At 41.8% G+C, this 115,343-nt stretch carries 111 protein-coding genes, 3 pseudogenes, 1 riboswitch and 1 other annotated feature (1 of these 116 running past the window's edge); of the genes and pseudogenes, 25 read left to right on the forward strand and 89 right to left on the reverse strand.

Features of this window, described 5'->3' with window-relative positions; all coding sequences use genetic code 11:
* Positions 1–546 precede the first annotated feature (546 nt).
* The 23 genes from NFS43_RS05120 to NFS43_RS05225 all read right to left on the reverse strand — a co-directional run bounded on the left by NFS43_RS05120 (position 547) and on the right by NFS43_RS05225 (position 24,395).
* Complete coding sequence (locus NFS43_RS05120; RefSeq protein ID WP_251550151.1) at positions 547–1,653, reverse strand: tubulin-like doman-containing protein; 1,107 nt, start codon at positions 1,651–1,653, stop codon at positions 547–549.
* Between the two features lie 163 nt (positions 1,654–1,816).
* A complete protein-coding gene (locus NFS43_RS24575) occupies positions 1,817–2,026 on the reverse strand; it encodes an ATP-binding protein (RefSeq protein WP_420910298.1) in 210 nt (69 codons plus the stop codon).
* A complete protein-coding gene (locus NFS43_RS05125; protein ID WP_251550153.1) occupies positions 2,027–2,254 on the reverse strand; it encodes a hypothetical protein in 228 nt (75 codons plus the stop codon).
* Between the two features lie 476 nt (positions 2,255–2,730).
* The gene (locus NFS43_RS05130; RefSeq protein WP_251550155.1) at positions 2,731–4,125 is read right to left on the reverse strand and encodes an MATE family efflux transporter; all 1,395 of its coding nucleotides are present in this window, start codon (positions 4,123–4,125) and stop codon (positions 2,731–2,733) included.
* A 220-nt stretch (positions 4,126–4,345) separates the two neighbouring features.
* Complete coding sequence (locus NFS43_RS05135) at positions 4,346–5,536, reverse strand: pyridoxal phosphate-dependent aminotransferase (RefSeq protein WP_251550157.1); 1,191 nt, start codon at positions 5,534–5,536, stop codon at positions 4,346–4,348.
* Positions 5,537–5,555: 19 nt separating this feature from the next.
* Complete coding sequence (locus NFS43_RS05140; RefSeq protein WP_251550159.1) at positions 5,556–6,545, reverse strand: NAD(P)-dependent oxidoreductase; 990 nt, start codon at positions 6,543–6,545, stop codon at positions 5,556–5,558.
* A 159-nt stretch (positions 6,546–6,704) separates the two neighbouring features.
* The gene (locus tag NFS43_RS05145) at positions 6,705–7,724 is read right to left on the reverse strand and encodes a siderophore ABC transporter substrate-binding protein (protein WP_251550161.1); all 1,020 of its coding nucleotides are present in this window, start codon (positions 7,722–7,724) and stop codon (positions 6,705–6,707) included.
* Positions 7,725–7,964: 240 nt separating this feature from the next.
* Positions 7,965–8,732 carry an iron ABC transporter ATP-binding protein gene (locus NFS43_RS05150; protein ID WP_251550163.1) on the reverse strand — a complete coding sequence of 256 codons (768 nt, stop codon included), beginning with the start codon at positions 8,730–8,732 and terminating at the stop codon, positions 7,965–7,967.
* Positions 8,729–9,682: an iron chelate uptake ABC transporter family permease subunit gene (locus NFS43_RS05155; RefSeq protein ID WP_251550165.1), complete on the reverse strand. Its 954-nt coding sequence runs from the start codon at positions 9,680–9,682 to the stop codon at positions 8,729–8,731. The genes NFS43_RS05150 and NFS43_RS05155 overlap by 4 nt, the downstream gene beginning before the upstream one ends.
* Positions 9,672–10,625, reverse strand: a complete 954-nt coding sequence (locus NFS43_RS05160) for an ABC transporter permease (RefSeq protein ID WP_251550166.1) — start codon at positions 10,623–10,625, stop codon at positions 9,672–9,674. The genes NFS43_RS05155 and NFS43_RS05160 overlap by 11 nt, the downstream gene beginning before the upstream one ends.
* 110 nt (positions 10,626–10,735) lie before the next feature.
* Entirely contained in the window at positions 10,736–11,056 is a 321-nt protein-coding gene (locus tag NFS43_RS05165) for an antibiotic biosynthesis monooxygenase (RefSeq protein ID WP_251550168.1), read from the reverse strand.
* A gap of 386 nt (positions 11,057–11,442) precedes the next feature.
* Positions 11,443–12,828 (reverse strand): 23S rRNA (uracil(1939)-C(5))-methyltransferase RlmD, encoded by a 1,386-nt coding sequence (gene rlmD / locus NFS43_RS05170; protein ID WP_251550170.1) that lies wholly within the window; start codon positions 12,826–12,828, stop codon positions 11,443–11,445.
* Between the two features lie 346 nt (positions 12,829–13,174).
* Positions 13,175–15,235: a molybdopterin-containing oxidoreductase family protein gene (locus NFS43_RS05175; protein ID WP_251550172.1), complete on the reverse strand. Its 2,061-nt coding sequence runs from the start codon at positions 15,233–15,235 to the stop codon at positions 13,175–13,177.
* Complete coding sequence (locus tag NFS43_RS05180) at positions 15,236–15,829, reverse strand: 4Fe-4S dicluster domain-containing protein (protein ID WP_251550174.1); 594 nt, start codon at positions 15,827–15,829, stop codon at positions 15,236–15,238.
* Positions 15,826–17,670, reverse strand: a complete 1,845-nt coding sequence (gene modA / locus NFS43_RS05185) for a molybdate ABC transporter substrate-binding protein (protein WP_251550176.1) — start codon at positions 17,668–17,670, stop codon at positions 15,826–15,828. Before modA ends, NFS43_RS05180 begins: the two co-directional genes overlap by 4 nt.
* Before the next feature lie 2 nt (positions 17,671–17,672).
* The gene (locus NFS43_RS05190) at positions 17,673–18,431 is read right to left on the reverse strand and encodes an ABC transporter permease (protein ID WP_251550178.1); all 759 of its coding nucleotides are present in this window, start codon (positions 18,429–18,431) and stop codon (positions 17,673–17,675) included.
* Between the two features lie 343 nt (positions 18,432–18,774).
* Positions 18,775–19,041: a phosphocarrier protein HPr gene (locus NFS43_RS05195; protein ID WP_251550180.1), complete on the reverse strand. Its 267-nt coding sequence runs from the start codon at positions 19,039–19,041 to the stop codon at positions 18,775–18,777.
* A gap of 203 nt (positions 19,042–19,244) precedes the next feature.
* Complete coding sequence (locus NFS43_RS05200) at positions 19,245–20,021, reverse strand: VOC family protein (RefSeq protein ID WP_251550181.1); 777 nt, start codon at positions 20,019–20,021, stop codon at positions 19,245–19,247.
* Positions 20,018–20,824 (reverse strand): pyrroline-5-carboxylate reductase family protein, encoded by an 807-nt coding sequence (locus NFS43_RS05205; protein ID WP_251550183.1) that lies wholly within the window; start codon positions 20,822–20,824, stop codon positions 20,018–20,020. Before NFS43_RS05205 ends, NFS43_RS05200 begins: the two co-directional genes overlap by 4 nt.
* Positions 20,825–20,838: 14 nt before the next feature.
* On the reverse strand, positions 20,839–21,660 hold the full coding sequence (locus NFS43_RS05210; protein ID WP_251550185.1) for a MetQ/NlpA family ABC transporter substrate-binding protein: 822 nt from the start codon (positions 21,658–21,660) through the stop codon (positions 20,839–20,841).
* A gap of 15 nt (positions 21,661–21,675) precedes the next feature.
* Positions 21,676–22,692, reverse strand: a complete 1,017-nt coding sequence (locus NFS43_RS05215; RefSeq protein ID WP_251550187.1) for a uroporphyrinogen decarboxylase family protein — start codon at positions 22,690–22,692, stop codon at positions 21,676–21,678.
* A 24-nt stretch (positions 22,693–22,716) separates the two neighbouring features.
* Positions 22,717–23,376 (reverse strand): methionine ABC transporter permease, encoded by a 660-nt coding sequence (locus tag NFS43_RS05220; protein WP_251550189.1) that lies wholly within the window; start codon positions 23,374–23,376, stop codon positions 22,717–22,719.
* Positions 23,373–24,395, reverse strand: a complete 1,023-nt coding sequence (locus NFS43_RS05225; protein ID WP_251550191.1) for a methionine ABC transporter ATP-binding protein — start codon at positions 24,393–24,395, stop codon at positions 23,373–23,375. Before NFS43_RS05225 ends, NFS43_RS05220 begins: the two co-directional genes overlap by 4 nt.
* A 285-nt stretch (positions 24,396–24,680) precedes the next feature.
* Here NFS43_RS05225 and NFS43_RS05230 point away from each other — a divergent pair, with 285 nt between their 5' ends.
* A complete protein-coding gene (locus tag NFS43_RS05230) occupies positions 24,681–25,739 on the forward strand; it encodes a glycosyltransferase (protein ID WP_251550192.1) in 1,059 nt (352 codons plus the stop codon).
* Between the two features lie 126 nt (positions 25,740–25,865).
* On the forward strand, positions 25,866–26,849 hold the full coding sequence (locus NFS43_RS05235; protein WP_251550194.1) for an aldo/keto reductase: 984 nt from the start codon (positions 25,866–25,868) through the stop codon (positions 26,847–26,849).
* Between the two features lie 196 nt (positions 26,850–27,045).
* Here NFS43_RS05235 and NFS43_RS05240 read toward each other — a convergent pair whose 3' ends face one another.
* The 4 genes from NFS43_RS05240 to NFS43_RS05255 form a co-directional block, all read right to left on the reverse strand.
* Positions 27,046–28,344, reverse strand: a complete 1,299-nt coding sequence (locus tag NFS43_RS05240) for an acetamidase/formamidase family protein (RefSeq protein WP_251550196.1) — start codon at positions 28,342–28,344, stop codon at positions 27,046–27,048.
* Positions 28,345–28,671: 327 nt separating this feature from the next.
* A complete protein-coding gene (locus NFS43_RS05245; RefSeq protein WP_251550198.1) occupies positions 28,672–30,510 on the reverse strand; it encodes an ABC transporter ATP-binding protein in 1,839 nt (612 codons plus the stop codon).
* Entirely contained in the window at positions 30,485–32,245 is a 1,761-nt protein-coding gene (locus NFS43_RS05250; protein ID WP_251550200.1) for an ABC transporter ATP-binding protein, read from the reverse strand. Before NFS43_RS05250 ends, NFS43_RS05245 begins: the two co-directional genes overlap by 26 nt.
* 16 nt (positions 32,246–32,261) lie before the next feature.
* A complete protein-coding gene (locus tag NFS43_RS05255; RefSeq protein ID WP_251550202.1) occupies positions 32,262–32,606 on the reverse strand; it encodes a hypothetical protein in 345 nt (114 codons plus the stop codon).
* A gap of 213 nt (positions 32,607–32,819) precedes the next feature.
* Between NFS43_RS05255 and hemG the strand changes: the two genes are divergently transcribed.
* Positions 32,820–34,202, forward strand: coding sequence for a protoporphyrinogen oxidase (gene hemG / locus NFS43_RS05260; RefSeq protein ID WP_251550204.1), 1,383 nt, complete (start codon positions 32,820–32,822; stop codon positions 34,200–34,202).
* 88 nt (positions 34,203–34,290) lie between these two features.
* Here the strand turns inward: hemG and NFS43_RS05265 are convergent, their stop codons facing one another.
* The 4 genes from NFS43_RS05265 to NFS43_RS05280 form a co-directional block, all read right to left on the reverse strand.
* On the reverse strand, positions 34,291–34,860 hold the full coding sequence (locus NFS43_RS05265; protein WP_251550206.1) for a pyridoxamine 5'-phosphate oxidase family protein: 570 nt from the start codon (positions 34,858–34,860) through the stop codon (positions 34,291–34,293).
* A gap of 651 nt (positions 34,861–35,511) precedes the next feature.
* Positions 35,512–37,203: a glycerol-3-phosphate dehydrogenase/oxidase gene (locus tag NFS43_RS05270; protein ID WP_251550208.1), complete on the reverse strand. Its 1,692-nt coding sequence runs from the start codon at positions 37,201–37,203 to the stop codon at positions 35,512–35,514.
* A 561-nt stretch (positions 37,204–37,764) separates the two neighbouring features.
* The gene (glpK, locus tag NFS43_RS05275; protein ID WP_251550210.1) at positions 37,765–39,255 is read right to left on the reverse strand and encodes a glycerol kinase GlpK; all 1,491 of its coding nucleotides are present in this window, start codon (positions 39,253–39,255) and stop codon (positions 37,765–37,767) included.
* Positions 39,256–39,293: 38 nt separating this feature from the next.
* Entirely contained in the window at positions 39,294–39,848 is a 555-nt protein-coding gene (locus NFS43_RS05280; RefSeq protein WP_251550212.1) for a glycerol-3-phosphate responsive antiterminator, read from the reverse strand.
* A gap of 201 nt (positions 39,849–40,049) precedes the next feature.
* On the opposite strand from NFS43_RS05280, the pseudogene NFS43_RS05290 reads away from it, so the two are divergent.
* Both NFS43_RS05290 and NFS43_RS05295 read left to right on the forward strand, forming a co-directional pair.
* Positions 40,050–40,762, forward strand: a pseudogene (locus tag NFS43_RS05290) (ATP-binding cassette domain-containing protein).
* Positions 40,763–40,992: 230 nt separating this feature from the next.
* Positions 40,993–41,230 (forward strand): annotated as a pseudogene (locus NFS43_RS05295) (ABC-2 family transporter protein); the annotation flags it as partial.
* Positions 41,231–41,233: 3 nt separating this feature from the next.
* On the opposite strand, the pseudogene NFS43_RS05300 reads toward NFS43_RS05295, so the two are convergent.
* The 4 genes and pseudogenes from NFS43_RS05300 to NFS43_RS05315 form a co-directional block, all read right to left on the reverse strand.
* A pseudogene (locus NFS43_RS05300) lies at positions 41,234–41,818 on the reverse strand (glutaminase); the annotation flags it as partial.
* A gap of 54 nt (positions 41,819–41,872) precedes the next feature.
* Positions 41,873–43,105 carry a serpin family protein gene (locus NFS43_RS05305; protein ID WP_251550216.1) on the reverse strand — a complete coding sequence of 411 codons (1,233 nt, stop codon included), beginning with the start codon at positions 43,103–43,105 and terminating at the stop codon, positions 41,873–41,875.
* A 306-nt stretch (positions 43,106–43,411) separates the two neighbouring features.
* Positions 43,412–43,720 carry a spore coat protein gene (locus tag NFS43_RS05310; RefSeq protein WP_251550219.1) on the reverse strand — a complete coding sequence of 103 codons (309 nt, stop codon included), beginning with the start codon at positions 43,718–43,720 and terminating at the stop codon, positions 43,412–43,414.
* A 2-nt stretch (positions 43,721–43,722) separates the two neighbouring features.
* Positions 43,723–43,923 carry a hypothetical protein gene (locus tag NFS43_RS05315; RefSeq protein ID WP_251550220.1) on the reverse strand — a complete coding sequence of 67 codons (201 nt, stop codon included), beginning with the start codon at positions 43,921–43,923 and terminating at the stop codon, positions 43,723–43,725.
* 165 nt (positions 43,924–44,088) lie between these two features.
* Between NFS43_RS05315 and NFS43_RS05320 the strand changes: the two genes are divergently transcribed.
* The 3 genes from NFS43_RS05320 to NFS43_RS05330 are packed head-to-tail and all read left to right on the forward strand — an operon-like array spanning position 44,089 to position 45,829.
* Positions 44,089–44,298, forward strand: a complete 210-nt coding sequence (locus NFS43_RS05320; RefSeq protein ID WP_251550222.1) for a spore coat protein — start codon at positions 44,089–44,091, stop codon at positions 44,296–44,298.
* 16 nt (positions 44,299–44,314) lie between these two features.
* Entirely contained in the window at positions 44,315–44,674 is a 360-nt protein-coding gene (locus NFS43_RS05325) for a spore coat protein (protein ID WP_251550223.1), read from the forward strand.
* An 18-nt stretch (positions 44,675–44,692) separates the two neighbouring features.
* The gene (locus NFS43_RS05330) at positions 44,693–45,829 is read left to right on the forward strand and encodes a zinc-dependent alcohol dehydrogenase (RefSeq protein WP_251550224.1); all 1,137 of its coding nucleotides are present in this window, start codon (positions 44,693–44,695) and stop codon (positions 45,827–45,829) included.
* Positions 45,830–45,951: 122 nt separating this feature from the next.
* On the opposite strand, the gene NFS43_RS05335 is transcribed toward NFS43_RS05330, so the two are convergent.
* The 8 genes from NFS43_RS05335 to NFS43_RS05370 all read right to left on the reverse strand — a co-directional run bounded on the left by NFS43_RS05335 (position 45,952) and on the right by NFS43_RS05370 (position 55,827).
* Positions 45,952–48,336, reverse strand: a complete 2,385-nt coding sequence (locus NFS43_RS05335) for a phosphoketolase family protein (protein WP_251550225.1) — start codon at positions 48,334–48,336, stop codon at positions 45,952–45,954.
* A 223-nt stretch (positions 48,337–48,559) separates the two neighbouring features.
* Positions 48,560–49,282, reverse strand: coding sequence for a GntR family transcriptional regulator (locus NFS43_RS05340; protein WP_251550227.1), 723 nt, complete (start codon positions 49,280–49,282; stop codon positions 48,560–48,562).
* Positions 49,283–49,440: 158 nt separating this feature from the next.
* Positions 49,441–50,484 (reverse strand): TolB family protein, encoded by a 1,044-nt coding sequence (locus NFS43_RS05345; RefSeq protein WP_251550229.1) that lies wholly within the window; start codon positions 50,482–50,484, stop codon positions 49,441–49,443.
* Between the two features lie 16 nt (positions 50,485–50,500).
* Entirely contained in the window at positions 50,501–51,370 is an 870-nt protein-coding gene (locus NFS43_RS05350) for a permease prefix domain 1-containing protein (RefSeq protein ID WP_251550231.1), read from the reverse strand.
* Positions 51,367–51,690, reverse strand: coding sequence for a PadR family transcriptional regulator (locus NFS43_RS05355; protein ID WP_251550232.1), 324 nt, complete (start codon positions 51,688–51,690; stop codon positions 51,367–51,369). Before NFS43_RS05355 ends, NFS43_RS05350 begins: the two co-directional genes overlap by 4 nt.
* Positions 51,691–51,880: 190 nt before the next feature.
* Positions 51,881–53,899, reverse strand: a complete 2,019-nt coding sequence (locus tag NFS43_RS05360) for a YhgE/Pip domain-containing protein (protein WP_251550234.1) — start codon at positions 53,897–53,899, stop codon at positions 51,881–51,883.
* Between the two features lie 264 nt (positions 53,900–54,163).
* Positions 54,164–55,465 (reverse strand): ammonium transporter, encoded by a 1,302-nt coding sequence (locus NFS43_RS05365; RefSeq protein ID WP_251550236.1) that lies wholly within the window; start codon positions 55,463–55,465, stop codon positions 54,164–54,166.
* Between the two features lie 5 nt (positions 55,466–55,470).
* A complete protein-coding gene (locus NFS43_RS05370) occupies positions 55,471–55,827 on the reverse strand; it encodes a P-II family nitrogen regulator (RefSeq protein ID WP_251550238.1) in 357 nt (118 codons plus the stop codon).
* Between the two features lie 214 nt (positions 55,828–56,041).
* Between NFS43_RS05370 and NFS43_RS05375 the strand changes: the two genes are divergently transcribed.
* Complete coding sequence (locus tag NFS43_RS05375; protein ID WP_251550240.1) at positions 56,042–56,977, forward strand: NADP-dependent oxidoreductase; 936 nt, start codon at positions 56,042–56,044, stop codon at positions 56,975–56,977.
* A 67-nt stretch (positions 56,978–57,044) separates the two neighbouring features.
* Here the strand turns inward: NFS43_RS05375 and NFS43_RS05380 are convergent, their stop codons facing one another.
* The gene (locus NFS43_RS05380) at positions 57,045–58,007 is read right to left on the reverse strand and encodes a Gfo/Idh/MocA family protein (protein ID WP_251550242.1); all 963 of its coding nucleotides are present in this window, start codon (positions 58,005–58,007) and stop codon (positions 57,045–57,047) included.
* Positions 58,008–58,127: 120 nt separating this feature from the next.
* Between NFS43_RS05380 and NFS43_RS05385 the strand changes: the two genes are divergently transcribed.
* Complete coding sequence (locus NFS43_RS05385) at positions 58,128–58,997, forward strand: LysR family transcriptional regulator (RefSeq protein ID WP_251550243.1); 870 nt, start codon at positions 58,128–58,130, stop codon at positions 58,995–58,997.
* Between the two features lie 87 nt (positions 58,998–59,084).
* Here the strand turns inward: NFS43_RS05385 and NFS43_RS05390 are convergent, their stop codons facing one another.
* Positions 59,085–59,651, reverse strand: a complete 567-nt coding sequence (locus NFS43_RS05390; protein ID WP_251550245.1) for a TetR/AcrR family transcriptional regulator — start codon at positions 59,649–59,651, stop codon at positions 59,085–59,087.
* A gap of 194 nt (positions 59,652–59,845) precedes the next feature.
* Between NFS43_RS05390 and NFS43_RS05395 the strand changes: the two genes are divergently transcribed.
* Positions 59,846–61,288, forward strand: coding sequence for a DHA2 family efflux MFS transporter permease subunit (locus NFS43_RS05395; protein WP_251550246.1), 1,443 nt, complete (start codon positions 59,846–59,848; stop codon positions 61,286–61,288).
* A 131-nt stretch (positions 61,289–61,419) separates the two neighbouring features.
* Positions 61,420–62,181 carry an SDR family oxidoreductase gene (locus tag NFS43_RS05400; RefSeq protein WP_251550249.1) on the forward strand — a complete coding sequence of 254 codons (762 nt, stop codon included), beginning with the start codon at positions 61,420–61,422 and terminating at the stop codon, positions 62,179–62,181.
* A 126-nt stretch (positions 62,182–62,307) separates the two neighbouring features.
* Here the strand turns inward: NFS43_RS05400 and NFS43_RS05405 are convergent, their stop codons facing one another.
* Positions 62,308–63,462, reverse strand: a complete 1,155-nt coding sequence (locus NFS43_RS05405; protein ID WP_251550250.1) for a C40 family peptidase — start codon at positions 63,460–63,462, stop codon at positions 62,308–62,310.
* Positions 63,463–63,703: 241 nt separating this feature from the next.
* Positions 63,704–63,979: a binding site (T-box leader), on the forward strand.
* 54 nt (positions 63,980–64,033) lie between these two features.
* Between NFS43_RS05405 and metG the strand changes: the two genes are divergently transcribed.
* On the forward strand, positions 64,034–65,671 hold the full coding sequence (gene metG, locus NFS43_RS05410) for a methionine--tRNA ligase (RefSeq protein ID WP_251550252.1): 1,638 nt from the start codon (positions 64,034–64,036) through the stop codon (positions 65,669–65,671).
* 104 nt (positions 65,672–65,775) lie between these two features.
* On the opposite strand, the gene NFS43_RS05415 is transcribed toward metG, so the two are convergent.
* Genes NFS43_RS05415 through NFS43_RS05425 form a run of 3 tightly spaced genes read right to left on the reverse strand, consistent with a single transcriptional unit; the run spans position 65,776 to position 69,599 of the window.
* Positions 65,776–66,225, reverse strand: a complete 450-nt coding sequence (locus NFS43_RS05415) for a flavodoxin domain-containing protein (protein WP_251550254.1) — start codon at positions 66,223–66,225, stop codon at positions 65,776–65,778.
* Positions 66,225–67,265 (reverse strand): ribonucleotide-diphosphate reductase subunit beta, encoded by a 1,041-nt coding sequence (locus tag NFS43_RS05420; RefSeq protein WP_420910296.1) that lies wholly within the window; start codon positions 67,263–67,265, stop codon positions 66,225–66,227. The genes NFS43_RS05415 and NFS43_RS05420 overlap by 1 nt, the downstream gene beginning before the upstream one ends.
* 45 nt (positions 67,266–67,310) lie before the next feature.
* Positions 67,311–69,599 (reverse strand): ribonucleoside-diphosphate reductase subunit alpha, encoded by a 2,289-nt coding sequence (locus tag NFS43_RS05425; RefSeq protein WP_251550258.1) that lies wholly within the window; start codon positions 69,597–69,599, stop codon positions 67,311–67,313.
* A 178-nt stretch (positions 69,600–69,777) separates the two neighbouring features.
* Positions 69,778–69,975, reverse strand: a riboswitch (cobalamin riboswitch).
* Positions 69,976–70,233: 258 nt separating this feature from the next.
* Between NFS43_RS05425 and brnQ the strand changes: the two genes are divergently transcribed.
* Positions 70,234–71,586 carry a branched-chain amino acid transport system II carrier protein gene (brnQ, locus tag NFS43_RS05430; protein ID WP_251550260.1) on the forward strand — a complete coding sequence of 451 codons (1,353 nt, stop codon included), beginning with the start codon at positions 70,234–70,236 and terminating at the stop codon, positions 71,584–71,586.
* A gap of 136 nt (positions 71,587–71,722) precedes the next feature.
* On the opposite strand, the gene NFS43_RS05435 is transcribed toward brnQ, so the two are convergent.
* From NFS43_RS05435 to NFS43_RS05495, 13 genes are all read right to left on the reverse strand, one after another.
* On the reverse strand, positions 71,723–72,445 hold the full coding sequence (locus NFS43_RS05435; RefSeq protein WP_251550262.1) for a M50 family metallopeptidase: 723 nt from the start codon (positions 72,443–72,445) through the stop codon (positions 71,723–71,725).
* Between the two features lie 72 nt (positions 72,446–72,517).
* Positions 72,518–73,189 carry a PspA/IM30 family protein gene (locus NFS43_RS05440; RefSeq protein WP_251550264.1) on the reverse strand — a complete coding sequence of 224 codons (672 nt, stop codon included), beginning with the start codon at positions 73,187–73,189 and terminating at the stop codon, positions 72,518–72,520.
* Between the two features lies 1 nt (position 73,190).
* Positions 73,191–73,595 (reverse strand): hypothetical protein, encoded by a 405-nt coding sequence (locus NFS43_RS05445; protein WP_251550266.1) that lies wholly within the window; start codon positions 73,593–73,595, stop codon positions 73,191–73,193.
* Positions 73,596–73,931: 336 nt separating this feature from the next.
* Complete coding sequence (locus NFS43_RS05450; RefSeq protein ID WP_251550268.1) at positions 73,932–74,147, reverse strand: spore germination protein; 216 nt, start codon at positions 74,145–74,147, stop codon at positions 73,932–73,934.
* A 118-nt stretch (positions 74,148–74,265) separates the two neighbouring features.
* Positions 74,266–75,924 (reverse strand): LolA family protein, encoded by a 1,659-nt coding sequence (locus NFS43_RS05455; protein ID WP_251550270.1) that lies wholly within the window; start codon positions 75,922–75,924, stop codon positions 74,266–74,268.
* A 17-nt stretch (positions 75,925–75,941) separates the two neighbouring features.
* Entirely contained in the window at positions 75,942–76,475 is a 534-nt protein-coding gene (locus tag NFS43_RS05460) for an RNA polymerase sigma factor (RefSeq protein WP_251550272.1), read from the reverse strand.
* A 173-nt stretch (positions 76,476–76,648) separates the two neighbouring features.
* Positions 76,649–77,644: an ABC transporter substrate-binding protein gene (locus NFS43_RS05465; RefSeq protein WP_251550274.1), complete on the reverse strand. Its 996-nt coding sequence runs from the start codon at positions 77,642–77,644 to the stop codon at positions 76,649–76,651.
* A 158-nt stretch (positions 77,645–77,802) separates the two neighbouring features.
* Entirely contained in the window at positions 77,803–78,183 is a 381-nt protein-coding gene (locus NFS43_RS05470; protein ID WP_251550276.1) for an MmcQ/YjbR family DNA-binding protein, read from the reverse strand.
* 21 nt (positions 78,184–78,204) lie between these two features.
* Positions 78,205–78,600, reverse strand: a complete 396-nt coding sequence (locus tag NFS43_RS05475) for a VOC family protein (RefSeq protein WP_251550278.1) — start codon at positions 78,598–78,600, stop codon at positions 78,205–78,207.
* A 182-nt stretch (positions 78,601–78,782) separates the two neighbouring features.
* Positions 78,783–79,703, reverse strand: a complete 921-nt coding sequence (locus tag NFS43_RS05480; RefSeq protein ID WP_251550280.1) for a sensor histidine kinase — start codon at positions 79,701–79,703, stop codon at positions 78,783–78,785.
* 21 nt (positions 79,704–79,724) lie between these two features.
* The gene (locus NFS43_RS05485; RefSeq protein ID WP_251550282.1) at positions 79,725–80,489 is read right to left on the reverse strand and encodes an ABC transporter permease; all 765 of its coding nucleotides are present in this window, start codon (positions 80,487–80,489) and stop codon (positions 79,725–79,727) included.
* A complete protein-coding gene (locus NFS43_RS05490) occupies positions 80,482–81,405 on the reverse strand; it encodes an ABC transporter ATP-binding protein (RefSeq protein ID WP_251550284.1) in 924 nt (307 codons plus the stop codon). Before NFS43_RS05490 ends, NFS43_RS05485 begins: the two co-directional genes overlap by 8 nt.
* A 148-nt stretch (positions 81,406–81,553) precedes the next feature.
* Positions 81,554–82,246: a response regulator transcription factor gene (locus NFS43_RS05495; protein ID WP_251550286.1), complete on the reverse strand. Its 693-nt coding sequence runs from the start codon at positions 82,244–82,246 to the stop codon at positions 81,554–81,556.
* A 214-nt stretch (positions 82,247–82,460) separates the two neighbouring features.
* Here NFS43_RS05495 and NFS43_RS05500 point away from each other — a divergent pair, with 214 nt between their 5' ends.
* Positions 82,461–82,856, forward strand: coding sequence for a CotD family spore coat protein (locus NFS43_RS05500; protein WP_251550288.1), 396 nt, complete (start codon positions 82,461–82,463; stop codon positions 82,854–82,856).
* Positions 82,857–83,052: 196 nt separating this feature from the next.
* Entirely contained in the window at positions 83,053–83,700 is a 648-nt protein-coding gene (locus tag NFS43_RS05505) for a cupin domain-containing protein (protein WP_251550290.1), read from the forward strand.
* A 128-nt stretch (positions 83,701–83,828) separates the two neighbouring features.
* On the opposite strand, the gene NFS43_RS05510 is transcribed toward NFS43_RS05505, so the two are convergent.
* The 4 genes from NFS43_RS05510 to NFS43_RS05525 form a co-directional block, all read right to left on the reverse strand.
* A complete protein-coding gene (locus tag NFS43_RS05510; RefSeq protein WP_251550292.1) occupies positions 83,829–84,290 on the reverse strand; it encodes a hypothetical protein in 462 nt (153 codons plus the stop codon).
* Between the two features lie 134 nt (positions 84,291–84,424).
* Complete coding sequence (locus NFS43_RS05515) at positions 84,425–85,216, reverse strand: DUF817 domain-containing protein (protein WP_251550294.1); 792 nt, start codon at positions 85,214–85,216, stop codon at positions 84,425–84,427.
* Positions 85,217–85,246: 30 nt separating this feature from the next.
* A complete protein-coding gene (locus NFS43_RS05520) occupies positions 85,247–85,465 on the reverse strand; it encodes a helix-turn-helix domain-containing protein (RefSeq protein WP_251550296.1) in 219 nt (72 codons plus the stop codon).
* Positions 85,466–85,475: 10 nt separating this feature from the next.
* Positions 85,476–85,958 (reverse strand): DUF2975 domain-containing protein, encoded by a 483-nt coding sequence (locus NFS43_RS05525; RefSeq protein ID WP_251550298.1) that lies wholly within the window; start codon positions 85,956–85,958, stop codon positions 85,476–85,478.
* Between the two features lie 356 nt (positions 85,959–86,314).
* Here NFS43_RS05525 and NFS43_RS05530 point away from each other — a divergent pair, with 356 nt between their 5' ends.
* The 5 genes from NFS43_RS05530 to NFS43_RS05550 all read left to right on the forward strand — a co-directional run bounded on the left by NFS43_RS05530 (position 86,315) and on the right by NFS43_RS05550 (position 92,118).
* Positions 86,315–88,057 (forward strand): sensor histidine kinase, encoded by a 1,743-nt coding sequence (locus NFS43_RS05530; RefSeq protein WP_251550300.1) that lies wholly within the window; start codon positions 86,315–86,317, stop codon positions 88,055–88,057.
* A gap of 1 nt (position 88,058) precedes the next feature.
* Positions 88,059–88,844, forward strand: a complete 786-nt coding sequence (locus tag NFS43_RS05535) for a response regulator transcription factor (protein ID WP_251550302.1) — start codon at positions 88,059–88,061, stop codon at positions 88,842–88,844.
* A gap of 103 nt (positions 88,845–88,947) precedes the next feature.
* On the forward strand, positions 88,948–90,255 hold the full coding sequence (locus NFS43_RS05540; RefSeq protein WP_251550304.1) for an extracellular solute-binding protein: 1,308 nt from the start codon (positions 88,948–88,950) through the stop codon (positions 90,253–90,255).
* Positions 90,256–90,329: 74 nt separating this feature from the next.
* Positions 90,330–91,208, forward strand: a complete 879-nt coding sequence (locus tag NFS43_RS05545) for a carbohydrate ABC transporter permease (protein ID WP_251550320.1) — start codon at positions 90,330–90,332, stop codon at positions 91,206–91,208.
* A gap of 16 nt (positions 91,209–91,224) precedes the next feature.
* Entirely contained in the window at positions 91,225–92,118 is an 894-nt protein-coding gene (locus tag NFS43_RS05550; protein WP_251550322.1) for a carbohydrate ABC transporter permease, read from the forward strand.
* 90 nt (positions 92,119–92,208) lie between these two features.
* On the opposite strand, the gene NFS43_RS05555 is transcribed toward NFS43_RS05550, so the two are convergent.
* The 3 genes from NFS43_RS05555 to NFS43_RS05565 form a co-directional block, all read right to left on the reverse strand.
* Positions 92,209–92,829, reverse strand: a complete 621-nt coding sequence (locus tag NFS43_RS05555; protein ID WP_251550324.1) for a YesL family protein — start codon at positions 92,827–92,829, stop codon at positions 92,209–92,211.
* A 129-nt stretch (positions 92,830–92,958) separates the two neighbouring features.
* Positions 92,959–93,945 (reverse strand): glycoside hydrolase family 43 protein, encoded by a 987-nt coding sequence (locus tag NFS43_RS05560; protein ID WP_251550326.1) that lies wholly within the window; start codon positions 93,943–93,945, stop codon positions 92,959–92,961.
* 176 nt (positions 93,946–94,121) lie between these two features.
* Entirely contained in the window at positions 94,122–95,687 is a 1,566-nt protein-coding gene (locus NFS43_RS05565; protein ID WP_251550328.1) for a hypothetical protein, read from the reverse strand.
* Between the two features lie 308 nt (positions 95,688–95,995).
* Between NFS43_RS05565 and NFS43_RS05570 the strand changes: the two genes are divergently transcribed.
* Positions 95,996–97,480, forward strand: coding sequence for an aldehyde dehydrogenase family protein (locus NFS43_RS05570; RefSeq protein ID WP_251550331.1), 1,485 nt, complete (start codon positions 95,996–95,998; stop codon positions 97,478–97,480).
* A gap of 116 nt (positions 97,481–97,596) precedes the next feature.
* On the opposite strand, the gene NFS43_RS05575 is transcribed toward NFS43_RS05570, so the two are convergent.
* Both NFS43_RS05575 and NFS43_RS05580 read right to left on the reverse strand, forming a co-directional pair.
* Complete coding sequence (locus NFS43_RS05575; protein WP_251550333.1) at positions 97,597–97,821, reverse strand: hypothetical protein; 225 nt, start codon at positions 97,819–97,821, stop codon at positions 97,597–97,599.
* A 2-nt stretch (positions 97,822–97,823) separates the two neighbouring features.
* Entirely contained in the window at positions 97,824–98,144 is a 321-nt protein-coding gene (locus tag NFS43_RS05580) for a YbjQ family protein (protein ID WP_251550335.1), read from the reverse strand.
* A gap of 419 nt (positions 98,145–98,563) precedes the next feature.
* Here NFS43_RS05580 and NFS43_RS05585 point away from each other — a divergent pair, with 419 nt between their 5' ends.
* A complete protein-coding gene (locus tag NFS43_RS05585; RefSeq protein WP_251550337.1) occupies positions 98,564–98,902 on the forward strand; it encodes a replicative helicase loader/inhibitor in 339 nt (112 codons plus the stop codon).
* A gap of 372 nt (positions 98,903–99,274) precedes the next feature.
* Here the strand turns inward: NFS43_RS05585 and NFS43_RS05590 are convergent, their stop codons facing one another.
* The 5 genes from NFS43_RS05590 to NFS43_RS05610 all read right to left on the reverse strand — a co-directional run bounded on the left by NFS43_RS05590 (position 99,275) and on the right by NFS43_RS05610 (position 103,586).
* A complete protein-coding gene (locus tag NFS43_RS05590; RefSeq protein WP_251550339.1) occupies positions 99,275–100,261 on the reverse strand; it encodes a ring-cleaving dioxygenase in 987 nt (328 codons plus the stop codon).
* A 293-nt stretch (positions 100,262–100,554) separates the two neighbouring features.
* Positions 100,555–101,241, reverse strand: coding sequence for an LrgB family protein (locus NFS43_RS05595; RefSeq protein WP_251550341.1), 687 nt, complete (start codon positions 101,239–101,241; stop codon positions 100,555–100,557).
* Positions 101,219–101,635, reverse strand: coding sequence for a CidA/LrgA family protein (locus NFS43_RS05600; protein WP_251550343.1), 417 nt, complete (start codon positions 101,633–101,635; stop codon positions 101,219–101,221). The genes NFS43_RS05595 and NFS43_RS05600 overlap by 23 nt, the downstream gene beginning before the upstream one ends.
* A 239-nt stretch (positions 101,636–101,874) precedes the next feature.
* Positions 101,875–102,591: a ribulose-phosphate 3-epimerase gene (locus tag NFS43_RS05605; RefSeq protein ID WP_251550345.1), complete on the reverse strand. Its 717-nt coding sequence runs from the start codon at positions 102,589–102,591 to the stop codon at positions 101,875–101,877.
* Positions 102,592–102,743: 152 nt separating this feature from the next.
* A complete protein-coding gene (locus NFS43_RS05610) occupies positions 102,744–103,586 on the reverse strand; it encodes a DegV family protein (protein ID WP_251550520.1) in 843 nt (280 codons plus the stop codon).
* A gap of 231 nt (positions 103,587–103,817) precedes the next feature.
* Here NFS43_RS05610 and NFS43_RS05615 point away from each other — a divergent pair, with 231 nt between their 5' ends.
* Positions 103,818–104,078: a hypothetical protein gene (locus tag NFS43_RS05615; protein WP_251550347.1), complete on the forward strand. Its 261-nt coding sequence runs from the start codon at positions 103,818–103,820 to the stop codon at positions 104,076–104,078.
* A 19-nt stretch (positions 104,079–104,097) separates the two neighbouring features.
* On the opposite strand, the gene mnhG is transcribed toward NFS43_RS05615, so the two are convergent.
* From mnhG to NFS43_RS05655, 8 genes are all read right to left on the reverse strand, one after another.
* Complete coding sequence (mnhG, locus tag NFS43_RS05620; RefSeq protein WP_251550522.1) at positions 104,098–104,454, reverse strand: monovalent cation/H(+) antiporter subunit G; 357 nt, start codon at positions 104,452–104,454, stop codon at positions 104,098–104,100.
* Positions 104,438–104,722, reverse strand: a complete 285-nt coding sequence (locus tag NFS43_RS05625; protein ID WP_251550349.1) for a Na(+)/H(+) antiporter subunit F1 — start codon at positions 104,720–104,722, stop codon at positions 104,438–104,440. The genes mnhG and NFS43_RS05625 overlap by 17 nt, the downstream gene beginning before the upstream one ends.
* Complete coding sequence (locus NFS43_RS05630) at positions 104,722–105,198, reverse strand: Na+/H+ antiporter subunit E (RefSeq protein WP_251550351.1); 477 nt, start codon at positions 105,196–105,198, stop codon at positions 104,722–104,724. Before NFS43_RS05630 ends, NFS43_RS05625 begins: the two co-directional genes overlap by 1 nt.
* Positions 105,199–105,203: 5 nt before the next feature.
* Positions 105,204–106,691, reverse strand: coding sequence for a Na+/H+ antiporter subunit D (locus tag NFS43_RS05635; RefSeq protein ID WP_251550353.1), 1,488 nt, complete (start codon positions 106,689–106,691; stop codon positions 105,204–105,206).
* Positions 106,684–107,025, reverse strand: a complete 342-nt coding sequence (locus tag NFS43_RS05640; protein ID WP_251550355.1) for a Na(+)/H(+) antiporter subunit C — start codon at positions 107,023–107,025, stop codon at positions 106,684–106,686. Before NFS43_RS05640 ends, NFS43_RS05635 begins: the two co-directional genes overlap by 8 nt.
* Positions 107,025–107,450, reverse strand: a complete 426-nt coding sequence (locus NFS43_RS05645; protein WP_251550357.1) for a Na(+)/H(+) antiporter subunit B — start codon at positions 107,448–107,450, stop codon at positions 107,025–107,027. The genes NFS43_RS05640 and NFS43_RS05645 overlap by 1 nt, the downstream gene beginning before the upstream one ends.
* Positions 107,447–109,849 (reverse strand): Na+/H+ antiporter subunit A, encoded by a 2,403-nt coding sequence (locus NFS43_RS05650; RefSeq protein ID WP_251550359.1) that lies wholly within the window; start codon positions 109,847–109,849, stop codon positions 107,447–107,449. Before NFS43_RS05650 ends, NFS43_RS05645 begins: the two co-directional genes overlap by 4 nt.
* 289 nt (positions 109,850–110,138) lie before the next feature.
* Positions 110,139–111,506 (reverse strand): dipeptidase, encoded by a 1,368-nt coding sequence (locus tag NFS43_RS05655; protein ID WP_251550361.1) that lies wholly within the window; start codon positions 111,504–111,506, stop codon positions 110,139–110,141.
* A gap of 225 nt (positions 111,507–111,731) precedes the next feature.
* Here NFS43_RS05655 and NFS43_RS05660 point away from each other — a divergent pair, with 225 nt between their 5' ends.
* Complete coding sequence (locus tag NFS43_RS05660; protein WP_251550363.1) at positions 111,732–112,289, forward strand: N-acetylmuramoyl-L-alanine amidase family protein; 558 nt, start codon at positions 111,732–111,734, stop codon at positions 112,287–112,289.
* A 232-nt stretch (positions 112,290–112,521) separates the two neighbouring features.
* On the opposite strand, the gene NFS43_RS05665 is transcribed toward NFS43_RS05660, so the two are convergent.
* The 5 genes from NFS43_RS05665 to NFS43_RS05685 form a co-directional block, all read right to left on the reverse strand.
* The gene (locus NFS43_RS05665) at positions 112,522–113,172 is read right to left on the reverse strand and encodes a DUF2306 domain-containing protein (protein ID WP_251550365.1); all 651 of its coding nucleotides are present in this window, start codon (positions 113,170–113,172) and stop codon (positions 112,522–112,524) included.
* Positions 113,166–113,843, reverse strand: coding sequence for a VC0807 family protein (locus NFS43_RS05670; RefSeq protein ID WP_251550367.1), 678 nt, complete (start codon positions 113,841–113,843; stop codon positions 113,166–113,168). Before NFS43_RS05670 ends, NFS43_RS05665 begins: the two co-directional genes overlap by 7 nt.
* A complete protein-coding gene (locus tag NFS43_RS05675) occupies positions 113,818–114,387 on the reverse strand; it encodes a GNAT family N-acetyltransferase (RefSeq protein WP_251550524.1) in 570 nt (189 codons plus the stop codon). Before NFS43_RS05675 ends, NFS43_RS05670 begins: the two co-directional genes overlap by 26 nt.
* A gap of 290 nt (positions 114,388–114,677) precedes the next feature.
* Positions 114,678–115,271 carry a TetR/AcrR family transcriptional regulator gene (locus NFS43_RS05680; protein ID WP_251550369.1) on the reverse strand — a complete coding sequence of 198 codons (594 nt, stop codon included), beginning with the start codon at positions 115,269–115,271 and terminating at the stop codon, positions 114,678–114,680.
* Positions 115,272–115,294: 23 nt separating this feature from the next.
* Positions 115,295–115,343: the final stretch of a hypothetical protein gene (locus NFS43_RS05685; RefSeq protein WP_251550371.1), read on the reverse strand. 116 nt of this gene lie beyond the right edge of the window; the window shows 49 of its 165 coding nt (coding positions 117–165); the start codon falls outside the window, past its right edge; its stop codon occupies positions 115,295–115,297.

The following is a 115,343-nucleotide window of genomic DNA, read 5'->3' on the forward strand; positions in this document are numbered from 1 at the left end:
TTTTTGTCCTCTTGGCGGCTTCATGACGACAAATCTCGGGCGGTCTCACTGCTTTTTGTCCTCTTGACGGCTTCATGACGACAAACCTCAGACGGTCTCACTGCTTTTTGTCCTCTTGACGGCTTCATGACGACAAATCTCGGGCGGTCTCACTGCTTTTTGTCCTCTTGACGGCTTCATGACGACAAATCTTGGATGACCTCGCTAACTTTTGTCCTCTTGACAGCTTCATGACGACAAATCTCGGGCGGTCTCGATGCTTTTTGTCCTCTTGACGGCTTCATGACGACAAATCTTGGATGACCTCGCTAACTTTTGTCCTCTTGGCGGCTTCATGACGACAAATCTTGGATGACCTCGCTAACTTTTGTCCTCTTGACGGCTTCATGACGACAAACCTCAGACGGTCTCACTGCTTTTTGTCCTCTTGACGGCTTCCTCTATTTCTCCAACCTCAACAGGCCTAAGAAGCATTTCATAAAACACTGAGACAAGTGCTTTTTTCATTTTAAAAGGCTGACGCTAAGGGCCAGCCTCTCATTTACTTTATTTTTGATATTTCGACAACTTGGATGTGACCGATTCCGGTTTTCTTTGCTGCTTGACCTTTAAGTTAGATGCCCATTGGATTCTCGACTCATATTTTTGTGTATGTTCTTTATTTACCAGGCCTTGCAGCCGGTCACGATTCTTCTCAATGGATTCCTCCAGCGCTTTCAGCCTGCGGGCTGGAAAAGACAGACCCGCCAAAATAGTCGTGACCGTTGGATCCGTTTCAGTAATATAGGTTCCTTCGAATAATTCAAGCGGCTCCCCCACCCTTTCGAATACGGATGGCACATGAATCAGCTTTGCCATTGCCTCTGGCCCCTCATAGACCAATCCGGCACGGATGACACCTGTCGACTCGACCGGGCAAAAAATCGAATTCAACCAGGATTGCTGAATTTTACTTGTTACGTCTGAGGTCGTTTTGGCGTCGGTAATGGCTGTGGAAGCAATGACGGTTACTCCTCTGGTGCTGAGAATATTCATTAAGTCTGTTTCATCAAAATTCCCGTAAAAGGAACTCTTTTTCGTTACTTGGAGCACATGATTAATAGCTTCCATTACTTGGCGGTTAGAAGAAAGGTAGATTTGATGTTTACTGGATTGTGGGTTAGCACGTCGCATCTGGTCATTATCAACAAGAAACACAGAAGAAAGCGAATCAATTTTTGAAATCTCCTCCAGACATTCTGCCGCATTGATTCGGTTGCCTGCCAGGACGTTCCGTTCAGGGACAATGGCAATCGCACCAATATGAACGCCAGGGAGCTGGTCTAAAAGAAGGTCAATCAATAGCGGACTCATTCCGGATCCAGTGCCGCCATCCGTTGAGAAAGCCACTAGCAGCAGCCTAATGTTTTTAAATGACCGCTGCACAAATTCAACGATTTCTCGATAATTCTCATTTACTGCTTTTAAACCGATGGTTCGATCCTGTCCGGCCCCACTGTAACCAGGTACAAAATACTTTTTCTCCACCCTGGTATTGACGGCCCCATCACGCTGGTTCGTATTAATCAGAGCTGCTTGGAATCCCATCGTTGCAGCTATCTCTGCTATATTCCCGCCGGCTTGGCCGACGCCTAATATTCCAATTGATTTCATCCCATCCCCCTCCTTCTCTTACTAAATAATACTCATGTTTTAAAAAAATAGACTTTTTCATTTGAAATTGCACGAAAATAGTTGGGAACCAATTCCAGATCGCCTTTCTTATAAACAAGCCCTTCCAACTACGTAAAAAACAATGCCATCTTATGTAGAAATATTAAGTTAATGCTGGCAAGTTCACTTCAACGCAAGTTCCATGCATACTGCTCAGAATATTCACCTTCCCCTTATGTTCCTCAACAATCTGGCAGCTTACAGGCATGCCAAGTCCTGTCCCTTGTTCTTTTGTCGTGAAAAATGGCTCATGGATTCTGTCGAGGATATCAGCTAGAATGCCGCTCCCCTGGTCAATTATCCGGATCTGGATCTAGGACTCGTCCGAATCAGATCCTTCAATCAAAAGAATGCCTCCGTCCGGCATCGCCTCAATGGCATTTTTGATATAATTGATAAACACTTGCTTGAGCTGATTTTCATCACCGACGATCGTTTCCTCCTTAAAACGATACTTTTTTTCAACTTCGATATTATATAATAAAGCCTGAGATTCCATAAGGGCGAGAACCTGATCCAGCAGCACCCGATTGGCTCTCATTTATATAAGCCGGAATAAAAAGATGGCTTAGACTCTTCTGTTCTAATTCATTTTTAGAGCACCTCAGGAGTGCTTCACAATGTTCATTCACATATACCAAATTCTCCGACATATTGACGATCAAGAAGGGGTCTGCCTGGTTTGATAGAACGGAGAAATAGCGTTCCAAATTGACGTCAATATAAATGTCGAGCAAGCAGTTTAACCGTTTGATTTCATCGCCTTCCATTAGCATCCAATCTCTCCCTATAATAAAATAAGCCAAAATAGGCCGCAGGTAAATCTGGGCTTATTTTGGCTTAAATTCTAGCGTTTATCTAGAAAATCATTGCCTATTCAACTAACCAAAAAACGCAATAAAGATTAATGGACATTCCTTTATCACTGTATTTAATATTAATAGTATACTTTTTTTGGATAATTTTTCTAGCACTTTTTATTGGGAAAACTTAAAAACCAAAGCTATCAAAATGACATTAAACAAGCTTATGGGCATACCACTTTTTGCCTTTAAACCTTAAAACGAAGACTATTCCTCGTACACCCCATTCGACAATCATCGCAACCCAGACGCCAATTATTCCGAATCCAAAGGTAATTCCTAGTAAATACCCAAGGACTACCCTTAGCAGCCACATTGACAGCAACGATGCAACCGAAGTGAAATTAGAGTCTCCTGCAGCCCGCAACGCAGCTGGCAAATTAAAGCTGACCGGCCACAGCAGCGGCTGAGCAATCGCTGACACGACGATTAGAGTAAAAATAGTCGGGACAATTTCATCCGGTGTATGAAACAGCTTCATCAGCAGCGGAAAAAACGGCAGCATCACCATCGATGTAACAACGAAAAGGATAGAGGAAAGCCCCATCAGTGATTTAGTAAATTTCTTTGCATCATGGATATTTTTTCTTCCGATACATTGGCCCACAACTGTCACCATGGCAATTCCTATGGCATTTGGACCAATTTGAAATAATAACGTGATGGACCCGCCGATAGCATTTGCTGTTAACGCCAATGTCCCCAATTGGACAATAAATGTTTGCGTCAGCAGCTTTCCACCGTTAAAGAAGATTTGCTCAGCCGCAAACGGCAAGCCGATAAACATGACCTTCTTTAAGATGGAAAAATCAAAATGAATCGCATTTTTTATTTTAAAATGAATGGTATCATTATATTTAATAATATAAATTAACGATGCAGCCATCCCCAATAATCTGGCCGCAATTGTAGCGATAATTAATCCTTCTACTCCTAAATGAAAAACGATAATTAATAGGATGTTTAGAACGGTGTTGGTCAAGTTTAGCAAGAGTGATAAATTCAGACATGGTTTCGTCTCGCCCACACCTCTTAATGCCCCCGTCACTGCTTGGAAAATAGCAATCAATGGATAAGAGATGCAGCTGCCGATTAAATAGATTTTGGCATTCTGCATAACGTCGGCCTCCGCCTTTCCAAACAGGAGATTGAGAAGCTCCGTGTGAAAAATAATCACGAGAGCGCCAAGCAATACAGAAAAGAGGGTAACCGCCGATATGGCCTGAGTAGCCGTTTTAGACACCATCTTCATGTTCCCATTGCCTTTATATTGTGCCACAATGACGGTTCCCCCAGTAGCCACCGCAATAAAGACATTGACCAAAAAGATATTCAATGAATCTACCATACTTACTGCACTGACCGCTGCCACACCAGCCGAACTGACCATCGCCGTATTCAATAAACTCATAATCACCAAAAACGCCTGATCGACAAACAAGGGGAGAATAATATCAAAAATCTGCTTGTAATCTATTGCTTCACCAGTAAAATATTTATTTAACAATAAAATCGTTTTCCGTTTTGTCATCAAAGCCAGACTTTTCATTTAGCCACACTTCTTTGTTTAGAAATTGTCAAAAACACCCTTATTTAAGAGTACGCAATATTATAACATGATTGCCGTGAGAAAACAGTGATTTTTCGCCTATCGAAGTAAATTTTTGGTATATGGGAAGTTTCGTCAATAACTCACGCCAAAAAGGAACCTTCTAAATGAATAGGTTCCTTTCGTTTCCTCAATTCTAAAAATATTTCAATCCTTATTCTTATTTTCGGTACTCATTCATGACGAATCTTTCTAATGCAGGCAGGGAGCGCTTTACTTTATCCGTATCGATGCAATAGGCCATTCGGAAATACCCTGGGCATCCAAAACTATCGCCTGGCACAAGAATCAAATCATATTTTAAGGCTTTTTGGCAAAAGGCATTCGCATCCTCCTCCAATGCCTTTGGAAAAATATAAAAGGTTCCGTCCGGCTTCACGCAGGTGAATCCAAGTTCCATTAATTTCTCATAAATCAAATTCATATTCGTCTCATAGACAGACATATCGGCCGTCAAATCAACCACTTCCGCAACGGCGAGCTGAATTAAGGATGGCGGGCAGTTATGGCCGATTCCCCTGGAAATCTGTCCGCACATACTGACAATCAAGCCGGAATCTTTGCAGGCAGGATGGACGGCTACATAGCCAATCCGTTCTCCAGGAAGTGATAGAGATTTAGAGTAGGAGTAACAGGAAAGGGTGTTATCATAAAAATTAGATACATAGATTGATTCTGCCCCTTCAAATAAAATCTCCCTATAAGGCTCATCCGAAATAATAAAAATCTCGTGCCCGTATTCCTTTTCCTTTTGGCGGAGAAGATCGGCCAGCTTCTGAATAGTATCAGAAGAATAAATGACTCCTGAAGGATTGTTCGGTGAATTAATTAATATCGCTGCTACTTTCTCGGTCAACATTTCTTCAAACAATGTGAAGTTGATTTGAAAATCCTCTGGATGAGGAGGAACCACTTTCAGAACGGCCCCTGTCAAATCTATGTAAGGGTGGTATTCAGGGAAAAATGGAGCAAATGTCAGGACTTCATCTCCCGGTTTCGTGACACACCGGACCGCATGGGCAACTGCTCCAGCAGCACCGGTTGTCATAAAGATATGATTTTCCGTATAGTTCAAATCGAAACGCCGATTCAAGGAATCCGCGATTTTTTTTCTGACTGAAGGTATTCCTAAACTTGGACTATAACCATGAAGCTCCGCAGGACTTTTAGTAGACAGCAGCTGGATCATTACCTTCGTAAATTCTTCCGGAACCGGAACAGACGGATTCCCTAAGCTGTAATCAAAAACATTCTCATAGCCGATTTCCTTCCCGCGTTCTGCTGCAAACTCCGCCAGTTCTCTAATCACCGATTTTCCCTGCAGCATCTTCTTGTATTTTTCTGAAATCATTCTGTTTCCTCCCAGCTTTTTATAATCCGTTAACAATATGGTCAGGACGCTGTCCATTTAAGGCAGCAGCAATATTGGTCCAGTTTTTTTTGTGTGCGCGGTAAAAATAGCTTGTGGTAATGCCTCCGATATGCGGGGAAAAAATAATCCGTTCCGCATACTCCTCTGGCAAATTTAACAGGATATTATCCCGGGTAGTCGGTTCTGGAGCCACCGTATCTAACCCTGCCCCTTTTATTTGATCGGATACAATGGCATTGTAAAGGGCTTGATTATCAACGATTTCGCCGCGGGCTGTATTAATCAGATAGGAAGCCGGCTTCATTTTGCCTAAAAATTCGGAGTTAATCATTCCTGTTGTTTCAGGGGTGACTGGACAATGGATACTGATGATATCGCAGGTTCGGGCCATTTCATCCAATTCCATATAAGATACATGATAGGCGTGTTCCACAGCAGACGGCTTTCTCGTTTTCGTGTAATAGTATGTGTCACATTCAAATGGCTCCAGTCTTTTCGCTGTCGCTTTGGCGATATCTCCGAAGCCGATTAAGCCAATTTTACAGTCAGAAAGTTCGGTAATGCCTTCCACCATCATTCGTTCCTTCATCTGAATTTGGCCGCCTTCCCGCTCTGTACGGTCACCAACGATGACATTTCGAAGCAAGGCCAGCATGAGCAGCAGAGTCTGTTCCGCGACTGCGCCGGCATTGGCCCCTTTGCAATTGCAGACGTATATGCCTCTTTCCTTTGCGGCTTCCAAATCAATCCCGTTAAATCCGACCCCTTCAGACTGGATGATTTTCAGGTTTCGCATCTGGCGGATGACCTTTCCTGAAAGCTTCGCCATTGGATCAATCGCTATGGCATCAGCGTCAGAGGCAGCTTCCAGCAGTTCTTCATCCTTTGCACCACGCGGGCAGAAAACCATTGTCATCTGTTTGGTGATTTCCAGGCCGGGCATATATTTTTTATAGCGGTCTTCATTTCCAATGATTAAAATTTTCATCCTGTGCTCCTTTCTATCAAAAGTATATAAGTTTACTATAAACCTTTTGGCAAAAAGAACGGTAAATATTTTTTAAAAATTTCAGAAAACAAAAAAATAGTGCTGCTAGAGAATCAGTTTTCACTCATTTCTGACAGCACCCGTACATCCAATAGGAATCTATTTTAATTCATCTAAAATCTCATTAATTTTTTCAAGCTCAGATTGTAAGCCGCCGCCGCTTAAATACCAGAGCGGGCCATCTAAGTAAACAATTTTTTTGTTTTTATAAGCATCTGTTTTCTTAATGATTTCATTTTCCATATCAGCTTTGATATTGGATTCTCCCCCTACCGCTGCTGTACGGTCGATGACAAACAATACTTGCGGGTTAAATTCTAAAATGGCTTCAAAACCAAAGTTAGAACCATGTGAGGAAGATTCGATATTTTCTGTTACTGGCTTGAAACCGTAGACGTCATAGATATAACCGTAACGAGAATTGGTTGAGAAACCTGATAATTTACCTTCGTTGTACATGGTCACTAATGACGTGTCATACTTTCCAGCTAAAGCCTTAATGTCTTCTAAAGCTGAATCGAATTTTGCCGTGTACTCTTTAGCTTCAGCTTCTTTACCAAACATTTTAGCGGCCAGATCTACTGAAGCTAAGAAAGTATTCCAATAATCATCTTCAGATGTACCAACGAACACGACAGGTGCAATTTCCTTTAACTCTTCATAGTAGGCAGATTGACGGCCGGAAATGAAAATGACATCTGGATCCATTTCAGCGATATCTTCTAGTAATGGCTCCTTTAAACCGCCGACACTTTTATACTCATCTCCGGAGTATTTCTCAAGGTGAGCGGGCAATGTAGAATCCTTGGCAACCCCTACAATTCCGTCAACACCTAGTGCATCTAACGTATCTAAAAAGCCATAATCAAATACAACAATTTTTTCTGGCATTTTTTCAAATGTTACATCCTCATAGTTAATAGTGCCTTTTTCTTCACTTTGAGATGAAGCTACTGTTGGAGATACAGTCATTGGATAAGCTGTACCATCTGCTTTCGCTTCTGTTTTTTTCTCCGCAGATGCAGTCGTTTTCTCTGATGCAGTATCTTCACCAGAACCACAGGCCGTAAGCAGTAAAGACAGAGCTAAAACTGCGCTAGCAAACTTCCATTTTTTCATGTTTCTTTCTCTCCTTTTATGTATCTTTTAATTAAGAATGATAATCATTATCACTGATAACAATTCTCATTGTAACGGCAAAATTTTTTGTCGTCAATAAAAATCCGCAAATTTTCTAAAAATATTCGAGATACCTGGCCGGTGGTGAAATGGCATATTGGAAAAATCCGCAAATAAAATAACGCCTAGGGAAACAGGCAAACTTTCCTCTAGGCTGCTCTTTACTTATTTTTAGTTGAATTACGTTTGAGAATTGAAATAAACACAAATACGGCACCCATTTTGCTCTTGAATGGGTATATCCATATCGTAAATATCACGCAGTGCATCCGAATTAATAATTTCATGCGTAGGTCCATTTTTTACAAGCTTTCCGTCTTTTAACGCGACAATCCGGTCTGAATAAACAGACGCAAAATTAATGTCGTGAAGGACGATGACAACGGTTTTGCCAAGCTCATCCACAAGCTTCCGCAAAATTTTCATAATTTGAACAGAATGCTTCATGTCTAAGTTATTTAAAGGCTCATCCAGCAATATATAGTCCGTGTCTTGCGCAATAACCATCGCAATAAACGCACGCTGTTTTTGCCCGCCAGATAATTCATCCAGCAGCTTATCCTGCATATCTGTTAAATTCATATATTCTAAAGCTTGATCTACGAATTTTTCGTCTTCTGATTTAAGGCGTCCTCTTGAGTAAGGATAGCGGCCAAATGAAACAAGCTCACGAACCGTCAAGCGGACATTAATAAAGTTCGCTTGCTTTAAAATCGAAACACGCTTTGAAAACTCAGACGACTTCCATTTTTTTATATTGTTTTTATCTAGTAGCACTTCACCTGTATCTGCTTCCAATAGTCGGCTTACCATAGAAAGAAGTGTCGATTTACCAGCACCATTCGGTCCTATAAACGATGTGATCGTCCCAGGTTCGATAGTTACCGATACATCTTCTACAACAGGCTTCTTGCCAAATTGCTTTGTTAATCCCTTGATTTCAATCATCCTGCTGCCCTACTTTCTTTTAATAATAAGTAAATAAAATAAATGCCTCCGATAAAGTTAATAATGACACTTAACGTTGTCCGCAATTCAAGAATATGTTCAACGAAGAATTGTCCTCCTACTAACGCAATAATACTTATTAAACTGGCTCCTAAAATTAAAACAGAGTGCTTATACGTTACTAAATATTGATAAGAAAGATTCGCGACTATTAAACCAAGAAACAAGATCGGACCCACTAATGCTGTTGATGTCGCAATTAAAACGGACGATAAAATTAACACATTCATGACCATACGGTCGTAATTAATGCCAAGATTAATCGCATTTTCACGGCCAAGTGACATCACATCCAGCTTATCCATAATCAGATAGCCATATATAAACGATAGGATTAAAATGCCGATAGAAATATATAACAAGTCCGCCTTTACATTTGTAAAAGTAGCAAACAGACGGCTTTGCAGGCTTAAATACTCTACTGGATCAATCAATACTTGCAGGAATGACACTAGGCTTCCTAAAAGCGTTCCTAAAACCATGCCAATTAACAGCAGCAAATAGATGGGGTGCTTATCCGCCCGGAATAAGAATCGGTACAAGATAAGGGCAAACAATACCATCGCCAAAATCGCTGTGCCAAAGTTTAAATATTTATTTAACACCCAAACCGACATGGACCCCGCAAAGAAGTAGATTAAGGTTTGGACTACTTGATACATCGAGTCAAGTCCCATCACAGAAGGGGTTAAGATGCGATTATGGGTGATGGTCTGGAACATGACGGTTGAATATGCAATCGCAATACCTGTTACAACCATCGCGGTAATTTTAATCATTCGTCTTGGAAAGGCGTAATCAAACCCGCCCTTAATATCATAAAATGCAGACAACAATATGAAAATAATAGAAATCCCTGCTAAAATCATCAATTTTGTACTATTTCGCATAGGCTCTCCCCCTAAACAGCATAATGAGGAAGATCGCACTGCCGATTACTGCGACCGTAACGTTAACAGGAATCTCATAAGGGTGAATGATAATCCGGCCTAAAATGTCACAGATTAAAAGGAATGCCACCCCTAGCACAGCTGTGTGCGGAATCGTTTTACGCAGGTTGTCACCCAAATATAGAGAGACAATATTGGGGACAATTAGGCCTAAAAACGGAATAACTCCCACAGTTAATAAGACAGTGGTAGATATAACCGCCACAAGAATAAGGCCTATATTTAGCACAGCCTTGTAGCTTAATCCGAGGTTCTTTGCAAAATCTTCCCCCATCCCTGCGACTGTAAATTTGTTTGCGTAAAAATACGCTAATATAACCGCAGGAATACTAACATACAAAAGCTCATAGCGTCCTGCTATCATTAACGTGAAACTCCCCATTAACCATGATGAAAGATTTTGAAGAAGGTCTGCTTCATAGCCAAAAAAGGTTGTTATCGCAGACAGAATATTTCCATACATAATCCCGATTAATGGAACGAAAATAGCATCTTTAAACTTAATCCGGTCTAAAATTTGCATAAATACAAACGTTCCTGCTAAAGCAAATACGAAGCAAAAAATAATTTGCTGCGTATACGTGACGTTAGGAAAAAACAGCATGGAAATTAAGATCCCTAATTTTGCTGCATCCAGTGTACCAGCAGTCGTTGGCGATACAAATTTATTTCTGCTTAAAGATTGCATGATTAAACCAGCAATACTCATTCCTGCTCCTGCCAAAATAATCGCCATCAAACGAGGAACCCGACTGATTAAGAAAATTTGTGTCTTGTCCGAGCTCCAATCGAACAAATCACTGATCTTGATATCAATCGCTCCTATAAATAGCGAAATAAAGGACAGGACTATAGTTGCAATCAGTAACATCCATAGTCTCATTTGTAACCCTCATACATGTTTATTCTTAGCCCAATTATTGATAACAATTTTCATGCTAAGTGCAGTTTTATCCGATCATGATGAAAATTTGTGCCTGTATAGATAAGCAGTTATTTAACTGCCTTCTTGACTGTCTTTACCTCGTATAATCCACCTTCAGAACTGATGATATATTCAGGCTTTGGTTTACCGAGATTCGCTTTATGGCCAGCAATATGGGCATCACTTTTTTCCCATTGCTTCCAGTGCTCCTCTGATTCCCATCTAATCAAAACCACTACTTCTTCATCACCGCGCCGTGCCTTTTTTACCATGACAGTCGCATCAATAAAGCCTTCTTGCTGTTCAATTAGCCCTTTTCCTCCAAAACGTTCGACTACTTTTTCTGCATTGCCTTCTGTAACAACCGTTTTTCTCATTTGGACAAACACGAAAACATCCCCTATCTTCTTATAATGAATTATGGTTTTAGAAAGTCACAAAAAATCGTTTTTCACCAATACAAAGTGTGATACTGATAATCATTATCAATAGTTCACATATTGATTATAACATTGCGAATTTTCTAGTCAACAATTAATTGAGAATCACTTTCAATTATTTTTCCTGTTTATGGCATAGGCTGTTTTCGTATAATTTGTTGTTTTTTATTAAGTTTTAAAAAAATTTGTTCCATTGCGCTCCGGACATTCCACTAAGTTTTTTAAAATAGTATTCAAAAGCAACAACCTTTACGAATACAGCCATGGCATAAAAAAAACACTAGGACCTCCTAGTGTCTTTTACAAAGCAATTTATGTTTGTTATCGTTCTTGTCTTATTTCAGAATCAGTAATGAACAGCATTCAACATGTACCGTATGAGGGAATAAATCCACTGGCTGCACAACCTTCAACTCATAACCGAATGCTTCAAGCGCTTTAATATCGGTAGCAAACGTATCTGGATTGCAAGAAATATAGACGATTCGTTCTGGTTTAGAGCGGCCGATTTTTCTCATCACTTTGCCGCCAGCACCTGAGCGCGGTGGATCCAGCACTAATAACTCGGGATTGCCGAAGCTTTCCAACACCTCGTCAATCCCCTTTCTTGCATCTCTGGCCAAGAAATACGTGTTGCTTAAGCCGTTATCACTGGCATTTCGTTTAGCTGATTCGATGGAGCTTTCAACGATTTCAATTCCGGCCAATTTTTCTACACGGCTGGCAAATGGGAGCGAGAATGTGCCAACACCGCAGAAAAGGTCAATCATCTTTTCTGTTTTCTTTGGCTGCCCCATTTCTAATGCTAAATCAACCAGTTTTTGCGCCTGTGTGGGATTGGTTTGGAAAAATGTATCAAACCAAAGACGGAACCGGTAGCCGCTCGTTTCATCGTAAATAAAATCCCGGCCGGCTAAAACGTTGGTCTTTTCTGACTGTGTGCGGTCAGCCCAATCCGTGTTTTGAAGCCATAACAAGCTCTTCACCTGTGGAAACTTCTGTTCGACACGCTTGACTAAATCTTCTGATGCCTGTTGGTGCGCCTCAGGGGCTTCTGTTGCAAACAACGCCAGCATCATTTCTCCTGTGGCAAATGACTGTCTGACCATCAAATGGCGCAGCAAGCCTTCATGAAGATCCTTATTATATCCTGTCAATTGATACTCTTTTGCCCAAGCCGCTACTTCCATGGCAGCTTCGACCATTTCCTTGCCAGCAATTAAGCAGGATTCAAGGGAGATAATTTTTCGGAAATTGCCCTGTTCATGCAGTCCCATCGAACCATCAGGTGCGAAGGTAAACTCCATTTTGTTTCGGTAGTGCCAAGGATTCTCCATACCAATGGTGTCTTTCACAAGTTGTGGATCAAAGCCCTGTGCTTCCACAGCCTGTTTCACATGGAGCGTCTTTTGGCTTAATTGTCCACGGTAATCCCAATGCTGCCATACGCAGCCGCCGCAGGTTTCAAAATGCGGGCAGGCCGGTGCAATTCTTTCTGAATGTGTCTCAAGGATTTCGTCCGGCATCGCTCTTCTTCTTCTGCGGTCCGGCTTGTCCACGGTTACACGGACCTTTTCACCTGGAAGAGTTTGCGGAATTGTAAGCCTTAATTTCCGCTTATTCCCTTGTTCATTTTCAAGCCATACATTCACTTGGCCTGAACCTTTTTCATCTAATTTCTTTATCTCAACGACCATTTCTTCTGGTTTCGTTATAGTCAATTTTTATACCTCCTCAAAAATAAGGAATTCATAAACCTCTATTATACATCAATTTTAGTCACTAAACTAGTATATCGGACATTGAAACAATTGGGAATATCCTATACCTGGCAGATTCGGGTAAAATCATTGTGGCTGCAGATAGAAACGGTTGTCTATGTAGAGGCAGGGCATGGCGGCGGCGGTTGATAAACAGCTCACTTAAAGAAATTCCCAAATAAAAGTCGTAGATTCGCAAATAGAGTGTCATTTTCACTTAAAACTGTTCACTTGAATCAGCCAAATTACGGAATTGCACCAAACTTTTACGAAATATAATAAAAGCCGAGATTTGCTCTCGGCCTCATTATTCCTTTTTTAATGTAACAACTGTATCATTCCACGATTGTCCGCCAGCCACTTCATCCATCACACCCATGATTAATGAATTGGGATTCACTCCCTTGCCTTCTGCGGTCTGCCCGTATTGCCAATGCCCAAAACTGGCCGAAATGGCAATCACTCTCGGATGAATCGCTTCAGTCACATAAGCCTTAACGTTTAACTCTGATTCACCACGGACAATCGTGAAGAGCTGGCCATTTTGAATATGATGCCTTGCTGCTGCTTGAGGATGGATCCAGCATGGATTATCCCCGACAATTTCCGTTAACCAAACCTGGTTAGCAGTCCGGGACTGCGTGTGCACATTCCACTTGAAGGTAGTAAGGATATATTCATCCTCCTTCATCTCCGCATGACGGTGTATAGGGCGATAGGCAGGTTTTCTCCCCAGCTGCTCTAAATGAAAGCGGAAAGTTGGAGAAGGAGGTTCATATGGCCGGCTATCAACCCAAATCCCTTCCTTTTGTAAGTATTCCAATCCTCCCGGTACAGCCTTGGCCCATTCCCTGATAAAATGCTCAGCATCTTCAAATGGGAAATATTGCGCCATTTCCTCATCAATCGATTTTGCTAAAGTTATGAATGTATCGCGAATATCCCAGCATTCTCCGGGAGGGGGAATAACAGGCTGCCGCAATCCAACATAGGCCCGATATTCGTGTGAATTCCGGGCATCTAAATCCCACTTTTCCAGAAAAGTAGTATCAGGCAAAATTAGGTCAGCCGTTTCCGCCATTTCGCTATAAAACGCATCAATCACGATATGAAAGGGAATGAGTTCTTCATCCAGAAGAACATCTCGAGCCAGAGCCGGTCCTTCCGGCCAGCTCATCGGCGCATTGACATAATAAGAAAGGAGCGTATCCACCTTGGCAAGCCTTTGCGAGATATACGGAAAAATCGTACTGGAAACCGCCCGAGGATACATTTCATTGGCAAAAGTAAATGCCGACGGGTGCGATAGTTCTGTCCGAATGGCCGGCTTCGGCGGCAGAGGACCCGGCTGTGGAGCAGATCGATTAACATCACCAGGTGTATATTTCCATCCTCCATCTTTTCCTATGCTCCCTACTAGTGCATTCAAACAAATGATAGCCCATTCGTTATCGAATCCATTCTCATGCGCATGGGCTCCACGGTTTGATACCGTGGCTGCACGGGGGGCCGCTTGCGCAAAGCCTCTGGCAATCTCACGAATTTTGTCCGCAGGCACACCACTATCGCGCTCTGCCCACTCAGGGGTATACATTTCATAATGTTTTCGCCATTCTTCGATGCTTGCATTTGTTCGCTCGTTGAGAAAAGTTGTATCCTGGAGATTTTCTTTGAGTATAACGTGGCCCATAGCAAGTGCCACTAACCCATCTGTCCCTGGGAATATGGGAATCCATTCATCGGAACGGGCCGCCGTGTTCGAGAGCCGGACATCAAAGGTTACCATGTAAGCCCCGTTTCTTTTCGCTTCCGCTGCCCGCTGCATCATTCCGACATGGCCTTGATGTGCCTCATAAAAATTACTTCCAAAGTTGAGAATGTACTGCGTGTTCGCCAAATCTGGAGTATCCCAATCAGTCTCTCCAATTGCCGCTTTGATCGCCATCCGTTTGTTGAGCGAACATAATCCCCTGTGCCCCAATTTATTTGGCGTTCCAAAGGCGTCTGTGAATCTCTCCAAAAATCCATTCGTCCGATCTCTTCCATATAATAAAACCAATTCCTCTGGCCGGCCTTCCTCTCTTAACATCCGCAGCCGCCTGGCTATCATGCTGATGGCTTCATCCCAAGAGATCCGCTCCCACTGTCCGCTTGCCCGCGGCCCGATTCGTTTCATTGGGTAGAGAATCCGCTCAGGGTCTTCCGCCATGTTAATGGCAGCTTGGCCTTTTGCACATAGTTTCCCGCGTGAATTAGGGTCTTTGGGGTTTCCTTCTAGTTTAAGAATCTTCCCATTCTCGACTTTCGCGATCATTCCACATACCGTACTGCAATTGAGACACATAGTTGGAATTTGCTGAACAGCCAATTAGACCCCTCCTTTTTGAGCATTTATCCGCGTAAGGGCTTGCTGCATGGTTTCATCCAGTCCCTGATAAAGGACAAGCGGCTTCGTGCTTTTCTTCGGTTCCCACGTCGTATAGGTCCCCATCTTCAACCGTTGGGCAATCTCTGGATCATCCTCATTGCCGAACCTAATGGCCTCCGTTGGACATGTGCTTACACAGGCCGGTTCTTGCCCTTCCGACTGCCGGTCTTGGCAAAAGTCACATTTCGAAGCTAATTGCGTTTCCGGATCCATGTAAATCGCCCCGTACGGGCATGCCGACACACACGTTCCTGATCCCACACACATGTCATGATCAATAATGACAGCCCCATCAGTTTTCCTGCTAATGGCCCCAACAGGACATGCCTGAATACAGGGTGCATCCGTACAATGTTGACATAAGGCAGGGATAAAGGCACGCTTTACATGTGGAAATACTCCTGCTTCGGCAACCTGGACACGATGGCGATAGTGTTCTAAAGGTGCACGGTGCTCTGCTTTACAGGACACTGAACACGCATGGCAGCCGCCACAGCTGTTCAAATCAATAAGCATCACTTTATTCCCATTCATTTCATTTCCTCTTTCTTCAGTGGATCATAACCATATTTCGCAAAGATGGCCTGCCCTTCTGGAGAAACCATAAAATTCAAAAGTGATTGCCCCGCTTGTGGATTGGGAGCATTTTTTGGCACGGTAATGTAGTTCGTTGATTCTGCATTGATGGATGCCGGGATCTCTACAATTTCTACCTTTTCCTGAAATTTCGATGTGACATCGCTGCGATATACGACCCCTGCGTCAGCTTCTCCAAGTGCTACCTTTTGCAATACTTGTTTCACATCACTTTCCATGGATACAACATGAGCCATCGTATTTTCGGTAAATTGGTTTCCATATACTTCATCTGCATTTTTAAAAATCTGCCGGGTGTATTTGCCGATTGGGACCGTATCTACCCCGATGATTAGTTTTATCGGCTTATCGGCCAAGTCTTTCACTTCTTTGATCGCTTTAGGATTTCCCTTCTCGACCACAATCACTTCGTGGCCATGAGAAACCGGCTGATATTCATCAACTAATCCTTCTTTTTGCAGCGCTTCAATATGGGATATGTCAGCCGATAAAAAGAGATCCGTTTTAGCGCCTTGTTCTATCTGGGTACGCAGGACTTGAGTTCCTGCAAAAGTGGTTTTTGCCTTAGTGCCTGTGTGTTCCAAAATATCCTTAAACGGATCAGTTGCATTGGCGGCCACCATGGCAATAAGCTCCTCTTCTGCAGCTTCTGTACTGTTATGGTTGCCTCCGCTAGTTAATGCGATTGAAGCGATAACCGCAGCAGCTAAAGAAGCGAACACTGCCCATTTTACTTTTCCTTTCTTAGAGTTGGCATGGATCATCCCCTCTTGCTTACTTTTCTTAACGGGTTGAGGTGTATGAGATAACATCCGTGCGTGCTGGTGTGCGACGGAGGCATAAACCGTCTCCCCCACTTGAAATTGCTCCGTTTCCACTGTTTCACTAGCAATATCTGCCAATAGATTTGAATCGCCTTCTAAATGAAACCGGACAAATCCTCCTAACCAAGACATATCAATTATTTTGCCTTTCCAGATAAAGTCTTGACCAGTTTCCCCTCTTTGCCTCGATAACTTCATATGCCATGGCGAAACCGCGGCGTATTGGGAGGTATCCTCAACACATAGCAAATTCGTGCCCGTAAATTGCGCGACAAAATGGCTGGCAGGATACTTCGCGATTTCATCCGCTGTGCCCGATTGAATGATTTTCCCCTGATCCATTACTGCAATTCTATCACCTAGTACTCTAGCATCTTCATAATCATGTGTTACCACAATCGATGGAATCCCCAGTGTCCGCAGCAAATCCTTGAGTTCTGCCCTTACCCGCGTCCTTGTGGAAACATCAAGTGCGGATAACGGTTCATCAAACAGCAATAATTTTGGTCTTGTCACAAGTGCCCGCGCAATAGCCACACGCTGCTGTTCCCCGCCAGAAAGCATCGAAGGCCTTGCATGCGCTAAATGGTTTATTCCTAATAAAGTGAATACTTCCAGCAGGCGCTCCTGTTTCTCATCTGCAGATAAATAGCCAATCCCATAGAGGATGTTTTCAGTTACTGTCAAATGGGGAAATAAGGCATAATTCTGAAAAACAAAGCCAATATTCCGCTTTTCTGGCGGTAAATTAACCCCTGATTTTGTATTGAAAAGCATCTGTCCCCCAAGCTCGATTTGACCGTCATCCGGTTCTACAAGTCCAGTCAGCATTCTCAGCGTACTGCTTTTTCCACAACCAGAATGGCCAATAATGACTAACGTCTCCTTGTTAATTTTCTCAGTTAACTCTACTGAAAAGTCGCGCAGCTGTTTACGAATTGAAATATGTAACATTGTTAATAGGCTTCCTTTCTCTTTCCAATAAATGAAACTGCCAGCAATAAGGCGAACGCTACTAGTAACAGAAGGGCTGAGATCGCAACCGCAATGCTAAAATCAGATTCCATCGCTGTATAGATGGCGAGCGGAAGTGTTTGCGTTTTTCCAGGCAGATTCCCTGCAAACATCATCGTGGCCCCGAATTCTCCAAGTGCCCGAGCCCAAGATAGGGCAATTCCCGTTAATAAACCGGGAAGTGCAAGCGGAAAGGTCACTCTCCAAAAGGTTTTCCAAGGGGCGATCCCTAAAGTCCGCGATACAGAAATCAATTGGTCATCCACCGCTTCAAATGACTGGCGGGCAGCTGTTACAAAAAAGGGCGCAGACATAAAGATTTGGGCCATGATGACGGCGGCTGCCGAAAAGGCGATACTCATCCCCCCAAACCATCCCTTTTGCCCAAACACCAGCAATAACCCTACACCTGCCACCGCAGGCGGAGCCACGATCGGCATTTGCAGCGCCACTTCTAATGTTCGTTTAGCCGGAAATTCAAATTTGGCCAAGCAATAGGCAAGCGGAGTACCTAATACGATAATGGCAATTAATGCAATCAGGGATGTTTTTAGGCTTAGCATTAAGGCTTGATAGGATAGCGGGCTATAGATTTTTTGGATCAATTGCATTGGATTTTCATTAAAAAATATGGCCAGCAAAGGTAAAAAAAGAAATGCAAGCAATACTATAATTGGTAAATATAACACTTTCCGACCCATTTATTTCCCTCCATTTTTCAACTTAAACTATTCTTCTAGTACATTTGTAATGGCCTTCCAAATCGTTTTAAAAGTAACCTGTATCATAGATGGCATTTGATAATGCCCCCATACAAAATAAGGCCTTCCTAAGAAGCTTTAATTTTTCTTCACATAATAATATAACATTTTTTAATATGTTATATAATTTATTTTTATAACAAAAATAAGAAACTACACTATATTTGATCCAGCCATTCCACTTTTTAGACTAAAAACGAATAAAAATTCATAAAAAAAAGCCGAGACTCGCTGTCGGCTTTTTCATTATTTTGTGCCATGGATTTGTCCATGTTTCTGGTCGTTATTTTGCTAAATTATTGGTACTCAATACTTCCTCTAAAGAAGCAAGTGCAGCTTCTTCATCACTGCCGTTTGCAATAATTTTGATCTCTGCGCCTTCACGGACACCAAGAGACATAACACCCATGATGGATTTTAGGTTAACGGCTTTTCCGTTGTATTCCATTTTGATTTCAGAATCGAATTTGCCTGCAGCCTGTACCAAAACTGTTGCCGGTCTTGCATGGATTCCTGCTGGGTCAATTACCTTAAATGTTTTTTCTGCCATGTTACATTTCTCCTTTCAAATTAAAAAACCTAAATAAGGTGCTTGGTTAGCCTAAGAGCACTCTTACTTAGGTTTTGCCTGCCGAACAGTAACAATCCTTAAAAATCATATAAAATTTTAAAGTTTTTCACCGTTTTGGCGATAATATGTTTATACCATTTAAAGCTGTTTTTCTCAAGTTTTTTTAAGTATTCTTTTTGGTTTTATTGCGCGCTAAATACATATTTCCCTTCACCAATTTCCATTATTTTTCCTGCCAGTTTTTCCGAATTCGTATGAAAGAAAATATGGGTCAGTTGATTAACCTCACCTTGTGTAAAAATAAATTGGTAGTCGCCAATCATTAGCGCCTCTGAGTCTTCGTCCGCTGACTCCGCTTTGGGTAAATCAAATAGCTGCTGCCAATGCTTGGCAACTGCTGCAGGATCAGACACGGTAAACCGGGCACTTTTGAGTGTCACTGAACCGGCAGGATGGGGCTGGATAACGCCGGTATTGGACAGATTCTTCAGCCTCTCCTCATCCGACCCCTTCCATTGAATCACAAATGGATAGACTAGTCCTTGAAAATCTCCATCAATGGTCACCATCTTCCATTCAATCCATTCACCGCGGGCATCCAAGCGTTTGCCTGCCATAATAGGAGAAAGCGAGAGGCCATTTGCTTTCAATCTTTCAACCGTATCGTCTATATTGTCCGTCCGAATCGCCACCCGGCTCAGAGCCTCGTGGTCAGGCAATGTGGTAACGGCATCTTTTACCACCCGGTTTGGTTCCTGAATAGAACTCGCCAATTCACGATCCTCAATGGCTAAAAATTCAAGATAGGTCAAGCCAAAATAACTGAGGGCGTTAAAGGTTCCCCATAGTTTATGTGAGCCTCCTCTAAAAGCAATCAGCCCGTTGTCAGCAAACACCTGAATAGGCTTTTCAAGGTCATTTACATAATGTACGATATGATCCCAGCGTAAAGTTGTCATTTAGATTCCTCTCCCAACTCGGTGGTCCGCTTCACTGCCGATTTGACTGCCCGCTGGAGTCCGGCAGCAAAATCACTGTTATTTAATTCATAGAGCGCATGGATGCCTACGCCGCCGGCTGAATTATTTATATCCAGTAATTGCCGTGGATGCAGACCGCTTTTCTTTAACATTACGACAGACCCTGCCACGTTTTCAAGTGCCACCTGCCAAGCCTGTTCGCGTGATAATCCAGCCAGTACACCCGCATCGGCAAACGATTCAATGAAGTAATACACATAATTAGGTCCAGCAACCCCAAAGCCTGTAAAGGTATCAATCAATTTTTCATCTAAATAAAGGACTTTGCCAAAGCCGTTTAAAAACTCATCCACTTGTTCCTTTTTGGCATATTTGTTTAGTGCTGCTCCGCTGTAGCCAAACCCGGTATCTGTCAATGTATTAGGAATGACCCGAATAATCGGACGATTTTCCCCAATGAATCCTGTTAGTTTCTCGATCGTAACCCCTGCCACAATCGATAACACAGCAGTTTCGGGGCCTGCAAACTCCTGAATCGACTCCCCCACTTGCGCCAAATCATCTTGCGGACGAACGGCTATAACCAAAATGTCAGCATTCGCCAGCGAGGCCTTTTGTTCAACTGCATGAGTCACGCCGTATCTGTTAGTTAATAACTCGCAGCGCTGCTCATTTATATCTTCTACACTAATGTGATCCGCTGGTACCACACCATTTGCTATTACGGCGCGAATCATCGCCTCAGCCATCTGTCCGCCGCCAATAAAATGTATCTGTTTCATGTCAACCACCTATATCATTTTTTATCAGAATCTACTAAAATAAATCCATCGTATTTATCTTGTGATTTTATATATTTGTCAAACTCTTCCGATTCGTAAGCTGCTTTCAAGTCTTTTGCCCATTGCTTATTCTCATTTTCCTTGTTAATGGACACAATAATTCGGTGCTGCTTTGGTGTGTTTTCAATTTTTAATGCATCGGTAATTTTTTTGCCGGCATTGGCAATATAATTTCCATTAATAATTCCATAATCAACATCTTGTAAGGAAACTAAAATTTGGGCTGGATCCAGCACTTTAAAGGAAATATCGTATTGATCAGGTTCAACACTGCTTAAATTGAAATCGGTCGTTCCGGCATCTGCTTTGACTTTCACCCAGCCAAGTTCCTCTAAAATTCGGACGGCCCGTTCCTGGTTTACGGGGTCATTCGGAAGAGCTACTGTCGTGCCATCCTTCACGTCTTCAAGTGACGTATGTTTTTGAGAATATAAGCCTTGCGGAGCCGTTGGGACAAAGGTAATCCCCTTCATATCCATATCCAGCTGTTCGTTAATTCCTTCCATATAAGCGGTGCTTTGGAATACGCTGGCATCAATCGAGCCCTCTTTCATGGCCGGATTTACCTGCATATTTTGGGAGAATGTCTTAATGTCCACTTTATATCCTTTTTCTTCTAAAATGGGTAAAATCCCCTTACGGAATTGTTCTTCGTAGGTTCCGACACCAAATCCTACGGTCATTTCCTTTTTTTCGGCTGATGCAGTTTTCTCTGTGCCGCAAGCGGACACGAATAATAGCAATCCAATTGCTGCTAACAAAAATAACCTTTTCACTTTTAGTAAGCCCCTTTATAAAATAGATTTCTTTAATTGCAGTAACGCATCGTCTGTCGCGGTAATCGGGATGGAACAATTTGGCGCCAAGATAAACGGCTGGCTGGACATAAGACGGAGCGCTTCCTTGGCCTGCTCCTGAATTCGGCCGATGTCATTTTTGGCAAACAATTCATGGTCGACACCGCCCACCTTGGTTGCTTTTAAGTCACCAGTTAAACCGATATTTCCCGCAGCACCCGTATCCCAGCTTATGCCTTCAATCGGATAGTGATTAAACCGTTCCGGCTGAGAATAAGGGCCGCAAGTATGCAAAACCCGCTTGACATGCTGTGCAGCCTCCAGCACGATCATGTCATAGGGTCTGGAAAATTCATTAAACATGGATTCGTCAAACAGCTTGGGATGAGCTGTGCCGGTAACTGCATAAAATATCCCATCTGCACCAGCCCTTTCGAGTTCCGTCACATAGTCTGCCAGAGTCAAGGAGATGGCATGCAAAGCTTGATGAACCCCTGACCTTTGTTCATTAAACAATGCTTCAAAAGAAACAGGCTTGTCTATCCCGAAAATAGTTTCATAAACATAGGCAGACCGGCCAGCCAAAAACAATAAAACGGTTAATGGTGAAAAGATAGTCTGGATAAGGGGTGTTTCAGGCAGCCCCTCTCGAATTTGTTTCACAGCCTGTAATTGTTCTTGCAACGGAGCCGAAGCAGCAGCAGCTTTTACTTGAATTTCCCAAACATCAGCAAGTATAGCGATGGCTGCTTTAGTTTGTCTAGGGAACACCGTCCGATAATCTTGAAAATCATAGGCATTTCCCCAAATCTCGGATAAATACGTCGCCCGCGGGTTAATTTTTACCCAATCCCAATCATATTGTTTGGTAAATTGGATGGTTGTGTCTGCTAAATCCTTTGCATTTTGTTCTTTGTCTGTAAAATGGCGCCAGCCGCTCACAATGGGACGGTCAGCCAATTCTCCGGACAAAAGCGCGTCAAAGCGATCCTTTTTGTTCCATGCACTCATGAACATTGCCTCCCTTGTTATCTATTAATTTCTCCTTGCCTTCCTAGCCAGATAGTTCCCAAACGATTGAATTCCTTCTACTAGAATGATTAACACCACAACGGTAGCTACCATGGCGAACGAATCAAAACGCTGATAACCATACGAAATAGCTAAATCCCCCACTCCTCCGCCGCCAACCGTTCCTGCCATGGCCGTGGCTCCAATCAAACCAATGGTCGCTGTGGTCAATGTTAGGATTAACGAACCAAACGCTTCAGGCAATAAAAAATGCCAAATTACTTGAAAGGGCGTTGCCCCCATTGCTTCGGCTGCCTCCAAAATTCCCGGATTGACCTCCAATAATGAATTTTCAACAAGACGTCCAATATAAGGAGCGATATAGATGATCAGCGGAACAATCGCAGCATTTGTTCCAATCGACGTATGTACGATTAATCTCGTAAACGGAATAATGGCGACCAAAAGAATAATGAATGGCAGTGAGCGAAGTATATTGATAATTGGGTTAAGGATGCTATACACCCATTTATTTTGCAAAATGCCTCCTGGTTTGGTTACAACCAGAAAAATCCCAAGTGGAATCCCGATTAAGGCGCCAATTAATAGGGACATCCCTACCATGTAAATCGTATCGATAACCGCCTGGACAAACTGGTCGGCTGTAATTGTGGTTGAAATCATATTTCTTGCACCTCCTCTACCTCTACACCGTTTGCCTTCAAAAATGACACGGCTTGGTTGATTTTTTCATTATCACCTGTTAGCTGAATGACCATGTTACCTAATGTTGTTTCCTGTATTTCAGCGGTACTGGCAAATAATAGATTGAATTTGATATCGGATTGGCGGATTAAGTTGTACAAAATAGGTTCAGAAGCTGTTTCTCCGACAAACTCCAGTTTAAATAACCGGTAATCGGCTTCCTGTTCGACTGATTGCTTGACTCTGTCAGGAAGTTCTGTTTGAATCACGGTACGGACAAAGTTTTTGGTTGTTGGATGCTTCGGATGGCCAAATACGTCCAGTACTGAACCTTGTTCAATAATTTCACCGTTTTCCATAACAGCGACTTTGTTGCATATTTCCTGGATTACCGACATCTCATGTGTAATGATCATAATCGTAATGTTGTATTCTTTATTAATCTTTTTTAATAATTGCAATATGGATTGAGTGGTCTGTGGGTCGAGAGCTGATGTCGCTTCATCACATAATAAAATGGATGGGTTCGAGGCCAGTGCTCTTGCAATCCCGACGCGCTGCTTTTGCCCGCCTGATAATTCATTGGGGTAACTGCCAGCTTTGTCACTTAAACCAACAAACTCCAACAGTTCGGTTACCCTTGCTTGGATTTCTTTTTTATCCTTATTGGCTAAAATTAGCGGCATAGCCACATTATCAAAGACTTTCTTTGATTCGAGCAAATTAAAATGCTGAAACACCATGCCAATTTTCCTTTTGACTGCACGCAATTCTTTGACGTCGTAAGTATCTAATGCTTTTCCTTCAATAAACACTTGCCCTTTCGTTGGCCTCTCTAAATAATTCACTAAACGAATTAACGTACTTTTGCCTGCTCCGCTATAGCCAATGACTCCGAAAATGTCCCCTTTTTCCACTTTTAAATGAATCCCTTTTAGGGCCTCATTGGAGATGCCTTTTCGATTGAAGGTTTTGTAAACTTCGATTAGCTCAATCATATATGTTCCCTCGTTCCTGCGGATTTCATAGTGAGATTAAATTGATTAAACTGGTTCTCTAGAATAACATAGTTTTTTTATCGGAATAATTGGATACTACCATTTTCTGAAATATCCTTCAATATCAAGTAAAAATATTCACAAATATGTAAATTTTTCAGCCAAAGTTCTTAATTCCTTTATTCTAATCTTGACTTTTCCTTTTATAGGTAACTTGATCAATAGTCCTTTATGTTACAATAACTACTATTAAGAGAGAGTGAGATTTAAAAAGGTGAGTGTTGAATGAAAAAAGTTGGATTAGTAATGAGGAAGATACAATTTACTGAGAATCATGGTCCGCGGATTTTTGCAGAAAGGTTAAAAGCGATTTGCCGTGAGTTCGGCGTTGATATCGTTTTTATTTCACCGGAACGGCATGTTAGCGGCTATGATCATCTTCATGGATATGAACATGAGAAAGGCGATCTAGTCAATTATGATATTGTTTTGGACAAGCTCTATGCTGAAAATATTGACCATGTGATTTATACCGTATCGGGTTTTACATTTTTAAAAATGTTTATTAAAAACAGTGTCCTTTTCCCGCATAGTTTTCCTGATCCTGCTTTGACGGGTTATGAGATGATGAAGCCCTTTTACTCCATTGTGGACAAAGCGGTTGTTCAAACGGAGTTTCTGAAACGTGAGTTGCATTCAAAGTTCGGTGTGGAGGATGTGACGGTTATTCCGATAGGGTTTGATGAACGATTAGTAGAGAGGCATTTTGATCCCTCGCAAATCGTCGATAACCGCGTATTGTGGATTGGAAGAGACGAAGAGAATCGCCAGCCAGAAGTGGTTCTGGAGTATGCTAGACAGAACCCTGATGCAGAAGTGTTTATGGTGTTTGGGGGCGAACGGTATCGGGAAAGTGTGAAGAGGTACAACATTCCTGACAATGTGCAGCTGGAGTTTGCTCTTTCGCAAGATGAGGTTTTTGCTCTTATGAATACGGCAAAGGTTTATTGGAACAGTTCGAAATTTGATACGTTTGCTATGCCTTTAACTGAAGCGCTGGCGATGGGAAAAATTATAGTTAAGCCATCGCATCCTTGCTATGACCATATTAACTCAACTCATGCGTTTTCAGGCAACGATCAAAACTGGTTCGAACTAGTAAACATGGCACTTGCCTCCCCAACCAAGTTTTCGCTAGAAAATCGGATGTATGCCTTTGATAGGTTTTCAAGTTCTGTTATGAAACAAGGTTACCAAGATTTCTTTGATAAATGGTTGGCTGGAGATATTCAAAATAAAGAACCGCAACAACGGGGACTGTCCCCCGCCTCATTAACGTTTTAGTGCAGTAAATTAAGTCCCTCTTTTCGCAGCTTTTTTGCTTATGAGAAGAGGTTCTTTTTGTATTAAAATTTCATGATCGATATGTATGAGATATAATGATATATATAGAAAGGAGACTTGATACATATGAATTACCGTGAATTAGGAAAAACAGGTATAAAGGTAAGTGAAGTAAGCTTCGGGACATGGGCAATTGGCGGCAGCTGGGGAAGAACCAATGATGAAGAATCCCTAAAAGCTATCCAGTACGCGATTGATAAAGGTGTCAATTTCTTTGACACAGCAGATGTATACGGAGATGGGCATAGTGAAGAACTTCTGGCAAAAGCAACAAAAGGAAAAGAAGATGAAATCTATATCGCTACAAAATTTTGCCGGCAAGAGGATATCCATGACCCAAATAACTATTCCTATGAAACAGTCCGCTCTTATTGCGAAGCAAGTCTAAAGCGTTTACAGCGGGAAGCAATAGACTTATACCAAATCCACTGCCCAGCTACAGAAATATTACGGAGCGGTGAGATTTTTGATGTATTGGATCGCTTACAACATGAAGGAAAAATTAGAAACTATGGTGTCAGTGTGGAAACAGTCGAAGAAGGATTGATCTGCTTAGAGCATCCAAACGTGAAAGCGCTGCAAGTCATTTTTAATATTTTCCGGCAAAAACCTTTAGAAGAACTTTTACCTAAAGCATATGAACAAGGGGTAGGGATTCTGGCAAGGGTTCCGCTTGCCAGCGGATTACTGACTGGAAAATTTACAAAAGAGCATGTTTTTGAAGCAGACGACCACCGCCGTTACAATGAAAATGGGGAATCCTTTAATGTTGGTGAGACATTTGCTGGCGTCGGTTTCGCTAATGGTGTAGAACTCGCAGATCAGTTGAAGTGGATTGCAGAAGGAAGACCATCAATGGCTAGTGCCGCACTTCGATGGATTCTTGACCAAAAAGAAGTATCTTGCGTGATTCCAGGATTTAAGAATATCCAGCAAATCGACAGTAATTTGCAGGCCTTAGAGACAGCATCCTTCTCAGAAGAAGAACTCCAAAAGCTAAGGACATTTTACAATGATCAAGTAAAAGAATTAATTCGTGGCGCTTATTAAATAAAACTGATTTAACATGGCAAATCCAACAGATTAATAAAAGAGCAACCGAAACGATGGGTTGCTCTTTTAACCATATTTATCAAGAAACTATTAATATAATAAAAGGATAATAGTCAATATTTGGCACTTCCCGAGGTTATTTACCGGGAAATATCGACAATTTACAGGTATAATAAATACTTGGAATTTTCCCTTATTTTAATAGATATTGCTTCTTCACTAGTTCAGTGAGTCCTAATTTATCCAAATAATTGATTGGTGCAAGGAAGGTTATGGTTACCACACCAGGGTGACGGCCAATTTCAATCGACCCAGTAATCGTAGCACGATTCATTACCTCAGGGACAGTTATTTCAAATAAATCTGCTGCGCGTTTCAGCCCAATTTCCGTTGCTTCATTTAGGTTTGAACCCGTACCAATGATTGAGATTGGCAGTGACTCTTCTAATTCCTCAATTCCCCATTGTTTAGCTAAACTTAACGCCCTCTCTTTTTCAGCATTAGTAATCGGCTTTGCTAAATAGGGAAGATCCTCTTCTACCGGCAAAAGAATAGGTCCATCAAGTCTTAGGCCTTTTATGACGTGTACCTGAAGCGAAACAATACCGGAAACATCGGTAGTATGGCCAGCAATCTCACCATTTCCCTGCATGGCATGCATATCTCCTATATAGATACCGCCACCAGGAACTTTTACCGGACATATAACAACAGCCCCTTCACGCACCCGATTAATATCCATATGGCCATCCGTGCGCTCTTCCAATTGTTCCTTAGACAGTCCATATTCATGTGGAGCATTGATTAAAAATTGGCCAAAATCACCCGCATTATGGGAGTCAGGAAATTTTCTGGAGGGAGTGGTTCCAAGCTGTCCCAGGAATGGTCGAAGCCTTGCAACCGTTCCAACCATATCATGTGGGGCAAATGTCACGATTGGGTTTTGAACAGAATTTTCAGGAGTTAACATATATTTTTTTCCATCCGCCGCCGCCATTTCAGCAGCTTCTCTATTTAGAGTAACCCCTACTTTATGATCCGCATCGAAAGCCATTGTGTAGCCATTCGTAAAAATAAATGGAGTCACATCTGCACCGCACTTTTTACATCGGATTGCTTTTGGCCCTGTTCCTTCAATTAATGTATCAGGATGCATTTCTCCACATTCGGGACATTTGACTGCAACAAATGGATCCCCTATGAATCTTCCTTCTACTGGTTTATCATTCCCTGATGAAGTAACGACTGATGTAACTTGAATATTATTAATCTTGATTACGATTGCATCACCTACTTCAGCACCTTCAACAAAAACTGGTTTGGTCACTTCATGCCCCCCTCGAAGGCAGGGTGTAATCATCGGTCCCCAACAGCCTGGTGCCGTATTGGCAATAATATGCCCCCCATCTTTAACAGGTCCAAGCATCTCCTCATCAGGATCCAAAATACCGTTTGTAAATTCATTTACAAATACCATTTGTTTTGCCTCCATCGACATTCCCTCCATTTAATAATTTATACCCTCCTTCATTATAAGACATATAACTACGTGTTTTTTAAAAATGTTTAAATTTTCACATTTTAGAAACCTTTGCATACAATCTAATCAATGTCATTAAACTTAAACCTCTTTATACCTCATATTCAAAATGATCGGCAGCCATAGCTTTATCTATCCCATTCTAAAGGTCTTCTAATCTTCCAAGAAAAAAAGGCCATGAGAAGAGGGCGCTCCTTACAGTTTTGTTGTACAGTGGGATATGATTGCACTTTAGCCTAAGCAATAATATTTTTCTCCATATATAAATAATGTTTTTTCTTAACTCACATACCCCTGTGTTAACTGATTATTATAAAGGTTGGAGTAAAATCCATTCTTCAATAACAGTTCTTCGTGCGACCCCTGCTCAACGATTTCTCCATCATGAATGACCAAAATCATGTCAGCATCACGAATGGTACTAAGTCTGTGGGCAATCACAAAACTGGTTCTGCCCATCATTAATGTCTTCATCGCCTCTTGAATATGAAACTCTGTCCGAGTGTCCACACTGCTGGTCGCTTCATCCAAAATCAAAATAGATGGATTAGCCAATACCGCCCTGGCAATCGTCAATAGCTGTTTTTGCCCTTGGCTAAGATTGCTTCCCTCTGCATTTAATTCCGTGTCGTACCCCTTAGGCAGCTTTCTGATAAACGAATCGGCATTCGCTAGACGCGCCGCCTCCTCTACCTCTCTATCAGTAGCATTTAGCCGTCCGTAACGGATATTTTCCCGAATTGTCCCAGAGAAAACATAAGCATCCTGCAAAACAAGTCCGATTTGTTTTCTTAAAAAGGTTTTGTCCAGCTGGCGGATATCTTCTCCGTCAATGAAGATGGCCCCCGATTGAATCTCATAGAATCGCGTCAATAGATTAATAATCGTCGTCTTTCCCGCCCCTGTTGGACCCACTAACGCAATCATCTGTCCAGGAGAGGCCTGAAATGAAATGTTCTTTAGGACCTGTACATCCGGAGTGTATCCAAAATGAACCTGATTGAAAGTAACTTCCCCGTAAATTTTTTTATTGGGAACTGTTACCTTCTCTTCTAAATCCTCTGAATTCGTATCTAGCACCTCAAACACACGCTCCGCTCCGGCTATAGCTGATTGGAGCAGGTTGTACTGGTTGGCCAGTTGATTAATCGGCTGGCTGAATTGGCTGGAATAATTAAGAAAGCTGACGATAATTCCGATCGTAATAATGTCATGATAGGAAAAGACACCGCCAATGGCTGCAATAATCACGAAGGTAAGATTCCTCGTCGCATTCATCAGGGGACCCATCGAACCTGAAATCGTTTGAGCCTTTAATCCAACTGAACGCAGCCTTTCATTCATCTCCCGGAACTCTTCCAGTGATTTGGCCTCCCGTCCAAACACCTTAATCACTCGTAATCCCGAAATGCTTTCTTGAACAAAACCATTCACTTCCCCCAAGCTCTTTTGCTGTTCAGAAAAATATTTGCGTGTATATTTAGTTATTTTTTTCGTAATCGTCGTAATCAATGGGACGGTTAAAATGACAATCAGTGTCATCCAAAGACTTAAGCTCAGCATCATGGCCACACTGCCAACAAGCATGAATACACTGGAAATCAATTGAACAACAGTTTGGTTCAGTGTATTAGAGACGTTTTCCAGGTCATTGGTCGTTCGGCTCATTAACTCACCGTGTGTCCGCTGATCAAAAAATCGAACTGGCAATTGCTGATATTTTTCAAAAAGATCTTGGCGCATTTCTCTTACCGTATTCTGTGCTAAACCCGCTGCGACATATTGCTGCAGCCAAGTGAAAGCGGCACCTAAAAGGTAAATCCCAAGTAAAGCCAAACCCATGAGCTGAAAACCGTTTAGTTTATGAGGGACAATATAATCATCAATTGTTTTGCCGATCAAGTAAGGGCCCAATAGAGTAAAGCAGGAGACTAAAGCGGTGCTAATGACCACAAGCCAAAGAGCTTGCCGCTGCCTCTTTAAATAGGTCCATATTCTGCGAAGAGTCGCTTTCGCATTCTTTGACCTTACTGTCGGAACTTCCCCAGGACGAGGACCGCGATTAGACATTTGAAAGGGGTTTGGATTATTTTTAGCTGGATTGCTGCTGTTCGGCATAATATTTCCCCCTCTCCCCATATTGGGAGCGATAAATATCCTGATAAACATCACACGTTTCCATCAATTCTTGATGGGTCCCGCATCCTGCAATGGCACCGTCCTCCATGACAAGAATTTTATCGGCGTTTATCACGGATGAGATTTTTTGGGCGATTAAAAATGTGATGCTGTCCATCATTATTTTTGCTAAAGAATCGCGGAGCCGTTTCTCGGTTCCAAGGTCCAAGGCACTTGTGCTGTCATCCAGTATTAAAATCGGAGGCTTGATCAGCAGGGCACGGGCTATTGCCAGCCGCTGTTTTTGTCCGCCAGACAAGTTGACGCCTTTTTGGCCCACTTTTGTTTCATAACCGTTTGGCAGCTTTGTAATAAAGTCATGCGCTTGAGCGATTTTGGCAGCCTCTTCAATCTCCTCTTGTAGGGCATCCGGTTTTCCAAAAGCAATATTTTCTCTTATGGAGCCCGTAAACAAAAACGATTCCTGGAGTACCATACCAATTTTGCCTCTAAGCTCAGAGAGGGGTAGATTGCGGATGTCTGTTCCGTCCATCAGAATCGAGCCGGACGTGACATCGTACAGCCTTGGTATCAGCTGGACAAGCGTTGACTTTCCGGAGCCTGTCGCCCCAATGATAGCGATGGTTTCCCCTTTTCCAGTCTCAAAACTGACATCCCGCAGGACCCATTCCTCTGGATGGGACGCTCCTCCATATGAAAATCCAACCCTATGAAACTTGATCTGTTTTGCTTGAATGTTGAAATCTTTTTTAAATGGATGACTAATAATCGTAGATTCTGTTGTTAAGACCTGTTGAATCCGTTTGGCTGATACACTTGATTGAGAGATATTCACGAGTAGCGTGCTCACCATGAGCAAGGAAGAAAGGACTTGTGTTACATAGTTTATAAAGGCGACTAAATCTCCCACCTGGACAGACCTCATCCAAACCAAACTGCCGCCGTACATCAGGATTCCAACCAAGCAGGCATTCATAATGAGTGTCACAATCGGTGTATTCATCGCAATCACCCGTGCCGCTTTGATGGCAGATTCCGCATAATTTTTATTGGCCTGTTTGAATTGCCTTGTTTCATAATCCGAGCGGACAAACGCCTTAACGACTCTGATTCCTGCCAAGTTTTCCTCCAGCCGGTTGTTTACGGCATCGAGTTTAGCTTGGACGTTTGCAAACAACGGATAAGAGTATCGAATGATAACAAACAGGATGAAAACTAAAACAATCAATGTCCCTAATAGGATGAGTCCTAAACGAAGATTCAGCAGTAAGGACATGATGATGCTGCCGATTAATAATCCAGGTGTCCGAATCAGGGATTGCAAAAATATTCTCATTAAGTTTTGGACCTGAACGACATCATTGGTCATCCGCGTAATTAACGTGCCGCTCTTAAAGGTATCCAGGTTCTCAAACGAAAATGTTTGTACCTTTGTGAATAGAGCCTCCCGCATATCGGCACCAAAGTTCTGCGATGCACGGCTGGCAAAGATATTGCACCCTACTCCAGCCAATAATCCGAGCACGGCTGTCAGAACCATCAGAGCCCCTGTATGCTGAATGGTTTGTAAATCCCGCTCGACCACTCCTTGATTGACGATTTTGGCGGCAAGGGTTGGCTGGAGCAGATCAAAAATCACTTCAAATAACATAAATAAAGGTGCAATTAAAACAGATTTCCAGTAAGGCTTTATGTAGTGTCTTAATCCCAGCATGAATTTTCTCCTTTCTCTACTCAGGATCCGTATTCGGTTCCGAAGACACTTCTTCCTCCCCTTCTCCTAGTCCTACAGGCTTTTTTAGTTCTTCCACTTCATAGAGTTCAAACTGCTGAACAAATTCATCAATGACCATCTCTATCGCTTTCAATTCCCCAAGAATGATCGGCTTGATCTCCAGGAACTCTGGTGCCTCCAATTGCTGCTTTAAGGTCATCCGTTTTAGCTGGAGCCTTTCTAAAAAGTCTAATGCCCGTCCGCGGCGGAAGGTTTGAGCCCCATGACGGTCTCTTCGTTTATGCCCCCCGCCCCGGTGCTTCTCACCTTTCCAATAACCCGCCATCTCTTCTTGATTCATTGAAAAACATCCTCCTTTGCATACAAATGTATACGTATATTTAACAGCATATAAATTTGTATACAGAATGTCAAATATTAAATGGGGCCTGTCCCCCACTCTAGTAAAGCGTTAAAGTGACGTTGTCTAGGCTGTTTAAATTTCGAGGTGTATTGTGATAAGGTATAATCGAAAGAGGAAAGTTATTTGGAATGAGTAGTTGAGGTGGCAGAATTGAAAACAGTTGTTGTTGTAGGCGGCGGGATTACCGGGTTATCAGCCTTGTATGAATTGCAGAAGTGGAAGAAAACGACCGGTGCAGATATACGGCTGGTTCTTGCTGAGTCGTCTGGTCAGCTCGGGGGAAAGATCCGGACCGTCAAACAAAACGGGTTTGTCATGGAAGCGGGAGCGGACTCCATCGTGGCCCGCAAAATGGAGACCATGCCTTTAATCGAAGAACTTGGTTTAGAATCGGAAGTTGTTTACAATGCAACAGGCCGTTCCTATATTTACATGGATGGAGAGTTGAAAGCTATTCCGGAGGATGCGGTCTTCGGCATTCCGGCCAGTATTGAATCGCTGGCGAAAAGCACGCTCATCTCACCAGAAGGAAAAGCAGCTGCACTAAAGGACTTTTATACACCAAATGAAACGTTCACGAAAAACGATTCGATTGGAGCCTTCCTTGAGCATTTTCTTGGAAAAGAATTAGTAGAGAAACAAATTTCTCCAGTTCTTTCCGGCGTCTATTCCGGAAAACTTAGTGACTTGACCATCGCCTCCACCCTCCCATATTTGCTGGATTACAAAGAACAGTATGGAAGCATCATAAAAGGGCTGGAAGCCAATAAACAGAAATTTAAAGGCGGAGAACGGAAATTCATTTCTTTTCAAAATGGGTTGGATACGTTGACCGACGCGTTAGAGCAAAATCTTGGTGATGTAGAAATTTTTAAAAATACAAAAGTCATTAAGATAGAAAAAAACAGCAGCCAGTATCAAGTGTTTCTTGGCAATCAGGAAATCATCAAAGCGGATTATGTCCTCCTATGTGTCCCGCACACTGTTGCTGAAAACTTAATTGATGATCTGGATCTTCAAGGCGAATTTTCTGGATTGAAAAACAGTTCACTGATTAGTGTGTATCTTGGATTTGACGTACCTGACAGCATTCTGCCAGCAGATGGCACCGGATTCATCACCGCAAATACAGAAGAATTATCGTGCAATGCCTGTACTTGGACAAGCAGGAAATGGGAACATACCTCCAAGTCCGGAAACCTGCTGGTGCGGCTTTTTTATAAAAGCAGCCATCCTTCCTTCCTTGCATTAAAGGAGATGGACCGGGAAGAACTGCTTGAGACTGCTCTGGAAGATATCCACAAAAGCCTTGGTCTAAACGTCCAGCCTGTTGTAAGTGAAGTGACCAAATGGACCGAACAAATGCCAAATTATTTGATTACCCATCCAAAAAGTGTGGAAGCACTTGAAAAGAAAATGGCTGCATCTTACCCAGGCATGCTTCTTGCCGGCTGCTCCTACTATGGAGCAGGCATTCCGGACTGTATTGAAAACGGGATCGATTCAGCCAGAAGGATCCTCCAACAGTTATAATGACTGACAAGAGGATAGCCTGCTTATGCGCAGCTATCCTCTTGATCATTTTTGGTCATGATGGGAAACCAATCCTTCCATACGTCCCTCATGATCCTGAGTTTGCAATTGCTTCGCCGATTGGCGTTACGATCCCATCCATACTCGTTGAATTTTTTTCTTTATGATAGTCTGCCAGCCCTTGTTCCCCTTTATGGGCAGCCCACTTTTGAAGTGTATCCCTTTCCCCATCATACGAATAGAAGGGAACGCTAAAACCACATGATGTTTTGACCGTTTCAATTTTGGCAAAAATGATTTGCCTTGCACCTGGAAACAAGTCAAAATGACCAGCTATGTTATCCCATTCCGTAGTTCCAGGCAATATCACTTTTCCTTCTCCATAGAGACGCAAAATCATCGGAGGGCCTTCAAAAGCTGCGAACATGAAAGTGATTCTGCCGTTCTCTTTTAGATGCGCACTTGTTTCATTCCCACTGCCAGTTAGATCCAAGTAAGCTACCTCAGTTGGTGAAAAGATCCGCAGCACATCATGCCCTTTTGGGGAAATGTTCACATGCCCATCTTCTGACAGTGGTGCTGATCCAACAAAAAAAATCCGTTGCTTTTTTATGAATTCTTCGTGGCTTGGAAGGATCGATGAAAAAACTTTCCCCATAGCTATTCCCCCTTGATTTATCCCATCTGAAAAGAGTTGTTTCACACATTGAAATTTTCTTTATTTTATTATGGGCAAAGCCATGCGTCAACCAGATTTTTCCTGATAGGATTCATAGTGAATACAAGGGAACCTCCTTCCAACATCATTGATCGTACCTTAATTTGTCAGACCGGTTTTATACTTTGTTCTCAACTTTTCATAAAATTGACAATATTTCATTACACACAACAGATGTTGCTTTGTTATAATATAGTTGTATAAACACAAACTTTTCTTCCTTTTTCCCCCTGTCTGCCACCTGAACCTATAATCATGTTAACACCTATTTACTATATAAATTTTTAAAAAATAAGGAGGTATCCTGCTATGGATGTTTGCATTTCCTGTGGACAAGAATTAGCAATTATGGAAAGAAATCGGGCTGAGTGCTGGGAGTGCCGGGACAAAGCGACTGAATCTTACTCAGATGATGACGACGTAGATCTAACTGGATATGAGCTGGTCCCGCCTCATAGTAACCACAACCTCAACCTATCCACTACTCCAGAACAACCTTAGATATTTATTTCACCATACTTTTTTATAGGTGTTTATCCAAAACAAAAGCAACGCAAAAAGTGCGTTGCTTTGTTGTTTTTAAAATACCTTTTATTTCCCATTCCCTGCCTTTGGGTACTCCATCTGTTCATCTACAGGGATGACGCATGCTTTCAAGGCATTTTCTACGGTCAAAGTATATTTCTTGACCTCTTCATCCTTCCACTGGAAGCAATCGGACATATAAGCAATGACTTGCTTCTTCCATTTTTGTACGTTTTCAATATTGAACAGGAGGTCGCCAGTGCGCCGGTTCAAGAAATCAATTGGGGTCGCTGCCATTTCATGTTCTATGGCATAGACAAGCCGGGCGAATAAGTCCAATGGCAGATTATATTTTTCTGCTTCGTTTTTTTTCGCAGCTAACAGCTCGAATACAGTATCGGCATTGGAACCATATGTCTTCACCAGCTTTTTAGCCTCTTCCTCTGATAGTCCTGCCTCCATTCCTTTTTGATAATGCTGAGAGATATAGGAAGGGAACTCCCTTGAACCTCCTACCTCACCTCCAGAGATTGGCAGATTTATAGTTTGGCATGCCGAATAGCTTCTTCCTTCTTCTTCATGGAATTTGCTGGATAAAAGATCAACAACTGTTTCCGCCATTTTCCGATAGCCTGTCAGTTTTCCGCCAGCAATGGTAATGAGACCCGAATCCGATTCCCAAATTTCATCCTTCCGGGAAATTTCCGAGGCACTTTTCCCTTCCTCATAGATGAGCGGACGAACACCAGCCCAGCTGGATTCGACATCCCTTTCACTAATCTGGACATCCGGAAACATATAGTTAATCGCGTTGATAATGTAGCTGCGGTCGCTTACAGTCATATACGGGCTAACAGCATCTTCATTATAAAAAGTATCGGTCGTGCCAACATAGGTTTTGCCATCCCGTGGAATCGCAAATACCATACGTCCATCGGGTGTATCAAAATATACGGCCTGTTTCAAGGGAAAACGGGACTGGTCGATCACCAGATGCACCCCTTTGGACAGCTGCAGTGTTTTCCCTTGTTTCGAGCGGTCCATTTCTCGAATTTGGTCGACCCATGGACCTGTCGCATTGACTACTTTTTTTGCCCGAATTTCATATTCTTCACCAGTTAATTGATCCTGAATGAGAGCGCCAGCCACTCTGCTATTCTCATAGACAAGTTTTAATACCTTGGAATAATTAAGGGCGATGGCGCCTTTTTCAACAGCCGCTTTCATGACCTCAATCGTTAATCTGGCATCGTCTGTCCGATATTCAACGTAATAGCCGCCGCCCTTAAGACCGGCCTTTTTAATTAATGGCTCTTTTTCTAATGTTTCCTCAGCTGACAGCATGGTGCGCCGTTCTGACTTTTTTACATCAGCCAGAAAATCATAGACTCTTAATCCGATAGAGGTGCTAAATTTGCCAAATGTTCCTCCCTGGTGCAGGGGCAAGAGCATCCACTCCGGTGTGGTGACATGGGGTCCATTTTCGTAAACGATTGCCCGCTCTTTCCCGACTTCGGCCACCATCCCCACTTCAAATTGTTTTAAATACCGGAGCCCGCCGTGGACAAGTTTGGTCGACCGGCTGGAGGTGCCCGCCGCAAAATCCTGCATCTCCACGAGTGCTGTCTTCATGCCCCTTGTCTGTGCATCGAAGGCGATCCCCGCCCCGGTAATTCCGCCACCGATGACGAATATATCATAGACATCATCTTTTAGGTGCTTTACGATTACATCACGATTTAAATTAGAAAATTTCATTTTTTTCCTCCTAAAAATTAGAAGCGATATATTTTATGATTAAGAATCTTTCATGGATCTAAAAAGACTCGATCATAGCTTTGCTCTTTAAACGGGTCTACGGCGAGTAATTGTCCTCATGACGGCTTCATGGCGACAAAACCCTGCTGCCTCTTTTGGTTTTTGTCCTCATGACAGCTCCATGGCGACAAAACTTGAGCTGCTTTTTGATTTTTTGTCCTCATGACGGCTTCATGGCGACAAAACCTGGCTGCCTCTTTTGGTTTTTGTCCTCATAACGGCTTCATGGCGACAAAACCTGAGATGCTTTTTGGTTATTTGTCTTCATGATTTCTGCCTCTGTTACCGTAGCCCATCTTTTTCAAGTTCATGAACATTGACTGTCTCTCCTTTTTTTCCTCTTCACGGGGCACTGACCACTCCAAGAATCATAAGTACAATAAAAAAGAGACCACAAAAGACACTATCGTTTTCGGATAATGTTCTGTGGTCTCTCTAACTCTCCTGACAATTATTAACTTATTTTCATTATATCACAAAGTATTCATGTTGTTTATGTTTTTATTTGAAGGCAATTGCTGCTCGAACGGCCTTTTGCCAGCCAGCATAAATCTGATTGCGGGTTTCTTCAGCCATTTTCGGCGTAAATTGGCGTTCGACCTTCCACTGCTTCGAAATTTCTTCTTGGTTTTTCCAAAAGCCAACCGCCAGTCCCGCCAAATATGCCGCACCCAAAGCGGTGGTCTCGTTAATAACCGGCCGTTCCACCAAAACATTGAGAATATCGCTCTGGAACTCCATTAAAAAGTTATTTTTCACAGCACCACCGTCCACACGAAGCGTTTTTAATTCAATACCAGAATCCGCTTCCATGGCTGACAGGACATCCTTCGTTTGATATGCAAGAGATTCAAGAGTCGCCCGAATAAAATGTTCCTTTGAGGTTCCACGAGTCAATCCAAAAACCGCTCCCCGGACTTCACTGTCCCAATAAGGGGTTCCCAGCCCAACAAATGCCGGAACAACATACACACCTTCTGCCGACTCAACTTTTAAAGCATACCCTTCACTGTCCTTGGCATCCTTAATCATTCTTAGACCGTCGCGAAGCCACTGAATCGCAGAACCAGCTACAAAAATACTGCCTTCCAGCGCATACTCTACCTGACCGTTTATCCCCCATGCAATCGTAGTTAACAAACCATGCTTCGAATCAACCGCCTTCTCACCCGTATTCATTAACATAAAGCAGCCTGTACCGTAGGTGTTTTTTGCCATTCCCGGTGCAAAGCATGCCTGCCCGAATAAGGCTGCCTGCTGATCTCCAGCAACACCAGCAATCGGCACTTCCCTGCCAAAGAAATGATAATCCACTGTATTCGCATAAATCTCCGAAGACGGGCGGACTTCCGGAAGCATCGACAGCGGTACACCAAGAATCTCGAGCAATTCCTTATCCCATTTAAGCTCATAAATATTGAACAGCAATGTCCGCGATGCATTTGAATAATCGGTCACATGGGCGCGGCCGCCAGAAAGCTTCCAAATTAGCCAAGTATCAACAGTACCGAACAACAGCTTTCCTTGCTCGGCTTTCTCGCGTGCCCCTGAAACATTGTCAAGGATCCATTTGACTTTTGTGCCGGAAAAATAAGGATCAATCAGCAGCCCGGTTTTCTTGTGGAACAAATCATCATAGCCCTTTTCCTTTAATTCATCACAAATGTCGCTCGTTTGCCTTGATTGCCAAACTATCGCATTATAAATCGGCTGCCCTGTTTCTTGATCCCAAACCACTGCTGTTTCCCGCTGGTTGGTGATGCCAATCCCGGCAATCTGTTCAGGAGTAATCCCGGCTTCTGATAAAACTTCTGAAATCACCGAAAGAATTGACCCCCAGATTTCATTCGCATTATGCTCAACCCAGCCTGGCTTTGGAAAGTACTGCGTAAATTCCTTTTGCGCGCTAAAAACGCTTTCACCCTTTTGATTAAAAAGAATCGCACGGGAACTTGTCGTGCCTTGATCCAAAGACAGAATATATTTTTCCATTTTTTCCCCTCCCCGTTTAAAATACTGATCATATCATTTTAACCTTTGGCCGCAAAATATTCCCATAATTCCCGTTTTGAAGTCGTAATCGCCTGTGCACCAGCTTCCAGTGCACCCAGTACCTCATCCTCTGTTCGGATTAAGCCGCCAGCAAATATCGGGATATTCACCCGTTCTTTTACTTCCGCAATCATCCATGGCATCGCCCCGGGAAGCACTTCAATATAATCCGGCTGCGTTTTCTCAATTATTTTATAGCTTTTTTCCAGGGCATGGCTGTCAATCAAAAAGACCCGTTGAATGGCGATGACCCCTTTTTGTTTTGCCTTCAGAATGACATTCGCTTTGGTAGAAATCAGGCCATATGGTTTAAATTCCTGACAGAGGTATTCCGTTGCGTATTCATCACTTTTCATTCCGTGAATTAAATCCATATGATAAATCATTTTCTTCCCATGCTGTTTTGCCATGTGATGAATATTTTTTAGCTGGGCCATATGCATATCCAAAAATACCCCCATTTCATAGGGGCTTCGCAAAAATTGCTCGAATTCCTTCATGTTGCCCGAAGCAGGCAATATTTTCTGATTCATTTATACCAGCCAGCCCTTTCCTGTCGCTATCCTCTAGGATTATGTCCCTCTGCGTCATCCGCATGTCTCTCCTCTAGAATACAAAAAGAACAGCCGATATAAAAGAATAAAACATTGAGTTCATTTATACTTGTTTACATTCTGTTTCTGTTTATAATCAAATAAGAAATCTTTTAAATAGAACGTCTTGTTGGAGGAAATATGTCAATTCAAGTTCAAGATTTAAATAAATCCTTTCGTGTCCATGTCCGGCAGGAGGGTTGGACGGAAGCGTTACGCAGTTTGTTCAAACGGGAATACCAGACTGTTCATACTGTGAAGGATGTATCCTTCACCATCAATACCGGCGAAATTGTGGGATTTTTGGGCCCAAATGGAGCCGGAAAAACAACCACGATGAAAATGCTGGCAAGCGGATGAAATGTGAATTGGCCGCCTCTTTATTGCACCGTCCCTCCGTTTTGTTTTTAGTTGAACCGACCATTGGATTGGATGTCAATACACAGGAAAAAGTGCGTCAATTCATATTCAACTATAACCGGGAACACAAAACAACAATTCTTTTAACCTCTCATTATATGGGCGATGTGACTGCACTTTGTGACCGGGTCATGATCATTAATCATGGGAAACTGCTTTACGACGGAGAATTGCAAGTTTTATCGAAAAAATTAACGCCTTATAAATTGTTGGAGGTGCGACTTCCATCTGTTGCTCTGGGCCGATGGGAATCCTACGGCGAAGTCGTTTCCTATTCAGATGGAAAACTGACGCTTCGAGTCGCAAGGGACCGTGTTCCACATGTCTCATCTGAGCTGCTGGCCAATTACGAAATTAATGACCTGAACATTCAAGAACCGCCTATGGAAGAAGTCATCACGCTAGCGTTTCAGGAGGAGTCCAATGATCACTAAATATCGAGCGATCTTGCGGATGAAATATGTAGAGATGTTTGCTTATCAGCTCTCGACGATGGTCTGGATGTTCGGGACAATGGTCCAGCCCTTAATTACCATGATGGTGTGGATGAATATCTATCCCGATCAGGGCGATACTTTTGTTTTGTACTTTGTAGCGTTGATTATGGTGGAGCGTCTCATAAGCGCTTGGGATGTCTGGGAAATGGACCGGCAAATACGGGAAGCAAGGGCTAATCAATTTTGCACTGCGCCCGAATATGCCGAGACTTCTTTTGGCATATCCGGATGAGGACGTTGCATTATGTGCTGACAAAGCCAGTAGATAGTATGTTCTTTGTGAGCCTGCGGCATCTAGTTTTCTGGCGTTTGATTGATGTCTTGCTGGGAATTGGATTGATCATCTATGGTCTGGTTCAAAAGCATTTCATGCCGTCTTTGCTTGATGCAGGGTTCTTTTTGATCAGCCTTCGTATATAAATCCAGTAAGGTTTCAACGTTCTCGGTAATGATTTGATGCTGCTTGAGAAAATAGCCCAATGACCGGTTTAAATCAGCCGTCTCGAGTTCGGAACGGGCTATTTTTTCACTATAGCCAATCGAAGGATCATCGGCCAATTCCTGGATAAAGCTTAATAACCGATTAAACCGGCCTTCAACCGACTCCCCTTTAATCATATGGGTCACCACAAGGGCTCCGGCATTAATCATCGGGTTTAACGGTTTTGCCGGTGCCATGATTTCTAATTTGGCAATCGAATTAAACGGATCGCCGGTAGGCTCCATTCCAACCCGTTCAAACACGTACCGAGAACCTTGTTCCATTAGAACAAGAGCTAAACTGACCACCTTTGAAATGCTTTGCAGCGTGATTTTTGTATCAATATCTCCTGCAGAGAGACATCTTCCGTCAGGATAATGAATTGCGATCGACAGCTCATCGGGATTGACTTTCCCCAGCTCGGGAATGTAGTCCGCCACCTTGCCCTGTTTTGAATATTTTCTCGCTTCCTCCACTAATTGCTCTAATTCGCCGCTTGTTTGGCATGGCATCATTCATCACCCATAGTAGTATGAGCGAATAATCACCCTATCATTCTTTTGATGTCAGGAGGCTTTGGAGGGATCTGAAATTAAGCCCATAAACGCGATGGTTCCCGTTTTTTCTTCCATAATTGCAAAGAAAAAAGGCCTGTTCACCTCCATAAAGAATGGCGGATCTGTTATTGCCATCTCTGTTTTCATTTCAACAGAGGTGGCGGCGGCCGCTTCCGTCCCCTTTTCGTTCACCTCTATATAGGTTTTCTGCTTGACCTTGCTGATCCACACCTGATCGGGCTCCATTATCATTTTTGAAAAATTGGCGTGTTGACCATCAAAGGCTGTGGGCATGCCGAGGCGTTTCAAAGCTTCGTTCAATAATACCTCATATTCTAGTTTGAATTTAGGTAACAATACGGTCCCTTCTTTTAAAGTAAATTCCGTTCTCCATTGCTCCCAGTTTTCAGGTGTCAGCCTATTCTGGAATTCTTCTAAATTAGAGTTTTCTTTTGGGAGAAATACGTTCATACTCCATTTTCCATCACCGTATGGCAAGGAAACGGCCTGGAACTCTTCATTTTCCATATAAGGCAGCTTTTTATTCAAAGCCATAAGGGGTACCATTTTTGAAGTGCCATTTGCAAGCTGAAATGTTCGTTTCACTGTTTTCTTTTCGTCAAATGCATCTTTCCAATTCCCTTTAAAATAGACTGCGTTAATAAGAATGGCGGCTAAATCAGGATCTAGAGGTGACTCGACAATGTCTTCTATTTTTCCTTTGGTCGATTCCTCCACCCAGTCATTGATCTTTTTGACAGATTTGCTGTTTTTTATATCAATTTCTTGGATTTCGGCATGAAAGTGTTTCTTGTTATTTTTGGCGAAATCGGATTGAAAGTGAAAGTCCTGGTTGAGCCAGATGGAGTTGGCTATATGTAGCTGAATTTTCTTTGAGTCCTGTTGAAGCAGTGACATCAGGGAGGCGTTGGCTTTACTTAGATCAGCAGCATCAATGCCAGCAGAGTGTAAGACCTTGCCCATTTCTTCTTTTGTTGCCCCATCGGAACCGTTATAAACCATGGATAAGGCCATAAATAAGCTGACAGGGGAAATCAGCGTGTTTCCATCTCCACTGACTTCTCTAAGCACTTCCAGCCCCAGTTCATTATTGGAAGAAGCTATTTTTTCAACATCGTCATCAACCAATGCTTCTTCCAAACTTTCCGGATTATGCCCTATTGCCCAGACGGTCAAAATAAAGAAACTCGCTAATACTATTGAAATAGTCCCTATCTTCAAGGCTATCACCATCCTTTACCAACTTAGACTAGCAATTTAAGATTAAGGTTACACAGCCTATCGAAAATTTGTAACTTAATATTCTTTTGTTCAAAGATCCGCTCGCACGCAGACTGGAACACTTCTTCATGGCGACAATTGGGCTCGGCCTTCTTTTTTGTCGTCATATACAATTCATGGCGAAAAATCTTGATCCTTTCCTGTCTCATCAATGACATGCCAAGTCCAAGTCCACTATTTCAAGTTCCCTGACAGCCATAAACGGCATCATTTCCATAAAAAAACAACGCAAAGCTGCGTTGTTTTTTAACTATTTGATTTTTGCGCCAATTCTGTTGCAGTGTTGGCCGCCGTTAAATCTACCTGGAGCTGCTCGCTCAATTCATCCGGATGATAATACCCCTTCGCCATCATAAAGTTAGTAATATCCTCATGTGTTTGTATCGCAGCACGCAAATGTTCTCTTAAGACAGCACGCAGTTCAGGGGTCGCAGCCTCCGTAATCGCCACAGTATAATTTCTAACCCCCGCTTTAGCCGATATCAGAAAGTCTGTCGCGATCACCTGATCAGTCATGCCGCCCATCCCGATCATATTTTGGATAAATTGATTCATCGTTAAGCCTCCCGATTGGTTAATAATTGCTGCAATTGTTCAATATGCTGCTGCCCAGTGGTGACATCATTTGCCAGTATCGCTTTTAATTCAGGATCCACTGCTAATGCACTCATCGTTGTTGCTTTGGTTAAGCACAGATTTTTGAAAGTCAGCAATTCGTGAAGATCCAGTGTTTCATGAAGGCCTAAATATTTCACCATTTATATTTCACTCCATTAATTCTTATTTACTTCGTTATCATTTGAATAAATTGGGCTCAATATTCTTCCTCCAATAAAAATGGTTTGGACAGCATTCTAACATTTTGCATAAAAGAAAAAGCTTATTGGGACAATATTTCTGTTACGCAAATTGGAGGTGAGTAAATGGATAAGGAAATGTTAGCGTTGCATGAAACATTAGAGACGCATGAAATCATCAATTTTAAAACGGTCTGTTTACTTAGGTCAAAATTAATGCAGGGAATTTGTTTTAATAATGAATTAAAAGAGTTAATGGAAAAAGATGTGAAGCAGACCATTCAGGATATCAATGAATTGCTTCCATTTTATAAACAAAGTCAATTACTTCATTAATATGGAGGCGAAAACCATGCAGGACTATCTTGATCCAAGAAATGCTGAAGGAATGCCCAATCTGGCTGATTCCACCTTTGCTATGGATTTTCTAATATCGGTTAAAACTGGCATCCGCAATTATGGATTTGCTATTACGGAAACCGCAAACCCTGAACTAAGAAGGATTTTAGCTAAACAACTGGAGACAGCCATTGATTTGCATGGAGATATTACGGATTTAATGATAAAAAATGGCTGGCTCAATCCCCATGACTTTACTAAACAGTATAAAGTCGACATGAAGGGAACGGAGACAGCTGTCCAAATTGCCCAAATGACACTCTTCCCTATGGATACCGATCGAGGCGGAATGTTTGCCACACCAAACCAATAAAAGGAGGGATATCCTTTCATGAAAGCTGTCACATATCAAGGGATCAAAAATGTGGAAGTACGAGACGTCAAAGATCCCGCGATAAAAAACTCAGATGATATTATTGTAAAAATCACCAGCTCTGCCATATGCGGATCGGATCTCCACTTAATTCACGGCATGATTCCCAATACCCCCACAAACTTTGTTATTGGACATGAACCAATGGGAGTGGTGGAAGAGGTTGGTCCAGGTGTTCGAAACTTAAAGAAAGGTGATCGGGTCATCATCCCTTTTAATGTGAGCTGCGGGACTTGCTGGTATTGCCAGCACGACCTCACCAGCCAATGTGACAATTCCAATCCTCACGGTGACATGGGCGGTTTTTTCGGCTACTCTGAAACAACTGGCGGCTATTCCGGCGGGCAAGCAGAATATATGAGGGTTCCATACGGAAATTTTACCCCATTTAAAATCCCCGAAGATTGTGAAGTGGAAGATGAGAAACTCATATTGCTAGCGGATGCCGCCTCAACCGCCTATTGGTCCGTTGACCATGCCGGAGTAAAAGATGGAGATACAGTCATTGTTTTGGGCTGCGGCCCTGTTGGACTGCTTGCTCAAAAGTTTGCCTGGTTTAAAGGGGCTAAAAGGGTCATTGCCGTAGATTATATTAACTATCGCCTGCAGCATGCGAAACGAACAAACAAAGTGGAGATTATTAATTTTGAACAACATGAGAATACCGGCCAACATCTGAAGGAGATCACCAAAGGCGGAGCAGATGTCGTGATTGATGCAGTGGGAATGGATGGAAAATGGACCCCAATGGAGTTCCTGGCTAGCGGCCTCAAGCTCCAAGGCGGAGCAATGGGTGCCATCGTGATTGCCAGTCAAGCTGTCCGAAAAGGCGGCACTATTCAAATTACTGGGGTGTATGGAGGGCGCTATAATGCTTTTCCTCTGGGAGATATATTCCAAAGAAATGTCGATATCAAGATGGGACAGGCACCGGTCATTCCTTATATGCCTTTCTTATACGATTTATTTTCTACTGGAAAAATTGACCCCAGTGATGTGGTTACACATGTCCTTCCATTAGACCAAGCCAAGCATGGTTATGAGGTTTTCGATACAAGAACAGAGGATTGCATAAAAGTCATCCTTAAACCGTGAAACCCAAACAGGATCCATTAATGACAAATAGTGGATAAAAATAGCTCCAATTCTTGAGGAGGTATTTTTTTGACCATAATCAAAATGAAAAGAGCAACTGATCCAGCTGCTCTTTTCACCATTTATTTAAAATTTTTCCATTCCCAGCTCTCTACTTCTGGCAAATCCGAACCTTCTTCACGAATATATTGATAATGTTTCTCCACCATTTCTTCCATTTCTTCCACAATACTTGTGTATTGTTCCGCATCCGGCAAATTTTGTACAGCTTCTTTCACTAAATCAAACCGGTCCATTTGGTTTAAGACGCGCATATCAAAAGGTGTTGTGATATCGCCGTTTTCCCGATACCCATGGACGTGCAAGTTATGATTATGGCGGTCAAAGAACAAGTCTTTAATTAGCCCTTCATATCCATGGAAAGCAAAGACGACAGGTTTGTCTGCAGTAAAAAATTTATCAAACTCAGCATCAGGCAAACCGCGTGGGTCAAGCTTTTGGCTTCTAAGTCTCAATAAATCCACCACGTTAATATAGCGGATCTTTAATTCTGGCAATTTTTCATGCAGGATTGAAATAGCAGCCAAACTTTCAATGGTTGGTTCTGTTCCTGCAGATGCGAACACAATATCCGGTTCTCTGCCTTCATCTGTGCTCGCCCAATCGATGATTTTCAACCCTTTATCCACTAATTCTTTTGCTTCCTCAGCGGTAAACCACTGATGGCGTGGATGTTTAGAAGACACCACCAAATTGATTTTTTGGCGATCATTTAAAATCGTATCAAACACGGCCAGTAATGAGTTGGCATCAGCAGGTAAATATTCCCGAATGAATTCTGGTTTTTTGTCTGCCAAGTGGCCCAGCAATCCTGGATCTTGGTGGGTATAACCATTGTGATCCTGCTGGAACACCGTTGAAGTGGCCACGATATTCAGGGATGGAATGTCAGCCCGCCAGCCTTGCTCTGTTGCCTTGCGCAGCCATTTGAAGTGCTGGGTAATCATGGAGTCTACAACACGCAGGAAGGCTTCGTAGCTGGCAAAGAAACCGTGGCGGCCTGTCAGAACATAGCCTTCCAATAAACCCTCCGCTTGGTGCTCGGATAATTGGGAATCGATGACGCGGCCATCGGCTGCTAAAAACTCATCATTTGGTTCTTTAATAGCATCAAGCCATTGACGATTGGTCACTTCAAAAACAGGAGCCAAACGGTTGGACATCGTTTCATCCGGTCCGAAAATTCGGAAGTTGCGATGGTCGGCATTCAGTTTGATCACATCTCGAATATAGCGTCCTAACACAGACATATCCTGGGCTTTTGTCAGCCCGCGTTCCGTCGTATCAATCGCATATTCTTGAAAATCCGGCAAAACTAAATCCTTAATCAAGAATCCGGCATTTGTAACCGGATTAACAGCCATCCGTCTTTCCCCAGCAGGGGCCATCTCAGCAAGTTCCGGCAGCAGCCGGCCATTTTCGTCAAACAGTTCTTCCGGACGATAGCTTTCTAGCCATTCTACTAAGGCATCAATATGCTGCATATTGTTTTGGTCGACTGGAATCGGAACTTGGTGGGCCCGGAATGAGTTTTCAACCGGCTGGCCTGCCCATTGCTTTGGACCTGTCCATCCTTTTGGCGTACGTAAGACAAGCATTGGCCAATTTGGGCGGGTTTGATCATGGGTTTCCCGCGCATGATTTTGGATGCGTTTAATTTTTTCAATCATTTGATCCATAACAGCGGCCATACTTTCGTGCATGGCTTCAGGCTCGTCACCTTCTACAAAATATGGTTCCCAGCCCATGCCCTCAAAGTATAAGGTTAATTCCTCCGTCGTCATGCGGGATAAAACGGTTGGGTTACTGATTTTAAACCCATTTAAATGCAGGATAGGCAGAACGGCGCCATCCGTTGCTGGGTTGATAAATCGATTGGAAAACCATGAAGCCGCTAATGGTCCCGTTTCAGCTTCGCCATCTCCGACGACAACAGCCGCGATCAAATCAGGATTGTCCAGCACTGCCCCAGCACCATGTGAAAGTGAGTATCCTAATTCTCCGCCTTCATGGATGGATCCAGGAGTTTCCGGTGCCGCATGAGAAGCGATGCCTCCTGGGAATGAGAATTGTTTGAACAGTTTTTTCATGCCAGGGATATCCTGTGTAATTTGTGGATAAACTTCCGTATAGCTGCCATCCAGATAAGAATTGGAAACCATCACCTGGCCGCCATGGCCAGGTCCTTCAATGTAAAACATATTCAAGTCATATTTATTTATCACCCGATTGAGATGAGCATAAATAAAGTTTTGTCCAGGGATGGTCCCCCAGTGTCCAATTGGTTTTACTTTAATGTCAGATGCCTTGATTGGTTCCCTTAGTAATGGGTTATCCTTCAGATATAACTGGCCAACTGAGATATAGTTGGCTGCACGCCAATATGCATCCAGCTTTTTCAAATACGTTTTAGATGAGTAATCAACTTGTTGTGCGACTAATACCATTTCATTCACTCCCTATCATTTTTTCATATGGAACTATTTTTCTATATATTAATCATATTCTTTCTATTATTAAAATCAACCATTTTTAAAATTGATACGGTCCAATTTTGTGAAAATGTTAACATATTGTGACATAAAGGGATGTCATCTCAATGACAAAAGGGGTTTAACCGATTTATTTTGCAAAAAAAAATAAGACCGAAAAAATTTTTCTGTCTTATCTTTATTGGACCGATACAAATGTATTGAATTTTAAATACTGATAGTGGAACCGCATATGGGAAAATTCAAACGGGGTGCCATTGTCCAAAAAGAAAATGCCTTCCATAATCCCAACAGGCTCATTTTCATTTAATTGAAGCAGTTCCCGATCATTTCCTGTGGAGGGCTCTGCATAAATAGATAAAAATGACTTGGTAACAGCTAGGTTGTGGGCTTTTTCCAAATAATTAAAGATGGATCCTTCAATAATTGTGTGGTTCAGGTTTTGCACAATTTTAATCGGAATGTATCCTGTTTCAATCATAAAAGGAACATCATCAAACAGCCGTAAGCGAATGATTTTGTAAACAAAATCATGCGGCTGCAGGAACAAATCCCGCTGCAATTCTTCCGTTGGCGGAATGACCTCAAAATTCAATACTTTAACTTTTGGCTTTTTTCCATGCATTTGAAAGTTGTCGGTCACTCCCAAATTAGATCCTTCATAGTTAAAAATCGATTCATTTTTTATATATAATGGGTTGATAAATGTCCCAGAGCCGCGTTTTTTAAAGATAATCCCGTCATTTGCCATTTTCGTCAGCGCATGCTTTACTGAACTTCTGCTGACCTGGTAGGTTTCGCTGAGAGTACGTTCATCGGGTAATCTCATATCAGCAAATTGCCCTGCAAAAATTTTCTTTTTAAGGTCATTCATAATTTGCTTATAGACTAATTCTGCCATATAGAACTCCTTTTCAAGTCTTCTTTATCTATTTTAGCATAGTAAAAAGGGCTGCGCACGAGCATGAATCGTTGGTTTTATTCAAAAAGAATGGATACCCTAAATTCCATAAAAATGACCAAATCATCATTGGATTTGGTCTTTATTACGGTGCCAGCCTAATTTGAAAATGGTAATTTAATTTCGTCGGCCTTTCTTTTCTTAAGGTCCATTTTATAAAAATGCCATTTTTCCTGATTGTCCTTCCCAAAATTGGAATCCACCATGAAATATAACGTTTGCCCATCAAAAGAAATGACAGGATGTGATGCATAACTTTCGAGGTAGGTGAGCTGCTTTTCCTCCTGGCTCTCAAGGCTATATAAATATAACTCATATTGAAACGTGTCCCCGGTATCCGGATTTGCGATGGCTTGATAAATGAAATTCTTCCCATCTGGTGTAAAGGCGAAGTCAAATATGTCCGTTTCCTTTTCAACATCTGAAAAAACACTGTATTGCTCCGGATGATCGAGTGAAACAGAAAATATCCGCTGTTTCATTTGAAAAATTTCTTCCGCCGACTTCGCTTCCGAATCATCATCACTTTGAAAATAAAGGGCAGTGCTATCCCCTGAAACAACCAGAGAGGTCATGCTGTATTTTTTCGTGTCTGTCAGCTTCTCAATCCCTTCTGTTTCGAAGCTGTACTCGAAAATATCAAAATCATGCGGCCGTTTCCCGGTAATCGGCGAGTAATTCGTGAATGTACCGGCGCCTAGAAAAAACAGGGACGTATCCTTCCTTCCGAATTCCACCTCGGTGACGAGATCTTGATTAGAAAAAAGTTCCCTTTCCTTATTTGTTTCAAGATCGATCACCTGAACACTTGAAAATGGGTTATTCTCCATATCCTTGCTTTGCACAACAAACGCCAAAAGCTTCCCATCCGCTGAAAAACTGGGATCCACAATACGTTTATCATTCTCGATTTCTATGATCTTTTGATTCTTGTTCGTTTCTTCATTAAAAAGATTCAATACCGGCTTCCCCTGATGATAGGATACATAGGCAATTCCTTTGTTTACTGATACATCATAATAATTCGTAAGACCTTCATCTTTCTCGTTGTCCTCCTTGGCCAAAAGGAGGCCAGCTGAAAGAAGTGAAATGAGTAAAACCACCGGCAATATTAACACAAGCATCCATTTTTTCCTGTTCAAATCTAAAAGCAACTCCTTAGGCTAAGAATGACAGCAGTAAATAACCAACGATAACAAGCGAGACAAGGATAGGGAACAGCGGCGTCCAAAGAACTATTTTCTGCTGTTTTTCCCACTGAACAAGCTGCAGCCGGTAAAGGGCCCCCCAAATGATCAGAGGCGTAATAAATATCAGCATCATAAAATGGAGTTTGCCAATCATCACAAGACCGCCATAGATAAAAAATAAACAGGCGGCACAAATAATCAGGCCAGTTGTAATATACAGGATGTGTATCACTTTTTTCCCTGCAGGAACCTTCGTTTCCTGAGCACCTGGCAAAAGGGCGGTTTGATACAGCAGGATAGCTGTAAAAATAAGATTCAGCCATGTCAGCAGCAACAGGATACTTTCGATTAGACCACCTGAAAGGTTAGCTGCACCGAGTAAGCCATACGACCACAACAACAGATGAAATACAAGAACGACAATACTCCAGCGTTTTCTCAAGGTACTCCTGAAATGGGAAAAGGCGAGCACAAGAAGGACAGTTCCTAGACTAATAGATACAAACAGCCAGTCATACTCGGCATCCCCCTTCATTAATAGGTGGGCGAGGTAGAGACCAGAAGAGGAAAACAGAGATAGTATGGCCAAGAAGATAAATAATTGTTTTCGGTATGGATACAGCACCTGCTGCATTTCCCGCCCAATTTTTTCATCATCGCCAAACTGCTTGATCGCCATTTTGGCAGCCTCCTGTTCCGAAAGACCTTTTTCTATGTACTCCTCCGTCAGTAATTCGAGATGGACCAGCATTTCTTCTGCCATGTCAGCCTTGTCTTCCGGAGTTCCATCAATCCCTGCAACAATTTTTTCTACATAGTTTTCGAGAAGCTTCATCATGTCAGTCCCTCTTCCACCTTCCGGACTAGACTCTCGACCAAACTCCAGTTTTTACGCTTTTCCTCAAGCTCTGCAGCACCTTTATTTGTGAGATGATAATATTTCCTTCTCCCCGAATCGGTATCCTTCCAGTAGGATTCAATCCATTCCTTTTTTTCCAGCCTTTTAAGTGCGGGATAAAGGGTTCCTTCGCTCATTTCATATTGTTCTCCGCTTGTTTCTCTCAAAATTTTCATCATTTCATATCCGTACAAGTCCTTTTGGGAAATTAACGATAGTAGCAACAGGTCGATACTTCCCTTTAGCATTTCTTTGTCCATAGCAGCCTCCCCGATAATGGATTAACTATATCGTATCACCTTGTATATCGCATTACAAGGTATAAAGTAAAATTTCCCATCAAAGGATTTTTATTCCTCCTCATAAAATACGCACAGGTTGACCATTCTCCATCGGTTTATGTCAATTGCCATTGGAGATTAATCATCTTTTTTTAAAAAAGGGATGCCCCTAAGGAATTAATTTAGTTGATCTTGCCCTTTCTGCTGTACGCTCAATCCAGCCGCTTAATGGTCTTTTAAATACCAATGCGATTAGAAAGCTGAATGCAGTAAAACCTAACAAAAACAAGAAATCTTTTATAACAATCTCCTTTATCATTCCTCCCACAGTTTCCCGAAGCATGCTTACCGCATAAGTGAATGGCATAAAAGGATACAATCGTTGAAAAAAAGCCGATGTCAGACTAACAGGAAAAGTGGCTCCAGAGCTTGAGATCTGCAGTACCAAAAAGATAATGGACAATCCTTTTCCAATACTGCCAAACACTGAGCATAGGGTGTAAGTGATAATAACAAACACCATACTGATAAAAACACTTAACAAGACAAACCAGAATTTGTCAGCCACATAGGAGTGAATCAAAAATATATCCCCAACTGATACAATTGCTGCTTGAAAGATTCCGATGGTAACGAAGGTCAGTAACCTGCCTAAATAACGCTGATATTCCCTATAATTTCCCTCAACCTCTACTCTCAATGAAGATATGAGAAGTGTTCCGCCTACCCACAGCGCTAGCATCGTATAAAATGGCGTCATCGCAGAGCCATAATTCGGGATAGGGAATATCCGTTTTGATTTTAATTGAATCGGGGCTGCTAAAAACTGGCTTTCTTTTCCGGGATCGTGCGTTAAAAATTCTATTAATTCATGGATATTGATACTTTGATTAAACTGTCGGATTCGGTCTGCTGCCATCCGTATTTCATTTTCAAAACCCGGCAGGTCATTTCTTGCCAAGTCAGCCGCTTTATGAATGACTCTAGCGACTTCAGGAAGTTTTGTTCGTATCAAATCCGCTGCTTGTCGGATATGATCCTCAACCTTCGGCAAATCGTTTCGAACGAAATCCGCCGCTTTATGAATCTTTTGTTTGATCGTCGGAAGATCACTTTTAATAAAATCAGCTGCTGTATCGATGCCGCTCACCACTTTATCTACCTGCTGCTGGAGATCGCTCCGATGGTTTTGAATATCTTGACGAAGTGTTGCCAATTCATTTAGGAGAGTTTTCAACTCAGCTTGATTGGCAGATGTGTCTGGGTTATCCACTGCACTCAAACTATCAATTGCTTGATTGATTTGAGATTCGACTTCAGAAAGATTCGCGGCCATATCTGTCATAATCGAAGTGGTGCTCTGGATGTCAGCAAGCCTGTCCTGCAGCGCCAGTATTTGTTCACCAGCATCCTCTATAACCGGCAAGTTTGCTTCCACTTTTAAAATACTGTCACCAACCCTGTCCAGTTCCGGTATTCTTTGCTCAAGCTCCATAATTTGCTGGCCTTTTTCTTGGATTTCCGGCAATTTCCCATCAAGCTCAATCGCTTTTTTTCCCATCGCCTCAATCTGCGGCAGCGCCTTTTCCAGCTCAAGGATTTGGTTTGCAACATGCTGGATGGAGGGCCAATCCTTTTCAAGATCTATACCCGCCTGATAGAAAGCTGAAAAAATAGCCTTCCCTGCCGTTTCTGTAAAGGCGTCACTAATTTGAGCCGTGACACTTGAAGCACCTGAACTAGTGATCTTTGGCGCAATCGCATTAATTTTTTCGTTAATGCCAAAAATGATTTCCGGCTTTTGAGGATTTGCTTCTAAAATGCTGGTCAGTTTCTTAGAAAAATCCTTTGGCAGCAGGAGATAAGCATAATAATCCCCGTGTTCCACTCCCTTAATGGCATTTCTTTGATTGACAAACACCCAGCCAAGTTTGTGATTGTTTTGTAGCTTTTTAACGGATTCGGCTCCGGCATTCAATTGCTTTCCAAGCACTTCCGCACCTTCGTCCTCGTTCACCACAGCAACCTGGATGCCTGACGTATTCCCGTAAGGGTCCCACATCGACTTAATGTTGAACCAAGCATATGCAGAAGGCAGGACCATTAGTCCCACAACCAATAATAATACGGTTGGAACACGAAAGATATTTTTCCAATCGGTTTTAAAAATGTCCCAAATGTTCCCCACTTTTACCACCTCTACCAGTAAGCGCTAGGTTTAGTATTAGAAATAGGATTGCGTTTATGCCTTTCATTTCTTTGCAGTGTAGCTAGCTACGATAAAAAAAGCGGCTCAAATTTCCTCCTCTGCTGGATAAATCGTCTGAAGGACTCCGATTTCCGGATATATAGTTTTTTTACGGATATATTTAAATTTTCACGGATATACCCATATTTTTCTTTACAAAAAAAGTGCAAGACACGAATGCCCTGCACTTTTTCAATGATTCTATTAAACGGCTCTTTCCTTATTTGTTGGAGCAATTGATATTCCAGTTGTTTCTTCAAAATTATACAAACTGACTGGCAAATCCGCGAATCGCTCTAATTCATTATAGGCCGGTATCCCGTGGTACGACATATCCAGCCCTTCCTCTTCCTCGCGTTCCGTTGCACGGAAGCCAACCGTTTTCTCACACAATTTGGCAATCAAAGTGCCGCCGACTAGCCCCCAGACAACCACCACCGCTGCACCTAAAAGTTGAATGCCGAACAGAGAAAAATCCCCTGTCGCAAGAAGACCATCAGACTTATCGAACAATCCAACCGCAATAGTGCCAAACACGCCGTTAAAGCCATGTACTGCCACAGCCCCCACTGGGTCATCTACTTTTAAATTGTCTACAAACAAGGTCGCATAAATGACAATAAGGCCACTCACAGCCCCAATGATAATAGCACTCCATTGAGAAACAAAGGCACAGCCAGCTGTAATCGCCACTAATCCAGCCAATACTCCATTGATCGTCATGCTTGGGTCCGCTTTGCCAAATTTCTTCATGGTCATAAACAAGGCAGCAGCACCGCCGCTTGCTCCAGCAAGCATCGTGTTAATGGCTATGGAAGGCAAGGCAGTGTTAGAGGCATCCAAAGTGCTTCCCGCATTAAAGGCAAACCAGCCAAACCATAAAATAAATGCCCCCGCCGATGCCAGCGGAATATTGCTTGGTGCAAAGACATTGGCACTTCCGTCAGAATTAAATCTTCCTTTTCTAGGTCCCAGCCGTTTAGCCATGGCCAATGCAGTAAATCCCCCAACCGCATGGATGGCTGCCGAACCGGCAAAATCCTTCATTCCCAATTTCGCCAGCCAGCCATCATCGTTCCATATCCAATGGCCAGACAGCGGGTAAACAATGATACAGATGACCGCCGCTGTCACCACATAAGCTTTAAAGCTCATTCGTTCAGCCACCGCACCAGAAACAATCGAGATGCATGCCACAGCAAACCCCATTTGAAACAGCACATAGGCAGCGCTGGGCAATTCAATCGCGAGCACAATCTTTTCCGGGCTGCCAAATAAGGTCGTCCCCATGAGCCCAAATACATCATGTCCATACAAGATGCCAAAACCGATCATCCAAAAAGCCAATGCACCAACGGTTAAATCAACAAAGATTTTCATGGTCACATTAACCGCATTTTTCGTTCGAACAAAACCAGCTTCCAGTAAACTAAATCCACCTTCCATAAACAACACCATTGCGGCAGCCAACACAACCCATACGGTATTTAAAAAGATCAGTTCCACGAATGTTATTCCTCCTGGTTTAATTCATCAATATCAAAGTCTGGCTTTCCTGTTCGTATATTGTAAGCTTCATAAATAGGATAAACGTAAATCTTCCCGTCCCCATCTTCACCAGATTGGGCGCTCTCCACAATCGTTTTGATGGTCCGTTCCACCATATAGTCGGATAGGACAATCTCGAGTTTCACCTTTGGATGGAGGGTCACGTTATAATTCTTCCCACGGTACACGCCCAAAGTATCTTTTTGTTTCCCTCTGCCAACCACTTGAGAGACAGTAAATCCTGTCACTCCTATATGCTTCAATCCTTTGATGGTCTCCGTAAGTTTTTCCGGCCTAATGATGGCTTCGATTTTCTTCAAGTATAATCACCGCCTAGTTCATGTTAGGTTTCCTCACATGATATGTTCTATCATATAACTTCACAGAATTTCCGTCAATGCAGAATAATAGATTGCCATATATTTCTGAATTTTTCCCAAAAACATTTCCATGCCGCTAGAAGCTTCATTCGGATAAAAAGATGGAACCGAAACAAAATAATGGTGAAAAAAAGAGCCGAGGTGATGATAACGAATGAAAGCCATTGTGATTGACCAATATGGCAGCAAGGAGGAACTCAAAGAAAGGGATGTACCTAAACCGGTTCCTCAAGAAGGGGAAGTTTTAATTGAAATGCATGCCGCTTCCATTAATCCGATTGATTGGAAGCTGCGGGAAGGACATTTGAAAGGAATGCTGCCGTTTCAGTTTCCCATCATTTTGGGCTGGGATGCAGCAGGCATCATCTCTGAAGCAGGAGCAAATGTTACTAAATTTAACGCAGGTGATCGGGTATTTGTAAGACCTGAAACGACCGCACAGGGAACCTATGCAGAATATATTGTGACACAGGAACATCTTCTGGCTAAAATCCCTGACAACATCAGCTTCGAAGAGGCTGCAGCTGTCCCCCTGGCAGGATTAACCGCCTATCAGTGCCTAGTTGATTTTGCCCAGCTAAAACCTAGAGACAAAGTATTGATTCACGCTGGTTCTGGTGGTGTGGGCAGTTTAGGTATTCAAATTGCCAAAAGCCTGGGCTACTATGTTGCCACTACAGCAAGCAGCAAAAACGAGGAATTTTTGAAATCCTTAGGAGCTAATCTCGTCATAAAATATGATCAGCAGGATTTTGAACAGGAATTGAAAGATTATGATTTAGTGGTTGATACCATGGGAGGCGAAATCCAGATCAAAAGCTTTCATGTGTTAAAGAAAGGAGGCACACTGGTTTCGATTGTCCAGCCGCCAGATGAAAAAAAGGCTGAGGAAATGGGGATTCACGCCAAATTCCATTGGCTTGTCCCTAATGGCAATCAACTAAAAGAGTTGGCCGATTTAATGGAGGAAGGCAAATTAAAGCCTATCATCGGGAGTGTATTTGATTTTAGCGAGCAAGGGCTCCGGGAAGCCCACGCGCTCAGCGAATCTCATCATGCTAAAGGAAAAATTGTTATTAAAATAAAATAAAAATGCCAGATGGCAATCTGCCAAGTTCTCTCGACAGGTTGTCATCTGGCAAATTTGTTTCTTCCTATCATCGTCTTGAACAAATAAGCTCTTCCAGCACTTGTTGAATCGCAGCCCCCTCTTTAAATGTTATTAATTTTGCGTCATTTCCCTTAATCGCCTGCAATACATGGTCTACCAAGTCTAAAAGATGGTTGATCGGTGCTGCATCATCCAATCTGATTAATCCCTGATTCTTTTCTCCAAAATATACCTGGTTCCAATCCTTTAACATGACCACCCCGGTTGTTCCGTATATTGTAAATTCCATGATTTCCTTCTCCCCTGTACCGGTTAACCCATCAAACACTACGGGTGTACCATTTTTCAAGCTCCCTGCCGCCATTAATCCAGTTTCTGATTCAGCAGCGGCTTCTGGATAGTTCACTAAGGATTGAAGGGGTTGTATCGGTCCGAAAAGATGTTGAATTATTTGGATGTAGTGAGGCATTATCTCTCGAATAAAGCCTCCTTGGTCCCGAGTATTAATCCAGTTGTTCTGCTGCCAATCTCTTGGCCAAGCCGGAAAATGAGACCTTACTTGAATTCTCTGAATGTCACCCAACCGATTGGACAGAACGATTTCTTCCATTATTTTATATGCATTTCGATAAAATGTAGGGAAATTCATCGCATGGATGACCCCTTTCTTTTGAGCAGTCATTAACATTTTTTCCGCTTCTTCCAGCGAATGAGCTAACGGTTTTTCACACAGGACATGTTTATTCTTCTGTAAAGCCTCTATTGTCACCGGATAATGAAATTTTGGAGGAACAGCTATATAAACTAAATCCACATTTTCGTGATCCATTAGGTCTCTATAATCTAGGTATAAATTAATTTTGCTAGAAAAATACTTGCTTAGTACTTTCTTGTTCGTATCACAAATGCCTATGATCTCAGCATCAGGATGCTGCGAAAATACCTCCATGACTTTTTCACCTACACCTCCAGCTCCAATTACCCCAACCCCAATTTTATTCGCCTTCATTTAAATATCTCTCCTTGAATTCAGTCTTTTCTCCTATATAATAAAAATAAGAAATACATAAGTAAAATGAATAATATACATGGTTTGCATTAGAAAAAATTATGTTAGGGGCGTTCCTGCGTGGTATCTTTCAATCAATTGGAGGCATTGGTTAAAATCGTCGAGGAAAAGAGTTTTACCAGGGCTGCGGAAGCACTGCACCTTACCCAGCCTGGGATCAGTCACACCATATCCAGCCTCGAGAGTGAATTAGGGATTACTTTATTCAATCGAAATAAGAAGAGCATTGAATTGACAGAGGCCGGAGAAGCAATTTTACCGAATGCCAGAGAAGTGCTTCAACAAATCGAGAGCATAAAACAAACGAGTGCCGAATTTTTAGGCATGAAAAAAGGAACAATTAAATTGGGCGGATTTCCAAGTATCATGGCCAATTATGTGCCTGCGCTCATCTCTTCTTTTCAAAAAAAATATCCCAATATCAAGTTCTCTCTCTATGAGGGATCCTATGAGAAAGTTACCGAGATGATTGAAAAGGGCATCATAGATTTGGGATTTACCGTTGCACCGGTTCCCCATTTATCGTTCACTCATATACTAACCGACCTGATGGTTGCCGTTTTGCCTGCAGAGCATGAGTTGGCTCAACAAAGCTCAGTAACAATGGAGGAGATTTCCAATGAAAGATTCATAAAAGATTTAGGGTGTGAACGTTACTTAAAAGACTTAGAGTTAAATGATTCTGCCAACATTGATTTTGCTGTCTCTGATTTAAATATCATATTATCTCTTATTCAGGAAGGTCTTGGGCTCACCATTTTGCCAGAAATGTCTGTTTCCAGGCTTCATTATCATGTAAAAACCGTCAACCTCCATCCACCTGTCCCCAGAGAAATCGGGATTTGCTTCAACAGAAAGAAAAATCTACCTTCCATAAGTAAAGTTTTTCTTGAATATGTTAAGGAATTTTTTATAGAAAAAACATCCTAAGTATGGATGTTTTTTCGTATTATGATAAGTTTTCAATGCTCATCTCTTAAGAGCGCCGGTATGAATGAAGAAAAAATTTTCTTCATTTTAATTTTTGAACCTTTGTAAAATCAGATTGGCCAAGTAGCTGGGGCTGTAAGGTGTCCCATCTTCAATCCACCATGATACGATCCCAAGTGTCGAAGAAACCATAATTTCTTTGGGCAGCTGAAATGACTTCCCTTTCGCTTTTCGGCCTTCCTCATAAAAAGTGACGATATCCATCAAAATCCCAAACACTCTTTTGCGAAAATCCTTATTTTCCAGCATGACATTGTAAAGACTTGCATTGCGGTAAAAATGCTCCAGAAACGAGACCATCCGTACAGGAGGCGCCGTGCTTCCCTTCACAGGCGGACGATTCTCGGATGAAACCTTGGTCGTCTCATACAGCTCTTCAAGCACCTCATCAATCATTTGCTCCATCAAATCTCCAATATCGCGATAATGCAAGTAAAAGGTTGCACGATTCAATTCAGCACGATCAGCAATCATTTGGACCGTCAGTTTGCTTATCTCTCTTTTTTCCTGAATCAAAGAGAGCAAGGCTTCCTTAAACATTTTTTTAGTTCGTTTAATGCGAGGATCCACTTTCAAATTTTCTTTGTTAGACATTTCAGCACCCCTTTGTCTAAAATTTTATATTTTATCGACGAAAACTTAGAATAGTGTTATTTAATTTACATATAGCCTTAAAGTGTAAATGGCATTTATCACAATTTACATGTTACTATTTATTCATTGACACAATATCAATTAATCGACTGTGTGTCAATGAAGTGAAAATACGAAAGGAAAATAAATCAAACATGAATCAACCAATAAAAAAAGGAATCCTTCTCTTCATCTTACTCTTAGGCTCATTTCTGTCGATCCTGAATCAGACCATATTGAATGTCGCATTACCGGATCTGATGAAGGAATTTGAGGTTTCAGCTACGACTATTCAATGGCTGTCGACAGGATTTATGCTGGTCAATGGAATTTTAATACCGGTGACTGCTTTTTTAATGAAGCGATTTACCACGAGGCAGCTATTTATCTGCTCCATGGTACTCCTGCTAGCGGGGACTTTCATAAGCGCTGTTGCACAGGGCTTTGCTTTGCTTTTAATCGGCCGGATGATTCAAGCCGCTGGAGCCGGCATTATTATGCCTCTGTTAATGATGGTTGTCCTAGTGATATTTCCTGAAGAAAACCGGGGAACGGCAATGGGGACAATTGGTCTTGTGATGATTTTCGCACCAGCCATTGGCCCGACCCTGGCAGGTTTCATTATCGAACATCTTTCATGGAGATGGTTATTCATTGGCATGCTCCCGCTTGTGGCCATCGTCATCCTTCTGTCGATTAAATATCTGGTGAATGTATCAGAGACATCCAGGCCAAAACTTGATTATCTCAGCGTCCTTCTTTCCACCGCGGGATTTGGAGCGCTGCTATATGGATTTAGTATTGCAGGTGACAAAGGCTGGGCCAGCGCTCCGGTATTAGTCTATTTAGCTATTGGGATAATTGTCCTAACCCTGTTTTGCTGGCGCCAGCTTACTGCAGCGGATCCTTTATTAAATCTGCGTGTTTTCAAAAACAAGATGTTCACTATGACAGCCATCATCAATACTTTTGTGACGATGATCATGTATGCAGATATGATTTTGCTTCCTATCTATTTGCAGGCAAGCAGAGGCTATACGGTTTTAGAGACTGGATTGCTGTTATTGCCTGGCGCATTAATTAACGCCTTAATGTCCCCTGTATCTGGGCGCTTATTCGATAAAGTTGGAGCCAAACCGCTTGCCTTTATCGGCTTGATCTTCATTATCGCTGCATCATGGGGAGTAACTGATTTGAGCGAAACGACCACTTATGGCTATTTGATGGCCCGAACCATTATTTTGCGGATTGGGATCTCGTTCATGACCATGCCGATCACTACTGCCGGGCTGAATGCTCTGCCGAAACAGTTAAATGCCCACGGATCAGCCGTAACGAACACCGTCCGTCAGGTAGCAGGTTCGATAGGAATCGCTTTAGTTGTAACGATAATGACCAACAGCTCGAAAAGTCATGCTGAAGAGCTGATTCAATCAGGCGATATGCTATCGAAAGCCCAACTCACAAAGGAAGCAGCCATACTAGGAACAAGCGATGCTTACATGTTTACCGTTATTGTCGCGATCTTAGCCTTCCTTTTAACCATATTTATTCCAGGCCGGAAAGCAGCTGCAAAGCGGGAATCAAACGAAATGTAAAGGAAACGCCATACCAAACCAGTTGAAGAACGTTAACAACAGATTAAGCCCGGGAGTGTAATTATTGAAAAATTGACAAATTCAGCATAAAATAAGGGTGAAAGGGCTCTCAAAAATAGGAGGGGTTTTTTATGAAGCTTTCAAATAAGGTAGCAGTCGTCACCGGTGCTGCATCCGGCATGGGAAAAGCCATTGCCGAGTTGTATGCGGAGGAAGGCGCAAAAGTCATTGTGGCTGACCTCAACATCGATGGGGCAAAGACCGTCGTGGAAGGCATCAGGAACAACGGAGGCACAGCCATCGCTGTTCAAGCGAATGTAGCAAAATTGGAAGACATCGAGAATATGATCGATACAGCCGTAAAGGAATTTGATTCATTAGACATCCTAGTGAATAATGCTGGCATTATGGACGGGTTTGAACCAGTTGGTGACATAAGCGACGAACGATGGGACTTAATTTTTGATATTAATACAAAAGGTGTCATGCGTGCCATGAGAAAAGCTATTCCTCTCTTTTTGAAAAAAGGGAAAGGCGTCATCATTAATGTTGCTTCTACCGGCGGATTAAATGGCGCACATGCCGGTGCTGCATATGGGGCCTCTAAGCATGCTGTGGTCGGTCTTACCAAGAATACGGCGTACATGTATGCCAATGAAGGCATTCGCTGCAACGCCATTGCCCCAGGGGGCGTAGCAACAAACATTGGCGCCTCGATGAAAAATATAAATGAATTCGGTTTTGGACGTACAAAAGCGGTCCAAGCTGTGATGCCAAGAATCGGTGAAGCAGAGGAAATTGCGCAAGCGGCCCTATTTTTAGCTTCTGATGACGCTAGCTTTGTAAACGGATCGGTTCTGGTTGCCGATGGCGGCTGGACCGCTGCATTTTAACCTATTATAAAAATGATCACGAAAAAAACGCTCAGTCGCTGGGCGTTTTTTTTGATACAAAAAATGGAGATGCACTTTAGAACCTTTGTGCATCTCCACTTTAGTATGATAGTTGAAATCTTTTGATTAATGCAATACTCTTGACGCACTAGAAAAATTAGAAGGGTTAAAAGCGGCAATTTTCACGACGTCGCCCGTTTGCGGAGCATGGATATATTGCCCGCCGCCAATGTAGATACCGACATGGTATGCCGGTGATCCTCTAAACACTAAGTCACCCGGCTGTACTTGGCTTAAAGGAATTCGTGTCCCAAAGTTCTGCTGAGAACTGGAAACCCTTGGAAGGCTAATGCCAACCGCATTTCTAAATACATAAGAAGTAAATCCAGAACAATCAAATCCACTCGGCGTCGAACCGCCCCAAACGTAAGGAACACCCAAAAATTGCTTCGCGTAGGCAATCAATTGGCTTGCAGCTTCAGGGCTAGCTGGACTGACGGCTGCAACCGAAGCTGATGCTGCAGGGCTGCTGGTTGAAGACGCCTGCCTTGCCGGCTGCTGAACTTGCTGAGCCTGGCGGGCAGCCTCTTCCTGAGCGCGCTGCTGGGCTAATTGTGCCTGACGTTCTGCTTCCTTTTGTTCAGCCATCTGACTCTCCTGGCTTTGTAATTGAGATTGAGCTGCCGCTAAGGCTTGGGCAATTTCTTGTTTATCTGCCTCGATTTTTTGCTGTTCAGCAGCTAATTCACCCTGGCTCTGTTCTAATTTATGTAATTCTGTATGTAATTTATCCTCTGCATCGTTTAATGCCTGCTGTTTATCTTTTAAACCCTGCAGCAGGTCTGTATCGGTTTCAATAATTTTTGAAATAGCTGAAAAACGAGTCAAGAACTCAGAAAGATCAGTTGAAGTAAACAAGATTTCCGCGTAGGTGGCAATGGAGAGTTTTCCCTCTGCCTGAATGCTTTTTAGCCGTTCAGCATATACCTGTTTGTGCGCATCTAAAGACTTCTTTGCCTGTTCGATTTCTGCTTCTGTTTCGTTAATTTTTCCTTGTTGCGTTTGAATCTGGTCGCTTAGCTTTTGGCTTTTCTCCATTGCTAAGCTGATTTTATTATCTAATTGCTGAACTTTGGTTTCAAAATCCTCAATTTGGCCTTTTGTTTCATTTATTTGTTGTTGTGTCACTGGTTCTGCAAAAGCAGGTGTGACGGATACTTGAATCATCGTGGCGAGGATAGCAGCGGATACAGTATATTTAAAAATCGATTTCTTTATCATCTAAAGTCTCCTCTTGTAACCTATTAATTATTTCCGAAGTCTTAATATATTACTAGTTTATATTCGAAAAGGAGGAAAAACAATGAAACCGTCGGATTTGTAATATAAATGTAATTTTATGTAGAAAATTCTGTTAACCAATCGACATTTTGTAGAAAAATAAATACTTTCCATCCTCTTAAAAATAATTAGGCTTGAATTGCTTCCCTTTTAGATTTATAATAGTTTCAATTTACTGAAATCAACAGCAATGATGAGGAAAAGTAAAATGATGAGTCTTTCACCAGAGAGCTTCGGGAGCTGAAAAGAAGCAAAGTGATTCATTTGAACAATGGCCTCTGAGCTCCGCACTGAACCTGGCTTTGTTAGTAGTAGGCTGCGGCGAGAGTTGGTACTCGTTATCAAAACCACAGTATAAGAGCCGCCATAAAAATGGCTCCGTACTTACAGAGGCTGATTGCGCGAGCAATTAGTAAATTAAGGTGGTACCACGCGGATGAACAACCCCGTCCTTATCTATTTATAGATAGGGGCGGGGTTTTTTGTTGTATAAAAAAGGAGGAAGTGCAAAATGAATATTTTTATTGGCGGGGCCTGGCCCTATGCGAACGGCTCCCTTCATCTTGGCCACATCGCCAGCTTATTGCCAGGCGATATTTTGGCCCGCTATTGGCGGCAAAAAGGGGAAAAAGTTTTATACGTTTCAGGGAGTGACTGCAACGGGACTCCGATTGCCATCCGGGCAAAGCAGGAAGGCGTGGCGCCAAAGGAAATTGCTGACCGCTGCCACCAGGAATTCGCGGATAACTTTAAAAGGCTGGGATTTTCCTATGATTATTACACCCGGACCGACACCGAGCACCACCATCAAACGGTTCAGAAAATATTCTTAGAGTTACTGAACAATGGCTATATTTATAAAAAATGGATTGAACAGACCTTTTGCACAACCTGCAATCAGTTTCTTCCTGACCGTTATGTTGAAGGAACCTGCCCCAACTGCGGCCAGCCGGCACGGGGCGACCAATGTGATTATTGCTCGGCTATCCTGGATCCTGTTGATTTACTGGAGAAAAAATGCAAAATTTGTGGCAGCACACCATCCGTGAAGCAAACCGAGCACTTTTATTTTTCTTTGCAAAAATTTGAAGAACCCTTAAAACAGCTGGTGGAAGAGGCCAGGAGAAATTCTTTCTGGCGGGATAATGCCATACAGTTATCAGAACGGTATATTGAGGAGGGATTGAAGGACAGAGCCGTATCAAGAGATTTGCCGGTCGGCATCAGTGTGCCGGTCCAGGGCTATGAAGAGAAAAAGATCTATGTTTGGATTGAGGCTGTTTCCGGTTATTTTTCAGCAAGCAAAAAATGGGCTTTGGACACGGGAAGCGATGATGAGGAGTTCTGGAGGAAAGAGGCTGTTTCCTATTATGTTCATGGGAAAGATAATATCCCGTTTCATACGATCATTTGGCCTGCCATTCTTTTAGGAATTCATCAGCAAAAGCTGCCTGACCATATTGTATCCAACGAATATTTGACATTGGAAAAGAAGAAGATTTCGACAAGCCGAAACTGGGCCGTTTGGGTACCGGACATTTTGGAACGCTATCACCCAGATTCCATTCGCTATTTTTTAACAATCAATGCCCCAGAGAACCGGGATACCGATTTTTCCTGGCGAGAATTCATCTACAGCCATAACTCCGAGCTGCTTGGCGGCTACGGGAATTTAGTTAATCGAACGTTAAAATTTATCAATAAATATTATCGTAGCGAAATACCGCAAAGTTCGATTGACCCAACGATTAAAAATAAAATTAGCTTTGTTTACGATACGGCAGGAAAATTAATAGAAGCAGGGCAATTCAAGCGGGCTTTGGAAGAAATTTTTGAATTGGTCCGATTTACGAATAAGTACTTTGATGTGCAGAAGCCTTGGAAGCAAATTGTGGAGGACGAAGCAGGCTGTGGCCATACCATCTTGAACTGCACAGTTATGATTGTCAATTTGGCACAATTATTGGCTCCTTTTTTACCATTTTCCAGTAAACAAGTAAATGGAATGTTAGGACAGGAGGAACTCCATTGGAACTATATAGACTCCGTTCCACATGAGATAGGAGAGGTTATACCACTGTTTGAAAGAATTGACCTCAGTGTAATTGAAAGGGAGATTGAACGGCTGAATGACCAGATGAATCAATAATATGATGGCCAAAAGGCTTAACTACGAGGAAGATCATAGTTAAGCCTTAAGCCTTCCACTCTATTAAAATCAAATATTCCTTTTATGATGCCTATTGGTCATGATCAAGTGCAGGTTTTTCTTTCAAGGCGTTTTAAGAAAAGCTCCACAAATCGATGACATCTCCCCAAATCACTATCTTGCGGGGTCAGTTCTATCTTTAACGTAACAGCAAGCGTTGAATGGATATATAACATATCTCTAAATTCATCCACTGCCCCGCAAAAATGCGGATAAAAGCTGTCTCCCGTCCCAACGACGCCTGTTGTCATCTGTTGAACATCCTGATTTTCGAATGCTCTATATATCGGGAGCAATTCTGCCGGCACCTCCCCCTTACCCCAAGTATAAGTCCCAATAATGACTCCCTCGTATCCTTGAAGGGCCGGAATGGGAAAATCCTTTGCTTGGTAAACCTCCACATTTATATACTGTGAACGAAAAAGCTTGTAAAGAAGCTCCACAAGCTCCTGCGTATTTCCCGTTTTAGAGGCATAGACAATGGCGATTTTCATTATAACTCATCAAATCCATTTGACTGTGTAACCTTTGTATAGGTACGGGATTTTTGCTCAAAAAAGTCTGATTTCGTTTCATTGATCATTTCATCACTGAAAACATGAATCCATGGCATCGGATTATTCCGATCAGGAAAAAGATTTTTCAAGCCAAGCTGACGAAACCGCTTATTGGCAAGGTATTCGACATATCCTTCAAATTCCTGCAAATCGATTCCCTCTATATCTTTTAAAATGAACTGAGACCATTCTTTTTCCAGCTCCACTGCTTTATTGATCGTTTCGTAGATATAATCGATGTTCTCTTTCGTGTTCATATCAGGATTTTCCGTTAACAGAATACGGATAAATTGAGAAATGAAATACGCATGCTGCATTTCATCACGCTGGATATAACTAATCATGGTGCTGGTCTTCAACATCTTTTGCCGGCGGGCCAGATGATAAAAGAAAGCAAAACCGGCATAGAAATAAATTCCTTCTAAATTTATTGAATTGACCGCCAGCTTCAATAGATGAAGCGGCGTTGGATTGGTCCGAAATGTTTCATACGCTTCTAATATGTGTGAATTTCGTTTTTGAACAATAGGGTCATCCTTTGCTTGATCAAACCGTTGATTTTGTTGCTGCGTTGGGACAAGTGAGCTTAATATATACGAGTAGGATTCATTATGAACGGCCTCCTGCTGGGAAATAACAGCAAAAATCGCTTTAAAACTGGAGTCAGTCACATAATCCATGACTTGGCTTATTGTCGGTGTTTGCAAACTGTCGAGTGAAGCAAGCTGCGTATTAATCCGCAAAAACACATCCTGCTCGACAGGCTTTAGGGAACTCCATTGCTTAATATCATCCTGCATATTAATTTCTTGAGCCTTCCAAAAATTTGACAGCAGCGTCTGATAGAGACCATACATTTGCGGATAAGCGATATCATTCCAATTTAATAGTCCAGAACATTTCCCGTTTAAAATCCCTGTTGATTTATTTGGAAAGTCCGGATTTAACAGTTTCATTTTTGTTAAAGGCTGGTTCATCATCAATCCTCCAAATTTTTTCCGCGTAAGGGCACTTCTTAAACTTTAGCTATGGCAGGCTTCACATTCCTCCTGCTCTGCCTGCGAGGTACTCCGAACATAATAGGTCGTTTTCAAACCTTGTTTCCATGCTTCCAAATGAAGTTGGAACAAATCTTTTGCTTTAATATCATGTTTCACGTAAAAATTGAAGCTAATAGCTTGGTCAATATGGCGCTGTCTCGCAGCATTTTGTTTAATACTCCACACTTGATTTATTTGATGCCTGGCCCGGCGGTAATAATTGTACGTAATATGGTCCAGATCAGGTGCCGTCACTTTAAATTTGAAGTTTTTCTTTTCTTCAGCGTATTCTACTGAATAAATCGGATCAATACCATCAGTCGAACCGCCAATTTTGGCCGTCGATGAATTAGGTGCCACCGCCATCAGCCAGCCATTACGCATCCCTATTTTGGCAGTGTCTGCTCTTAATTGATTCCAGCGTTCAGAGGAGTAGCCTTTTCTGTCAAAATATCTCCCCGTTTCCCATTCAGACCCCGTGAACTCTCTGTAGACTCCCTTTTCTTTCGCTAATTCCATCGATGATTGAATCGTATAGTAGGCAATATCTTCATATAATGTATCCGCGTATTGGACCGCCTCTTCCGATTCCCAATGAATTCCTTCTAATGCTAAAAGATGATGCCATCCAAACGTGCCCAATCCTATCCCACGATACCTTTTGTTGGTTTTTTCAGCCTGTCTGACCGATATTGCATTTAAATCGATAACATTATCCAGCATTCTCACTTGAATTCGAATTAAGCGTTCCAGCACATCTGCAGGGACCGCTTTTGCCAAATTAATAGAAGAGAGGTTACAAACTACAAAATCACCGGGTTTCCTTATAATGACCACATTTCCCTCTTCATCTTCATATTCTTTTAAAATCGCAGTGGCGGACATATTTTGAGCGATTTCTGTACAAAGGTTACTGCAATAAATCGAGGTGCGACCTTTACCTGCTACGTGTTTGTTCGGATTCTGCCGATTGGCTTCATCCCGATAAAACAGAAATGGAGTGCCAGTCTCCAGTTGAGAAATCATGATCCGCGCCATAATATCCATCGCCCGATAGGTTTTACGCGGCAGAAGCGGATGATGAACCGCCTCATGATATTTCTCGGCAAAATATTTTTGCTCCTTTTCATCATAGAAGTCTTCAAGACCGAGCGAATTGCCATTTTCGTCCTTCCAGCCCATGATTTGCTTGATTTCATGAGGGCAGAAAGTATGCCATTCGCCGATGCTTCTTCCGGACTTATCCACTTCCTGCAGCTTTTCCATAAATAAATCAGGTACCGTCACACCAGTAAAAATATCATGTGCCTTTCGCCGTTCATCTCCATTATTCGTTTTCAAATCAAGAAAGCCATTCATAATATCTTTATGGAATACATCGAGGTATACGGCAATGGCTCCTTGGCGCTGGCCAAGCTGATCGACGCTCACTGCGGTATCATTAATCAAACGAATCCATGGCACAACCCCAGAGGAATTCCCTTTAAATTTTTTGATGTCTGAACCCAAGGCACGCACCTTTCCAAAATAAAGGCCTACACCGCCCCCATCTTTACTGAGTCTTGCAGTATCCCAATTATTCAAATAGATGCCGTCCAGTGAATCCTCCACCGTATCAATAAAACAGGACGAAAGCTGGCCAAAACTTTTTCCTGCATTGGCTAAGGTCGGTGTGGCCACTGTCATATATAGGTGGCTTAAGGCCCAATAGGCTTCCTTGACCAGATTTAATCGTTTTTCCTTTTTCTCATCTTTCATCAAATACATGGCAACCATCATGAATCGTTCCTGTGGCAGTTCATAAAGATTGCGGTCATGATCCCGTGCCAAATAACGGTCAGCTAATAAAAATAATCCTATGTAGGTAAAAAGGTGATCCCGCTCAGGAACAATGGCAGAAGCTGCCTCCTCTATTTCTTGACGCGAATACGAATCGATGAGGTCTGAGGAATAGATTCCTTTGTCTGTCAGTTGTCGAATTAATTTGTAAAAATCTCCATATTTTTCCTGTTGGTTATACTGCCTATTGTTCGCTGCATGGGCATACAACTGCCTTAAATAGAGACGGGCTGCTAAAAACGTCCAATTGGGCTGATCCATCGTGATGTGATTTAATGCCTCATGAAGCGCCAGTTCAATTTCTTCTTGCTCTGTCCTATTAGTCAGGTCCAATCGTTCCTTTAGAGCAGCAGTATCTAATTCATATTCCTTTGCTGCTTCGTCTATTACTTGCCGCACCAGTGATCGATTTGTTTTTACAGAAACAGTCATCTTTCATTTCCTCCTTTAGAAATAAACCAAATCCAGGCTTAAGCTCGTTTTGGGCATAAAAAAACCGCCCAATGATCAGGGCGGAGGAAACGACAACAGGAAAAAGAATAAGCATGCAATAATAGATTCGCTTTCTTTTTAAAGCCATCGTTTCTTCCTCTCACTCCCCGAAGAAGTTGAAACACATGACAATAAGACAGGTCTCCTGACTCATGCTTCATCCTACTTTAAATCCTTCCCGTATAAGCACCAAAAAAGTCAGCCGTCTTATACAGTGGTTGTTTTAGTTCGTCAGCATTTACAGTTGCGGGGGCAGTTTCGGCTTCAACCGAATTCCCTTTTAAGCGAAAATCGCATCTTATTGCAAGGCTATCACTATATATAGTTATTAAATTTACACGCCAATCAATATACGGCGTTTCTTTAATAGTAAATGATAGATTAGTTTTTTACAAGAAAAAATAAGGTCAGCTTTTTGGATGGTTTGAAAGAAAAAAACAATTGTTCTCTATCCAAAGGGGCTCCTGCTTACTCGGCCGATCAAGGATAGTCATTGCCTTATTCCAGCTACTATTGCTTACTAATTAAAAAATGTTTAAAATAGATTGAATTCATCAAAGAAGGGACAATAGGAATGCAAAATAATCGATCATTTACAACGTATACAGTCATTGGAACCATGCTATTTGGAATGTTCTTTGGGGCAGGAAATTTGATCTTCCCAATCCAAATGGGACAACTTGCCGGCACGAACTTTTGGCCTGCTTTAATCGGCTTTTTAGTTACAGCCATCGGGCTTCCTTTTTTAGGAATTTTAGCATTTGGCCTATCTGGAAGCAATGGACTGCGGGACTTGGCGGGCCGTGTTCATCCCTTATTTGGACTCGTCTTCTCGATGGCGCTTTACTTAACCATTGGGCCGTTTTTTGCGATTCCGCGTACAGCCACGGTCCCATTCGTGGTTGGTTTTGAACCATATATGAATCCCGAACACACCCGGTTATATCTTGCCATTTTTAGCTTTGTGTTTTTTGCCATTGTCTATTATTTCTCCCTGAATCCTGCAAAAATTATTGATTATATCGGCAAATATTTAACTCCGGCCTTTTTATTATTTTTATTTATCCTCATCTTCATAGCCATTGTAAAACCGATGGGCAGTTTTGAAATGCCGGTTGGTGATTATAGCAGTCCTGCGTTTATGACCGGATTTAAGGAAGGGTATAATACGATGGATGCCCTTGCATCCCTTGCCTTCGGCATCGTTGTGATCCATGCCATTAAGGGGCTGGGTATTACAGAACCAAAGGCCATCGCAAAGGCAGCCTGGAAATCAGGCATTTTCGCAATGGCTTTGATGATGCTGATATACGGACTCATTACGTTCATGGGAGCATCAAGCGTGTCGGCAATCGGGACATTTGATAATGGAGGATTGATCTTTGCTGCCGTTGCTCAGCATTATTTCGGATCATTTGGCGCCCTGTTGCTTGCTCTTATCATTGTTCTTGCCTGTTTAAAGACAAGCATCGGTCTTATTACATCCTGCAGTGAGTTTTTTCAGGCCGTTTTTCCAAAATTCAGCTACCGGTCCTTCGTGCTTTTACTATGTCTGGTATCATTTGTAATTGCTAACTTTGGCCTGAACAATATTATTCAATTTGCGGTACCTGTTTTGATGTTATTGTATCCATTAGCTATCGTCCTGATCTTATTAACACTCTGTTCACCCTTATTCGGCCATAAGCGAAGTGTTTATGCAGCATCGATGCTCTTTACTTTCTGCGTCAGTCTTCTCGACGGATACAGTGCCTTGGCTGGCAGCCTGCCCGGCTCGGCCGTGTCGTCATTTGAATCCTTGAAAGCATTTTATGCAGACTACTTGCCATTCTATCAAATCGGCCTTGGCTGGATTTTGCCAGCTGCTGCAGGTGCAGCCATCGGTTATTTCTGGCCAGGAAGCTCTAAAAAGACTGCTGTTTCATAAGTGCTAAGAGTACCGTCCTCCACAAGGGACGGTTTTTTTTATTAAATTCTTTGGCTTGCCCGGGAGGACCTAAAAGAGACTGTCCATAAAGGGGGCTGTCCCCTCTGATTTTTGGACAGCCTCTATGATGGATTAATTAGAAGCGAAATGGAATACTTATGAAATTTTGCACAAAAAAGTATCCCGCATATATGGTTTGGCTTAGCAGGGCAAGGCCTAGGACAATGGCCGGGACAAATTTCGTTTGAACGAGCGCCGCCTTTCTGGCGGGATTGGTCCTCGACATAAACATTTGCTTGCACACGCGGACAGCACAAATAATTGACTGAATAAATAAAACCGAGGCAAGAAAGATACTCATGTGAACGAAAACCAATTCGTAGTTGATATGAAACGGAAAGACAAGCTCGTAGCGAATTTGCGCAGGCATGGCCATTTGGCAGCGAAGATAGACAGGCAAAGCTAATATGACGGCAACAGAAAGCCCCCAAAAAACTCCGAACAGGTTACGAATCCACAATACTAACGCAAGAATGGTCCACCCCAAAGACAAATAAATGACCAAATGATAGCTGCCTCTTGCCACTAAATAAAATAGCCCGATGGCTGTCACCGAAACGGCCGTATAACCTGCATAGGAGATCAGCGCTTTTTTAAAGGGAGAGGCGATGGCCCCGGTGGTTTGGCCCGATCCATCCCTTAGAAGCTGTATTTTAATTCCCCTGCCGCCTTCCAAGCAAGCACAAATAACGAGACTGACCAAATTGTGAAAATGTGCTAAAAATATCTTTATTATGGGAAGACCGCTCCCTGCCAGCGCAATCGCCAGGTATATTGGAACCAGTATGGATGTACTCAATATTCCACCTCCTCTCGACGTTAGATAGAAAAAGGAGCACCAAGCCGATCTGGTGGTGCCCCCTGCCTTGCTTTATAGTGCGGATGTTTTTTCCTTTTTAAGCTTTTCTAGTTCCAAATTTAACTCATCCTCAGTTACATAACGGCTGCAGGCTGCCTCAAACTGGGCTAACGGGGCGGCAAATTGATATCCTGCTTGTGCCTCCGCTTCCATCATTAAGATTTTTTCTTCCGCACGCGCTACACCTCTGGCAATATCATCGGTATTGAAGGAAACCGTTACTTTCTGAATTTGTTTCATCGACTGAGCTACATTGGCACGTGAAGCTAACAAAATTTTCTTCTGTTGAATTTGGTTATACGTAACCTTCAACTGATCCAGTTTTTCGGTTAGAAGCTTTGATTGATCTTTGATTGCCACTAGCTGCTCCTGATATACTTTTAACTGTTTTTCATGGGTGAGCTTTTCTTGCACAGCCAGTTTCGCCATCTCATCATCACCTTGGCCAATCGCCAGTCTCGCTTGGCGGGCCCGCTTCGCTGCAAGCTCTCTTGTTTCTGCAATGAGGGCTTCCTGTTTCTTTTCCACAAAAATTTGTCGGGCTAATGCTTGCTGGCCTTTCAAAATTTCCCGTTCCATCTCCCTGGAATATTCATTTAGCATGACAATCGGATCTTCAATTCCGTCCAATAGACCATTCATTTCAGCTGATGTAATAGTTTTTAATCGTTTAAAAATTCCCATGTTATTCATTCTCCTTTTTATTTAATAGATTGTTTTCCCATTGGTCCAATAGATTAGCATTTTGGTTGGTTACTGGCAGATGTGAACCTGCAAGAGAGGCATCAATGAACTGCTTTAATGATGAAGCTTTTGATTTCCTTCTAAGCCATCTTACTAATAGAACTAGAACAGCTAGTCCAACAATAAGGAACAGCCAGGGGAACCCGCCGCCATGGTGGGGGGCATTCATCATCGAATGGGGAGCAAATCCTCCGCCACGCATTCCATTGCCTCCAAAGCCATGTCCGTGAGGGCCTCTCGCATATGCGCTGCTCCCTCCAGTTAGAAAGTGGAGCACATTGAACACCAGTAGCATAACAGCAGCAATGCCCCCCCAGAAAATACCCTTTTTGACCTTTGCATTCATCTCTTTCTCCTCCTTTCGTTCCTGATGTAATGAATCATAATAGACATTGGTGAAAACTCGGTGAAAAGGAAAAGATTTTTTAAAAATACTTCTATATATTGCAGGGTGGTGCCTATCCCCTTTGCTTTTGGACAGCCCTGGCTAATTAGCTATAATCTTCCACTGTATAAACCAAAACGAACAACCATTCGAAAATGCTTAGGAGAAATATGTTGTATTAAATTTAAGAGAAATTTATTATTTCCTTTACGACAAGAAAAAACCTGGGACAAGCAGCTTTTCTGCTGCTTATTCCAAGTATAGGAGATGGCTGTTTCTGTTTTCCAATGACGCCAATTAGTTATCCTTTAATATAGGCTGATCAAGCAAATCAGCATCCAGCGTGTTGGTTGAACTTGCTCCGTTAAAGGTGGATACTTGAAAACCGATATTGGAAGAGCCTGAACCATGTAAAGTCTTTGTGGCGTGTTTAGGTGAAATAAATAATGCCGGACCAAATTGGACAACACCGCCGCTGACCGTATCAATATTCACTTGGAATGGCAAAGACATCGTAAAACATCCTTTTCAAATTAATCATTTATTACAATGTATGCCCCGATGATGTTTTGGTTCAAAACCGAATGGTAATCCTTTCCATTTTCTAAGCATAAATGATAGCCTGGATTATTTACTTTTCTAGGTTATAACCGACAACCGTCCATATTCCCGTGGAGTCCTGTCTGATGATCCGCTTTAAGTACACCTGTTTTATCGCCGTTTTATTACTGTTTACCTCAACAATGGCCGAAGTACCGTCGTTTTGAACTAGCTTAAGCTCCTTCTGGCTAATTGGGTAGTCACCTGTTATTCCCTGCGGTGAAATTTGCAAGCTCACAAAGACTTGGGCGGTAAATACAGCATCAAGCTTCCAAGGCGAATTTCCTGCATCCACACTTTTTTGATCATTCGCTTCAACCGCCAGGTCATATTGGACCTTAACCTGAGGCTCCATCGTGCTCTCATCACCTGCTGGCAGTTCAAAAGAACCGCCCGTGAATTCCTTGGTAAAGGAAACTAACTCCTCTAACGAAACACTGCCCGCCACTGCATATTCAAAACCATCCTGCTGCCAGCGGATCGAACTAACAGGCGTCATGCCTGCATAGAGGCCGCCGCCGCTTAGAATCCCAGTTTCTTCAAATATCGGTGATTGAATTTCTGCCGTTCTGTCTCCAACTTTCCCTAAAATAGAAGTGGGAACAGGTGTGAATTCTCCAGTTGATTTCCCTTGGACGACGATTAACTGTTTAATCGGATCCTGTGTTTGATAATAGATTTTTACAAGATTTTGCTTCGGAACAATTGCCAGCTTATCTTGAACCAGCCCATTCGGAAGCTTTTCTGCTGTCTTAGGGTAAAACCCAACAGCTTGTGCCGCTTCATTAAGGTCATTGACGAATTGCTCTGGATTGGTGTCAATTACCCTATAGCCCTCTGGAACCTTGTAAGCCAGCATCTGCTTTGGAATGCCCTCACTTACATCCAGCTGTGTATAAGTAACTTTATACTGAATGGCATTTTGCATCGCCGTTTGTTTTTGTAACGGCAGATTGGTTTGTTTGTCCACCCAGATTCGATACGGGGACCCGCCATTCGGAGTCACTTCGATCATGACAGCCGCTCTTCCCGCAATTTGGCTATCGCCCATCACTTTCGTCGAAATCGCCTGCTTCACCTCTTTAATTTCATTTCCCAGTTCAAACACAAAACGATAAGCATCAGGAAAGGCAGAAAACAGCTGCAGCTGCTTTTGATCATGCTGGATCTGCCATTTCTTTTCTCCATTATTGACCGTGACCATTCCTTGATTAGGACCAGCGATATTTTTGACATAATAATGCCCCTGTTTGTCCGCCCATACTTCTAGTTTCGCCTGGGTCACCGACTTGCCGGCTGCATTTGTTTCTACTATTTCCAGCATGCCATGATAGGCTTTGACTTCTTGATAAGCATTTTCCATCGCAAGAACAAGGTGACTGCTGCCTGATGGCAATAAGAAATTGACAATGAGAGCGAAAATGGCGGCAAGCGCAGCAATGCTCGAGATCCAAGCCCATTTCCTCTGTTTGGCACGAGGCTTATCGGCTTGTTTCTTTATAGCATGAGCTAATTTTTTCTTAAAATCGGCGTCCGGCATGGCCGGTTCTCTCAGGCTTCGGACCTTTTTGACTGTTTGAAAAAGCTCCTTTAGTTCCTCAGAATCCGTTGAATATTCATCTTCCAGCGGTTTTTGCTCCGCATTTAATCGATCAATATATTCGGATAGTTTCTGTTCGTTCTGCTTCATTTGTTTATCCCTCCTGTCTATTGATTATTTTTTAGGATATCGGCAAGCGCTTTTAATGCCCGATGCTGCATCACCCGTATCGTCACCTCGGTTTTATTCATGATTCTGGCCGTATCTGCAACCGAATGCCCTTTGATAATCCGTAACTGAATAACCGTTTGCTGTTCCTTTGTCAGCTGCTGCAAGCCGGCTTCAATGAAAATCCGTTCTGTACTCTGTTCTGCCAAGTCAGGACCTGGGGCCTCTGCCACAGGAAAGGAGTCAATATCCACAGTGGTTCCTCTCCGTTTTTTCGTTCGCCATCGGTCACGCAGAACATTTAAGGCTACCGTTTTTAAAAAACCGATATATTTATCTGGATGGACTCGGCCCCTTTGTAAATAAGAAATGGCTTTCATATAGGTCTCTTGGGTAATATCCTCAGCTTCCTCGCGATTTTGCACTTTATAATAAATGAATCGGTAGACAGCTTCCCATGTATTATGACAAATCTCTTCCATAAAATCGGCGCGGCTGTCATCTGGCTGCCGTCGATTCTTAAAATCAGGCATATGTTTTCCACCTTCTTTCTTTGCCAGGCTGCATTTCAATAATAACAACGTCTTTTTGCAGCATAGTGTTACAACGAAGTTTGCCATTTCTCTCTTAACTCTGCTTCTAAACTTTTGGTAATCAACAAAAATAACCTGCCCTATATAAGGCAGGTTACGGATAAATGCAGATTTTATTCTCCGACGATTTTGGCGTCCTTTAACATGTCCTCGGTTAAGGTAATCCCTTCTTCCTGAGCTGCCTTTTTGTTGATATACAGCTCGAGTTTTTCCGGGAAGCCCACAGGAATTTCACTTGGTTTTTTGCCTTTCAGAATATCCACCGCCATTTTTCCGGTAGAATAGCCAAGGTCATGGTAGTCCAATCCATAGGATGCGAAGGCGCCGCGTTTGACCGAATCACCTTCACCGGCAAACAATGGAATATCTTGGTCATTAGCTACCGTGATAACAGATTCTAGGGCGGATACGACTGTGTTGTCCTTTGGAATATAGATGACATCCACACGCCCAACCAGCGATTCGGCTGCCTGCTTCACTTCCGAGCTGGCTGTGATCGTTGTTTCAACGGAATCCAGCCCAGCCTCTTGTAAAGCAGCTTTCGCATTTTTGACATTGACTACTGAGTTAGGTTCACCATTGTTATAGATGATGCCCACCTTCTTGGCATTTGGAACAAAAGTCTTAATTGAAGCAACCGTTTTCTTGATGGCATCTGGATGTGTATCAGATGTCCCGGTTACATTACCGCCAGGCTTGTCCAAGCTTTTTACAAGCTCGGCCCCGACCGGATCCGTAATAGCGGTAAATAGGATTGGAATATCCTTCGTCGACTTGACTGCCGCCTGAGCACTGGCAGTTGCAATCGCCAAAATGACGTCATTCTTGTCTGCCACCAGGTTTTGGGCAATCGACATATTATTATTCATGTCCCCCTGGGCATTTTGATAATCCAGCTTCAAGTTTTTGCCCTCTTCATAGCCGGCATCCTTCAAAGCCGCAATAAATCCCTCTCGTGCGGCATCCAAAGACGGATGTTCGACAAGCTGGGTAATCCCGATTTTCACTGTCTTCTCTTTTGCTTCTCCCCCTGTTGCTTTGCTTTCCCCTCCGCATGCTGTGAGCAGCAATAGCAAACCACACAATAGCAGCGTTAATCTCTTTTTCATTTTCTTCCCCCTCATGGTTGTAAGAATTTCTTACAAATAATTCTTAATATTCAGATTCTATCATGTGCAGTTGTTCGGAACAACAGATATTTTCATGTCACTGCACTTTATCCTTTCCAAGGACAAAAAAAATAGCGCTAACCCCTGTATCATTAGGTTTAACGCTTTATTTTTTTATGCAGTTCTTCCCATTGCTTTACTAAGCGCTTTGGTGCCGCACGTAAATAGGCTTCTTGAATGAGATCGGCCAATTCCTCCCAAACTTTCCCGTCTGGATTTTGAATCGACACCCAGCCGTGATGCCCAATATAAGGGTTTTTGAAAAAATACTCTTTCTGCAGCAAGAATGCTTGCGTTTCCCGGTCCGACTTGAACGACAATCTGAATCCTTTCTCGTTCTCTCCCGAAATCACGAACGATTTTCCCTTGATTTTAAAAGTGTGGTGACCGAAACCATCAATATGTTCCGCCGCTTCAGGCAGTGCAAGACAAATACAACGCAGCTTTTCAAGCATGTCCGAATTGTCTTGTGATTTCATGTATTATCACCCTTCAAGATCCTACTTGGCATTCTCATCGGGCTGATGAATCCCGAATACATTGCCTTCCGGATCGATATAGTATCCCTGCCACGCCATTCCAGGCAGTGCATATTTGGGCATAGCAACCTTGCCGCCTTGTTCAAGAATCTTTACTTCAGTTGAATCATAATCTTCCACACCCATTGTGCAGGCAAATCCATTTAAAGCCTGTCCTGGCTCCGGAGGTGCACTTTGACGCTGCATTAAAGCCCCGTTGATCCCAGGCTCATTCTCATCTCCAGTCACTGCTCCAAAGTAAGGCATTCCCGCATATTCGCTCCAATCTTGAAACGACCAGCCGAATACCTCTCCATAAAATTTCTTGGCACGCTCCATGTCATTGACATGAATTTCAAAATGCACTAATCTTCCCATGATAACCTCCTGATTTAAAAATGAAGTCTATTGCTTCCAGCAAGCAGTCACTAATGTAGATTGGGGCATGTCCATGTTGATTTATCTTATTATTGGAGATTCTATGATGCTGTGAGTAGTTCCATTTTTTTGCTAAAGGGAATAGATTTCTTCTTTATTATAGGATAACCGACGGAATATATTCAATTTTCACAAAATATTTTTCCACTAATTACCCACTCACACTTCATATATATTTGGTGATCAATGAGCTCAGCGGTCAGTCTCCCATTCATTTTTTCCATTAAGCTTTTGGCAATTGGCAGTCCAAGGCCTGTCCCTTTTCCAGTCCTTGTTTGGTCCGCTTTATAAAAGCGGTCAAACATATGGTGGACATCCTGTTCATTCAGCTGATGAACCGAGTTGCTAATCGTCAATTGAACGGATGTCTGGCGTTTTTCCAGCTGGATGGCCACATTTCCGCTGGAATGCCGGATTGTGTTGACGATCAAATTTTCAATGACCCGTTTCACAGCAGATGGATCAGCCATAATGACAACATCCTGATCAGGAATATGAATTGTCGGTTCTACGTTTTTTTGATGAAATTCTTCATAGAATCCTACCAACACTTCCAAAACTAACTGATTTAATTTAATCCTTTCCGCTTTCACCGGATAATCGGTTTGCTCAATTACCGAAAGCTCGAAAAAATCTTCCAGCAGGACCTTCAATCTCTTAGCACTATTTTTAATAATTTGCGTATACTCTTTCCGCAGTTCCAAAGTGATTTCATCCGATTCTAGAAATTGAATATAACCCAATATGGAGGTCATGGGTGTACGAATATCATGTGAGATATGAGAGATCGCCTGTTTTAACTCGTTTTCACTTAAACGTTTTTCTGCCTGTGCTTTTTTGGTTAAATCAATCTGGATATTTATTTTCTTTGCCAGTCTCTCAAAATCCCTATCGAAATAGTGAATATCTATTTTCTTCTCAGTTTCATTTGTGTTTAATTCATGCAGCTGACGATCTGCTCTTTTGATTTCCTTTTTTAAAAAATAAAGACGGGTGAGAACATACACTAAAGCAATAATGGCTGATATCGTTATAAATAGCATACGGCTCCCCCTTTATTGTTCTTACTTAATTTCTTTTTTTCTAAAAATCAAACTTCCTAAAATCCCAAATACTAGGAATGTTATAATTGGCACAGCAATAAAAGTGAATATATCATTGCCATCCCAATGACCTATTTGATCAATCGTTAATATGGAGCCTTCTGTCATAAAGATTGAATGAGTAATGAAAGGTTCCAAAAACGTAACTTTCGCACCTATAAACTCTAACAAGCTTGGAATTAGAGCAAGGAATAAAATTAGAAATCCAATCGCCTTGCCACTGTCATTTAAAATGGTCGAGCACAGTGCCATAAAAGAGGCGAAAGCTGCTTCATAAAGCGCAAGCAATCCGATTGTTTGAAAGAAAAATGACCATTGGGGCATAACATTGAAACCCGAATAAACAGCGCTGGCACCCATCATAAAAATCGGCAGGATTAATAAAATGATGATGGATCCAATCGAAAATACAGTCAGCTTCGCAAAATACAGTCGTATTCTACTATGACCTGAAGAAGCAATACTCTTCATTGTTCCCATCGAATATTCACTTGCTATAAAGAAACCTGCTAATATGGCTGGCAAAAGATGAACAATCTGAGTGTTAATAGAAAGAATATCCCCTCGGTAGAAGTCATTTCCATTAGGTAATTTAGTATTTTCTCCAAATGGGTGCAGAAGATCAAGAGGATACAGTACAGCGAAAGCAAGCAGGAATAATATTAGTACCCAAAAAGATCGATCTTTTCTTAATTTATACCATTCCGTTTTCACAAGATTACCCATGCTGTACACCCCCGATGCGTTTGGTAAAGTAGGTTTCTAAATCTTCTCCCATTGGCATAAATTCTTCAATAATCAGTCCCTCATCGGTGAGTGCTTTTGAAACAATCCCTGGTGACTCTGCATGGGCAAACAGTTTAATCGCGCCATCCGGCATGACTTCATAATCCGCTGAACCAAATTGGCTTTCCAAAACGGTAGCGGCTTTGTTTGGATCGTCGACTTTAATATGCAAGTAGTGCTGGCATTTTTCATGGAGCTCTTTTGCCGATAACTGCTCTAACAATTCTCCATTATGAATAATTCCATAATCGGTGGCCAATAAATGAAGCTCGCTTAAAATATGGCTTGAGATTAAGATCGTTATGCCATATTCCTGATTCAGCTTTTTTAATAATTCTCGTATTTCGACGACTCCCATGGGATCCAATCCATTGATCGGCTCATCGAGAATCAAAAATTCAGGGTCTCCAAGAAGGGCGATGGCCAGTCCGAGGCGCTGTTTCATCCCTAAAGAAAAATTCTTGGCTTTCTTTTTTCCTGTATCCCGCAATCCTACTAGAGTAAGTGTTTTCTCAATGCATTCCTTTCCAGGGATTCCTTTTAAAAGCCGATGGGCTTCTAAATTTTCCGCAGCGGTCATATTGGGATATAAAGCGGGGCCTTCAATAATTGTTCCAATTCGTTTTCTTGCTTTGTTCAGCTCCCGCTCCGTGCTCTTGCCGAATAACTCCATCGTCCCAGTTGTTGGATTGCCCAGTCCGCATACGAGGCGAATCGTCGTTGATTTTCCCGCCCCATTTTGTCCAATAAATCCATAAATCGATCCCTTTTTGATCGATACATTTACTTTATTCAAAGCCATTTTATTCTGATATTTCTTCGATAAATGATGGGTTTGAAGCACATACTCAACCATATCGTTTTCCTCCCTATATCATTCTAAACCAGCATGTCCAAAAATAATGGCAATCCACCATCCGTTTGGACGTCTGTTTCATGTTGGATACTCTATTACTATAAGAAGGAAATACTAAGAAACTCTTAAGGAGATTCTTAAGAAAACCTTAAGTTTTTAGCCTGTAGCCCAATCCCCATATCGTTTCAATATATTCTTCCTGAGAATTCGCTTTGGCAAGCTTGTTTCTGATATTGCTCATATGAACATTAATGGTATTATCATCCCCATAAAATTCCTCCTGCCACACACTCTCGTACAAATTTGCTTTGGTGAACACCTTCTTGGGGGAGGCCATCAGCAAAAACAAAATCTGATATTCCAGCGCTGTTAATTTGAGCTCCTTCCCATTCACGGACGCCAGTTTAGCATCTGTATCAAGGACGAGATCTTTGTGGCAAATCTGATTGGCACTTGGCAACTCTGCCACCCGCCGATATCTTCTTAAGCAAGCATCGATTCTGGCCGAAACCTCTTCAATATCGAAAGGCTTTGTAATATAGTCATCCGCTCCAGCCCGTAACGCCGCAATCTTGGTCTGGGTTTCCAGCTTGGCTGAAATAATCAAGACAGGAACATCGCTCTCTTCTGTCACCTTCCTGAGGATTTCTTCGCCTGACAACCCAGGGAGCATGAGATCCAGCAAGATTAAATCCCATTTTTGCTGTTCTAAATAAATCACAGCCTCCGTCCCAGAGTAAGCGGATTTCGCTGTATAGCCATTTTTGCTGATAATATTGCAAAGTAATCGATTAATATCTTCATCATCTTCAATGACTAAAATATTGATGGCAGTCTTCATCTTATTCATCCTCAGCATTTTTTATCATTATCATTCAATGAAATAAATCCAATGTCAAGAATCGAAGGCCTAAATGGGCAGTTTTTATAAAATGATTGTCTACTAGAGGTGGAGGCATTTCATTGATTTTTGTAAAATAATATTTTTGTCTAGGACAACCCCTCTTCTTAAAGAATACGATATTATTGATTCCTATTGAATGGAGGTGATATGGATGGGCCGTGAAAGATGGTATAGAGATGAGGATCCATTTATCCAAAGGGCAACTAGCATGAGTAATAGTAACAACAATGGATCTAATGCTGTCGCTGGTGCCGAGGATATCGATGACTTAAATGATTCCAATGGCTTCAATGGTGACGGAGACGAGGTGGAAACAATCGTTTCTCCTACAGAAACAATCGTCAATCGTACAACCAATCGTCGTACAGTTAGGCGTGTACACCCAACTCATATAGTAAATGTCAATCGAAATATTACAAGAATTGAAAACTTTTATCCTGTAACAGAATCAGTAAAAAATATAAATGTGGTAGAGGAATTTGATTGCGGAAGCGATTTACGAAATCCACGCTGTAAACCGGTAAAGAAACGCAAACGACATTGCTAACCGAATTGCTAGAGCCAGCACGAAATATTTTGGCCATATCCTAGCGATAGTTTGAAGCATCCTTCGGGGTGCTTTCTTTTTTTCTGCTTAATTGGTCAGCGGAATACTCTCCTGAACTTCATCCCCGTTTTTTTGCACCAAACAAATTCCACCTGCATAACATGCCTATAGGTTTTTGATGAAAAGAGGTGAAAAAATGGCTTCCTATATGGATTACACATCACCATCAGCTCAATTCGCTTTTGACGTTAATAAAAGCACTTTGTTTAAGAAAGACAACCAAAACTATATCAATATATTAGGAATCCAACAGTTGAATACATTGGAAAATGTATCTCTGTTAGATATTTTTCTTAGTACAAATAATGTGGTGGAACCGCACTATCACCAAAATGCCGCTGAACTCGTTTATTGTATTTCTGGCACTGCGACCGTCTCAATCCTGAATCCCTTTACGAAACAAATAATGAATTATACGATTGCACCCGGACAAGTCGCTAACGTTCCACAGGGCTGGTGGCATTATGAAGTGGCCTTAGTGGACCACACCCACCTTTTGGCCATTTTTGACGCTCCCACCCCGGAAGTGATTTTAGGTTCTGATCTTTTGAAATTTACTCCTGCCTCGATCATGGCGCATACCTATTGTCTTGATGAAAATCTTTGGGAGCAGGCAATCGCGCCCGTTACCCCCTCCACCTATATCGGTCCCTATATAGACTGCAACAAAGGAAAGGCAAATATTCCTCTCCCATCTGTCCAGCAGCCGTATCAACACCTTGGATTCATTCAACAATACCGCCAAATTCCCTATTCCCAGCCGTATCAACCGTATTGGGGCTAACGAAAAAAGGGACTGTCCAAAAATCAAAGGGGTCAGATACCACACCACAATATATAGATGTGTTTTTTAAACGTCTGCCGATTGGTCTAAGCGTGGAGTCATCCCCCTTGATGTACAGCCCCCTTTAATCATGTCTCCCTCTTGTCTTGCCATTTGAAATAACCATAAATGATGGCTGCTTCAATCACGAAAAGGATAAATCGTTGCCAAGGAGCAATTTTAACCAGTGTATAAATCCCCAAAATATCTTGGAGCAAATAGTGCATAGGGAAAACCGCAAACATAAAATCCAATAGGATATTGATAACAAGATACACCCAGAACCTTCCATAGGTAAAATGAAAAATCCATAAAGTTATTACAGGAAAACCACCGAGAATACCTGCAGCAAACAACGGACGCAATGAAGGAAATATCGCTTCATTAATGACCCAATGTTTTTCATTAAAGGCGTAAACATTATATAGCACCATTAAAAAGGTTGCAAAGATGGCTGCAGGCATAAAGCGTTTGATATCTTCTTTCTTTAAGAAAAATAAGGTTAACCATGGTCCAATGAAGATTACCCATAAAATAATTTTATTTAACATTCATTCTCACCCTTTTTATCCGGTTGACAGTAGGGTGGTCTAGCATGGAACACCTTATTCATATAGTTGGATTAATTTACAAAAAATACGTAAAGTGTAAATTTCCTTCCCAAAACTTAACCTTTAAAAAAGGGTTATAAATTGGGACTGGTGCCAATTCCTTTAGAAAATGTCCCCTTCACTTGCTTTAACGTCGCAACGATCAGAAAGCTAACAATTACTAATAAGAGCCATGAACTCACCTTTCCTACATGTACAAGACTCCACGCTTCAGTTTGGTTTGGATATTCCCACGCACCAAAAAACGTTGCGATATTTTCCGCTATCCAGATAAAAAATCCAATTAGCACGTAAGAAAGGGCAAGCGGCATCCGATAGCGGGTTCTATTCACCTCGTATGTGACCCACGTTCGCCAAAAGACGATTACGACAAGTCCAGATAGCCACCAGCGGATGTCAATCCAATAATGGTGAGTGAAAAAATTCAAATAAATCGCAGCCGCAAGAGGGACAACTACTAAAAGCGGCGGCCACTTGACCAGTTCTACTCTTAGTCTTCTCCAAGCCTGGCAAAGATAACTCGCTACACTAGCGTACATGAATCCGCTATACAAAGGCACCCCCCAAATTTTGAAATATCCTTCCTCTGGATAGGTCCAAGAACCCATATGTGTCTTGAAAAGTTCAAGCGCCAGCCCAATAAGGTGGAACAAGGTGATAACCTTTAGTTCATCCCATGTCTCAAGCCCAAAACGCACCATCCACCACTGCATCAGCAGACAGATAAAGAGCAGCCAATCATACCTTGGCAGGAAGGGAAGCGTCATGATTTTTGTAAGAGCCAAAGAGGCAAAGATAACAACTGGGAACAAACAGGATAGGGCCTGCTGCCATCCAAAACAAATGAGTTGTTTTAGCGCCCTCATAATTTGCGCCTCCCCGTAGTTTTTCTGTTGTTATTGGGTTTCTTCCTCACTTCGGTATTCTAATATATCGCCAGGCTGGCAATCTAAAGCCTTACAGATTGCCTCTATAGTGGTTAAACGAATCGCCTTCGCCTTCCCATTTTTCAAAATAGATAGATTTGCCATGGTGATTCCCACCCTCTCCGACAGTTCGGTTACGCTCATTTTCCTTTTTGCCAGCATTACATCAATATTGATTATTATCGCCATTATATTCACCTCAGACCGTTAAATCATTTTCTGATTTGATATCGATTGCTTCTTGCAACAGTCTTTGGAGCACAGCAGCAAAGACGGCAATTACTACTGAAGCAAAAATAATGACCAGCCCAATCAATATGATACCCGGGGCGTCATCTCTCTCCGCAATGAGATAATAGAGCGGCATGCCTGCTGCAATCAAAGCACTGATTGTGACAGCACAGTATTTAATCTTCTTTAAAGCCCTCACAGATAGTTCCGAAAAGGCTTTATTCTTGTCAATATAGCTTAGAAGAAGAAAGGCTTGATACAAAGCAAAGTAAAAGGGAATTGCAGCTGCATACAAATCGATAAAAATGAGATATTTTATATAGGCATGCTCTGGGTACAATTCTGCTGCATACTTGGCAATCTCAGGAACCAAGAAGATGCACAAGGCAAGAATCGGAACTCCGATCAGAATTACAGCTATCTTTAAAAAGAGCGTTGAAACTTGTTTCATCAAAAGCACCTCACATAATGATTGTCAATTTGAATTTAACATACAGTTTATCGTTTTTCAATAAAAAAATATTGAATCATACTATATAATTGTTGTTATAAATTATCCTTATTAGACAAAGCCCACCGTTTGCAATAGATTTTCTCTTTCCTAAGACCAATCCTAGATTATCAGTTACATAAACAAGATTTCTAACTCTTCCCTATAATGATAAAATGATAGCAGGAATAAGTTCCTGCCTGGTTAGGAAAATCCTAATAATCATGGATGCGATTCCTCCGAATAGACAGCGGTTACATCAAATAAGATATAATAAGGTTACTAGCTAACTTTTCCAAAAGAAAGGCGACCAATCAATGCTGAATCGGCTAAAAAAATGGAATACATTACGGAACCAAATTTTGTTTATCTTCTTACTTGTCATGATCATTGTTCTATTAATCGTCAGTCTTCTTACATTGAGACAGGTTTCCTCTTTGCTGAAAAATAATGCTGAAAAGCAAATCCAACAAGTAGCCATTGAAGCAACCGGCCGAATCGATTCACTCTACGAGCAAATTAATATGTCCTCAAAACTTGTCATAACAGATGAGGAGGTCCAACAGGTTTTAACAGAGGTCCATCATGGAAAAGAAGTATCCTTTAGCGACCGGCAGCGTTTAATGGGGCATATTAACAGAATTATGGGCAATACCGATGGAATCTTTTCCTTTCAGCTCTTTTCCGGCAATCAGCAGCGCATTCTACCTCTTGATGAAAGCCCTTTAACCAACCAAATTGATCAGAAGTGGGTCGATCAAGTAAAGGAAGCAAAAGGCAAAATGGTTTGGATTGGAGAGGATCCCAATGACAAAAACTACTTTCTTGCCATTCGCAGAATCAATTTAATAGAAAAGCAATATCAAAATGGCGGCTATCTCCTCATTAGCATCAACCGTGACCATTTTCATTTTGCCAATGAAAAATACGAGAACAATCAATATTCCATCCTCTTGGATCAAGACCAAAAGCCCATCATCCAAAACTATCAGGGTGACATATCCGGCATCATTAAAAGTGATAAAACGATGGTTCAACTTAATCAGCTGGATTACATAGTGACAAAGCAGTCGTCCAAACTCACAGGCTGGACCGTCCTTATTTTGACCCCTGTAAGTGAACTTACAAAGGGAATATCAGGGATTAGGACAGGCATTATTTTATCCGGAGTGGTTGGCATGTTTATTTTTACCATTAGTTCCTTTTTCCTATCCACTATCATCACAAGACCCATCTTAAGATTAACCAAAACAATGCAGCAGGCAGGAGAGGGTTCATTGACACTGAATCCAGATATTTCTTCGGTAACAGAACTAAGGGAACTAAACAGTACCTATAATCAGCTTGTGAAAGAAACCAATCATTTAATCCAGATGGTTTATCAAAAAGAAATCCTGCGCAACCGCAGTGAATTGAAGGCCCTTCAGGCACAAATTAATCCACATTTTCTCTTCAATACATTAGACGCACTCCATTGGTCACTGGAAGAAAAAAATCAAGAGGAGTTTTCTGAAATTGTTTTAGCGATGTCAGATTTATTTCGTTATACCATTACAAAAGAAACCGATGATGATTGGGTATTTTTAAAAGAAGAATTGAAGCATATCGAGGATTATATGGAAATTATGAAAATGCGCTTCGGCAACAGACTACAATGGAAAATCTCTTTCCCGCAAGAATATGAACTTGTTAAAATACCGAAACTCATCATTCAGCCTTTAGTAGAAAATGCTATCTTGCATGGAGCGGGAAACAAAGTGGGAAACTGCCAAATATCCGTAATAGTTGAACCTATTATCCAGGACAACAAGGAATCCATTCGCATCTCAGTCCAAGACGATGGTTCTGGAATCGGCAAAGAGCGGCTAGACTGGATTATCCAATCAATGAAAACTGGCGGCACATCCTCTCTGAATGGAACAGGGATGGCCATTTCAAATGTCTACAAACGCTTAAAATTACATTACCATGGAAGTACACTTCCAGACCTTTTGATTGAGAGCAAGGTAAACGAGGGAACAAAAATTTCGTTTAATTTACCGGTGGATGGGGGGGAATAAAATGTTTACTAAAAATATCGTAATCGTGGATGATGAACCACGGACAAGGGAAGGCTTGCACAGAACACTGGAAAGCTGGAATAATGGTGAATTTTCCATTCTTAGTGCACAAAGCCATGAGGATGTTCTGCGGATTGCAGAGAAACAAAAAATTCATATTTTGCTATCTGATATCCGGATGCCCCAGATGACAGGATTGGAACTATTGAAAACTATGAAAGAAAAAGGAATCAATCCGGTGGTCATTATTATTTCTGCATACTCCGAGTTTGAGTATGCCCAGGAAGCATTAAGACTCGGTGTCGTGAATTATCTTTTAAAACCGATTGGGAAAAAGAAATTAATCGAAGCAGTTGAAGAGGCCGTCAAGGTGCTGGAAAAGCAAGTAAGAGCCGGGATGATTGAAAGAGTCGTAGATGAAAAAATAGTCGATGCCAGCACTAATATCGATTCAACCAAAGACACCATCCGCAAGGCTATTCGTTATATTGACCAGCATTTGAAGGATGACTTGACCCTAAAAGATGTGGCGGCACATGTCCATTTAAACCCCAGTTATTTTAGTGTGCTGTTTAAAGAGCAAGTGAATCTCAATTTTAGTGAATATGTGACAAGACGCAGAATCCAGCGGGCAAAGGAATTAGTGATTTCAACCGATCTGCCGATCAGCGAAATTGCTGAGGAGGCCGGTTATAAAACGGCCAAATATTTTATTAAGATTTTCAAAGAATTGGAGGGAATGACGCCTAGTGCTTATCGAAAAGCGAACAATGAAAGGGCTTTCTAAAAAAAGTAGTATTTTTCCTAATCATCGTTCCCTTTTTTGATATTTTCCCCGGTGGTAGACTTTAATTGTAACACATAGACAACAATTAAGGGGGTTTTGGTTGATGAAAAAGAAAGCGTTTTCCGCATTGCTGTCATTGGCATTAATGGGCGGAATAGTTTTAGGCGGGTGTTCATCATCGTCCAGCTCATCTGATGATTCAGGTAAGTCAAGCGGCGGCAAAACAGTCGTCAAGATGATGCATTTATGGCCGGAAGGAAGTTCAAAGGCACAGTTTACCATAGTGGATGACATTATCAAAGACTACGAAAAAGCTAATCCTGATGTAGACATTCAGACAGAAATCTTAGGAAATGAACAGTACAAGGAAAAAATCAAGGTGTTATCTGCCTCCAATGAACTTCCAGACGTTGGGATCACTTGGGCGGCTGGATATATGCAGCCTTTCGTCGAAGGAAATATGTTTGCCCCATTAGATGATATTGTACAAAAAGATCAATTCGTTGCTGGTACACTTGATGCATTCTCCGTTGACGGAAAACCATATGCTTTACCTCTTGAATTGAACATTACCCCAGTTTATTACAACAAAGAAATTTTTAAAAAATATAACTTAGAGGTTCCTAAAACATATGATGAGTTCTTAAAAGTGGTAAAAACACTGGCTGATAATGGTGTTACCCCAATCACTTTAGGAAACAAAGACCGCTGGACAGGATCGATGTGGTTTATGTACCTGGCAGACCGCATTGGCGGGCCTGAAGCATTAAACAATGCCATCAATCGTACCGGAAGTTTTGAAGATCCAGCTTTAGTTAAAGCTGCTGAAGAAATTACCAAGCTTGTGGATATGGGGGCATTTGTAAAGGGATTTAACGGATTATCAAACGATGAGGCAAAAGGTTACTTTATGAATGAACAAGCAGCTATGTATTTGATGGCGACTTGGGAATTGCCAAACTACACCACCAGCCCTGATGTATCTCAGGAATTTAAAGATAAAATTGGCTACTTCAAATTCCCAACCTATGAAGGCGGAAAAGGGAATATTGACAGCTATGTAGGCGGCCCAGGAGTTGGCTTATTCGTATCTGAGCAATCAAAGGTAAAAGAGGAAGCTAAGAAATTTGTTGCTTACTTAGTAGAAGAATGGGGCAAGCGCTCTGTCGTGGACGCTGGGGTTATTCCTGCTACAGTAGTAGACACATCCTCTGGCGATCTTGACCAAATGTACATTGACATTCTGAATGATTTAGGAAATGCGACGAACCTGACACTTTATGCGGATGTTCAAATGTCTGCCAGCGTGGCGGATGTTCACTTAAACCAGATTCAAGCATTATTCGGCGGTCAAACAACTCCTAAAGAGTTTGCCAAGACACAAGAAGAAGCTCTTGCTGCTGAAGAATAATACTTGCATAGAATGAGGGCATATTGCTAAAAAATATGTCCTCTTCTTTATAGAAAGGAAGGGGACCAACCAACATGAACAAGGTAATGTCGAATAAATTCGTGATCGCCCTTTATACGCTTCCAGCGTTACTTCTCATCCTAGTCCTAATCTATATTCCCATTGCATTATCCGGTTATTACGGTCTCATGGATTGGAATGGAATTGGCGAGATGAAATTTATCGGATTGGAAAATTATATCACCTTGGTACAGGATAAAGTGTTCTGGACAAGTACATGGCATTCTTTTCTATTAGCCATTTTTTCCACGGTAAGCTTACTTCTATATTTAGCGGTTTCCCTGGTTTTAGCCAGTAAAATTAAGGGTTCTGATTTATTGCGGAAGATTTATTTAATTCCCATGTTATTATCCTCCGTTGCCATCGCCCAGCTTTGGATGAAGATTTTCGATCCGACAAACGGAATGGCCAATAAATTGCTTGAGTGGTTTGGCATGGAAAATACACCGATTTGGCTGGCAGACCCAGCCATCGCGCTTTACGCCATATTCATACCAGTTATTTGGCAATACGCAGGATTTTACATTCTTATTTATTACGCTGCCTTAAAAAATGTACCAGATGAAGTGATAGAAGCTGCGAAAATAGACGGGGCCAATCCACTGCAAATTGCGATTAAGATTAAACTGCCGCTGATTTCTGGCGTATTTAAGGTAACCATTATGCTGGCAGTCGTTGGATCTTTAAAATATTTTGACCTGATTTATGTGATGACAGGCGGAGGGCCAAATGGAGCAAGTGAAGTAATGGCCTCCTATATGTACAAAGAAGCGTTCAAGTTGAATCACTTCGGTTATGGCAGTGCTATCGGGTTTGGACTATTAGTCATCTGTATGTTGATGACTTTGTTAACTTCGAAACTAACGAAATCTAATGATGATGTTCAATATTAAGGGGGAGTGAGACAAGATGAGTGACCTTAGCACACAACAGGAAACAACGAACCTTTCTGTATCCAAGAACACGAAGAAATCTGCCCTGAACAAAATCGGATTTGGATTTCTTTATCTAATATTAGGGTTATTTGCTGTGATTCAGATCTACCCATTAATCTGGCTGGTCTTCTTTTCACTGAAAACCAATCAAGAAGTGTTTGGGATGTCTCCTTTCTCTTTGCCGCAAGACCCGCAATGGGGCAACTATACAAAAGCATGGACTTCTGGAAATATTGGTCTCTACTTTTTTAACAGTATCTGGATTACCGTATTATCCGTCGTCCTAACCATTATTCTTGCTAGTTTCGTAACATTTGCCGTTACACGGATGAATTGGAAATTAAGCGGCCTAGTTCTCGGATTATTTTTAGTCGCCTATATGATTCCATTACACTCGACATTAATTCCTTTGTTCAATATGTATAACTCTGTCAATTTAATTGATAATCCTGCTTCCATTGTCATTTCGTACACGACTTTTAACTTGCCGTTAACCATAATGATTTTACTAGGGTTTTACAAAACGTTTCCACGTGAAATTGAAGAAGCTGCGATAATGGATGGCTGTTCGGTTCACCGGCTCTTTTTCAAGATTACCCTGCCAATGACCATACCTGTTCTATCCACAACAGCGATTATTAATATGATTTATAACTGGAATGAATTCGTCTTTGTCAATACATTCATCAGCTCTGACCATTGGAAAACTTTAACCGTCGGGATCAATAACTTCGTAGGGCAATATTTGACAGATTGGGGTGCCATTGGCGCCACACTCGTGATCAGCATTGTGCCAATTCTAATTACCTTCCTATTCTTAAGTGATAAGATTGTGGAAGGCATGGCCGCAGGGTCTGTCAAGGGATAATGAATCAAGGCGAAAGTTACACAAAAAAGACAGATAAGGAGTAATCTAGTTTTTCAAAGAATACTTCCCTATCTGTCTTTTTTGGATGGGCTAGGCCTGCTGTTTTCTTTTGTCTACTTTTTTGAAAACAAGGAAGCACGCAGCCATTATAATTGCTGCCGAGAGGCTGCCGCCGAAGAAAAAGCCCAAACCTGGAATGAACTTTACGATAAAAAAGACGGCAGCCGTCCCAGCAAGCATGACGAGATTTTCCAACGGGTGAATGAGCATCATGAAAAATGAATTTTTAATCAACTGGGAAAGTTTTAGCTCATAATGGACATATACCGGGAACAAGTAAAGGATCGTCATGACGACAGCAAACATAAACAGGTATAGCGGAATTTGAATCGCACTTATAAAGTTACTCCCTGCATTTCTCAAGAAAACTAAGTCAAGAACCATCAGTCCCACAGCTGCCGCGATAATGAGTCCTAACCCATTGCTTCTAAGAAACTCCGACTTATATGTTTTCCAATAACTACGGAAAATGGGAATGTCCGTGTCACCCATCATCCATTTTCGTATAATCGCAAACATCGATATCGTGGCTGGAAAGAATCCAAGGACAACCAGACCTAACAAAGAAAATCCCATCCATAATAGATTAATATAAGCGAATTTCGCAATCCATTCCGTCGCAGCATAGGCCCGATTTACCGTTTTATTCATCCAATCCCTCCGAAGAGAAGCACCATTTATTCCTATTATAAAACGTTAGCTGAAGGTTTGTATATTCAATAAATTAAGCGCTATCAAAAAGAGCTGGCCCCAACTAAGGAAAGCCAGCCTTTAACCAAATTATTTATCCCCATATGGGTTAATCGTTTGAATCGTTCCGTCTTCGTTATAGGTTAGTTCCGTATATTTTACAGACCGCTTATGGTCCACGCCGCCTGATAACGAGCAATCATGATAGAACAGATACCACTTATCGTTAAATTGAACGATTGAATGATGCGTGGTCCAGCCGATTACAGGCGTAAGTATAGTACCTTTGAACACAAATGGGCCCTGTGGATTTTCACTTACAGCATAAACAATTTTATGAGTGGTCCCGGTAGAATACGAAAGATAGTAAAGGCCATTGTATTTATGAACCCATGGGCCCTCGAAATATCTTCGGTCTTCATCACCTGCCAGAATCGGATCTCCGTTTTCATCCACTATGGAGATTTCCTGCGGTTCCGATTTAAAAGTCAACATATCATCATTTAATTCAGCTGCTCTTGGTCCTAAAGCAGGTTCTGCAGGAGCCGGTCCTTCAGCAGCCGGGATAAATGTTCCTGTCTGCCACTTTTCCAGCTGTCCTCCCCAAAGCCCGCCAAAATAAACATAAGCTCTGTCGTCATCATCCACTAAAACCGCTGGATCGATGCTGAAGCTGCCAGGTATGTAATTTTCCTCTGGCTTAAAAGGTCCTGCAGGATGAAGGCTAGTCGCGACGCCGATTCTAAAAATGCCTTCTTTATCTCTCGCTGGGAAAAATAAATAATACAGGTTGTTTTTGTAAGCAGCATCAGGTGCCCAAAGCTGTTCGCTTGCCCATGGAACATCTCTTAAATGAAGCGCTTCCCCATGGTCTGTACATGGTCCCTCCACATCATCCATGGATAAAACATGATAATCCTCCATGGCATATTGGTCACCATTGTCATTAGATGGTCCATCATGGTCAAGATCATGAGAAGGATAGATATATAGCTTTCCTTCAAAGGCATGTGCTGAAGGATCTGCCGTAAAAATATGTGTCACTAAAGGTTCATTAGGTTTAGAATTTTTCCCCATAAAATCCTCCGATAAATGTTATGGTTCCTTACCAATTTATTATAACTTTAGTCACCCGACTTTGTATAGTCAAACAACTAACTTTTTTAGGTTAGGGTTCCTGAAGGAGGGAGCATTACTTCATCATTAATTAAACGATGTTTTAACTTGAAATCCAGTTTGTGAAACTTGGCCATTCACTCTGTCATCCATTTATAGATTTCTACTGTCGTCTTCTCCACATTGCTTTGGCCGTTTAAGTAAAATAGAGGTGTTCCTGTTCTGCTTAATTCTTTCATAATTTTTTTATAAAATGCATGGGAAAAGACCGCTGTATTAATAAAGACAGCATCCACGCGCTGGATCTTCGAAATATCCCTATTCAATAATGAAACATCCACAAATTCGGCATTTGGTAAAAATGCTTTTAATTTTTGCTGCCAAATGGGATAGCCCCCAAATATGAAGATTTTCTTTGACTGAATGTATTCTTTCATGATTTCTATTGATGGGGTTTTAGAGAAATGGCCATCATTCTGTTCGTCTCTAAAGACATAATCTCGAAGGGCATGTACCTCCTCGCTATAGTCCTCCATCTCTTCGATCTGCTGTTCTAATTGACGGATTTTTACCTGAGCCTCACGGAGTTCCTGGCTTAATCCGTCAATTTCTTTCTGCTTCCTTTTAACAGTCAGCTGCCATTCCTGCTTCCTTTTAAACAGGTCGGCCTTTTGTTCATTAATCTGGATCTCTTTCCATTTCATTTCCTGATAATGATCCAGATTTGATTGAGATAAATACAATTGCTTCGTTTCATGGTACTGGGAGCTAAGACATTTTAAATAAAGGCAGCTGATAAAAAACAAATCCTGTTCTTCTTTTGAAATCGAATTATATTTCTTGGCATATACCATTTCTAAAAAGGCCATATCCAGATCTTTCTTCGTCATGGGCGTTTTTTCAGTCGCATCCATCTCATGAATATTGAGTGCCTTTAGCCAGCCGCCCAATGCCCCGATAAATTTCCCCGGCGTGTCTTTAAATACTTGTTCCTCAGCCTGCTCCGTGCCACAATGAGGGGCTGTTTCAACAATTCTTTTTACATTTTCGCTGAGCAGATATTCTAGAAATACTCCTAAGGATTCAAAATTGGGCTTTTTAGGTATGTTATATTCCTCATAAAGTTGATCGATTTCCTCATTGTGCTTTTCCACCATCTCAGATGAGAACAAGCTTTTTTGCAAGGGAATCTCGTTAATGGAGGACCTTAATACTTTCTGGAAGGATTGCCAGGCAATATTTCTTGTATTAATTGGTTTATGTTCTCGTACACAGAGGTACCAAAGAACAATATTTTGATAGATTAATTCAATTTCCTTCATTATTTTATTTTTATGTCTTTTGGCAAAGCTTCTCATAAACTTTTCAAAATCCATATGTGTTTGCCGCTGTGAATACTGATAAGCAAATTTGTAACCTTTTTTAATCAGTTGATCAAGCGGGGCAAACTGTTTGGAGGTGGCGCACCATTCAATAATCCCCGCCACTTTTCTGATTTTTTCTTCATTTTTCGTCGTATACATTGAAAATAACGGATTTCCTTTTTGGCCGCTCTTTCGGTAGGCTTCATAGTATTCCCGTTCGTTTTTTTGGTAGCACTCATCGATATAGGGATGTAAATACGAATTGCAGCCTAAGGCAATACATAAAAATTGGTTTAATATCTCATGATCCTGCGGTAGTTTGCCTATTGGATACGACATTAGGTCCTCTCGCCTCTTCTATTGAACTATTTTTAATGCTGCATAAAGCTTTCTACTCTATTACTAGTTTAAATGGCAGTTAAGAATATGAAAATGCATTTTATCACATTCGTGCCATTTTCGTTTACTTTTGTTAAGTCTTGTTATGTTTTGTTAAGTTTTTCACGTCGTATATTGTCAGAAAATTACCATAATAATTAGTTGAGTTACTAATTTCAAAATGTTACCATTTTATTTGGAAGGCGATCATAGAGCACTCAAACTTTCCATCAAGATATACATAGATTACTATTTTGAGGAGGAATTTTATGAGTCAATTAACTGCAGATTTAAAAGAAAAAGTAGAAAAGTTTTTAACCGGCAAGAAAAAGCTTTTTATTAATGGCGATTTTGTAGAAAGCAGATCACAAAAAACTTTTGATACTTACAATCCAGCTACTGGCGAGGTATTAGCATGTGTTTACGAAGCAGAGGCGGAAGATATTGATCTTGCAGTTAAAGCAGCCCGAAAAGCATTTGATGAAGGACCATGGTCGAAAATGAGCGCAGCCAATCGCAGCCGGCTTATGTACAAACTGGCTGATTTAATGGAGGAAAACAGTGAGGAACTAGCCCAATTAGAGACCTTGGACAATGGTAAGCCCATCCGCGAAACGACGAATGCCGACATCCCATTGGCAATTGAACATATGCGCTATTATGCAGGCTGGTCCACAAAGATTGTAGGTCAGACCATTCCTGTTAATGGACCATTCTTAAACTATACCCGTCATGAGGCTGTGGGGGTAGTTGGACAAATTATCCCTTGGAATTTCCCGCTTTTAATGGCGATGTGGAAGCTGGGGGCTGCTCTTGCCACCGGCTGTACGGTTGTTCTAAAACCTGCGGAACAAACCCCGCTTTCAGCACTTTACTTGGCTGAATTAATCCAGGAAGCCGGATTCCCTGCAGGTGTGGTGAACATTGTCCCTGGCTTTGGGGAAACAGCAGGCCAGCCATTGGTTGACCATCCTTTAGTGGATAAAATTGCCTTCACCGGTTCCACTGAGGTTGGAAAATTAATTATGGAAAAGGCCGCTAAAACATTGAAGCGTGTCACGCTGGAGCTCGGCGGAAAATCACCAAACATCATCCTGCCTGACGCCGATTTAACGAAGGCCATCCCAGGCGCACTTAACGGTGTGATGTTTAACCAAGGACAGGTTTGCTGTGCCGGTTCCCGTGTGTTTATTCAAAAGAAACAATTCGATAATGTGGTGGCTGACATGGCCAGTCACGCAAAGAATATTAAGCAAGGCGCCGGACTTCATGCTGATACCGAAATTGGGCCGCTTGTTTCGATTGAGCAGCAAAAACGGGTGCTGGGCTATATTGAAAAAGGATTGAACGAAGGGGCTCAGCTTGTAGTCGGCGGTGATAAGCCTCAGGAACAAGGCTATTTTGTCTCCCCTACTATTTTTGCGGATGTTCGTGATGAAATGACGATCGCCAAGGAGGAGATATTCGGACCGGTTATTTCCGCCATGCCATATGACGATTTGGATGAATTAATTAACCGTGCGAACAATAGCGAATATGGATTAGCTGCTGGCGTGTGGACACGCGATATCGCCAATGCCCATTATATTGCAAGCAAGCTCCGGGCTGGAACGGTTTGGGTAAACTGCTACAACGCCTTTGATGCGGCTTCCCCATTTGGCGGATATAAACAATCCGGCATTGGACGGGAAATGGGGTCCTATGCACTTAATAACTACACAGAAGTAAAGAGTGTCTGGGTTTCTTTGCAATAGAATAATTTAGCAGAAGGTGCTGGATTTCAGTGCCTTCTTTTTTTAAAATAAAAGTGCCTGATACCGCCCCGATGGCTGTCGAGATTCGACATTACTGGCAGTGCAGGCACCTGCTTTTATTCTTCCTTATAAAACCGCTCCCCCGTTTCCGGGTTAAAGTAAACGACTAATTTTTTCTTTGTGGTCGGATCGATGGAGGCTTCATTTGTCCGGAAGAAGCCTTCAGGCACTTGCTTCCCATGTTTTTTTCTGAAGCGGCGGTCCCAGATAAACCAAGATCCAATGATTAAAATAAGGACGATAAGGATTTGCAAGCCGAAATAGCCAAAAATCCACCCCATCGCTATTCCTTCTCTGCGATAACAGCTGTGCCATAGGCTACTATTTCACTCATATTTTGGCCGATTTCACCAGAATCAAAGCGCATCATAATAATGGCGTTTGCCCCCATCGCTTGGGCGTTCTGCACCATCCGATCAATGGCTTGTTTTCTGGCATCTTCCAGCATTTCTGTATATTGATTGATTTCTCCGCCTACAAGTCCCTTCAAGGAAGCTACGATATCTTTTCCAATTCCTCGGGCACGTACGGTCAATCCGAACACAGGACCCTTTACTTCGGTAATTTTATAGTTTGCAATTTTTTCTGTTGTGACAATAATCATGCTTTGATTCCCTCCTTATGGATATATGTTCATTGTACTTCCAGCTGACAGAATATACCATTGTTTAAAAATATTTTTGGTACTTAGTAGGGCAGGTCAGGAAGCTAGGATTCGCGGAGGACCATTTTCTTCTTTTTTCATATAGGAGGTCCTTCCTGAAGGACCTTTCATGACGACAGTTTTTTTGGTTCCACTGCTTTTTTGGCGCCTTGACCCTTTCCTCACTAGTTCTAAAAAACAAGCTTTCATCCCCATCATGAATAACTAGGATTCTAGGGCTTCGAGTGGCACCATATCTGGCTCTCATCTATGCCAGGAAAACTTTGAGCAGCACAACGTATGGCAAAAAGCCCTTATGGTCAAAACTAGAGGAGAGAAATAAATGGATACAGTCCAACGTGCTGCAGGAGGATCCGCAAATGACAAAGGATGAATTAATAAAACTATTAGTACTGATAGAGAACGTTTATCCCAAATTCACATTCAAGAATGAAACAATTCAACAATGGTTTGAATTTTGCGGTCAAATGGATTTTGAAAAAGTGATGGCCAAGCTGACAAAACACATCAGGAACAATCCATTTCCACCTGCAATTGCTGATATCGCCGTATTTCCTTACGAAAAAAATGAATCTCCACAACGCTTACAGAAATGGATGATGAAAGTGCGCGCGCGAATGGAACACGAGCATTGCAAAGCGAACCTCACTAAACTGCCATACTGGCTCGCCGAATACTCAGCAAGGAAAGGGGGATGAACCGTGGGCATCCTTGATGGCTACATTTTCAATGACCCGTTTCATGCCGGATGGATCTCCCAAAATCATGTACCCCTGAATCAGTTTACCAAAGAAAGCAGTAATAAGATCCCCATATAATACAAAAGATGCAATTCCAAATATTAGAATTGCACCTCTACTGTTTTTAAGCCTGCTTAATTAACTTTTCGCAAATAAGATTGATAGGATATTTTTAAAAGCAAAACTGGAGACGATATGACACTCTGCTTGATTTTTATGCCCATTCACCTTTTGCCAGAGCATTTGCTGACTGTTTACTTCCCTTTGGTTGGTTTGTCCAGATAATTTCTTAATCTTATTTTGATCAAATGGCCGCATTTCTTAACTTAATTAATCTTCGTATTCTTTTTCAAATACTTTAGTACTTCTTACTGTATCAAACGGCCGTACCAATTTTTCAATCTGTTCCCGTTTCGGCTCAAAAAATGGCGGCAGCGATAGTTTTTCACCAAGCGTTTCATAGGGCTCGTCCCCCATAAAGCCCGGCCCGTCTGTTGCTATTTCAAACAGGATTTGCGGATAGACATTGGTATACAAGGAGCCAAAATAATACCGTTCCACATAACCGGAATTCGGCAGACGGAAGGATTGCATCCGTTTCATCCATTCATCCAGTTCCGCACGGTCCTCCACACGGAACGCCGCATGGTGCACGGTTCCAAATCCCTGGCGGCCCCTAGGAAGAATCGTATTATATTCCACAATGACTGAAGCGCCATTACCGCCTTCACCTGTTTCAAACAAATGATAAGAACCTTCTTTAGCGGTTTCCTTAAATAATAAAACCTCCTCCATCAGTGCTTTGAAGTAATCCAGATTGGAGACTCTAACAAAGACCGGTCCCAATCCTGTAATCGCATATTCTAACGGGATAGGCCCTTTTTGCCAAGGAGTGCCGGCGGCAACACCTTGATTGTTTTCATCGGAAATCAATTGGTATTGTTGATCATCAAAATCCACAAAGGAAAGTGTTTTTTTGCCAAACTGTTCCTTAATCCCTGTATGCTCCACCTTTAATCGGTTAAAACGTTTGACCCAATAATCTAATGCAGCATCATTAGGAACCCGGAATGAGGTCTTTGAAATCTCGTCTGTCCCATGAACTCCTTTTGGGATTCCTGGAAAGTCAAAAAATGTCATGTCGGTACCAGGGGAGCCGACGTCATCTGTAAAATACAAATGATACGTTTGGATATCGTCTTGGTTCACGGTTTTCTTCACTAGTCGCAGACCCAAAACATTCGTGAAAAATTCATATATTTTTTCTGCACTGCTTGTAATGGCTGTAACGTGATGTACGCCTTTTAATTGGTTCATAATTAATTATGTCCTCCCATCATTTTTCGTTTTCCTTATTTTCTATATCTCAACCAAAATTATTATCTTTAATTCAAACATCTCGAATTTGAGATAATTATAAAACAAAAATTCTTTTGCGTCAATAATAAATATAAGCTCTTTAAGATCGCTTTGATCGCTTTCCTCCTTCTTTGATTTGCTATTTATAAAAAAACAGGGGCTGTCATATAAGGGGTCTGACTCCATGTGTAGTTCTGACACCTTTGCTCTTTGACAGCACCTGCCATCCCCTGCATTCAAATAAACACTATTTAAAATTGGATAAGAGGATAAATCCATGGGAGAAGGATGGAAGTAATAATCGCCGCAAATCCCATGGCCAGGCTTGAAACTGCCCCTTGGACAGGACCTTCCGTCATGATCTGGCTGGTGCCTATCCCGTGGGAAACAGTGCCAATACTTAGACCACGTGAAAACGGATCAGTAATTTTCATACATGTTAGTAGGATGGGACCCAACACTGCACCGAAAATGCCGGCTGTAATCACAAAGGCCGCTGCAAGGGCCGGATCCCCGCCAATAAGGGCGGCAGCTTCAATAGCAACAGGTGTCGTGACCGCTTTAACTGCGGATGCCGCTTGGATGGTATCAGATAATCCCAATGCCTTTGAGAGCCAAACGGCAGAAGTCATCGTTGCGATTGTGCCAATTGCCAGCCCCAGGACAGCTGGCTTCAATCTTTCCCGAATGATCGACTGATTTTTATACATAGGCAGCGCAAGAGCAACAGTAGCTGGACCTAACAGAAATGTCATCCAATCCTTTGCCGTTGCATATTGTTTATAGCTTATGTGCAATGAACTAAGAATGGCAATGATGACGATAGTCGCTGTTAAGATAGGTGTGGTGAATGGCGATGGAACATGTTTTGCCAGTTTGATTGCGCCTATATATACTGTGATCGTAATGAAAATGCTAAGCAGAGTGAGACTGTCCATGATTAGTCTTTTCCCCTCCAGTTGGATTTCTTTCCTTCTTCGTCAAATACTGAGTGGCTGCCGCACTTATCGCCAAACCAATTATGGTGCTGCCCGCAATCATTAGCAGCAGCTGCCATCCATTTGTCTTTATTAATCCTCCGTAGTTCATTAAGCCAACTGCAATTGGGACGAAGAAAAATCCTAAGTGCTTATTTAAAAAGGCTGCACCCTTCTCTATAAATTTCACCTGGATAATTTTGCAAACTAACATAACATAAAGAATAACCATTCCTAATACACTGGATGGAATCGGGATATGGAAGGTTTCAACCGCGTATTTTGAACATGCATAAATGGCCCAAATAAACACCAATTGGATAATGAATAGGAAAGCATTTTTCACAAAAGACATCCCTTTCTCTTTCCTTTTATTATGAATAATACTTTATCAAGGTCCATCAGATTTGAAAAGGAATAAAGTTCCATCTGCAGATTTCGAAGATCTGCTGCCAAGTAAACCCAAAAAAGGGCAGCCCTCACAAGGACTCACCCCGTTACTTTGGATTATTTTATGCGCCGGTCATTGTAAAAATCGGCCTATCAAGTTCCAGGCGGATTACTCAAAATGCCTTCTTCTTTCTGTATCATTGGCTAATTTTTACTTGGAATGGCCAAAAAGCCTTCTAATCTCTTCCGCGCCACAGGATCATCCGAATTGGCATTTTGCTTGGCAAGCCTTAACGCTTCTTCATAATTATCAGCATGGTAAATCCCTGTTCCAATGACAACCCCATCGGCCCCTGCCCCGATAAACTCAGAGCAATTCCCAGGTTTCATTCCTCCATCAATGATGATAGCAAGATTAGGATTCATTTTCTCGGCACGTTCTCTAAGTTGTTTAATCCGATCAATGGTTTCAGGAGATGGCTTTTGACCGCCAAATCCAACCTTGATAGACATTAACGTCAAAGCATCTATTGACGTAAATACCTCATCCGAAATGTTTTCAAGGGGGGTTTCTTTTAGAATAGCAATACCGGCCTGCAAACCTCTCGAGTGAATATACTCAATAATCGCAAGCGGATCCTTAGCAGCCTCTAAATGAAAAACAACCTGATCCGCTCCAGCATCACAATATTTTTTTACATGTTCCTCTGGAGAATTGACCATTAAATGCACTTCAATAGGCAGGCCTGTTATATTTCTAATTTCCAAAACTGTTTCTGGACTAAACGTCTCTCTTGGAACAAACTGTCCATCCATAACATCTATGCTAAAAGCATCGACCCCTGCCCGATCAACGTCCCGAATTTCATCTGGTAATCTCGACCAATCAGCATCGAGAATAGACGCGAGTATAATTCCCATAATTAATAGCACCTTCCTTAATATCGTAATTGCTTTATATCAAACTAAAATCAGCCAGTTCATAAGTCCACTCATTTTTCATTCCATATAGAGAATAAGGAAAACAACTCCATTTATTCTTTTCCTTTTACAGTATCGTTATACTGTTCGGGTTAGTTGGCCATAAATAATATTCCGAGTGTATTAGGGCCACAATGGGAAGAAATCGTACAGCCGGCCCGGGTAACCAAAATTTCTTTAAATTCCGCTAACTCTTCTATTGCATTCTTAACTAGTTCAATATTCTCGGGAGATGTGCCCGAATGGGTGATAAAAATCCTGTCAGTTTTTATATCAGCCTGCCCGCTTAGCTTATCCATAGTGTAATGTTTCAATGCCTTTGGCAGCGCACCTCGATATTTTTTTCCAACCTTCATATTTCCGCTTGCAGTGTCCACTTCAATACATGGTTTAATATTTAATAGATTCGCACTAAAAGCAGTAAGGGCAGAACATCTGCCTCCCTCACGAAGGTAGGTAAGATTATCAATGACAAAGCTTGCCTGAACTTTTGTCTTTATTTCATTGACCTCCTGATAGATCTGGGCTGCCGGCATTCCCTTGGCAATACGTTCAGCGGCTTCTATCACAAGAAGACCCATGCCTGTGGAAAGATTGCAGGAATCGATTGAATACACATGTCCAAGCTCCTGTGCAGCAATGCGGCTATTCTGGTAGGAAGAAGATAATCCGGATCCAAGGCTAATATGGATGACCTCATAGCCCTCATCTGTCCACCTTTTAAAATAATCGATATATTCTGCTGGATTAGGAGCTGATGTTTTCGGCAGCACACGCTGCCTCTGATATGTATCATAAATGTCGCCTGGCGTAATATCTACTCCATCTTTATATTGTTCGCCGCCTAAATTAATATGAAGCGGCTGACAATGCACTTGATATCGTTCTTTTAATCTATCATCAAGATCACACGTACTGTCTGCACTAAGAATCACTTTTCTCAATTTTTTTGCCTCCTATTTTAATAATGAACGAAATTATAAGAGCCATCAGCCATTAACGATCTTGCTTTCCCTTGTGCTTCTATTATTATTACAAGAATTAATCAAAAAAGCCATAGGAACGGTTTTCATGACTAAATATCCATGAAAACCGTTCCTATAGCTTTCCACTTTTATAACGCTCTATGGTTGTACAAACTAATCCTAAATGGAGGTGTACACTTAGTGAAAATAAAAATTGCCGTAAGCTTATTTATTTTTATATTTTTATTTTCAGCAGCCTTAATCCTGCAGATTAAAACCCAGCGGGAATATTTTGATAATCAACTGGAATCACATAAAAATCAATTGAACCTCGTTCCATTAAATACGCAAAATACTCCTGCATCAATTAATCCCAAGAAATTTTATGAGCCATTTAAACCAAGGGAATATATTCGGATTACAACTGTCCACGGGGATGGTTCTCGCGGCCAAAAGCCATGAGAACCGTCTCCATGGAACTTCACTCTTCATGTAATTTTTTTTGATATTCTTTCAGGTCATCTCTGACACTGCGATCCCAAAGTTTGACTCCTGAATTGTACGCAGCCCTATTAATCAGATGCCCCGAGATTGGAGAGGTCATAAAGAGAAAAACAATGCCAAGGATTAGCCTCGAATTAAAATGCCCTTCAAAAGAATAAAAGTACAAGAAGGTTCCCAATAAAATTGACATAACCCCTAGAGTAGCTGCTTTTGATGCAGCATGATTTCTTGTGTATACATCAGGAAGCCTAATAACTCCAAACGTTGCAATCAAGCAAAGTATCGCGCCTGCCAAGATAAAAAATCCAATGAGAAAATTAACGATGACTGTCACGTTCAATAATAACCCCCTTTTCCAAATATTTAGCAAAGGCAATCGTTCCAATAAAGGCCAAAATACCGATCAGAAGGATAATTTCAAGAAAAGCAGATGAATGCAGCACAATGGAAATGAGCGCTGTAATCGCTACAAGATTGACTCCAACCGCATCGAGGGCAATCACACGATCTGGTATGGCCGGTCCTTTGATAACCCGGTAAATAAGCCCCAGCATAGCAAGGGAACAGCATAGTAAAGCAATTCGAATCACGATGTCCAGCATTACCGGCTCACCTCCAAAATGGCTCGTTCAAACGTTTGTTTGATACTGCTGATTTCATCTTCCACTTCTCGAATATCCATCGCATGGACAAACAATGTCCGATTATCTTCCGACACATCAATCACCAATGTACCCGGTGTTAAAGTGATTAAACTGGATAAAAGCGTTATTTGCCAATCCTTCGTTAAGTCAGTCTGCAGGGCAAAGATACCGGGACTCATGTCTAATTTAGGTTTTAAAACGATTTTAACAATCGCAATATTTGACATAACCAGCTCTCTTAGAAAAATAAAAGTCAGTTTAAAAAAAGCCCATACTCTATAAAGGTAAAAACGGCTGTTGAAAAAACGGCGAAACACGAAAATGACCAGCAGCCCGAATAAGTAACCTTTGATAAAACTGATCGGGTCAAAACCTACCTTGATAAACATCCATAAGAAAGCCAGTACAATGTTAAGCAATATTTGAAAAGCCATTTTCATCACTCCTTTAGGACAGCATCTATATATATTTGAGGATCTAATAATGTGTCTGATGCCTGGCCAATATACGGCAAAATAGCTTCTGAATATAAACCATACAAGGCAGATATAGCCACTAATATAATCGGTGAAATCAGCAGCCATTTGACAGGCGCTTTCTCTTCCCCCTCAAAGGTGAGATTCTTCCCCCAAAAACCATTGATGAAAATTTTCATGACTGAAAATAATACTAGTAAACTAGACATCAGGACAATGGCCGCCCCGAAAAAGCTGTTTCCTTCAAATCCGCCTTGAATAATAAGCAATTTGCCGACAAATCCACTTAAAGGAGGAATCCCCGCTAAAGCCAAAGCTGCAATAAAGAAGGTCCATCCTAGTCCCGGATAGCGGCTGATGAGGCCGCTGAATTTTTTCAAATTAGCGGATCCCGTTATGGCAATAATGTTGCCAACAAGCAGGAACAGGGCGGCCTTAATAATCATATCGTGGATCAAATAATACACCGCTCCTTTTATGGAAGCAGGATTCATCACTGAAACGCCATAAAGGATGGCCCCTACTGCAACGATAATATTATAGATAATGATTTTTTTTACGTCCCAATACGCGATGGCTCCAATAACACCAACGATGATCGAAAGAATCGCCAGTATCGATAAAAGCTGAAAAACAAATCCATCATGGTAAAAGAACAACGTAAACGTTCTCGTAATCGAATAAACGCCGACTTTTGTTAATAAAGCACCGAAAAGCGCTAATACAGGGGCAGGCGGTGCATAGTATGAGCCCGGCATCCAAAAGAAGAGCGGGAAGATCGCTCCCTTAAGTCCAAAGACAATTAAAAACATAACAGCTATGACGCTAACTATCCCCGGCATTCCATAGCCGCTTATTGCACTGATGCGCTCCGAAATATGAGCCATATTCAGTGTGCCGGCAACAGAATAAAGCAAGGCAACCGCTATGACAAACAAAGCAGATGAAATGACATTTACGAGCAAATATTTAATCGATTCCCTCAATTGGATCTTGGTTCCTCCAAGCACTAATAAAACGTAAGAAGACATAAGCATCACTTCAAAAAACACAAAGAGGTTAAAGATATCCCCTGTCATAAAGGCTCCATTCACCCCAACCAGCAAGAAGCTAAAAACTGGGTAATAGTAATAGTTTTCCCGTTCATTCCCAATCGATTTAAACGAATAAAGCAAACAAGCGAGCGCCATGATACTGGTTGTGCATACTAACATTGCTGAAAGCATATCGGATACCAATGTAATACCAAACGGGGCATCCCAGCTGCTGATATTAAGGGACTGAATCCCATCCTGATGGACTTTATGGATGATGATTGAGGATACAATCAGCGTCCCGAGGGATGAAATAACAGCTACTATCCGCTGGACAGCTATTTTTTTGTGTAAACAGATTAAGATTGCCCCGGTTAATAAAGGGATGAATATGGGTAAAATGATTAAATTAGTCATTTGGTTCTGTTCCTTTCATTTCTTCCACATTATCCGTTCCTAATTCTTGATAGGCCCGATAAGCCAAAACCAAGAAAAAGGCCGTAACGCCAAAGCTAATCACTATGGCTGTTAAAATTAATGCTTGCGGCAGTGGATCTGTATAGTTTTTTGCATGTTCTCCCAACAATGGGGCTGAACCTCTTTTCAATCCCCCCATAGTTAAAATAAGCAAGTGGGCACCGTGGCTTAATAAACCGGTCCCGACAATAATGCGCAGCAAGCTTTTTGACAGCATTAAATACGTAGCGGACATAAATAAGATGCCTATGACAAAAGCCATTAAAATTTCCATTATTCATCCTCCCCTATCGTTTGAATAATGGTCATCGTCACACCGACCACAACAAAATATACCCCTAAATCGAAAAGGGTTGCCGTATGCAGGGATAGATCCCCCAATACAGGCAGTTCTACATGTGTAAAAGCATGTGTTAAAAAGGGAACATTAAAAAAAAGAGAACCCGCACTTGTCCCAATCGCAAACAATAATCCAATCGCCGTGATAATCCGGTAGTTAATCGGCAAAATTCTTTGCACCGTTTTGATATCATAGGTGATCAGCAATAAGACAATAGCCCCCGAGGTCATTAACCCGCCGATAAAGCCGCCGCCTGGATAATAGTGGCCGGCTGTAAAAATATAGACTGAATAGAGGACGATGAAAAAAAGAAGGGCTTTTAACGCTGTTTCGAGAATGATATTGTTGGTCTTTTTCATCCTTCTTTCCTCCTATTCCCTCTTAATTTGATCATTCCGTAGATTCCCAATGAGGCAATCGCCAGAACGGTAATCTCAAAAAGGGTATCAAAACCGCGGAAATCAACGAGAATGACATTGACCATATTCTTTCCGGCTGCCTTTTCGTACGTATTTTCTACGTAATATTTCGATATAGAATCAAACAGCTTATTGCTATGTGCAGATAGAGCCATTACCGTGACGACTGCTCCAACTCCAATAGAAATGAGCGCATTCGTTAGTTTAAATCTGATCCTAGTTTCATATTTGCGCAATTTTGGCAGGTGATAAAAACAAACTAAAAACAGCGCAACAGAAATCGTCTCGATCACCAGCTGTGTCAATGCCAAATCTGGCGCCCTAAAGAGAACATAGAACAATGAAACGGTATAACCAACGGCCCCAAGCAAAATAATCGACGTCATTCTAGATTTAACAAACAGAATGCTGATAGCGCCTGCGGCCACAAATAGGGCTAAAATCCATTCATATATCCCTATGGCCGAAACATTTCCCGTATCGACCTTAAGGGCCCCTTTTCCAATGAGTGTGGCTGTTAATATAAAAATAAAGAAAGCAAATATATAAACCAAATAGGAATGAATGGAACCGGTCATAAACGATTTTGTTAATTTATACGATCCGGATTGGGCCCCCTCTACTAACTGGTCATATAAGCGAAATAATGACATCCTCTCCGGAATTTTTGAATAAAGTGTTTTCCACTTTGGAAAGGTTCGATAAAGGATGATCCCCAATATAACCACGCCCAAAGTCATAAATACCTCAATGGTAAACCCATGCCAGGACGAAATATGAACCGTAAACTCTTCACCTGCACCCAACAGGCCTGGGAGAATCTCGGCCATGGCAGGCGAGATCAGGCTATCTGATAACAGATTGGGGAAAAGCCCAAAAATGACCACAAGGGAAACTAAAATGACAGGCGGAATTAACATCCCTAAAGGCGCCTCATGCGGCTGCCGATCCAATTTTTCCAGCTGAACGTTTCCTGTGAATGTTTTAAAAATAAGAATCATGCTGTAAACGAATGTAAAGACACTGGCGACCCAGGCAATTACGGGAAATAAAATCCCCCATGTTTCAAGGTGAAATAGATCCATCTCCGTTACACGGACCATTCCTGTAAAGAACATCTCTTTACTCAGGAATCCATTAAACGGCGGGATTCCGGCCATCGAGAAAGCCCCGATAATCGAGACCGTAAAGGTGATCGGCATAAAAGTCATCAATCCGCCCAGTTTCCGGATATCCCTTGTTCCAGTTTCATGATCGATAATTCCCACTGCCATAAACAAACTGCCTTTGAAGGTGGCATGGTTAATTAAATGGAAAATGGCAGCTGAAACGGCCACAATATAGATATTTTCATCCAAATCAGCATAGTGAAGAGCAGCTGACCCCACCCCAAGCAATGACATGATCAGACCAAGCTGGCTAACAGTAGAAAAGGCAAGAATCCCTTTTAAATCGGTTTGTTTTGCTGCAAAGATGGATCCCCACGTCAAGGTAATCAACCCAATTCCGGAAACGAGCCAAAACCAAACCCCAGAATCGCCAAATACCGGAGTGAATCTTGCCACTAAATATATCCCCGCCTTCACCATTGTCGCCGAATGTAAATAGGCGCTTACTGGTGTTGGAGCTTCCATGGCATCTGGCAGCCAGATATAGAAAGGAAATTGAGCGGACTTTGTAAAGGCACCCAATAAAATACAAAGCAAAGCAGGTATAAATAAGGAATTCCCCCATATGCTGTGTGATTCGGCTGCGATTTCCGATATACTGAAGGTTCTTGTCATGATATATAAAAGGATAATGCCCCCGAGCATAGCCAGGCCGCCAAACACCGTAATCAGCATTGACTTCTGTGCGCCATATCGAGATTGTTCCCGTCCATACCAGTAGCCAATTAATAAAAACGAAGAGAAACTGGTTAATTCCCAGAAAGCATACATTACAATCAAATTGTCGGATAAGACCACACCAAGCATCGCTCCCATAAACAACAATAGATAGACATAGAAAGATGGAAGCTTTTCTTTCATCCTATCTAGGTAATAAATCGAATAAAAAACGACTAATGCCCCAATACCGGTGATTAACAGGGCAAATAAAAGGCTGAGCCCATCTGCTTTTGCCGTAAAATTTATACCTAAAGATGGAATCCAATTAAAGGTTTCTGTAACCATTTTTTGATTTGAGGTTACTGGCAAGAAGGAAAGAAAATAGATAAACAAAAGAATGGGCAGGGGAAGAATAAACCATCCCGTGTGGATACGATGAAATTTTTTAAAAAATATCATAAATAATGAATAGATCAAGGGCGAAAGGATCGCCAAATGCAGAAAAGACAAAGCAAAACCTCCTTATACGTCCAGTTATATCCTCCAAATAGATTTCATTATTATCATTTGTAATAAACTTGGAGAAATACAAAGAGGAGTCTGGCATCAAAGGGCATAGTAATCCCTAAGTGACAGACTCCTCCATGAACTTCCAATATAAATATATGAATATATTATAACATATTTTCCAGCTGAAAAAAAGTGTGTATTTCAACCTGTTTTTTCATCTTTAAAAATATTGCAAATAAAGAGGACTGTTCCCTTTGCTAAAATCACGAGAACAGTCCCCACAGTCTCTTTATTTTTGAATTAGATTTAAAAAGGAACAAATGGTTAAGATGCCCTTGTCAAAGTTTTCTAAGTTAAAATGTTCATTCGGAGCATGAAGATTTTCATCCGGCAGACCAAATCCCATTAAGACAACAGGACTATTCAGCGCTTGACTGAAATCTGATACGATTGGAATCGAGCCGCCTTCTCTTTTATAAACAGGCGATTTCCCATACACCTTTTCATAGGCTTCCGCTGCTTTTTGAATCATCGGACTGTCAATAGGAGTGAGGAATGGATTGCCCGTATCCCCAAGAGACACTTGGATTGTGCAGCCTTTTGGCGCATTCTCTTCCAAATGCTTTTTGATCAATTCCTGTATCTGTTCAGGATTTTGATTATGGACGAGACGGCAGGTAATTTTCGCATGCGCCTTATTTGGAATCACAGTTTTTGTGCCTTCCCCTTGGAATCCTCCCCATAATCCATTAATTTCTAATGTTGGCCGGGAACTGACTCTCTCTGGATAAGGATAATTGTTTTCCCCTCCCGTTAAATCCGTTAGACCTAACGATTTTTTTAGCTTTTCTTGATCAAAGCCTAATGCTTTAATTTGTTCCTTTTCAAATTCTGTCAGATCCACGACATCATCATAAAAATGGTCCACATTTACTTTTCCGTTTGCATCATGAAGGGTTGAAAGCAGCTGCACCAATAAATGGCTGGCGTTCTGTACTCCCCCGCCAAACATGCCTGAGTGCAAGTCAGAATTAGCGGTTTTAAGGGAAAATTCCAGCGAACAAAGCCCTCTTAATGAATAGGTGATAGCAGGGACGCCTCTATCCCACATATCAGAATCGGAAATAACGACCACATCACAGGCCAGTCTTTCTTTGTTGTCGAATAAAAACTGCGGTAGATTCGGACTGCCGATCTCTTCTTCTCCTTCAATGCAGAACTTAACGTTTACTGGTAACTTGCCTTCTGATTGCAATAGTGTTTCCACTGCTTTGATATGTAAAAACGTCTGTCCTTTATCATCTGTTGCCCCTCTGGCAAATATCTTTTCATCACGGATGGCTGGCTCGAACGGAGGAGTTTCCCATAAATCAATTGGGTCCACAGGCTGTACATCATAATGGCCATAGACTAACACTGTTGGGGCATTTTCCTGATGCAGCCAGTCGGCATAAATAATCGGATGGCCTTTTGTCTGGACAATTTCTACATGCTCCATTCCGATGCTTTCTAATTTGCCGGCAATCCAAGAAGCTGCTTTTTGAATGTCCTCATTATACTCAGAAATCGCACTAATGCTGGGAATTCGGAGCAATTCTTTTAATTCTTCAATATTCTTATCGTGATTTTTCGATAAGACCTCAGATAATTGACTCATGCTATCACCTTTTCTATTTTAGTTTCTATTCTATTTTATACAAAAAAATGAAGAAAACCAACGGGACCGTGGGGACGGTTCTTCTGGATTTGATTGACCGGCTCTTAGTATAAGCCATATAGGACGTCCCTTGCTGCTGGGGGCTTGACCATTTTATACGAAAAGAATCACAGTTCCATCTCGTCCACATAGAATAAAGTAAACGAAAAGAAAGGAGTTAGTAGATTGGTCAAAATCTTTATTGATGCAGGACACGGCGGCTCTGATACTGGAGCGACAGGAAACGGTCTGCAAGAGAAAGACGTGACATTGCAGATTGCAAGGAAAATTGAAGAACAATTAAAAGGCTATGAAAATGCAGAAGTGAAGTTGAGCAGAACAGATGATCAAACGGTAAGTTTGCAGCAGAGAACCGATATGGCAAATTCATGGGGTGCTGATGTTCTACTGAGCATTCACTTGAATAGTTCCTCTAGTTCAGAGGCAAGAGGTTTTGAAAGTTATCGTTATCCCAATGCGGGTTCTAGAACGGTCCAATTTCAAGACATTCTCCATGCAGAAATCATGGAGAGAATTGATAATTTTACAGATGATAACAGAGGAAAACAACAAGCCAACTTTCATATGCTAAGAGAAAGCAACATGACGGCATGTCTAACAGAAAACCTATTTGTTTCAAACAAACAGGACTCAGATTTGTTGAAAGACGAAAACTTCCTTAATGAGCTTGCGGCAGGGCATACAAATGGATGTGTTCGGTTTTTTGGCTTAAAAAAAAAGTAACGAATAAGCAAGGATTCTTCAAATCTATATCCCCCTCAAAAATGATTAATCTTCTTCATCCAAAGCATTTATTAAAAATCCCCGGTCTCTTCAAGCCAACAAACTGGAAAAACGTCTTAATCATCGCTTGGAATATTCTTAAAGGTCTATTAATAAGAAAATAGGATCATAAATATAGACAGTTCTAGTGGCTTTTGGCTGGAATGAATCCCGCCAAAAACCACTGGAAATGTCAAATTTCTTTTACAGGATGTTTAGCCGTAAAAGCACGAGATTGTTTGTGGAGATAGACTTCCGTTATCAGCAAGTTGATCAAAATGGAAAGATACACTGCCAACGGGAACGAAACACGAAAGGTAGCATGTGTCAAAAGTTGAATGAAGAGAAGAAAAATCCGGAATGTGACAAATACAAATGTCACGGCATAGCTTCGAAGCATCCATTCACGGTGCTTCGTTACATTTTTACGTCTGATGTAGAATATGGCAACGGCAGTAGTCAGAAACCAAACCATATCCAGGACAAGGAAGGCAATCGTAGAACCAATTCCGCCAGTTGCGTATAATGAAATATATGGAACCACTAAAACATTACCGAAAATGGCTAATCCATAAATACGACCTAACTGCCGATGCCGCTTTCGATTTTGGCGGCTCTTGTTTGTTAATTGATAGGCTCCAATTAATAAGGCAAGGACACCCAGCAGAATATGCGGATAGAAAAACAGCTTCCAAATCGCATATGGAAAAGTGGGATCCTGCAGCTTGGAAGAAACAATTCCTGCCTGGCTGGGCTTATAAATGATAAATTGAATCACAATATACATGGTAAATAAATACGCTAATCCATAAATAACGGGCAGTAGGATTCTCTTATTTAACATAAATTCTCCTCTATGCTTTTTTCGCAAGTAATTAATTCCTTAAAACGTTTCTGGGAGTGTTTTCGGTAAACAACGGTAAAGCTGATCGCAGCTCCAATGAACCCGTACATGACAAAATTGGAAACAGCCAAGAATTGCGTAACCGTTAATTTAAAGACAAGAACCGTACGTACGGCGGATTCTCCAATTAACGCCAATCCCCAAACAATGGTAATTAATCTTAAAACAAAACGAAAGTAACTATATTTCCAATTGTCAGCGAAAGCCGAAGCCGCATCCGGTTGATTCCCAACCGTAAACCGAAGAGCAAAATAGAAAATAAGCGGTCTGGGAAATAGCAGTGAGGCGAGGAAAATCATCCCCAAAATGCCTGTAACAAAAGATTCCCGAATTAGAAGCAATCGTTCACTTCCCCCGATACTAACCATCATCATCCCAAGCAGGAAGCTAATCAGCATAAATACAGCGAAAACATCGAGTCTTCTTTTTTTAATCAGACTTAGCAAATTGTCAAATAACGGAATAACAGTTGCTATGGATAGAGCAGTTACACTTGACATGTGCGGCTTTAATGCTGCGTAAACAATAAACGGAATAGCCCCGTTTATCAAAAGAGTCATAACAATGCCCTTTATTATTTCTTTTTTAGAATGCGGCCTCGCTTGATTCATCTACAATCCCTCTTTTCTCCTCAATTAACTTTTGATTTCTAGACGATAAAATCTTTTCATAACACTGAAATGGGTGCTTGCGGAATGGATAATGAATTTTTCCAACCGGAGAGTAATCCGACCGTTCATATATCTTGATAGCAGCCGGATTCTCCATATAGGCATCTAAGCGGATACTGGTATATCCATTGGATTTCACCCACGCCTCAGCATGTTGAAGAAGCAGTTTACCAATGCCTTTTCCTTGCGAATCAGGATGGACTGCCAATCGATGGATGACAGCGGGCTTCCCATTAGAATCCAGCCAAGGAAGTTCTTTATATTTTGAGCTTTGGTCTTCATTTACTACAATGGCACCAAGGCAAAATTTATTATGGAAAATGGCATGCAAATGGCCTTGTTTCAAGTCCTTTGAAATGACCCATCTGTTGGGGTAAAACAGGTCCCATTGGTGCACACCCTTTTTTCTCAGGTGGCCGGTGACAGTTTTATATAATGATTTTACCGATCTCAAGTCATCGATCGAGGCCACTTCAATGTTCATCAATATTATTTCCCCCTTTAAGTTTTATGGTCAAACAACTCCTTCGCATTCAATGGATAAGGCACCGCACCATTATGAATGTAATAAATGCTCCGATTTGGATCTCTAAACAAACCGACTTGCGGTTTGTTTGTTTTAAAAATAATTTGGTGATTACACGATATATTATTAAGCAATTTCACAAACCAACCGCCAACTCATCTTACGATTTTGATTATACATACCGTCGGTCGGTTCGTCAATAAAAATTTGGAAATTTTATCCCATTTATTTTTTCAATACTCTCTTCATTATTGGAGTGAACGCAGCAAGAACTTAAATATATCTTCAACATTTACCTGTTGCCCTGTATTCTTCCCTATGATGTTTTGCACTCTGAGTCCATAATTGAATACCATAAAAAGCGAAGCCATTTTTTCAGCATTTATGCCTTCAGGAATTGCCCCTGCTTTTTGTCCAATTTCAATCCAGCTTCTGGCTGTCTTTAAAGAAAAGCCATACATCTCCTTAAGTATGGACTCCACTTTCGGATTATCAATTCGTCCCAGTAAATAAGTCATGATTTTACTGGATATATCCTGTCCCTCTGTTTGTGCCGCCATCCCTTCGGCAATAAACTGTATAGGCAGAACAGCATCTTTAGGAGGCGTGTTTTTGACAACATCGTTAAAATGGTTATTCATTTGTTCCATTTTCGATTTAAGTACTAATCCAAATAATTCATCCTTACCCGATACATAATGATAAATCGCACCTTTGGACAAACCGGATCGTTCGATAATATCCTGTAAAGTTGTTTTTCGGCATCCTTTTTCATTAATTAATAGTTCTGTTGTATCCAGAATATGCTGGAAGCTGGCATTTCTTTGTAAAGGATTGGTCATAATAAACCTCCAAGCTATTGGCTTTAAAACTTAAGATTAGCCTCCGTATCAAACCGGCGGTCGGTATAATAC

It is taken from the genome of Neobacillus muris (assembly GCF_943193175.1).
In the GTDB taxonomy this organism is placed as follows: Bacteria; Bacillota; Bacilli; order Bacillales; family Cytobacillaceae; genus Neobacillus; species Neobacillus muris.

What these genes read in the sequence shown, in the direction of transcription:
- NFS43_RS05425 (WP_251550258.1), bottom strand. Translation starts at nt 69,599, where the DNA reads ATGACTGTTTCTGTAAAAACAAATCGATCACTGGTGCGGCAAGTAATA.
- NFS43_RS05315 (WP_251550220.1), bottom strand. Translation starts at nt 43,923, where the DNA reads ATGGTGAAATATTTAGGCCTTCATGAAACACTGGATCTTCACGAATTG.
- NFS43_RS05355 (WP_251550232.1), bottom strand. Translation starts at nt 51,690, where the DNA reads ATGGACAAAGAAATGCTAAAGGGAAGTATCGACCTGTTGCTACTATCG.
- NFS43_RS05310 (WP_251550219.1), bottom strand. Translation starts at nt 43,720, where the DNA reads ATGAATCAATTTATCCAAAATATGATCGGGATGGGCGGCATGACTGAT.
- NFS43_RS05405 (WP_251550250.1), bottom strand. Translation starts at nt 63,462, where the DNA reads ATGATAAAGAAATCGATTTTTAAATATACTGTATCCGCTGCTATCCTC.
- NFS43_RS05230 (WP_251550192.1), top strand. Translation starts at nt 24,681, where the DNA reads ATGAAAAAAGTTGGATTAGTAATGAGGAAGATACAATTTACTGAGAAT.
- NFS43_RS05380 (WP_251550242.1), bottom strand. Translation starts at nt 58,007, where the DNA reads ATGAAGGCGAATAAAATTGGGGTTGGGGTAATTGGAGCTGGAGGTGTA.
- NFS43_RS05530 (WP_251550300.1), top strand. Translation starts at nt 86,315, where the DNA reads ATGCTGAATCGGCTAAAAAAATGGAATACATTACGGAACCAAATTTTG.
- NFS43_RS05205 (WP_251550183.1), bottom strand. Translation starts at nt 20,824, where the DNA reads ATGAAACAGATACATTTTATTGGCGGCGGACAGATGGCTGAGGCGATG.
- NFS43_RS05180 (WP_251550174.1), bottom strand. Translation starts at nt 15,829, where the DNA reads ATGAATGGGAATAAAGTGATGCTTATTGATTTGAACAGCTGTGGCGGC.
- NFS43_RS05440 (WP_251550264.1), bottom strand. Translation starts at nt 73,189, where the DNA reads ATGGGAATTTTTAAACGATTAAAAACTATTACATCAGCTGAAATGAAT.
- NFS43_RS05235 (WP_251550194.1), top strand. Translation starts at nt 25,866, where the DNA reads ATGAATTACCGTGAATTAGGAAAAACAGGTATAAAGGTAAGTGAAGTA.
- NFS43_RS05455 (WP_251550270.1), bottom strand. Translation starts at nt 75,924, where the DNA reads ATGAAGCAGAACGAACAGAAACTATCCGAATATATTGATCGATTAAAT.
- NFS43_RS05445 (WP_251550266.1), bottom strand. Translation starts at nt 73,595, where the DNA reads ATGAATGCAAAGGTCAAAAAGGGTATTTTCTGGGGGGGCATTGCTGCT.
- NFS43_RS05675 (WP_251550524.1), bottom strand. Translation starts at nt 114,387, where the DNA reads ATGAACATTGAAGTGGCCTCGATCGATGACTTGAGATCGGTAAAATCA.
- NFS43_RS05535 (WP_251550302.1), top strand. Translation starts at nt 88,059, where the DNA reads ATGTTTACTAAAAATATCGTAATCGTGGATGATGAACCACGGACAAGG.
- NFS43_RS05600 (WP_251550343.1), bottom strand. Translation starts at nt 101,635, where the DNA reads ATGTCTTTTGTGAAAAATGCTTTCCTATTCATTATCCAATTGGTGTTT.
- NFS43_RS05270 (WP_251550208.1), bottom strand. Translation starts at nt 37,203, where the DNA reads ATGAAATTTTCTAATTTAAATCGTGATGTAATCGTAAAGCACCTAAAA.
- NFS43_RS05220 (WP_251550189.1), bottom strand. Translation starts at nt 23,376, where the DNA reads ATGATTTCAACCACAATTACAGCCGACCAGTTTGTCCAGGCGGTTATC.
- NFS43_RS05485 (WP_251550282.1), bottom strand. Translation starts at nt 80,489, where the DNA reads ATGGGTAATCTTGTGAAAACGGAATGGTATAAATTAAGAAAAGATCGA.
- NFS43_RS05415 (WP_251550254.1), bottom strand. Translation starts at nt 66,225, where the DNA reads ATGAAAATCGCCATTGTCTATGCCTCTAAAACGGGAAATACGCAGGAG.
- NFS43_RS05150 (WP_251550163.1), bottom strand. Translation starts at nt 8,732, where the DNA reads ATGATTGAAATCAAGGGATTAACAAAGCAATTTGGCAAGAAGCCTGTT.
- NFS43_RS05655 (WP_251550361.1), bottom strand. Translation starts at nt 111,506, where the DNA reads ATGAGTCAATTATCTGAGGTCTTATCGAAAAATCACGATAAGAATATT.
- NFS43_RS05590 (WP_251550339.1), bottom strand. Translation starts at nt 100,261, where the DNA reads ATGAACCAATTAAAAGGCGTACATCACGTTACAGCCATTACAAGCAGT.
- NFS43_RS05400 (WP_251550249.1), top strand. Translation starts at nt 61,420, where the DNA reads ATGAAGCTTTCAAATAAGGTAGCAGTCGTCACCGGTGCTGCATCCGGC.
- NFS43_RS05480 (WP_251550280.1), bottom strand. Translation starts at nt 79,703, where the DNA reads ATGCTATTTATAACGATATCAGCCATTATTGCTTTAGTGTATGTTCTC.
- NFS43_RS05645 (WP_251550357.1), bottom strand. Translation starts at nt 107,450, where the DNA reads ATGAAAAAGACCAACAATATCATTCTCGAAACAGCGTTAAAAGCCCTT.
- NFS43_RS05460 (WP_251550272.1), bottom strand. Translation starts at nt 76,475, where the DNA reads ATGCCTGATTTTAAGAATCGACGGCAGCCAGATGACAGCCGCGCCGAT.
- NFS43_RS05135 (WP_251550157.1), bottom strand. Translation starts at nt 5,536, where the DNA reads ATGATTTCAGAAAAATACAAGAAGATGCTGCAGGGAAAATCGGTGATT.
- NFS43_RS05575 (WP_251550333.1), bottom strand. Translation starts at nt 97,821, where the DNA reads ATGGGGTGGATTTTTGGCTATTTCGGCTTGCAAATCCTTATCGTCCTT.
- NFS43_RS05525 (WP_251550298.1), bottom strand. Translation starts at nt 85,958, where the DNA reads ATGAAACAAGTTTCAACGCTCTTTTTAAAGATAGCTGTAATTCTGATC.
- NFS43_RS05215 (WP_251550187.1), bottom strand. Translation starts at nt 22,692, where the DNA reads ATGAGTGCATGGAACAAAAAGGATCGCTTTGACGCGCTTTTGTCCGGA.
- NFS43_RS05490 (WP_251550284.1), bottom strand. Translation starts at nt 81,405, where the DNA reads ATGGTTGAGTATGTGCTTCAAACCCATCATTTATCGAAGAAATATCAG.
- brnQ (WP_251550260.1), top strand. Translation starts at nt 70,234, where the DNA reads ATGCAAAATAATCGATCATTTACAACGTATACAGTCATTGGAACCATG.
- NFS43_RS05340 (WP_251550227.1), bottom strand. Translation starts at nt 49,282, where the DNA reads ATGGCAGAATTAGTCTATAAGCAAATTATGAATGACCTTAAAAAGAAA.
- NFS43_RS05140 (WP_251550159.1), bottom strand. Translation starts at nt 6,545, where the DNA reads ATGAAAATTTTAATCATTGGAAATGAAGACCGCTATAAAAAATATATG.
- NFS43_RS05390 (WP_251550245.1), bottom strand. Translation starts at nt 59,651, where the DNA reads ATGTCTAACAAAGAAAATTTGAAAGTGGATCCTCGCATTAAACGAACT.
- NFS43_RS05595 (WP_251550341.1), bottom strand. Translation starts at nt 101,241, where the DNA reads ATGGACAGTCTCACTCTGCTTAGCATTTTCATTACGATCACAGTATAT.
- NFS43_RS05120 (WP_251550151.1), bottom strand. Translation starts at nt 1,653, where the DNA reads ATGAAATCAATTGGAATATTAGGCGTCGGCCAAGCCGGCGGGAATATA.
- NFS43_RS05545 (WP_251550320.1), top strand. Translation starts at nt 90,330, where the DNA reads ATGAACAAGGTAATGTCGAATAAATTCGTGATCGCCCTTTATACGCTT.
- modA (WP_251550176.1), bottom strand. Translation starts at nt 17,670, where the DNA reads ATGTTACATATTTCAATTCGTAAACAGCTGCGCGACTTTTCAGTAGAG.
- NFS43_RS05665 (WP_251550365.1), bottom strand. Translation starts at nt 113,172, where the DNA reads ATGTTAAATAAGAGAATCCTACTGCCCGTTATTTATGGATTAGCGTAT.
- NFS43_RS05635 (WP_251550353.1), bottom strand. Translation starts at nt 106,691, where the DNA reads ATGACTAATTTAATCATTTTACCCATATTCATCCCTTTATTAACCGGG.
- NFS43_RS05130 (WP_251550155.1), bottom strand. Translation starts at nt 4,125, where the DNA reads ATGAAAAGTCTGGCTTTGATGACAAAACGGAAAACGATTTTATTGTTA.
- NFS43_RS05550 (WP_251550322.1), top strand. Translation starts at nt 91,225, where the DNA reads ATGAGTGACCTTAGCACACAACAGGAAACAACGAACCTTTCTGTATCC.
- NFS43_RS05335 (WP_251550225.1), bottom strand. Translation starts at nt 48,336, where the DNA reads ATGGTATTAGTCGCACAACAAGTTGATTACTCATCTAAAACGTATTTG.
- NFS43_RS05200 (WP_251550181.1), bottom strand. Translation starts at nt 20,021, where the DNA reads ATGACAACTTTACGCTGGGATCATATCGTACATTATGTAAATGACCTT.
- NFS43_RS05495 (WP_251550286.1), bottom strand. Translation starts at nt 82,246, where the DNA reads ATGAAGACTGCCATCAATATTTTAGTCATTGAAGATGATGAAGATATT.
- NFS43_RS05555 (WP_251550324.1), bottom strand. Translation starts at nt 92,829, where the DNA reads ATGAATAAAACGGTAAATCGGGCCTATGCTGCGACGGAATGGATTGCG.
- NFS43_RS05395 (WP_251550246.1), top strand. Translation starts at nt 59,846, where the DNA reads ATGAATCAACCAATAAAAAAAGGAATCCTTCTCTTCATCTTACTCTTA.
- NFS43_RS05450 (WP_251550268.1), bottom strand. Translation starts at nt 74,147, where the DNA reads ATGTCTTTGCCATTCCAAGTGAATATTGATACGGTCAGCGGCGGTGTT.
- NFS43_RS05420 (WP_420910296.1), bottom strand. Translation starts at nt 67,265, where the DNA reads ATGAACCAGCCTTTAACAAAAATGAAACTGTTAAATCCGGACTTTCCA.
- NFS43_RS05155 (WP_251550165.1), bottom strand. Translation starts at nt 9,682, where the DNA reads ATGCGAAATAGTACAAAATTGATGATTTTAGCAGGGATTTCTATTATT.
- NFS43_RS05320 (WP_251550222.1), top strand. Translation starts at nt 44,089, where the DNA reads ATGGATAAGGAAATGTTAGCGTTGCATGAAACATTAGAGACGCATGAA.
- glpK (WP_251550210.1), bottom strand. Translation starts at nt 39,255, where the DNA reads ATGGAAAAATATATTCTGTCTTTGGATCAAGGCACGACAAGTTCCCGT.
- NFS43_RS05565 (WP_251550328.1), bottom strand. Translation starts at nt 95,687, where the DNA reads ATGTCGTATCCAATAGGCAAACTACCGCAGGATCATGAGATATTAAAC.
- NFS43_RS05145 (WP_251550161.1), bottom strand. Translation starts at nt 7,724, where the DNA reads ATGAAAAAATGGAAGTTTGCTAGCGCAGTTTTAGCTCTGTCTTTACTG.
- NFS43_RS05630 (WP_251550351.1), bottom strand. Translation starts at nt 105,198, where the DNA reads ATGGCTTTTCAAATATTGCTTAACATTGTACTGGCTTTCTTATGGATG.
- NFS43_RS05125 (WP_251550153.1), bottom strand. Translation starts at nt 2,254, where the DNA reads ATGAGAGCCAATCGGGTGCTGCTGGATCAGGTTCTCGCCCTTATGGAA.
- NFS43_RS05255 (WP_251550202.1), bottom strand. Translation starts at nt 32,606, where the DNA reads ATGAATCAAGAAGAGATGGCGGGTTATTGGAAAGGTGAGAAGCACCGG.
- NFS43_RS05250 (WP_251550200.1), bottom strand. Translation starts at nt 32,245, where the DNA reads ATGCTGGGATTAAGACACTACATAAAGCCTTACTGGAAATCTGTTTTA.
- NFS43_RS05580 (WP_251550335.1), bottom strand. Translation starts at nt 98,144, where the DNA reads ATGATTATTGTCACAACAGAAAAAATTGCAAACTATAAAATTACCGAA.
- NFS43_RS05190 (WP_251550178.1), bottom strand. Translation starts at nt 18,431, where the DNA reads ATGGGTCGGAAAGTGTTATATTTACCAATTATAGTATTGCTTGCATTT.
- NFS43_RS05375 (WP_251550240.1), top strand. Translation starts at nt 56,042, where the DNA reads ATGAAAGCCATTGTGATTGACCAATATGGCAGCAAGGAGGAACTCAAA.
- NFS43_RS05160 (WP_251550166.1), bottom strand. Translation starts at nt 10,625, where the DNA reads ATGAGACTATGGATGTTACTGATTGCAACTATAGTCCTGTCCTTTATT.
- NFS43_RS05605 (WP_251550345.1), bottom strand. Translation starts at nt 102,591, where the DNA reads ATGGGAATTATACTCGCGTCTATTCTCGATGCTGATTGGTCGAGATTA.
- NFS43_RS05350 (WP_251550231.1), bottom strand. Translation starts at nt 51,370, where the DNA reads ATGATGAAGCTTCTCGAAAACTATGTAGAAAAAATTGTTGCAGGGATT.
- NFS43_RS05240 (WP_251550196.1), bottom strand. Translation starts at nt 28,344, where the DNA reads ATGGAGGCAAAACAAATGGTATTTGTAAATGAATTTACAAACGGTATT.
- NFS43_RS05510 (WP_251550292.1), bottom strand. Translation starts at nt 84,290, where the DNA reads ATGTTAAATAAAATTATTTTATGGGTAATCTTCATTGGACCATGGTTA.
- NFS43_RS05670 (WP_251550367.1), bottom strand. Translation starts at nt 113,843, where the DNA reads ATGAATCAAGCGAGGCCGCATTCTAAAAAAGAAATAATAAAGGGCATT.
- NFS43_RS05465 (WP_251550274.1), bottom strand. Translation starts at nt 77,644, where the DNA reads ATGAAAAAGAGATTAACGCTGCTATTGTGTGGTTTGCTATTGCTGCTC.
- NFS43_RS05500 (WP_251550288.1), top strand. Translation starts at nt 82,461, where the DNA reads ATGGGCCGTGAAAGATGGTATAGAGATGAGGATCCATTTATCCAAAGG.
- NFS43_RS05520 (WP_251550296.1), bottom strand. Translation starts at nt 85,465, where the DNA reads ATGGCGATAATAATCAATATTGATGTAATGCTGGCAAAAAGGAAAATG.
- NFS43_RS05540 (WP_251550304.1), top strand. Translation starts at nt 88,948, where the DNA reads ATGAAAAAGAAAGCGTTTTCCGCATTGCTGTCATTGGCATTAATGGGC.
- NFS43_RS05625 (WP_251550349.1), bottom strand. Translation starts at nt 104,722, where the DNA reads ATGCTGGACATCGTGATTCGAATTGCTTTACTATGCTGTTCCCTTGCT.
- NFS43_RS05570 (WP_251550331.1), top strand. Translation starts at nt 95,996, where the DNA reads ATGAGTCAATTAACTGCAGATTTAAAAGAAAAAGTAGAAAAGTTTTTA.
- NFS43_RS05470 (WP_251550276.1), bottom strand. Translation starts at nt 78,183, where the DNA reads ATGAAATCACAAGACAATTCGGACATGCTTGAAAAGCTGCGTTGTATT.
- NFS43_RS05680 (WP_251550369.1), bottom strand. Translation starts at nt 115,271, where the DNA reads ATGACCAATCCTTTACAAAGAAATGCCAGCTTCCAGCATATTCTGGAT.
- NFS43_RS05505 (WP_251550290.1), top strand. Translation starts at nt 83,053, where the DNA reads ATGGCTTCCTATATGGATTACACATCACCATCAGCTCAATTCGCTTTT.
- NFS43_RS05330 (WP_251550224.1), top strand. Translation starts at nt 44,693, where the DNA reads ATGAAAGCTGTCACATATCAAGGGATCAAAAATGTGGAAGTACGAGAC.
- NFS43_RS05475 (WP_251550278.1), bottom strand. Translation starts at nt 78,600, where the DNA reads ATGGGAAGATTAGTGCATTTTGAAATTCATGTCAATGACATGGAGCGT.
- NFS43_RS05245 (WP_251550198.1), bottom strand. Translation starts at nt 30,510, where the DNA reads ATGCCGAACAGCAGCAATCCAGCTAAAAATAATCCAAACCCCTTTCAA.
- NFS43_RS05560 (WP_251550326.1), bottom strand. Translation starts at nt 93,945, where the DNA reads ATGGGGAAAAATTCTAAACCTAATGAACCTTTAGTGACACATATTTTT.
- NFS43_RS05640 (WP_251550355.1), bottom strand. Translation starts at nt 107,025, where the DNA reads ATGGAAATTTTAATGGCTTTTGTCATAGGCATCTTATTTATGTCCGCT.
- NFS43_RS05265 (WP_251550206.1), bottom strand. Translation starts at nt 34,860, where the DNA reads ATGGGGAAAGTTTTTTCATCGATCCTTCCAAGCCACGAAGAATTCATA.
- NFS43_RS05585 (WP_251550337.1), top strand. Translation starts at nt 98,564, where the DNA reads ATGACAAAGGATGAATTAATAAAACTATTAGTACTGATAGAGAACGTT.
- NFS43_RS05195 (WP_251550180.1), bottom strand. Translation starts at nt 19,041, where the DNA reads ATGGCAGAAAAAACATTTAAGGTAATTGACCCAGCAGGAATCCATGCA.
- NFS43_RS05515 (WP_251550294.1), bottom strand. Translation starts at nt 85,216, where the DNA reads ATGAGGGCGCTAAAACAACTCATTTGTTTTGGATGGCAGCAGGCCCTA.
- NFS43_RS05325 (WP_251550223.1), top strand. Translation starts at nt 44,315, where the DNA reads ATGCAGGACTATCTTGATCCAAGAAATGCTGAAGGAATGCCCAATCTG.
- metG (WP_251550252.1), top strand. Translation starts at nt 64,034, where the DNA reads ATGAATATTTTTATTGGCGGGGCCTGGCCCTATGCGAACGGCTCCCTT.
- NFS43_RS05280 (WP_251550212.1), bottom strand. Translation starts at nt 39,848, where the DNA reads ATGAATCAGAAAATATTGCCTGCTTCGGGCAACATGAAGGAATTCGAG.
- NFS43_RS05225 (WP_251550191.1), bottom strand. Translation starts at nt 24,395, where the DNA reads ATGATTGAGCTAATCGAAGTTTACAAAACCTTCAATCGAAAAGGCATC.